This window comes from Caballeronia cordobensis (genome assembly GCF_001544575.2).
GTDB classification, from domain to species: Bacteria; Pseudomonadota; Gammaproteobacteria; order Burkholderiales; family Burkholderiaceae; genus Caballeronia; species Caballeronia cordobensis.
The window spans coordinates 342593-432332 of sequence record NZ_FCNY02000005.1; the positions used below are offsets into that span (position 1 = coordinate 342593).

The window sequence follows — 89740 nt, forward strand, 5'->3', positions numbered from 1 at the left end:
GCGATGACATCGGCGATCCCGGTTCCAGGTTGTACTGGCGGATCATACCGAGTTCACGCATTTCTCCCGGCAAATGACCGGACGCGGCGCGCGTCCGGCCGGGTCTCCTTCGCGTTACTGCGACATCGCGCCGGATGCCGGATGATCCATGCCCATCGCATCGTGCTTTTTCATCTTGTTGCTCTTGCTCATCGAGTCGTGGGACATGGCGCCCTTGCTCATTGAATCATGAGACATGTTGTCCTTTTTCATCGTGTCGTGCGACATCGCGTCGTTGGACATCGCGCCGCTCGCCTGCGCGAATACCGTCGATACGCTCAGGGCGAGCGTCGCTGCAACTACTGCCGTCATCAATCGCTTCATTGCTTCTCTCCTTGGTGAATCGGTCATGACATCCGGACCATCCGGAATCGTTGAATGGCGCGGCGTTCATGAGCCGCCGAACCAGTTGTATCCCTGATCGACCCAATAGCCGCCCGGATACGTGTTCGTCACGAATATCTCGACGATGTGCTTCGGGTTCTTGTAGCCGAGCTTGGTCGGCATGCGCAGCTTCATCGGATAGCCGTATTTGGCCGGCAAACGCTCGCCGTCGTATTCGAAGGTCAGGAGCGTCTGCGGATGCAGCGCCGTCGGCATGTCGATGCTTTCGTAGTAGTCGTCGGCACAGCGGAAGCCGACGTATTTCGCCGACGTGTCCGCGCCCACGCGTCGCAGGAACTCGGAGAACGGCGTGCCGCCCCAGCGCCCGATCGCGCTCCAGCCTTCGACGCAGATGTGCCGGGTGATCTGCTCGGCATGCGGCAGCGCGTACAGTTCCGGCAAGGTCCACACGCGCTGCCCTTTCACGAGGCCGCTCACCTTCAGGCGGTAGTCGTCGCCGTTCACCTCGGGTACGTCGTCGATGCCATAGAACGCGTTGAAGGGAAACGGACGCGTGAGTTGCGCCTCGGTGTAGGTCGGCGCAAGCTGCTTCGGATCGAAGAGCAGCGCCTGCGCGCGATCGTTCAGCCGCGACACCGCGGTGAGCAGCTTGTTCACCGAATCGTCGTCGGTGATCGAGCAGCCGGTCAGAAGAGAGAGGCCGCCGAGCGTCAGCATGCGCTTGCCGAACAGACGCCGCGACGGCATGTCCAGTTCGCGGCGCGCGTCGGCCAGCACGGATGCGCGGTCCACCGCGACGATTCGTTTAGCATCGTTTTTCATGGCATGTTCCCGAGTCGTATCAGCGTCCGCGCAGCATCGTGAGCAGCGAGCGCGGCACGAGCGCGACCATCGCCACATGCACGACGACGAACGCCGCCATCACCGCCATCGCGCAGAAGTGCACGATGCGCGCGTTGTCATAACCGCCCATCAGTTCGCGCAAGTGCGGAAATTGCACGGACTTCCAGATCGCGAGCCCGGAGAGCACGAGCACGATGAGATCGACGAGAACCGCGAGATATGCGAGCTTCTGCACCGCGTTGTACTGGCGCAGGTCGACGTGCGAGAGCTTGCCGCTCAATGCAGCGACGAAGTCGTGCAGCACCGCGCGCGGCGACAACGGAAAGAACTTCGCGGCGAACCGGCCGCTCGCGATATTGAGCGCGAGATACACGATGCCGTTGAACACCAGTAGCCACATGGCCGCGAAATGCCACTGCAGCGCGCCGCCGAGCCATCCGCCGAGCGTAATCGAAGGCGGTATGACGATTTCCCGGAACACCGGCGACGCATCGTAGATGCGCCAGCCGGACAACATCATGATCAGCGCGGCGAATGCGTTGAGCCAATGCGTGATGCGCAGCCAGAGCGGATGGATGGGCCGCGTGCGCGGCGCATCGAGCGGCGGGTTCATCGTGTCCATGTCGGTCGTCCATGACGGTCGGATACGGGTAAATTCGCCGGCGGCACGGATCGGGTTACAGCCTGGACGCGAAAAAAAAAATTCTTGTTGCTGTAACCGTCGGCGGCGCGGGAACGAATTAGTCCGCTAAAGGGACCGCAAAACGACGATGGACGACGACCGCGCTATAGTGGCGCATCACTGCCTCGGCCGTGCCGAAACGAATGATCGGAATCCGGACGCCTCGCCGCACCGCTTTCCGTCTCGTCATCACGCTCATACAGGTGCCACGTTGGAAGAAGCGGAACGCCGCCTGAAGGCGTTGTTCGTGCGCGGTCTCGACGGCGACGCCGACGCGTATCGAGGTTTTTTGCAAGCGCTCACGCGGCACCTGCGCGGCTTTCTGCGCAAGCGCATTCCGCAGCGTCATGACGACGTCGAGGACCTCGTCCAGGAGATTCTGCTCGCCGTGCACAATGCGCGTCACACCTATCGCCCCAACGAGCCGCTGACGGCATGGTTGCACGCCATCGCCCGCTATAAGCTGATGGACTTCTTCCGTGCGCACGCGCGCCGCGACTCGCTGAACGTGCCGCTCGACGATCACGAAGAGTTGCTCGCCGCCATCGATGACGAACCCGCTCAGGCGCGCCACGATGTCGGCAAGCTGCTAGAACACTTGCCGGACAAACAGCGCTTGCCCATCGTTCACATGAAACTCGAAGGTCTTTCGGTGACGGAGACCGCGCGGCTCACCGGTCTGTCGGAATCGGCCGTGAAGGTGGGCGTGCATCGCGGCCTCAAGGCGCTCGCCGCTAAAATCCGGGGGCTGCGATGAAGACCGACGAACTGATCACCCTGCTTTCGAATCAAGTGACGCAGGTTGACCGCAGCGCCGTTCGCCGCCGCTTCGCTCAGGCGCTCCTGCTCGGCGCGGCGGGCTCGCTGGTCTTGATGACCATCGTGTTCGGCGTGCGTCACGACCTGGGCATCGTCGCCGGCACGGGTGTCTTCTGGGCGAAGCTCGCGTTTCCGCTCGCCATCGCCGTCGGCGCGATGCTCGTCATCGATCGAATCGGCCGGCCCGGCGCGCACGCGCGATATGCGTGGGCGATCGTCGCGCTGCCCTTCGCGGCGGTCTGGATCGCCGGCTGGCTGATTCTGGACAGGGCGGATACCACCGCGCGCTGGGCGCTCGTGCTGGGTCAGACATGGCGTACCTGCCCGTTCAATATCCTGCTGCTCTCGGCGCCCACGTTCCCTGCCGCGATCTGGGCGATGCGTTCGCTCGCACCGACGCGGCTTCGGCTTGCGGGCGCCGCCGCCGGATTGCTGGCGAGCTCGACGGCGACGATCGTCTATTGCCTGCATTGCCCCGAAATGAGCCCTGCTTTCTGGGGCGTGTGGTATGCGATCGGCATGTCGCTGCCTGCGCTCATCGGCGCGTGGCTCGGGCCGCGGCTTTTGCGTTGGTAGCGGATCGCGGTACAGGATCAGCCGAAGATGCGCACCCACACCGCGCGAATGCGACGCGCGCGGTCTTCGAGCAGATACGAAGCGGCAAGCGCCAGAAGCCCTGAAACGACGCCTGTCATCACGTGCTCGAAGTACGGCAGACGGTAGTGGCTGACATGTGCATAGGTATCGCCGATTGCCGTCAGCACGCCAACCAGCGCCGCATTGCCGAAGCGGTTCGCGTAGGCTTTCCTGAGCGGCGTGAAAGTCAGCAGCACCGCCAGCAGTCCCGTCAGAAGCCCGGTCTTGAACGCGACCACCCAATGAGCGACGCTCGCGATATTGCTCCAGCTGCCCGGCATGCACGTCATGCACGCGCAGCTCGGCTGCCAGAAGCGTTGAACGAATAGCCGGATTCGGCGGTTCCACTCGCTTGACATGATCGATGCCCCCGCTGGCAATTTACTCGACATGGAAGCGTTCGACGCATCCCGAGACTCCGTAAAAACCCCAATATCGACATCGATTTTTGGCGGGTCTATGTTTCATCCATTCATGCATGGATACAGTCTTACAATCTTTACGTAGCTCGCGTGGAGGCGGCATGGCTGAATGGCATGGAATCCACGGTCTGTCAGCGGAAGACGAAGCGTATCGCTACATCGAACAGGCCATTCGCAGCGGGCGTTACCGCGCGGGCGAGCGGCTCATCGCGGAGGAAATTGCCGGCGATATCGGCACGAGCCGCATGCCGGTGCGCGAGGCGTTCCGGCGACTCGCCGCCGAAGGCCTGTTGCTGATCCGCGCCAATCGCGGCGCGATCGTGCGCGGGCTCGACGCCGCCGAAATGCACGAAGTGTTCGAAACGCGCGCCGTGCTGGAAGGTCTGGCGGCCGGCGTCGCGGCGACGCGCATGACAAAAAAGGACATGGCGACGCTCCGGCATCTGCTGGAGCGCATGGAAAGCGTCGGCGACGATGCCTCCGAATGGGTCACGCGCCACCGCGAGTTTCACGAGTATCTGAGCAGCCTTGCCGCCATGCCCCGTCTGCAACGGCAGATATCGAGCCTGCATTCGATCATCGAGCCGTACATGCGCATCTGGCTCGAACACGGAGATAAGCCGATGACCTCTCGCCAGTTCCATGAAGAGATCCTGACCGCGGTCGAAAGCGGCGACCCCGAAGCCGTCGAGCAGATCGTGCGGGAACATGTCCGCGCGACGATCGGGCCGCTCGTCGAACTCGTGCGTTGAATTGTTGCTTCGTCCTCCGAAATAGTTTTTTTCTCGTATTTTTGAAGTGCTACGGTCATTCAAACGCGTTTCCCTGCCTCATCGACGCACGGAGAAAACGAACGTCATGCCGTATTTCGAACAACTGCTGCTCAATGGCCTCGTCATCGGCTCGATCTATGCGCTCGCCGCCGTCGCCTATACGCTCGTCTATGGCGTCGTCAAGCTGGTGAATTTCGCGTTCGGCGAACTGTTCATGCTCGGCGGCTTCCTCACGCTCACGCTGATGACGAAGGAAATAACCCTCTTCGGCATTCAGATGCCGATGCCGGGGCTCGACTTCTACCTCGCCGCGCCGCTCGCCATCGCCGGCGTCGCCGCGCTCGGCGCGCTGATCGACGCGGTCGCGTATCGGCCATTGCGCAATGCGCCGCGGCTCGCGCCGCTCATTACATCGATTGCGATTTCGGTGCTGCTGCAAAGCGTCGCGCAGACCGTATGGGGACCCACATCGCTGCGCTTTCCGCCGCTGCCGGTGGGCGGCTTGCCATCGCTGTCGCTGGGCGCCGGTCTGACCGTGACGCCATCGGAGCTTGCGGTGTTCGGCTGCGCGATCGTCGCGATGCTCGGCGTGCAGTTCTTCGTCTCGGCCACGTCGCTCGGACGCGCGATGCGCGCCGCCGCGCAGGATTCGATGGCTGCGTATCTCGTCGGCATTCCCGTGAACCGCATCATCTGCGCCGCGTTCGTGCTCGGCTCCGCGCTCGCGGCGTTCGCCGGCATTCTGTACGCGCAGTCGTTCCAGTTCGTGAGCCCGACGATGGGCTTCGTGCCCGGCCTGAAAGCGCTCACCGCGGCGGTGCTGGGCGGCATCGGCAGCATTCCGGGCGCGGCGCTCGGCGGCGTGATTCTGGGCGTCGCGGAATCGCTGTGCGCGGGCTATCTGCCCGACGGTTCCGTCTATCAGGACGCGCTCAGCTTCGCGCTGCTGGTGCTGCTGCTTCTTGTGCGCCCGCAAGGCCTGCTGGGCCGCGCGGATCTCAACGTGAGCGCGCGCGGCAGTCTGATGTCGAGCGGCGGCGCGAAACGCGGCCAGGCGCTGGCGATAGCGTTCGGTGCGCTCGATCGCGCGTTCGCCGCGCTCGGACGCTACGGCGAGAAGCGCGTCGCCATCGTCGCGCTGGCGGTGGCGGTCGCGCTCGGTTTCGCCATCCGTTCCGACTACTGGCTGAGCATTCTCGTGATGGTGCTCGTCTACGGCATGCTCGCGAGCGGGCTGAACATCGTCGTCGGGCTGGCGGGTCTGCTCGATCTCGGCTTCGTCGCGTTCTTCGCCATCGGCGCGTATTTCTCGTCGCTCATTTTCGTGAGCGTGATGCAGAACCACTTCGGCATCGACACCGCATCGATCTGGTGGCTCTTCTATCCGAACCTGCTCGTGGGTGGGCTGCTCGCCGCGCTGCTCGGCGCGATTCTCGGCTATCCGACCTTGCGCGTGCGCGGCGACTATCTCGCGATCATGACGCTCGGCTTCGGCGAGATCGTGCGCATCGTCGCGACCAACTGGATCTCCGTGACCAACGGCCCGATGGGCGTGCGCGGCATTCCTTCGCCGGAGTTCTTCGGCGTGAGCTTCGACGAGCCGCGCGCGCAGTTCTTCTTCGCGCTCGGCCTCACCGCGATCGTGATGTTCATGGTCGCGCGCTTGTCGCGCTCATACGTGGGCCGCGCCTGGGTCGCGTTACGCGAAGACGAGGACGCCGCCGAAATGATGGGCGTCGCGGGCACGCGCTTCAAGCTCCTGGCCTATGCGTGCAGCGGTTTCGTGGGCGGCGTGGTGGGCGTGTTCTACGCGCATCTGCAGCAGTACGTGAGCCCCGCGAGCTTCACGCTCTTCGAGAACATTCTCGTGCTGATGCTGATCGTGCTGGGCGGTCTCGGCACGCTCATCGGTCCGTTCATCGGCGCGGCCATCTGGATCGTGTTCCTGCAACTCTCGCTGAAGATACCGTTCGTGTCCGCCTATCCCGAGTCCCGCTACGTGCTGCTCGGCGTGCTGCTCGTCGCGCTGATGCTGTTCCGGCCCGAAGGCATCGCCGCGAAAGCGCGCCTTCGTCTCACGATGGAGTGACGCATGACGAACGCCAGAGCGCCCGCCCTCGCCATGACCGTCGACGCCGCGCACGCGCAGGCCGACGCCACGCGCACCGCGACGCAAGCCGGCGTCGGCCTGCCTTTGCGCGCGCAAGGGCTGACCGTCGCGTTCGGCGGCCTGACCGCCGTCAGGCAACTCGATCTCGATGTCCAGGAGCACGAGATCCACGCGCTCATCGGACCGAACGGCGCGGGCAAGACCACCGTCGTCAACGCGCTTTCGGGTTTCGTGCGGCTTACCGCAGGCCGTGTCTGGATCAACGGCGCGAGCTCGCCGCACTGGCGCTCCCACACGCTCGCGCGCGCCGGACTCGGGCGCACGTTTCAGAACACGCGCCTGTTCGGTTCGATGAACGTGCTCGAAACCGTGCTGGTGGGCGCGCACAGCCGCTTCGACGGCGGCGCGCTCGCCGCGCTATTGCGCACGAAGAAGGCGCGCGAGCAGGAAAAGGCCGCCGTCGCGGATGCGCATCGGCTGATCGAATTCGTCGGACTCGGCGCGGATGCCGCGACGAAACAGGCGAGCGCGCTGTCGTACGGACATCAGCGCCGCGTGGAGCTGGCGCGCGCGCTCATCGCCGAGCCGCGCGTGCTGCTGCTCGACGAACCGCTCGCGGGCATGAACGTCAGCGAGAAGCTGGAGTTGAGCGAACTGATCCGGCAGATTCGCGCGTCGGGCGTGGCGATTCTGCTCATCGAGCACGACATGGACGTGATCCGCAATCTCGCCGATCGCGTCACCGTGCTCCATTTCGGCAGCAAGCTGATCGAGGGCACGCCGCAGGCGGTGCTCGCCCACGACGACGTGCAGTCCGCCTATCTGGGCAAGCGCACATGACGACGCCATTACTGGAAGTTCGCGATCTGTCGGTTTCGTATGGCGGCGTGCGGGCCGTGCGCGGCGTGTCCTTCGATGTCCGCGACGGCGAAGTGGTCAGTCTCGTCGGCAGCAACGGCGCGGGCAAGACGAGCACGCTTCAGGCGATCTCGGGCCTGCATCGCGGCGCGACGGGCAGCGTGCGCTTTCGCGGCCGCAGCATCGACACGCTCGCCCCCGATCAGCGCGTAAAGGCCGGCATCGCGCACGTTCCCGAAGGACGCCGCGTGTTCGCGGGCCTGAGCGTCGAGGAGAACCTGCGGCTCGGCGCGTATCTGCGCCACGACCGCCGCGAGACGAAGCGCGACCTGGACGACATGTTCACGCTCTTTCCGATTCTTCGCGAACGCAGGCGGCAGTCCGCCGGCACGCTTTCCGGCGGCGAACAGCAAATGCTCGCGATCGCGCGCGCAATGATGTCGCGCCCCGCGCTGCTCGTCCTCGACGAACCGACGATGGGCCTCTCGCCGCGCATGATCGGCGTCGTGCTGGACACGTTGCACACGATTCGCGAGAAGCGCATTCCGATTCTGCTCGTCGAGCAGAACACCGTCGAAGCCATCCGGATGGCGGATCACGTCTACGCGATGCGCGTCGGCGAAGTGGTTAGCCGCGAGACCGGCGCGAGCGTCACCGAGGCGTCGCTCAAGGCTTTCTATCTGAGCTGACACGGCGTATCGATCATTCACTCTCAAAGGGAAACGATCATGAACGTTCTTCGCAGGCTGTGCCCGATCACGCTCGCTTTGACGCTCGCCGCGTCGCCGGCCTTTGCGGACGATGCGGTTCACGTCGCCTTCACCGCCACGCTGACGGGCGACTTCGCGACCTATGGCGTGAGCGGCAAGAAGGGATTCGATCTCGCCATCGCGGATATCAACGCGCAAGGCGGCCCGAAGATCGCTGTCGATACCGTCGACGATCACGGCCAGCCCAACGACGGCGTGCTCGCGGCAAACCGCTTCTGCGGCGACGACAACACCGTGGCGGTCGTGGGCTACACGTTCAGCTCGATTGCGCTCGCCACCGTGCCGCTCTACAAGAAGTGCAAGATGCCGACCATCGGCACGGCGGTCACGAGCCCGCAACTCTCCAACGCGAGCCCGTGGTTCCGCCGCGTGGTACTGACCGACGCCATTCAGGGCAAGATGATGGGCCAGTACACGGCCAATCAGTTGCATGTCAAAACCGTCTACACGCTGTATCAGCAGGACGATTACGGGCTCGGCGTGAACGGCGCGTTCAAGTCGGCGTATCAGGAGGCGGGCGGGAAGATCGTCGGCGAAGGCGGCTATGTGCTCGGCACCAAGGACTTCCGCACGATCCTGACCAAGGTGAAGGCCGCGCATCCCGATGGCCTTTTCATCGGCGGCTTTTATACGGAAGCCGCGCAGATCGTTACGCAGGCGAAGGCGCTCGGCATCGACGCGAAGATTCTCGGCACGGACGGCTCGCTGTCGCCGCAACTCATCAGCCTGTCCAACAACGCCGTCGATGGCATGACGCTCTACGGCATGTTCGATCCGGATGCCTCGTCGAATTCGTCGACGCAAAGCGCGGCGTTCGTGAAGGCGTTCACCGCGAAATACGGTCAGGCGCCCGATAGCTGGGCAGCGCTCGGCTACGACGCGGGGCTTGCCATCGGCAACGCGGTGAAGGCGGCGAAGGCCAAGGGGCCGGTCACGCGCGATTCGGTCAACGCGGCGCTCGGGAGCGTGAACGTTGCGGGCGTCACGGGGCCAGTCGCGTTCGAGAAGAGCGGCGATCGCAAGGGCACGCTCTACTTCTTCACGGCGCACGACGGCAAGTTCGCGCTCGCCGGCCAGCAAAAGTAACTCGCGAAAGCGCGCCCGCACGAAGGACGACATCATGCATTCCGATATCACGCAACGCCCGGCGCCGTTCATCTGGTCGGGCAAGTCGCTCGGGCAGGCGCGCAGCATGCCCGGCAGCTTCTATACCTCGCGCGACGTGTTCGAGGCCGAGCGCGAGCATATCCTTCTGAAGCACTGGTTCTTCGTCGGGCGCGCGGAAGAGCTGAGCAAGCCGGGCAGCTATCGCGCCATCGATACCGCGGGCGGCCCCGTTTTGCTCACGCGCGACGACAACGGCGAACTGCATGCGTTCGCGAATACGTGCCGCCATCGCGGCGCGCAACTGCTCGAAGGCTGCGGCGCGAAACGCAGCATCGTGTGCCCGTATCACGCGTGGTCGTACCGGCTCGACGGAAGCTTGCTGCGCGCGCCGGGCACGCAGGACGTGCCAGGTTTCGACGCGGCCGCCGAAGGCCTGATTCCGGTGCGCATGAGCGACTGGAAAGGCAACCTCTTCCTCAACTTCGACAACGAAGCCGACGATCTCGCCACGCACCTCGGCACCTATCCGGAACTCTTCGCATCGCATCGCGTGGAGGACATGCGCTGCGTGTTCCGCGTCGATCTGCCCGCCGCGTGCAACTGGAAGATGCTGCTCGAAAACGCGATGGAGACGTATCACACGGGCCTCGTGCACGCGCGCACGGTCGGCGCGCAGATCAGCCTCACGTTTCCCGGCGGACCGAACTGGCACGCGATCCAGGTGCAATCCGACGTCTCGACCGCCGTGCTCGACAAGAGCGCCCCGCCGCCCTTCCCGCAAATCGAGGGCTTGAGCGACATCGCGCGCAAGGGCACGTTCTTCACGCTGATCGAACCGCTGACGCAACTCGTGTTCGCGCAGGACTGCATGTGGTGGCTCGCCGTGCATCCCGTCGCGGCGGACCGCTCGGTGCTGAGCGTGGGCGGCTGCTTTCCGCGCGCCTACACCGAGATGCCGGACTTCGACGAACGCGCGCGTCCGTACTTCGAGCGCTGGGAAGCCGTCGCGCGCGAGGACGTCGCCATTCTCGAAAGACAGCAGCGCGGCGTGAGTTCCGTGCTGTACCGGCCGGGCGTGCTGTCGTCGCGCGACGACGTGGTGCACACGATGAACAGCTGGGTCGCCGCGCGGCTGCCCGCCCATCTGACTGGAGGTCCCGCGTGACGCGCGTGCTCATCACCCATAACAACGATCTGCTCGAAAACTTCTACAGTGCGCGCGCCGTCGAGCGTCTGCGCGAATTCGTCGACGTGAAGATGAACGGCACCGACGAACCTTTGCGCGGCGATGCGCTCGTCGAGGCCGCGCAGGACTGCGACATCGTCATTTCCGACCGCCTCGCGCCCGGCACGGCCGACGTCTTCGAACGTCTGCCGAAGCTCGCCGCGTATCTGCGCTGCGCGGTCGATATCCGCAACGTCGATGTCGCCGCGGCCTCGCGCAACGGCATTCTCGTCGTGCGCTGCAGCGCGGGGTATGCGGAAGCCGTCTCCGAACTCGCGCTCGGCCTGATGATCGATCTCGCGCGCAAGATCGGCGAGAGTACGGCGAGCTACAGGGACGGGCTCGTCGATCATCCGATGGTGCTTGGCCGCCAGCTTTACGGCAGCACCATCGGCGTGGTGGGCTATGGCGCGATCGGGCGGCGCATCGTCGATCTGGCAATCGCGTTCGGCATGCGCGTGCTCGTCAACGATCCGTATGTCGAGATTCATCACGGCGCGGTGACGCAGGTGGATCTGCCCGAACTGCTCGGCGAAGCGCATTTCGTGGTCTGCGCGGCCTACGCAACACCGGAAACCAACAACCTGTTCGACGAGCGCGCTTTCGCGCACATGCGCCGCGACGCGTTCTTCGTCAATATCTCGCGCGGCGTGCTGGTCGACGAGGCGGCGCTCGAAGCCGCACTGAAGTCAGGGCGCATCGCGGGCGCGGGGCTGGACGTCGGACGCGGCAAGGACGAGCAGCCGAATCCCGCCCTTGCGCGCCTGCCGAACGTGGTCGCCACGCCGCATGTGGCCGGACTGACGCCAGAAGCGTCGGATCATCAGGCGGTCGAAACGGTGCGGCAGGTACGCGATCTGCTCGCGGGACGGCCCGTGGCGCTCGCGGTGAATCCGCGCGATGCGCATCGTGCAGCGCGACTCGTTCGGAGCGCCGCATGACGATGCGCGATATCCGTCATCCGTCCGCGCCCGCGACTCAACTGCCCGCCGGCGCCGCCGATTGCCACATGCACGCGTATCTCGCGCCGTCCGAGCGTGCGGCCGACACGGCCGCCGCGTTTCCGCCCGTGCCGCACGGCAGCATCGAAAATTATCTGCACGTGCAAAAGCGGCTCGGGCTTTCGCGCGCGGTCGTGGTGCAGCCTTCCGTGTACGGCTTCGACAACGCGCCGACGCTCGCCGCGATGGCCGCGCTCGGAGAGAACGGACGCGGCGTCGCCGTGGTGCCGCCGGATGTGCCGGATGCCGAACTCGAACGACTCACCACGCTCGGCGTGCGCGGCGTGCGCTTCTTCATGCTGTCCGGCGGCGCGTTGCCGTGGGACTGCCTGCCCGATCTCGCGGCGCGCGTCGCGGCATTCGGCTGGCACGTGCAGTTGCAAACCGATGGCCGCACGCTCGCCGATCATGCGGCGATGCTGCGTGCGTTGCCGGGCCGGCTCGTCATCGATCACAACGGCAAGTTTCTCGCGCCCGTCGAGACGACGCACGCGGGTTTTCGCACGCTGCTCGAACTCGTCGATCGCGGCAATACGTGGGTCAAGACATCGGGCGTGTACGAAACGTCGCTCGAAGGCGCGCCGGATTACGCGGATGTCGCGGTGCTGGCAAAAACGCTGATCGACACCGCGCCCGAGCGCTGCCTCTTCGCGACCAACTGGCCGCATCCGAGCAAGCCCGCCGATCCGCCCGACGACGGTCATCTCGTCGATCTGTTCGTGCAATGGTGCGGCGACGCGCAAACCGTCGCGCGCATCATGGTCGAGAACGCCGCCGAGGTCTACGGCTTCTGATCAAAGCCCGAGCGCGCACCCGTCCTTGCGATGATCCGACGCGCCGGTCAGCGTGCCCGTCTCCCAGTCGATGGAGATGGCCTGGCCGCCACCGATCGCCCAGCTCGGCGGCACGAGCTCGAATCCGCGTTCCGTCAATGCGCGGCGGGTCTCTTCGGGCAAGGTGCCTTCCGCTTCGACACGCGTCGTGCCCGGCACCGGAAACACGCGCGGCAGGTCGAGCGCGGTCTGCATGTCGAGACCGTAGTCGAGCACCTTCGACACGAAGTGCGCGTGGCCCATGGCCTGATACTGGCCGCCCATCACGCCGAACACGGTCTGCACCTTGCCGCCGCGCGTGATCATGCCGGGGATGATCGTGTGCATCGGGCGCATGTGCGGCGCGATGGCGTTCGCATGACCCGGCTGCATCGAAAAGCTCTGGCCGCGGTTGTGCAGCATCACGCCGAATTCCGGCGACATGATGCCCGAGCCGAACGGATGAAACAGCGAGTTGATGAAGCTCGCGCAGTTGCGATCCTTGTCGACGACGCAGATGTACACCGTGTCCTTGTGCTCCGTCGTGGACGATGAAGGCATCGCATGGCGCGCTTCGTTCGCATCGATCTTCTCGCGCAGCGCGGCGGCATGCGCATCCGACAGCAGTTCGCCGACATTCAATGCGCCGCCCGCGCGCGGATCGCCGAGCGAAGCATCGCGAACCGCATACGCGAGACGCGTCGCCTCGATCTCGCGATGCAGACGCTCCGCGCTCAACGGATCGCCTTCCGCCGCGAAGCCTTCGAGAATCTTCAGGATCAGAAGCGCGATGACGCCCTGCCCGTTCGGCGGACATTCGTGGATCTCGTGACCGCGAAAGCTCGCCTTGATCGGCTGCACGTATTCGCCGCGATAGCGCGCGAAATCGTCCAGCGTGTGCAGCCCGCCGAGACTGCGCAGACATTCGACGATATCGCGCGCGACCGGACCGCGATAGAACGCATCCCGCCCCCGCTCGCCGATGATCTCCAACGCCCGCGCCAGTTCCGGCTGCCTGTGCAGCGCGCCGGCCTTGGGCGCATGGCCGTCTGTAAGCATGCGCGCGCGGCTCACGGCGTCGGCGGCGAGCACGTCGCGCTGATTCGCCCAGTCCGACGCGGCACGCGGCGCAACCGCATAGCCGTCCCGCGCGAGCGCGACGGCCGCGGCGAGCAGCCGTCCGAGCGGCATCGAACCGTGATCCGCGACGAGCGTCGCCCACGCATCGACCGCGCCCGGCACCGTCACCGCATGCGGCGACTGACGCGCGATCGCCTCCACGCCGAGCGCGCGCAACGCCTCCACGCTCGCCGCCCGCGGCGCCCAGCCCGAACCGTTGAACGCGACGATATCGTCCGTGCCGCGCTTCGAATACAACGCGAAGCAGTCGCCGCCGATACCCGTCGATCCCGGCTCGACCACGCATTGCACGGCGCAGGCCGCCACCGCCGCGTCCATCGCGTTGCCGCCCGCTTCGAGAATGCGAATGGCCGCATACGACGACGCCGGATGCGAGGTCGCCGCCATGCCGTCTTTCGCCATCACCAGCGATCGTCCCGGTGCTTCGAAGTTTCTCATCTCGTTGGTCCTAGGCATTACGTTTACGGCGTCACGAATTCGACCAGCGCCGGAATGGTCGCGCGGACGTGCTCGCGCACGGCCTGCTCGACGCGCTTCGGATCGCCGCCTCGCAGCACCTCGATGAGACCGCCGTGATCCTCGCGCGAGGTCATCGGCTTATCGGCGTGTTCGAGCCAGATACGCATGTACGGTTCGATCGCGGAATGCAGCCCGGACAACTGGCGCATCAGGCGCGGCATGCCCGCGAGACCCGTCAGATACTCGTGAAAATCGCGGTGATACGTGACCCAGAGCGCGTGATCCGCGTTGGCGTTTTCCATGCGATCGAGCAGATGTTCGAGATTGGCGATGCTGTGACGATCGATCTTCGGCGTCGCCATGCCCGCCGCGAGCCCTTCGAGCGCGGCGCGCATTTCGAACACTTCGCGCATTTCCGCCGCATCGAGCCCGCGCACGATGACGCCGCGATTCGGCCGGATGCGCAACAAGCCCTCCGCCGAGAGCCGCCGGAACGCCTCGCGCACCGGCATGCGGCTCGTGCCGATTTCAGCGGCGATCTCTTCGGCGACGAGCCGCTCGCCCGCGCGATAGCGTCCCGCGCGGATCGCGCTTTCGATGAAGCGGTACGCTTCGTCTTCGGCCGAGAGCGAGAGGCCGCTCGATACGAGAAGGTCGGGCATCATGCGCTCCCTGACGGCGGCGCCACTTCGACGGTGATCCACGTCTCGAAGCAATAATCGTCGGCGAGCGAGGTCACGCCGATGGTCGCGCGCGGCGCAACGGCGATCTCTTCGCCGAAGACATCGACGAGAAAATCCGTCATGGCGCTGGCGACCCGATGCGGCTCGGTGAAATCCACATCGCACGCGACGAAGTTCAGCACGCGCGCGAAACCCACGACGCGATCCAGATCGCCGACCGCGTTCTTGATCGCCGCAATGCAGTTGATGCCGGTCTGACGCGCGGCCTGGCGGGCATCGTCCACGGAAATCGAGCGGCCCACGCGGCCGGGAAAGCGCGCATTGCCTTGCGCGTCGATGCCGGCCGTCTGCCCGGAAAGCAGCAACAACTGGCCGTATTCATAGTGCGGCTTCATCTTGCCGTACTTCGTGCCGTAGTAGGATGGCCCGACTTCCTCGAGAGGCAGTTCGACGCCCATTTCGCGCAGGCGGGTTTCGATGCGCATGCTGTTGCCCGTCATGGTTTCACCTGTTGCGCGACGTCGTCGAGCGCCGCGTGCACGCGGTTCAGCAGCTCGTCCAGCTCGCTCTCGCTGATGATGAGCGGCGGACACAACGCGATGGCGTCGCCGATATTGCGCGTGATGACATGCTGCCGCGCGAGCGCTTCGGACGCGAGCGTGCCAAGCCTGCCCGGCGTCTCCAGCGGGCTTTTGTCTTCCTTCGACATCACCAGTTCGATCGCGCCGATCAGCCCGGCCCCGCGCGTTTCGCCGACAAGCGGATGCGCCGTCAGTTCCGCGAGCCGCGCATGCATGCGCTCGCCGAGCACGCGCGCGCGTTCGACGAGTCCGCGTTCCTCGATGATCGCGAGATTTTCGAGCGCGACCGCCGCCGCCACCGGATGCCCGCTCGCCGTGAAGCCGTGGCCGAAGGTCATGCGGCGCTCGCTTTCTTCCGCCACCGGACGATAGATTCTTTCGTTGATCATCACCGCGGAGATCGGCAGATACGCGGACGACAACTGCTTCGAGAAGATCATGATGTCCGGCTTGATTCCGTAGTATTCCGAACCAAACATGCGGCCCAGCCTTCCGAATCCGCAGATGACTTCGTCCGCGACGAGTGGAATGTCGTGCTTGCGCAGGACCGCCTGCATCTTCGGCCAGTAACCCGCGGGCGGCGCGATCACGCCGCCCGCGCCCATGAGCGGCTCCGCGAACATCGCTGCAATCGTATGCGCGCCTTCGCGCCGGATCAGCGTATCGAGTTCGTCGGCGAGGCGGGTGGAGAATGCCTCCTCCGTTTCGCCCGGCTTGCCTTCGCGATAGAAATGCGGCGCGCTCAGATGCAGGAAACCGTCGAGCGGCAGATCGAAGCCGCCGTGGACGTGCGGCATGCCGGTGAGACTCGCCGAGCCGATCGTCACGCCGTGATACGCGCGCTGACGGCTGATGATCTTCTTCTTGTCCGGCTTGCCGAGCGCGTTCGCCCAGTACCAGAGCAGCTTGATCGCGGTGTCGTTCGCCTCGGAGCCCGAGTTGGTGAAGAACACCTTGCTCATCGGCACGGGCGCCATGCCGATCAGTTTCTCGGCGAGATCGATCAGCGGCTGATGCGAGCGCTGCACGAACGCGTGATAGAACGGCAGCACGGACATCTGCCGCGTCGCCGCATCGATCAAACGCTGCTCGCTGAAGCCGAGCGCGACGCACCACAGGCCCGACAGCGCCTCGATGTGCTTCTGCCCGTGCTCGTCGATGACATAGATGCCTTCGCCGCGCGTCATGACCTTGCCGCCTTCATGCGCGTTTTTCACGGCGTTTGTGAACGGATGCAGATGAAACTGCGCATCGCGATGGGCAAGCGTGCTGGCTTCGTTCGACTCCATGTTCTTCCTCGTTGATCGCGGGACGCACGCGCTGTGCGATCGCTTCGATTACGAATGTAAGACTGGATACACGTATGTTATCTCCGATGCTATGCCACCGATTTTCGCGTGTAAAGCGCTTTTCGCATGCGCCCAGAGCGCTTCGCGTATCGCATAGCGATCTTTGTTTACCGCTTTGCGTCACGCAATATGCAGAACTATGATGATCTTCATCACTGCATCGGAAGGAGCGATCGAATGTCATCCGCCACATTCATGGGCGTGCCGATGAAAACCGACGCGGCCAAAGGCGCGTCGCGCGCATGCGTGCTCGGCGTGCCGTTCGACTGCGGCACGCATCCGTTTCGCGTGGGATCGCGCGAAGGTCCGGATGCGATCCGCCGCCAGTCGCGCCTCTTGCGTCCCTTCTTCGTCGATCCGCAAGGGCGCGTCGCGAATCCGGTTGAAACGCTGCGTCTCGTCGATGCCGGCGATGTCGACTGTCATCCCGGCGATGTCGCGCGCAGCTATCCGCTGATCGAACGCGCGATGGACGAACTGCTCGACGCGGGCATGACGCCCGTCACGATGGGCGGCGACGGCGCCGTGACGCTGCCGCAATTGCGCGCGGTGAAGAAGCGCCATCCGGATCTCGTGCTGCTGCATATCGACGCGCACACCGACACCTACGATCTCGACGGCTTCAACACGGCCACCACGTTCACGCGCGCCTGCGAAGAGGGCCTGCTCGATACGCGCAGCAGCTTTCACGTGGGCGCGCGCGGCACGACCTTCATGGACGGCGTGCTCGGTTTCGGGCGCGCGCTCGGCTACAACGTCGTGCCCTTCTCCGAACTCGAAGCCGACCGCGAAGGCTGCATCGCGCGCATCCGCGAGCGCATCGGCGCGCGGCCCGTGTATCTGTGTTTCGACATGGACATCTTCGATCCGTCGTGCGCGCCGGGCGTCTGCACGCCGGAATGGGGCGGCCTGAATCCGAAGGAAGGCATTGCGCTGTTGCGCGCGTTCGCGGGCATGAACTTCGTCTCCTTCGACGTGAACACGGTCTCGCCCGCGCAGGACGTCGGCGAAGCCACCGCGTTTCTCGCCGCGACCGTCATGCTCGAATGCTGTGCGCTCGCCGCGCAGTCGCCTTCTCGTTAGCGCCACGCAGGATCATCGTTCAATCACTTGCGAAGAGACCCGCCATGACACGTCTGAAATCGCTGCCTCTGCTCGCCGCGGCCTGCGCGAGCCTGATCGCATTGCCCGCCGGCGCGCGCACGCTCGCCGAGGTCATGCAGACGAAGACCCTGAACGTGGTGACGACGGCATCGAGTCCGCCGCACGGCTTTCTCGATCCCGCGTCGAACTCGATGAAAGGCATCATGGTCGATGTCGCCGATGCGATCGGCAAGCGCATGGGCGTCTCGGTGAAGCTGACCGATGTGCCCTTCGACGGCCTGATTCCGACGCTCACGTCGGGCCGCGCCGACGTGATGGCCGCGCCGCTTTTCATCACCGAAGAGCGCGCGCAGGTGGTCGATTTCAGCGCGCCGATCTACGGCTGGGGCGAAGGCGTGGTGATCCGCGATGGCGACAAGAAGCACTATGGCTCGCTCGCCGACTTCAAGGGCGCGAAGGTCGGCACGCTCGTCGACAGCGTGCAGTACAAGATGATCAAGGCGCTGCCCGGCACCGATGTATCGACGTATCAGGACTACTTCTCGCTGCTCGCCGACGTGCGCGTGGGCCGCATCGATCTCGGCGTGGTCGATCCGCCAAGCGTGCTGTATCAGATCAAGGCGAAGTCGATTCCGGGCGTGACGCTCGACGCGGACTATCGCGCGCAGAAGCAGTGGCAAGTGGGCGCGTGCACGCAGAAGAACAATCCGACGCTGCTCGCCGCCATCAACGATGCGCTCGCCAAAATGAAGCAGGACGGCGAACTGCACACGATCCTCGCCAAATGGGGCGTGGCGGGCATGGAAAGCCATTAACGCGGACGGAGCACGCCATGACGCTCGACATCCTCAAGACCTATCTGGAGCCGCTGTTGCAGGGCGCGTGGTGGACGTTCGCGCTGTTCGCCGCGTCCTCGCTGCTGTCGGTCGCGCTCGGGCTGGCGGTGTGTTTCTGCCGCATGTCGTCGGTCGCGCCGGTGCGCTCGGCCGCGAAGGTGTATATCGACATCATTCGCGGCACGCCGCTGCTCGTGCAGCTTTTCTTTCTCTACTACGGCCTGCCCGAACTCGGCGTGGTGATTCCCGGCTTCGTCGCGGGCGTGCTCGGGCTCGTGCTCAACTTCGGCGCGTATCTCGCGGAGCTGTTTCGCGGCGGCATCCAGTCGGTGGACAACGGGCAGTTCGAGGCATCGCGCGCGCTCGGCATGACGCGCGCCCAGCGCATGCGCGTGATCGTCATGCCGCAGGCGCTGCGCACGATCTTTCCCGCGCTCGGCAACTATGCGCTGGTGCTGGTGAAGGATACGTCGCTCGTCGCGGTCATCAGCGTGTACGAACTCATGCGCGCCGGGCAGATGCTCGCCGGCGCGACGTTTCGCGCGCTGCTGGTGTATTCGCTCGTCGGCGCGATCTACTTCGTGATGTGCGGCGCGCTGTCGTATCTGTTCCGCCGCGCGGAGAAGTCGCTGTCGATTCCCGGCTACTGGAGCGGCTCGCCGGACCACAACCCCGCCGCGAAAATCTGACAGGAGCGCCGTGCATGGAACCGATCATTTCGATGCGCGCCGTCTCCAAGTGGTACGGCGATTTCCAGGTGCTCGACAACATCGATCTCGACGTGCAGGCGGGCGAACGGCTCATCCTGTGCGGCCCGTCCGGATCGGGCAAGTCGACGACCATTCGGCTCGTCAACGCGCTGGAGGATCATCAGAAGGGCGAGATCGCCGTGAACGGCATCGCGCTCGATGGCCGCGCGGCAAGCATTCGCCGCGTGCGCGCCGACGTCGGCATGGTGTTTCAGCACTTCAATCTGTTTCCGCATCTCACCGCGCTCGGCAACTGCACCGCCGCGCTCAGGCTCGTCAAGAAAATGCCCGCGAAGGAAGCCGATGCGCGCGCGATGCACTACCTCGAACGCGTGAAGCTCGGGGCGCATGCGCACAAGCATCCGGGGCAGTTGTCGGGCGGACAGAAGCAGCGCGTGGCGATTGCGCGCAGCCTGTGCATGCAGCCGCGCATCATGCTGTTCGACGAGCCGACCTCGGCGCTCGATCCCGAGATGGTGAAGGAAGTGCTCGATACGATGATGCAGCTCGCACGCGACGGCATGACGATGATCTGCGTCACGCACGAAATGGGCTTCGCGCGCGAGGTGGGCGACCGCATCGTCTTCATGGATCATGGCAAGATTGTCGAAAGCTGCGAGCCGCGGCGCTTTTTCAGCGCGCCGCAATCGGCGCGGGCGCGCGAGTTTCTCGGGCAGATCGTCGCCTGAACGCTTGCGCATCGTCGCGGCACGCGGGCCCACCTGGACATCACATGAACGACATGACGCAAGACGAGGGATCGCGGCTCTACATCAATTCGCTTGCGCGCGGCCTGCAACTGCTCACCGCGTTCAACGAGCACCGCCCGGCTATGAAGCTCGGCGATCTCGCCGAGGCCGCCGGCATGACCAAGAGCGCCGCGCAACGCTTTGCCTTCACGCTCGTCGCGCTCGGCTATCTGAACAAGAACGAAACCACCAAGGTGTACTCGCTCGCGCCGCGCTCGCTCGAAGTCGGCTTGCGTTACCTGCAGACGAGCGCGCTCGTGAAAAGCGCCAATCCGTATGTTCATGCGCTCAATCGCGCGTGTGGCGAGACCTGCATCGTCGCCGAGCTGGATGGCCACGATGTCGTGTATATCGCGCGCTTTCCCACGCATCGCGAGATGTTCGTCAACATGCCGATCGGCATGCGCCTGCCGGTCTACTGCACGGCGACGGGCCGCGCCATTCTCTCGCGCCTGCCCGAGGCCACCGCTTCCGCGCTGCTCGAAGCGTGCGAGCGCGTGCCTTATACATCGGAGACCGTGACCGATCTCGGGCGGCTCAACGCGCTGCTCGTCGAAGCGCGCGGGCGCGGCTTTGCGTGGGCCAACGGCGAGTACTACACCGGCGACATCAACATCGCGGCGGCGATCCTCGCGCCCAATGGCAAGCCAGTGGGTGCGGTCAACGTGTCCGCGCCTTCGACCCGCTGGACCCTGGAACGCGCGATCGCCGAGATCGGGCCGCAGGTCGTCGAGACGGCGCGCGCCATCGGCGGGGCGAATCTATCTTCCGGTTGAGTGCGGCCGCGCAGCACGCGTTGCGCGTTCGTTCACGCTATTCCCGGATCGCTTGCGGGTCCGGCTGAGTGTGAAGCACCAGAAACGCGCCCAGCAAACCCAGCCGCACGAGCGCGGGAAGAAAGACCGCGAGCGCCGCAAAAGCGAACACCGCCAGCATGATCCACGCGCGGGCCCATTGCATGCGCCGCCGGCCGCGCGTCTCCGCATCGCGGGCGGGACTCTGCCGGAAGCTCTCATACATAAGGACCATGTACGTCAACTCCACGAGCAGAAAGACGGTTGCATAGGCCGTCAACGGCACGTTCGCCACCCTGCTCGACGCCAGCCACGCGGTCGTGAAGGGAATGAGCGAGATCCAGAATAGATTCGCGAAGTTGGACCAGGCCAGCAGGCTCGTGAGCGAGCCCGCGTGTTTGAATACATGATGATGGTTCAGCCACACGACCGCGATGAACGCATAACTGACCACATAGCTGATCAGGTCAGGCCAGAGGTCGAGCAACGCGTGGCCATCGTTCTGCGTGGGAATCTTCAGCGCCAGCACCATGATCGTGATGATGACGGCGAAAATGCCGTCGGAGAGCGCGCTGAAACGGTCGAGGCTCGTCTTCGATTCGTTCATGAGCCGCGCGCCTTCAGAGAGCCGCGATGAAGCGCGCGATCCTGTCTTTCAGTTTCATGTCTCACTCCTTACGAATCTGATGGGCGCCGGAAGCGGTTTCATCACGATAAGGATAGCCGACCGATTCACCCGCGGCTCAACGCCCCGCGCGCGTGGCCATCGGCACGGCGGCTTCCTTCGCCTGATTCGACACTTCACGCGCGTCCAGATGCTTGCAGAAGACCTCCGCGACCCGTTCCGGCCGCGTGCCGACGAAATAGTGCTGCCCTTCCGGCAAGACTTCCAGCGCGGTCCGGTCCGCCAGCCCGGACCATGCGCGAAACCGCAGTGCATAGCCGCGCGTCAGGGAATCGTCGCCGCTCACGATGCAGAGCAACGGCGCCGCGATCTTGCCGGCGCCCCGCCGTTTCTCGTACTCGAAAGTCAGCCGGGCATCCCTGCGGAAATTGCCCATCATGAACGCGACGACCTCCGGATCGACATCGTCGGTCGGTGCGCCCCAGCTCCGGATCATCGCGTGCAGTTTGGCGTCGCTCGTGAAGCGGAATGGCGCGGGCATCGGCAGCATGCGCAGCCATCCCGGTAACGGAAAGGCCGCTGCCACGGTGAGAAGCGCGACCTTTCGTCCGCGGCGTTCGAGCTGACGCACCAGTTCGAACGCCAGGAAACTGCCGACGCAATGGCCGTACACCGCGATCTCGCCGGTGTTCGCTGCAGCAAGCTCGTCGGCGCAGGCTTGCGCGATCTGTTCCACCGACACGTAATCTCGCGCATCGCTGCCAAGCTCGTTGCCCGGCAGCGCGATGGCGCGGACGGCGAGCGTCGGGTCGCGCGAACACAACGCATCGGCGAAAGGCCGGAACACCGTTGCGGACGCGCCGGCATACGGCGCGCAGACGACGGTGAGCCGCGTCGGCGCCGCGCCGCGTGCGATCAGCGGCACCAGCGCGTGCGCGGCATCCGTATCGCGGGCAAGCAGCGCGGCGACGCCCGCGACCGTCGGCTGGCGATAAAAATCGAGCTGGGCGATCTGCTTGCCGAACACGCCCGCGACGCGCGCCAGCGATGCGATCACCTTCAGCGAATGGCCGCCGAGCGCAAAGAAATCGTCATGCCGTCCCACGCGCTCCACGCCCAACAGCTCCTGCCAGATCCGCGCGATCGCGGTTTCGGCCTCGTCTTGCGGCGCCTCGTAGACCTTCGCCGCCACCGAGGACCGGTCCGGCGCGGGCAGCGCCCGGCGGTCCAGCTTGCCGTTCTGCGTCAGCGGCAACGCGTCCAGATTCACGAAGGCGCTCGGCACCATGTAGTCCGCCAATACCATCGACAGTTGCGCGCGCAAGTCCGCCGCCGACACGGCCGCGCCGTCCTGGCCGACCACATAGCCGACCAGTCGCTTGTCATCCGAAGCATCCTGACGGACGATCACCACAGCCTCGCGCACGCCCCTGCATGCGAGCAGCTTCGCCTCGATCTCGCCCAGCTCGATCCGGAAGCCGCGGATCTTCACCTGATCGTCGTTGCGTCCCGCGTATTCGAGCGTGCCGTCGGCGAGCCAGCGGCCGAGATCGCCGGTCTTGTACATCCGCGCGTGCGGATCGCTGCTGAACGGGTCCTTCACAAACCGCTGCGCGCTCAGTTCCGGACGGTTCAGATAGCCGCGCGCCACGCCCGCGCCGCCGACATACATCTCGCCGGTCACGCCCACCGGCGCGGGCTGGCCGTGCACGTCGAGCACATACATGCGCAGATCCGGAATCCGCCCGCCGATCGGGCTGCGGCCGGCGCGCTGCGCATCCAGCGCGCTCAACGCGCGGTAGGTCACGTGCACCGTCGTTTCGGTGATACCGTACATGTTCACCAGTTGCGTCGCCGCGTTCTCCTCGCGTGCATACCACGGCAGCAGAATCGCCGGTTCCAGCGCTTCGCCGCCGAACACCACCTGGCGCAACCGATGGGCGCAGCCGCTTTCGCCCTGCGCCGAGATCAGTTGCCGGAAAGCGCTCGGCGTCTGGTTCAGGATCGTCACGCCTTCGTCGCATAGCAGGCGATAGAAGTCCCGCGGCGACCGGCTCACCGCCTTGGGCACCACGACCAGACGGCCGCCGTACAGCAGCGCGCCCCAGATTTCCCACACGGAGAAGTCGAACGCGAACGAATGGAACAGCGTCCAGACATCCTGCGCGCCGAACCCGAACCAGTGGTTCGTGGCGCTGAAAAGCCGCACCACGTTGCGATGCTCGATCATCACGCCCTTGGGCTGCCCCGTCGATCCAGAGGTGTAGATCACGTAAGCGAGGCGCTGCGGGTTCAGACCGGCGACCACCGGGTTGTGCGACGGCTGCGCTTCGAACGCGCGGCCGTCCAGCTCGATGACCGGCGCCGGCAGTTCGCCCAGCACGTCGCGCGTGCCGGCCTGCGCGAGCACCGCGACCGGCGCGCTGTCTTCGAGCATGTACGAGAGCCGTTCGGCGGGATAAGCGGGGTCCAGCGGCACGTAGCCCGCGCCCGACTTCAGAATGCCGAGCACCCCGATCACCATCTCGATACCGCGTTCCACGCAGATCACGACGCGGTCGTCGGGCTTGACGCCCTCGGCGATCAGGCGATGCGCCAGGCGATTAGCCCGCGCGTTCAATTCGCCGTAGGTCACGCGCTCGTCTTCGAACACCACCGCCACGGCGTCCCGCGATGTCGAGGCCTGCGCCTCGAACAGGGCCATCACCGTGGTGTCGGGCGCTTCCATCGTGATCTCGTTCCGTTTCACAAGCCATTGCTCGCGCTCGGCCGGCGGCAGCATGTCGAGCCGATGGACGGGACGCGCCGGTTCGTGCGCCAGCGCGTCGGAGAGCGCTTCGAGCGTGCGGTTCATGTACGCGGCGACACGCGACGCATCGATCCGCGTATCGGCCTGCATGACGAGTTCGAAGCCGTCGCCGGTATCGTTCACGGAGAGCACCAGCGGATAGCTCGTGCGTTCGTCGCCGTGCAGCACGACCACGCCGCTTTCGCCCGCGTTGGCATCGCGCGTCCGGTCCGACGCCCGGCCATGCCGGTAGTTGAGCAGCGCGCTGAAGAGCGGCAACGGCGCGGCCACGCCGCTGCATCGCTGCGCCAGCGCCAGCGACGCGTGCTCGTGGTGCAGCAGCGTCGACAGCGCCGCATGCGTGTCCCGCACGGCATCGCTGACGCCGACATCGCGCAGGTCGATCCGGATCGGCAGCGTATTGATGAAGAGCCCGAGCACGCGGTCCGCGCCCATGCCGCCCTGCATGCGGCCGAGGAGCACCGTGCCGAACACCACGTCTTCACGGCCCGACACGCGCCCGAGCACATGCGCCCACGCGAGATGGAACAGGCTCGCCACGCTCACGCCGAGCTTGCGCGCCGCCTCGCGCAAATGCCCGTTCAGTTCGGACCCGAGCACCGTCCTGAATTCGGCGATGCCCGCGCCGTCGCCTTGCACATCGCTCAGGCCGTAAGGCAGCGTGGGTTCGTCCACATCGCCGAGCACTTCGCGGAAGTAGGCCGCGTGCTCGCCCGGTTCGATGCCGAGCCGCGCCTGCGCGATGAAATTGCGATACGGGAGCGGCGCGGGCAAGCGCTCGACCTCCCCGCGCAGGATCGTTTCGATCTCTTCGAGCATCAGTTCGAGACCGGTGAAGTCCATCACCATGTGATGACCCAGCAATTGCATCAGCCAGCGGCCATGGGCGGCGTCGCGCGCCACGATCATGCGCATGACCGGCGCACGCCGTATGTCCAGCCGATGACGCCGCGAGTCGAACCGCCGGGCCAGTTGCGCCTCGATCTCGCCATCCTGCGGCGACAGCGCGATCTCCTCGACGATCAGCCGCGCCTCGCGCCACACCACCTGCACCGGCTCGGGCAGGCCTTCCCAGAGCACGGCCGTGCGCAGAATGTCGTGACGCGCGATCACCGTCTGCAAAGCCTCGACAAAGCGTTCGACCGGCACGCGCTCGGGCATGGCGAGCATCATGCTTTGCAGATACGGATCGCTCTCGCCGCCCTCCATGTGGTGAAAGAGCATCCCTTCGTGCAACGGCGCGAGCGGATAGATATCCTGCACGTTGCGCGCCCCGCCCTCCACCTGCGCCACCACCGCGGCGATGTGCGCCGCGCTCAACTTCACGAGCGGCAGCATCTCCGGCGTGATCGCTTCGCATGCCGCGGGAATGCCGTTCGGCGGCACCGTCACCGCGTTGCGCGCGCTCTGCACCGCGGCCGCCAGCGCCGCGATGCTCGGCTGGCTGAACAACACGCGCACATCGGCCTGCACGCCCGCCTCGCGCATCCGTTCGATCAGCGTCACCGCCAGCAGCGAATGGCCGCCCAGCTCGAAGAAATTGTCGTGCCGGCCGATACGCTCGCGTCCCAGCACCTCGGCCCAGACCGCCGCGATACGCGTCTCTGTCTCGTCCGCCGGGGCTTCGTAGTCACGGCGGATGAACGCGCTGTCGTCGGGAGCCGGCAGCGCGCGGCGGTCCACCTTGCCGTTCGGCGTGAGCGGCAGCGTCTCGAGCATCACGTAGGCCGCCGGGACCATGTACTCGGGCAGCCCCTGCAACATATGCTCGCGCAACTGCGCGCCTTCCGGCGTGTCCTGCGCGGCGTCCGGCGTGTAATACGCCACCAGTTGTTTGTCGCCGCCGCTGCCCTGGCGGGCCAGCACCACCGCCTCGCGCACGCCCCGGTGCGCCGCCAGCCGTGCTTCGATCTCGCCAAGCTCGATGCGATAGCCGCGGATCTTGACTTGATGGTCGTTGCGGCCGAGGAATTCGAGACTGCCGTCGGGCAGCCAGCGGGCAAGGTCGCCCGTGCGGTACATGCGCGCGCCGGGCGCGTCGCTGAAGGCATCGTCGAGGAAGCGTTCGGCGGTCAGCTCCGGGCGATTCAGATAGCCGCGCGCAACGCCCGCGCCGCCGATATGCACCTCTCCGACCGCGCCGGGCGGCATCATCTGCCCGTGCGCATCGAGCAGGTAGACCTTCGTGCGGGCAAGCGGCCTGCCGATCGGCACATGGTCGCCGTCGAATCCGCGGGGCCGCTTCCACGCCGTTGCGCAGACCGTCGTTTCGGTCGGGCCGTAGGCATTGAACACGTACACATCGGAGGGCACCGCGCGCATCAGCGGCACGCCCGGCGACTCGCCGCCGACGACGAGCACGTCGAGCGCCGTCAACTGCGCCAGCGACTTCTGCCCTTGCAGCAGCGCCGGCGCCAGTTGCGCATGCGTGATGGCGTGCCGATGCATGTAGTCCAGCAGCGAGACGGCCGTGAGACAGTCTTCGCGAATTGGAAGATAGAGCGCGGCGCCCGCGGCCAGGGCCATGAAGATGTCGGCCACGCTGACGTCGAAGCCGGGCGACACGAACTGAATGACGCGGCTGCCCGGACCCACGTCATAGAGCGCGATCTGCGCCACCGCGAGATTGACGATATTGCGATGCTCGACCATGACGCCCTTGGGCGTACCCGTCGATCCGGATGTGTAGATCACATACGCGAGGTTGCGAGGGCCGAGATCCACAACGTGCGGATTGTCTTCGATCGGCGTGTCGTCGAAGGATGCGGGATCGAGCACGGAAAGACCGCCGGTGTCGCCGAGCGCTGCGCGCCCCGCCGCGTCCGCGATCAGCAGCGCGGGTGTTGCGTCGCGGAGCATGTGAGCCAGCCGCTCGCCCGGATAAGCCGGATCGAGCGGCACGTAAGCGGCGCCCGCCTTGAGAATCGCCAGCAGCGCGACCACCAGTTCCAGGCGGCGTTCCATGCACAGCGCCACGCGCGCCTCGGGGCCGACGCCCAGCGCAATCAACCGGTGCGCGAGCCGGTTGGCCCGCACATTGAGCTGCGCATAGGTGAGCGACCAGTCTTCGAACACGAGCGCGATTGCATCGGGCGTGCGCGCGGCCTGCTGCTCGCACAACTGGTGCACGCACAGTTCGTCGGGGAAAGCGGCCGCCGTGTCGTTCCATGTGTCGAGCAGCGCGCGTTCGCCGGGCAGCAGCAGCGCAAGCGCATGCAAGGGCGCGTCGGGTTGCGCGATCGCCTGTTCCAGAAACTGCGTGAAGCGCCGCAAATGCGTGGACACGGCCTCGGCGCTATAAAGCGCCGCGCTGGCATCGAACACGAGCTTGACCCCCGCTTGCTCACCCTCGTCGTGCACATGCAGCGAGAGATCGTCGGGCGTGACGGAAAACGTGCGATTCGATGCCACCTGACAATCCGTGAAGGCGATCGCGCTATTGAAGCCGGGCATCATATTCACGATCGGCCCGAACAAGCGCTGCCCTATTTCCAGGCGTTCCATATCGCGCCGGATATCCTTGATCCGATACCGCTGGTGACGCAATACCCGCAGCGTCTGCGTGGACACCTGCTTGGCAAGCTCGACCATGCTCGACCGCGGATCGACGGGAATGCGCAAGGGCAAGACATTCGACGTCATGCCCGGCACATTCTTCGCGGTTCGTCCGACCCGTGCGGTGACGGGCATGCCGAGGACGACTTCATCGGGTTGACCGCTCACGCGCGCGAGAAAAGCCGCCATCGCCGCGGTGATGAACTGCGCCCACGAGGTGCCGTTCGTCTGCGCGATCTGGCGCAGGGACGCCACCGTGTCCGGCGCAAGACGAGCCGTTGCCTTGACCGTCCCGGCGGCCGGCGCTGCGTTGCGCACGTCCGCGGCGAGTATGGGCGGCTCGGCGCAGTCCGCCAGATACTCGCTCCAGAATTCACGGTCCTTCACGAACGCGCTGGACGCGCGATAGGCCTCGTCGTCCGCGCATAAATCGCTCAGCCGGCCCCACCCGCCCGGCGCGGGTTCCGATCCGCCCTTCAACGCCGAATACACTTCCGCGAGCCGCTCGATGAAAAGAAGAAAGGAATAGCCGTCGAATATGAGGTGATGAAAGCGCAGGAACAAGAAGAATTGCGCCGGGGCGGTTTTGAGCAGCGTGATGTTGAACAACGGCCACTGATTCAAATCGATCGCGGTGGCAAGCTCGCCCTTGACGAAATCTTCCACGGACTGACGCGCATCGGCGGCGTCGCTCACATCGATCACCGGAAGCCTGAAGTCGACCGTCTCCAGTACCTGATACGGCAGCCCTTCCGTGCCGCGCAGCCGGACCTGCACGCCTTCTGCCTCCCCGATGATTCGCCGCAACGCCGTCTCCAGCAGGCCGATATCGAGCGGCCCGATGATTTCGGTCAGTTGTGCCAGATTGAAGCGGGGATCCCGCACATCCACTTGCTGACGGAAGAAGATGCCTAACTGGGCGGGCGTGAGAGGAAGCCTGAGCATGATTTAACTCGACGAAAAGGATCAACCGAACGATAAAACGGACGTTCTTTTAATCGAATACTGCGTGCGACCGTCATTCAAGGGGAGCCAAACCAGAATAGTTCACTTTTATTAGCGCATTCTTAGTCTGCGCACGGCGCGCCGCCCGCTTGCTATATCACGGATTCCTAATCATTCTCCGCCGACGCCTGTTTTCAGGTTCGCGCACGCCATCGGTCCTTCACCTGTCGCCGCGATAAACGATCTCGACGTTCTCCGGAGACGGCGTCAGCAACAGCAGCCCCACGAATACGATGATCGGCGTGAGGAAAAGGCTCAGAAGGAAACTGCCGAGATAGCCGATATGCGTGCGCCGGCCCCGATAAGCGACGAGCAGGCACAGCACCACATAGACAAAGGTAGGAATGACTATCATGAGCGCTCCCGTGATCGTCGCCGCACGACATCTCGCCTCGCGATACCGCACCTGGAATTCAGGGCTTTTTCACGCCTGGCGTCGCGGCCTGAGTCGAAGTCTTGTCGCTGCCGGTGCTGCCGGTGCTGCTGACGACGCCGCTTGCCGCGCCGGACGCGGCGTCGGCGCTGCCCGGCTTCGGAAAGAGCCTCGGAAGATCGCGAAACGGCGGCAGCGGATTGGATCGAGGGTCGACCACCGCGGGCGCCGGAAGGTCCGGCTGCCTGGCGATATCGCTTCCCAGAATCAGCGGAAGCTGATCCTTGCCGCCGCCGACCACCACGATCTTCGAATTGTTCGACCGGGACAGCTCGACCGTCGCTTCGATGCCGCGCCACGTCAAAAGCTGAGGCGTCAATGCATTGGCCACGATGGCGTAAAACGTCTGAATGCCGATCGCTTCGATTCGCTTGCGCTCCGCTTCGTCTTTCGCCTGCTCGATGAGGTATTGATAAGCCAGCGCGTTTTGCTCTTCCGTCAGCTTCCGGTTGATCGAGTCGTTCAGCGTGGGCGGCAGATCGAGATCGCGCACGACCACGCGCTCGAAAACGATGAGCCCGTAAGCCGCGGGCGACCGGCGCATCTTGTCGAGTATGCGTCCTTCGAGATCTTCCACGTTGATGCGATACAGGTCGTGAGGATCGGATTTGCCGATGATGTCGCGCACGGCCCCGAGCGAAATCGGACGCACGATGCGATCGACATATTCGTAACCGACTTCCTGATGCAGACGGCCCGCGCTATCCGGCACCGGCCGGTAGAGCACGGAAATCTGCACCTGAACGCTCAGGCCGTCCGTCGCGAGTGCGTGAACGCTCTCGTTGAGCGTCTTGGTTCTGACTTCGTAGGTGTAGATGCGGTCGAACGGCCACTTGATGCCCAGGCCTTCGCGATACACGAATTGCGTTTCCGTGCCGTGCCGCAGCAAGCGGTACAGCACGCCGACATGGCCGGCCGGAACGATGATGAAAACGAAGGGGATGAGTGCGAGCACGACGACGCCGACGATCAGCGCTACCGCAATGAATTTTTCGCTACGGCTCATCCGGTACCGGACGTGTCTCACCACGCGGTGTTTCGGATGTTCGTGCGCCCCGTCGTCGACTGGTTCCGCTGTGCTCATCTGGCATCAATTCTTGTGGAGAACGATGAATTCCAAAGAGATTTCCGCGCCGAAAAATGTCTCCGCATAGTAACATCTTGCGCACGACCGGACGACATGAGCATAGAGAAATGCTGGCTACCGCATCCGTTCCCATCCCGCTCGTCGATGCCGCAGCAACGCCCGCGCAATTGCGGCGTTTTTTCTCCGCGGCCTACTGCGACACGCCGGCCCCGTTGCGCTGGCTCGGCGCCCTTCGCCCCTACGTCTGTCCCTACGACAAGCTGCTGCAGTTCATTCCCGATGGCGCCGACGTGCTCGACGTGGGCTGCGGCGCGGGCTCCCTGCTTGCGCTGCTCGCCGCGACGAAGAAAATCCGCCGGGGCGTGGGCTGCGATGTCGCGGAGCCGCCGCTCGCGTCCGCGCGCGCAGCGGCACGGCGTCTCGGCGCGCAAGACGTGCTCGCGTTCCAGCATGTCCGGTCCATCGCGGAAGCGCCCGAAGGCCCGTTCGATATCGTCGCGATGGTGGATGTGCTGCATCACGTCGCTCCGCACGCGCGCGCCGACGTGTTCGCCGCCGCGGCGCGACGCGTCGGGCCGGGCGGCGTGTTCATCTACAAGGATATGACGGCGCGTCCGGGCGGGCGGCGCCTGGCGCATAACATCGACGACTATGTGTTCACGCGCGAATGGGTGCAGCAGGTGCCGGACGGCGCGGTCGAAGCATGGGCCATCGATCAACGTCTCGCGCTCGTGCATGGGGAATTCATACCGCGGCTGATCTACGGACACGAGCTCCGCGTGTTCCGAAGACCCGATGGCTGATCACGACACGCGCGTTCGCTACGGACGCGCGCCTTCGCGCGAGCGCATCCGCTCGTCATGATCAGTGATGCTTGCCATATTGCCGGCGCTGCCGCTACTACTCCGCGGCGGGCGTCTCCGCTCGCGCCTCGGCCTTGCGGGTTTTTCTGGCCTCGCGGTTTTCCTTGGCCTTCGATACCAGATCGCCGACGTGATCCCACAGGTATTTGTCGGTGACCGATTTCGAATAGGAATCCGCCGCCGCGAGCAGCAGCCCCGCTGGCCCCAGCAGCATCTTGATGCCGAGTCCCGCGGCGACGTGCGCGGCGCCGTTGACGACGTTGCCATCCATCAGCAGGCTCGCGCCGGGCACGAACGCCTCGCCCACAAGCTTGACGCCGTTGGTCACGGGCGTTCTGCTGCTCACCACGGTGCCCTGACTGCTTTCGACAGTTTCCGTATGAGGAGTCGAGGCGACTGCGAGGTTGTCCTTCATGTCTTTGCCCCCAAGGGAACTAATTGACAACTTCAACAAGACTAGAACAATATACGCAGAAATTTCGGTGACTACCAGTAAAAAGGTGGTGTCGCATGTTCGCGAAAAGCTCCGGCGGAATTGATTCCAGCGAGGCGTTACAAACGTGTGACATGCCGCAAGGGCCCGCGTCGTGACGCGCCCGTGCATGCTTTTATCCGCCTATCTCCTCGTGCCCGGCAGTCACTTCGGCGCAATGTGGCGGCATCCCTATAGCGAAACCGACTTCTGCGATCGGACGCTCTATGAAGGCGTCGCGCGCAGCCTCGATCGCTACGGTTTCGACTATGCGTTCGTGCCGGAATCGCTTGCCGTTCCGATGAGCGACGACGGCGTCTGGCAAACAATGACCCGTCGCGGCGCGAGCGGCGCCGTGCGTCACGATCCCGCTCTGCTCGTCTCGCCGATGATCGGTGTCACACGCCGCCTGAGGTTCACCGTCACCTTATCGACGACGTTCATGGAGCCCTATCATCTCGCCAGAATGCTTAGTACACTGAATCATTTTAGCAACGGCCGCATGGCGTGGAACGTGGTGACTTCCGCGGGCGCGAGCAACGCGGTCAACTTCGCGCATCTGGCTGCGTTCGAGCATGGCGATCTCTACGAGCGGGCGGAAGAAGTGCTGAGCGTGTGTCACGACCTCTGGCGTTCGTGGGACGAAGACGCGCTCGTCGCCGACAAGCGCTCCGGCATCTACGCACGCGACGAGAAGATCCGCCAGATCGACCACAAAGGCCGGTACTTCGACGTGCGCGGCCCGCTGACCTTGCCGCAGGGCGCCCTGCCCACGCTGATGGCCGCGGGCGTCTCGCCGAAAGGCCGGGATTTCGCGGCGCGCTGGGCGGAAGTCATCTTCGCCATTCAGAACGAGCCTGCCGCAATGCGCGAACTGCGGGACGACGTTCGCGCGCGCGCCGAACGCATGGGGCGTGCGCCGCACGACATCCGGCTGATGGCCGCCGTGCAGCCCGTCATCGGTGAAACGCGCGAGATCGCCGAAGCACGCGCCGCGCATCTCGACTCGCTGGTCGCGGTGGACTCGGCCCGAAGCTATCTGACCGCGTTGCTGGGCTTCGACCTGTCGGGCGTTCCGGGCGACGCGCCCCTGCTCCCGCTTCTCGAAAGCCGGCGCAAGCGGCCCGCCGTCGATGCCGGCGGCATGGCCGCGTGGCTCGCGAAGCTGCTCGATTCGAACCCAGACGTGCAGGTCGACGAAGCTGCCATCGCGCTGTCCGGGAGCACCGGCACGCCGCGGCTCGTCGGCACCGCGTCCGATATCGCCGATCAGTTGCAGGCCCTGTTCGAAGACTGCTGCGACGGCTTCGTCATCACGCCGACGCACTTTCCCGGCACCTTCGAGGAATTCGGCCGGGCGGTGATTCCCGAACTGCGCGCGCGCGGACTGGTCGCAGAACATCATCGAGATTGCTGACCGCATGGATGCGCTGACCGGTCACATCGGAGACGGACACGGCGAAGCGCGCTGGTCAGCCAGCGAGCTGGCGGCGCTGACCGTATGCGATCTCCTCGAACGCCAGGCCGCGCGCACACCCGCGAACGCGGCACTCGTGCAGGGCGCGCGGCTGATGAGCTATGCCGAGCTGAACGCGCGCGCGCGCCGCCTCGCGGATCAGCTCGCGGCGCGCGGTCTCGGTCCGGGCGATATCGTCGCGATCGCGTTGCCGCGTTCGTTTCACATGGTGCAGGCGATTCTGGGCGTGCTCGGCTGCGGGGCCGCGTATCTGCCGCTCGATCCCGACTATCCGCAAGACCGGCTCGCCTTCATGTCCCGCGACGCCCGGCCCGCGTGCCTCCTTACGAGCAGCGAGCTCGCCACCGGCCTCGCGGAAATCGCGCAGGGCATACCGCTGCTCCATCTCGTCGATCTCCCCGGCAACGATCGCCCTGCGCGGCATGCGGCACGCGATCGCATCGGGCGGCTTCCGCAGCCGCTCGATGCCGCCTACGTCATCTATACGTCCGGCTCGACGGGCCGGCCCAAGGGCGTGGTCGGGCTGCATGCCGGGCTGGTCAACCGGCTCTGCTGGGTCGCCGAAACGTACGCGTTCGCGCCCGGCGAGACGGTGCTGGCCAAGAGCTCGATGAGCTTCATCGACGGCGCCACGGAGCTGCTCGCCCCGCTGATCGCGGGCGCCACCGTCGCGCTCGCCGATGCCCGCGCCGCCAGGGATCCGTCGCTGCTCGCCGCCGACATCGCCCGCTTCGGCATTGGTCGCATCACCGTGGTGCCGAGCCTGCTCGCGGCGCTCCTCGATCAAGCCGATCACGCCGCGCTGGACCAGTGCCCGCTATGGATATGCAGCGGCGAGACGCTTCCGCCCGCGCTCGCCAGGCGCTTCGCCGCCGCTGCGCCGCATGCGCGCCTCGTGAACTTCTACGGGTCGTCCGAGGCTAGCGGCGACAGCCTGCATGCCGTCGCGACCGTCGAAAACGATGCGCCGGTCGGCCAGCCGGTCTGGAACACGTCGGCCTACGTGCTCGATGAATGCGTGCGCCGCTGCGCCGTCGGCGAGGCGGGCGAACTGTATCTCGCGGGTGCGGGGCTGGCGCGGGGCTATCTGGGTCAACCCGGTCTGACGGCGGAGCGCTTTCTCGCCGATCCGTTCGGCGCGCCGGGTGCGCGCATGTATCGGACCGGCGACCGCGCGCGGCTTCGCGACGACGGCGACATCGACTATCTCGGCCGCGCGGACCGGCAGATCAAGATACGCGGCTTTCGCGTCGAGCCCGGCGAGATCGAAGCGGCCCTGTTCGCGCAGCAGGGCGTCGCAGCCGCCGCCGTGATCGCCCAAGAGGATGCGCCGGGCGGCACGCGGCTCGTCGCCTATGTCGTGCCCGCGCCGGGCTACGACGAATCCGCCCTGCGCGCGGCGCTCGCCCGGCGCATCCCGGACTACATGCTGCCTTCGACGTTCGCCGCCGTGTCCGCCTTGCCGCTCCTACCTAACGGCAAGCTCGACCGCGCCGCGTTGCCCGACGCGCGGCGCGAAACATCGGGCGGCCGCGCGGGACGCACGCCGCTCGAAATCGAACTCGCGCGACTGTTCGCCGCCGTGCTGCGAATGGACAGCGTCGGCGTGCGCGACGACTTCTTCGCCCGCGGCGGCCATTCGCTGCTCGCCGCGCGGCTGGCGAACCAGATACGCTCGGTCTTGCAAGTCGATGTCAGCGTCGGCGATGTGTTCCAGGCGCCGACGGTCGAGCGGCTCGCCGCGCTGCTCGCAGGCGGCGGCGCGCGGCGTGCGCGACTGACGGCGGACGCGTCGTCCAGGCGCGACGGCTTGTCGGCGGGTCAACAGGGATTATGGTTCCTGGCGCGGCTCGGAACGGGCACGGCTGCCACCGCGTACAACCTGCCTTTCGCCTTCGATCTCGCGGGACCGCTGGACGAATCCGCGCTGCGGCTCGCGCTCGGCGATGTCATCGTGAGACACGAAAGCCTGCGCACCCGCTTCCGGTATGGGGAAAGCGGCCTGCAGGCGCAGGTGCTCGCGCCGGACGAACTCGCCGGGCTCGATGCGCCGCTGGTCGTCACCGAAGTGACGCCCGACGATGATCTGGAACACCACGTCGCGAGCGAGATCCGAACGCCGTTCGACCTCGAACGCGGGATGCCCTTCAGAGCGCGCCTGCTGCGCCGCACGCCCGACCAGGCGGTGCTGCTGTTCGACTTCCATCACATCGCATTCGACGGCGCGTCGCTCGCGCCCTTCCTGCGCGATCTGTCCGCGGCGTATGCGGCCCGCCTCGCCGGGTCGCCGCCACGCTGGACGCCGCTGCCGGTCCAGTATGCCGATTACGTGAACTGGCAGCGCACGCTGCTCGGCCCCGCCGACGCCGCGAACGGCCTCGCGCGGCGTCAGCTCGCCTACTGGCGCGACGCGCTCGCAGGCCTGCCTGACGAACTGCCGTTGCCGCGCGCGCATGCGCGCACGGCCGAGGCGATGAGCCGTGCCGAACGCGTCGAAATGCGCTTCGACGCATCGTTTCACCGGCGCGCCGCGCGCTTCGCCCAGGCGCATCACGTCACGCTCTTCATGGTCTTGCAGACCGGCCTCGTCGCCGTGCTGAGGCGATTCGGCGCGGGCGCGGACGTGGTCGTCGGCACGCCGGGCGAAGGCCGTTTCGACGAGCAGCTCAAGGATCTCGTCGGCTATTTCGCCAACAGTCTGGTGTTGCGCGTCGATGCCGGCGGCGATCCGACCTTCCGCGAACTGCTCCAGCGCGTGCGCGCGACCGATCTGGCCGCCTATGCCAATCAGGACGCGCCGTTCGCGAGCATCGTCGAGGCGCTGAATCCGGAGCGCAGCGACGCGCGCCATCCGCTCTTTCAGGTGGCGCTCACGCTCGAATACCGCGACGACTCCACCCTCGCGCTCGACGGCGTGACGGCCACGCCGCGCGCGGTCGGCAGCGCGGCGGCGAAGTTCGATCTCGCGTTCGAGCTCACCGCGCACGGCGGCGACGATGACGATCACGGCATCATCGAAGGGAGTCTGGAATTCGCCGCCGGCCTGTTCGCGCCGGCGACGGCCCGTCGCATGGCGGCCGCGTTGCAGCGCCTGCTCGACGAAGCCGTCGCCGATCCCGATACGCGCATCGGGCGATATGCCGTGCTGGCGCCCGACGAGCGCGCCGCGATGCTCGCGCTGGGCGCGCCGGCGCGCGGGGAACGGCGCGAAGCGCAGTCGATTCCGCAGCGCTTCGCCGAGATCGCCGCGCGGCGGCCGCATGCCATCGCGTTGCGCGCGGGCGAGCGGGCGCTCACGTACGGCCAGCTCGATGCGATGTCGAATCGTCTCGCTCGCCGCCTCATGAAGCACGGCGTGGCGCGCGAAGCGCCCGTCGCGGTGGACATGGCGCGTTCGCTGGAACTGATCGTCGCGACACTGGCCATCGTCAAGGCGGGCGGCTCGTATCTGCCGCTGTACCGCGGGCATCCGCCGGAGCGCCGGCAACGCATGCTCGCCGACACGCGCACCGTGCTTCTGCTGCACGACGCCGACACGGCGGAAGACGGGTCCGTGCCCGCGTTGCGCATCGAGCGCGCGATGCTCGACGAAGGCGACGGCAGCGCCCTCGGCATCGATATCCCGCCTCACGCGCGCTTCAACGTGATGTACACGTCCGGCTCGTCGGGGCAGCCGAAGGGCATCGAACTGACGCATATCGGTCTCGTCGATATGGCGCTGGATCTGCTGCACTTCGCGCCGCAGCGCGTGCTGTTCCAGTCGTCGTATGGCTTCGACGCGGGCAGCTACGAAATCTGGAGCGCGCTCTTGCGCGGCGACGAGCTCGTGGTCGCGTCGTGCGAGCAGTTGACGCCGGCGGATCTGCGCCGCGAAATCGCCGAACACGGCGTGCATAACATGCTTCTGACGACGAGCCTCTTCAATCTGCTCGTCACGGAAGACATCGAATGCCTGAACGGGCTGCGCGCCATTCTCACCGGCGGCGACACCGCGTCGGTCGCGAGCTTCCAGCGCGTCCTGCGGCGTTTCCCCGACATGATCCTGATGAACTGCTACGGCCCGACCGAGGCCAGCGTGTTCGTCACGGGTTTTCGCGCGACGCCTGAGCGGCCGTTGCAGCATCCCGTTCCCATCGGCACGCCGCGCGACTCGGCGCAGTTGCGCGTGCTCGACGACTTCCTGAACCCGTGCCCGGCCAGCGTCGCGGGCGATCTGTACATCGCCGGCGATGCGCTCGCGCGCGGCTATGTCGGCGCGGCGGGCCTCACGGCGGAACGCTTCGTCGCCGATCCTTACGGTGCGCCCGGCGCGCGCATGTACCGCACAGGCGATCTGGCGCGCTGGAACGAAGAGGGACAACTCGAATTCATCGGCCGCGCGGATCAGCAGGTGAAGATTCGCGGCCTGCGCATCGAGCTTGGTGAAATCGAAACCGCGCTGTCCGAGCAGCCGTCGATCCGCGCGTGCGCGGTGCTGGCGCAGCAGGACGGCGTCGCCGCGAACCGGCTCGTGGCGTATGTCGTCGCTGGCGCGGACTTCGACGAAAGCCGCGTGCGCGCCGCACTCGGACAGCGGCTGCCCGACTACATGATGCCGGCGGGCTTCGTCAGGCTCGACCGGTTGCCGATCACGCAGAACGGCAAGCTCGATCGCAGGGCGCTGCCCGCGTTTCAGGCGCGCACGCAGGCAACGCGGCCGCCCGCCACGCCACGCGAGGCGACGCTCGTCGGCCTGTTCATGGACGTGCTCGATCTCGCCGCCGCCGGCGCGGACGACAGCTTCTTCGCGCTCGGCGGCGACAGCATCCTGTCGATCCGGCTGGTGAGCCGCGCGCGCAAAGCCGGACTGGTGCTGACGCCGGCGGATGTCTTTCGCGAGAAGACGCCGGCCGCGCTCGCCGCCGTCGCGCGCGAACTGCGCAGCATCGAATACCCGGAAGACGCGTCGTGGCCGCGCCTGCCGCCGGGCGTGATCGCGTCCCTGCGCGCCGCCATTCCCGGCCTCGCCGATATCCTGCCGCTCGCGCCGCTTCAGGAAGGGCTGCTGTTCCACGCGCTGTACGACACGTCGGCGGCCGATCCGTACATCGTGCAACTGGTGCTGGCCTTCGAAGGCCATCTGGATCAGGCGCGCCTGCGCCGTGCCGTCGGCGCGCTGGTGCAGCGGCACGAAGCGCTGAGAGTGAGCTTTCACAGCGTCGATGGCCGCGTCGTGCAGGCGCTGCATGACGTGGTCGAAACACCGTGGCGCGATGTCGATCTGCGCGGTGCGTCCGATCCACGCGAGGCGCTTGCGGCGTGGCTGGCCGAAGACCGCGCCGGCCGTTTCGACGTGACCTGCGCGCCCCTGCTGCGCGCCGCGCTCGTGCGGCTCGCGCCGGGCCGCCAGCGGCTGGTGCTGAGCCTGCATCATTTGCTGATCGATGGCTGGTCGATGCCCGTCATCGTCTCGGAGCTGATGCGTCTTTATGCGGGCGACGATCCCGGTCCCGCGCCGCCGCTGCGCGATCAGTTCGTCTGGCTGGCGCGGCAGGATCGCGAAGCCGCGCGCCACGCGTGGGCGAAGGCGCTCGCCGGTCTCGAAGGCCCGACGCGCCTCGTCGCGAACACGGATTCCGGCTCGCCCGCCGTGCGGCAGGCATCCGTCGCCGGAACGCTCGACGCGCACGCGACCGCGCGCCTCAGGGAATGCGCGCGCCAGCGCGGCCTGACGCTCGCCACCTTCGCGCAAGGCGCCTGGGCGATGCTGCTCGGGCACTGGACCGGACAACGGGATGTCGTCTTCGGCGTGACGGCGGCCGGACGCCCGGCCGAGCTGCAGGACATCGAGCGGCGCGTCGGGCTCTTCATCAACACCCTTCCGCTGCGGGTCACGCTGCGCGCCGGCGAAACGGTAGCGCAACTGCTCGGACGCATCCAGCAAGACCAGTCGGCCATGCTGCCGTATCAGCACATCGGACTGAACGAGGTGCAGGCGCTCGCGGGCCACGGCGAACTCTTCGACACGCTCGTGGTGTTCGAGAACTATCCCGCCGCGCAGACGGAGGGGGAGATCGACGGCGTCGTGCTGCAAGGCATGACGATCGACGACGCCACGCACTATCCGGTCAGCCTGATGGTCACGCCCGGAACGGAGCTGGAGTTGCGCATCGACCATCGCGCGAACCGGGTATCCGGGCACGATGCGCGTCGGCTTCTGGCGATGCTCCTGCGCATTTTGCGCGCGATGGCTGCGGAGCCCGACGCACTCGCCGCGCGCATCGACCTGATCGCCGACGATGAACGCGACGCCATCCGCCGATGGAACGCGACGGCGCAGCCCGTGGTGGCCCGCGACGATATCGCGGCGCGCTTCGGCGCTCAGGCCGCGCGCACGCCGGAAGCCATCGCGGTGGCGCAGGGTCCGGCGCGCCTGACCTACCGCGAACTCGACCGGCGCTCGAACGCGCTAGCGCATTATCTGGCCGGCCGCGGCATCGGGCCGGAGCACATCGTCGCGCTCACGATGACGCGCACGCCCGACATCGTCGTCGCGATGCTCGGCGTGCTGAAAAGCGGCGCGGCCTATCTGCCGGTCGATCCGCACTATCCGCAGGCGCGCATCGCGGCGATGCTCGCGGATGCACGGCCATCGCTCCTGCTCGACGCGCTGCCCGCGCTTGCCGGCTGGCCGGCGGACCGGCTGCAGCGCGCCGTCGCGCCGGAGCATCCGGCGTACGTCATCTATACGTCGGGCTCCAGCGGCACGCCGAAAGGCGTCGTGGTCACGCGCGCCGGCCTGCCGGGCCTCGTCGACGCGCAGGCCCGGCGCTTCGGCATCACGCCGGCCTCGCGCGTGCTGCAATTCGCGTCGCTCTCGTTCGATGCGGCCGTGTCGGAGATATTCGTCACGCTGCTGCGCGGCGCGCGCCTCGTCCTCGCCGATGCGGCGTTGATGTCGGCGGAGCGGCTCGCCGCGCTGATCCGCGCGGAGGGCGTGAACTGCGTGACGCTGCCGCCCGCGCTGCTTGCGGTGATGGACCCTGCGTCCATACCGGCTTCGTGCACCATCGTGACCGCGGGCGACGCCATTTCGCCGGAGACCGCCGCGCGATGGTCGAACGGACGGCGGCTGCTCAACGCCTATGGCCCGACGGAAGTCACCGTCTGCGCGACCATGAGCGACGACCTCGACGGCCTCGCCGCGCCGCCCATCGGCCGGCCGGTCGCGGGCAGCCGGGTTCATGTGCTCGATGCCTGCCTGCGGGCCTGCGCGATCGGTGTCACGGGCGAAATCTATGTGGCCGGAACGGGACTCGCACGCGGCTATCACGCGCGTCCCGATCTGACGGCCGAGCGTTTTGTCGCCGATCCGTTCGGCGCGCCGGGCGCGCGGCTTTATCGCACGGGCGATCTCGGGCGCTGGCGCGCCGATGGCCAGCTCGACTTCCTCGGCCGCGCCGATCAGCAGATCAAGCTGCGCGGTTTTCGCATCGAGCCGGGCGACATCGAGGCGGCGCTCGCGCAGGAAGACGGCGTGCGCGCCTGCGCCGTGGCCGTGCGCGACACGCGGCTCGTCGCGTATATCGTGCCGGCCGCCGCGTTCGATGCGAATGCGCTGCGCGTGTTTGCGTCGCGGCGGCTGCCCGAATACATGGTGCCGGCGGCGTTCGTCGAACTGGAGACGCTGCCGCTCACGCCGAACGGCAAGCTCGATCGCCGCGCGCTGCCGTCGCCGCCGCGCGAGGCGGCATCGCCGTCGCGCGCGCCCGCGACGGACCGCGAAGCGCTGATCGCGCGGCTCTTCGCCGAGGTTCTCGAATGCGGCGGCGTTCAGCCCGACGACAGCTTCTTCACGCTCGGCGGCGACAGCATCCTGTCGATCCGCTTCGTGAGCCGCGCGCGCGCCGCCGGCCTCGATCTCAGTCCCGCCGATGTCTTCCGGCACAAGACGCCGGCCGCGCTCGCGCGGGTCGCGGGAACCGTCGCCGGCGCGCGCGCGGCCGCGCCGTCGACGCACGACGATGCGACGGGCCGCGTGCCCGCCACGCCGATCATGCGCTGGCTCGCCGAGCGCGGCGGCCCGGCCACGGCGTTCAGCCAGTCCATGCTCGTCGCCGTGCCCGAGCGGATGCGCCGCGCGGCGCTCGTCCAGGCACTGCACGCGGTGATCGCGCGGCACGCGCTGCTGCGGGCTCGCCTCGTCGATGGCGAACTGGATGCCGGTTCGGTATCCGTCGAGGCGGACGCGCTCCTGCACGCGATCGACGCGCGAGGGCTCACGGACGCCGACATCGAGCGCGAAGCCGCCCGCGAGCGCGCGAACGCCGAGAACTGGCTCGCGCCGCGGCATGCACGGCTGCTGCGCGCCGTATGGTTCGACCGTGGCGAGCGCCCGGGGCGTCTGCTGCTGACCCTCCATCATTGCGTCGTGGATGGCGTGTCGTGGCGCATTCTGCTCGACGATCTCGCCGAAGCGCACACGCTCGCGGCGCGAGGCGAGCCGCCGCTCCTGCCGCCCGTGCCGACCTCCTTCCGGCGCTGGGCGCGGCACCTGCACGATGAAGCGCACGCGGCACGGCGCGTCGCGGAAGCCGAGCGCTGGCAACGGATCGTGTCCGCGCCAGCCCCGCTGCACGGCGCGCGTCCGCCCGGACCGAACGACACGCTCGCGACCGCGCGGCGCGTGAGCCTGCGGCTCGATGCGGCCACGACATCGCGCCTGCTGGGCGTCGTCCCGGCGCTGTTTCACGGCGGCGTCAACGACGTGCTCATCGCGGGCTACGCGCGCGCCGTGGCCGGATGGCGCAACGGCACGCGCACCGTCCTGCTCGATCTCGAAGGACACGGCCGCGAGCCGGGCGACAGCGGCCTCGACCTGTCGCAGACGGTCGGCTGGTTCACGTGCATGTATCCCGTGCGCATCGACGTTGAAAGCGATGAAGCGCCCGGCGCGCTGGTGAAGCGCGTCAAGGAAACGCTGCGCGGGCTGCCCGACAACGGCATCGGCTACGGGCTGCTCCGTTATCTCAACGCGCATACCGCCGCGGACCTGCAAGGCGCGCGGGCACAACTCTCGTTCAACTATCTCGGCCGCTTCGGACGTTCCGGCGGCGCGTGGTCGCCGCTCAACGGCCTGTCCTTCGAGGGCGGCGACGATCCCGATGCGCCTCTCTCTCACGCCATCGCGCTCGATGCGCAGGTGATCGAGGCCGACGACGGTCCGCGTCTCCATGCGCACTGGACCTTCGCCGGCGCGCTGTTCGACGACGACGCCATTCACGCGCTCGGCCAACGCTGGTTCGACGCCCTTCGCGACATCGCCACGCTCGAAGCCGGCGGCCTCACGCCATCGGATATCTGCGCCGATCTCACGCAGTCCGAGATCGAAGCGATCGAAGCCGCGACGCCCGATGCGCAGGACATCCTGCCGCTTTTGCCCTTGCAGGAGGGATTGCTGTTTCATTCGCAGTTCGATGCATCGGCGGCCGATCCTTATATCGCGCAGTTTTCGCTGGCGCTCGAAGGACCGCTCGACAGCGCCCGCCTGCGGGCCGCGGCGGATGCCCTGCTTGCGCGTCACGAAGCGTTGCGCGCCGCTATCCGCACGATCGGCGGCCGGCCGGTTCAGGTGATCGCCGCCGTGGCCGCCGCGCCGTGGCGCGACGCGGATGTCTCGGACGCAGCCGATGTGGCGGCGGCGCTGTCGGCGATCCTGGCGTCGGAGCGCGAGCGCCGTTTCGATGTCGAGCGTGCGCCGCTTGTGCGCTTCGTGCTTGTCCGGACCGGCCCGCGGCGGCATCGGCTCGTCATGACCAACCATCATCTGCTGCTGGATGGCTGGTCGATGCCCGTCGTCGTGTCCGATCTGATGTCGCTCTACGCCGGCGAAACGCTGGGGCGCGGCTACCCGTTGCGCGATCAGCACGCCTGGCTGATGCGTCAGGACGCGGCGGCCGCGCGCGCGGCGTGGCGCGAGGCGCTGCGCGGGCTCGACGCTCCGACGCGGCTCACGAGCCCGGCGCCCCCCGCGCGCGCGGGGGGCGTGCACACGGAGCAGATCGATCTGCCCGACGCGCTCGCAGGCAGGCTTGCCGCGCTCGCGCAACGCCACGGAGCGACGCTGAGCACGATCCTTCAGGCGTGCTGGGCCGTGCTGCTCGCACGGCTCACGGGGCGCGAGGACATCGCGTTCGGCATCACCGTGTCGGGCCGTCCTCCGGAATTGCCGGACGTCGAGCGGCGCGTCGGCCTCTTCATCAACACGGTGCCGCTGAGAGTCAGGCTCGATCCCCGCGAGCGCTGGTCCGCGCTCTTTCGCCGCGTGCAGGCGGGTCACGCGGATCTGCTGCCGCATCAGCATCTCGGCCTGAACGACATTCTCGCGCTGTCCGGCCAGGCCGAATTGTTCGACACCTTGCTGATCGTCGAGAACTATCCGATGGACAGGCAGCGCATGGCGCAGGCATCGGACGGGCTTGCGATCGGCGGCATCGACGGCTACGACGGCACGCACTATCCCGTGACGCTCGTCGCGCTTCCGGGCGAGCGCCTCACGCTGCGTCTGGACCGCCGCACCGGCGCGAACGCGCCGCCCGCGCTGCTGGACAAGCTCGCGCGTCTGCTGGAGCGCGCCGCCGAAGCGCCGGAATCCGCGATCGCGGGCGGCGATCTGCTCGCACTCGCGGAAGCCGAATGCCTGCGCGCGTGGAACGACACTGCTCGCGCGACGCCCGCCGACGACATCGCGGCGCTCGTCTCGCAACAGGCGCGCCGCACGCCCGATGCCATCGCCGTCGAGCAGGGCGAACATCGCTGGACGTATGCCGATATCGAACGGCACTCGGCCGATTTCGCGCGCGTGCTGAATGCGCGAGGCATCGGCGCGGGCGATCTGGTCGCGCTGACCTTGCCGCGCACGCCGGAGATCGTCGTCGCGATGCTCGGCGTGCTCAAAAGCGGCGCGGCTTTCCTGCCGATCGATCCGCACTACCCGCAGGCGCGCATCGCGGCCATGCTCGCCGATGCCAGGCCGTCGCTGACCGTCGAGCGGCTGCCCGCGCATGACGCCGGCGCTGCGCCGCGCCACCCGGCCGCGCGTTCGCCCTGCGCGCTCGATCTCGCCTACGTGATCTACACGTCCGGCTCCACCGGCACGCCCAAGGGCGTCGCCGTGACGCGCGCCGGGCTCGCCAACCTGCTCGCGTCGATGCAGGAGCGCATCGGCTTCGAGCCCGGCGATCGCCTGCTCGCGGTGACGACGCTCGGCTTCGACATCGCCTGTCTCGAATTGCTGGGTCCGCTGCTGGCGGGCGCGGCCATCGTGCTCGCCGCCGACAGCGACGTGAAGGATCCCCGGCGGCTCGCGCGCCTCGCTCACGAGGCCCGCGCCAGCGTCATGCAGGCGACGCCCACGCTCTGGGACGCGATGCTCGCCGAAGCGAGCGGGCAAACGGCCTTCCGGCTGGCGCTGACGGGGGGCGAGACGCTGCCCGCGCATCTCGCGGCACGCCTGCGAGCGCACGCGCGCCGCGTCATCAATGTCTACGGGCCGACGGAAACCACGGTCTGGTCGACGTCGGGCGAACTGGCGGCGACGGACGCCGAACCGTCCATCGGACGGCCGCTTGCGAACACGCGCGTCTACGTGCTCGACCGCTGGCTCGGCCGTTGCCCGCCGGAAACGGTGGGCGAGCTGTATATCGCGGGGCGCGGACTCGCGCGCGGCTATACCGGCCGCGCGGATCTGACCGCCGAACGCTTCGTCGCGGACCCGTTCGGCGAACCGGGCGATCGCATGTACCGCACCGGCGATCTCGCGCGCTGGTCCGCCGATGGCCGGTTGCACTGCCTCGGCCGTGCGGATCATCAGGTGAAGATTCGCGGCTTTCGCGTCGAACTGGGCGAAGTGGAAGCGGCGTTGCGCGCGCAGGCGCACGTGCGCGACTGCGCCGTTGCGATGGCGAACGGGCAGCTCACCGCCTATGTGGTGGCCAGCGCCGCATTCGTCGAAGCCGACGCGCGCGCCGCGCTCGCCCGCGGCCTGCCCGGGCACATGATGCCCGCGAGCTTCACGACGCTCGAACGCCTGCCCGTGACGCTGAACGGCAAGCTCGACCGCGCCGCCCTGCCCGCGCCCGAACGCGCGCCGCGACCTTTCCGGGCGCCGCGCACCGCCCGCGAGGCTGAGCTTGCGCGCCTGTTCGCGCAAGCGCTGGAACTCGACGCCGTGTCGATCGACGACAACTTCTTTGCGCTCGGCGGACATTCGCTGCGCGCGGCGCGCCTCGTCAATCGTATCCGCGACCGCATGGGCGCCGACCTCGGCATTCGCGCGCTGTTCGAAGCGCCGACCGTCGCGCTGCTCGGCGAGCGGCTGCACGGGCATCGCGCCGCCGATGCGCTCGCGCCCCTGCTCCCGCTGCAGCGCGCCACGGCCGCCGCGCCGCTTTTCTGCGTGCATCCCGGCTACGGCCTGAGCTGGTGCTACGCGACGCTGATTCCGCATCTCGGCGTCGATGTGCCGCTGTACGGCCTGCAATCGCCGCTGCTCAGCGGGGAACACGCCCCGCATTCGGTAGCCGGGCTCGCCGACCGCTATATCGCCCACATCCGCGCGATCCAGCCGCGCGGTCCCTATCGGCTGATGGGATGGTCGTTCGGCGGGCTCGTCGCGCATCAGATCGCATCGAGTCTCGAAGCAGAGGGCGAGACCGTCACCCATGTCGTGCTGCTCGACAGCCGCCTGAACGGCGAGGCGCGGCACGAACCGGCCGCCGCGGCCGGACATCTGCGCAACGTGCTGGCGATGATCGGCTATCCGCACGCCGAGGCGTCGCACGGCGCGTTGCGATGGGACCGCGTGATGGCGCATATGCGCGCCATCGAAAGCCCGCTCGCGCACATTCCCGAAAGCGCGCTGCCCGCGCTGGTCGAGGCGGCCGCGTGCCACGCAACGCTTGCCGCCTCGTTCCGCCCCGCGCCGCTCAGCGCGCCGATGACCTACGTGCGCGCGACAGCGCTGCCGCCGATCGACGGGTCGCTGCGCGAATGGCGCGCAAGCGCGCGAGGCGCGCTCGACGTGATCGATGTGCCCTGCGAACATGACCACATGATGCAAGCCGACGCGCTGACCGTCATCGGGCCGGTCATTCGCGATCTCTTTGCCAAACGGGTGAGCCAAAGTGAATGAGCTATCTCGGCATCTGGCGGCGCGGCCCCTGACCGGCCGTGCCTTCATGGACAGCTTGCAGGACGGGCGCGACGTCTTCTTCAACGGCGAGCGCATCGACGATATCGCCGCGCATCCGGCCTTTCGCAACAGCGCGCGCTCGCTTGCGCGGCTCTACGACGCGCTGCACGACCCGGCGCATCGGAGCGGGCTCACCTGCGCGACGGACACGCGAAACGGCGGTTTCACGCATCGCTATTTCCGGCATGCGAGAAGCGCGGACGATCTCGCCGGCCAGCAGCAGGCCATCGCGGACTGGGCGCGGCTCACGTATGGCTGGATGGGACGCACGCCGGACTACAAGGCGTCGATCATGAACACGCTCGACATCAACGCCGACTACTACGGCGCGCATGCCGGCAACGCCCGGCAATGGCACCGGTTCGCGCAGGAAAGCGTGCCGTTCCTGAACCACGCGCTCGCCAATCCGCCGATCGACCGCGCGCGGCCGGAGCACGCACAGGACGTGTACATCCATATCGACGAAGAAACCGACGGCGGCCTCGTCATCTCGGGTGCGAAAGTCGTCGCGACCTCGGCTGCGTTTACGCACTACACGTTTCTCAGCCATCACGCGGGCATCGCGAAGAGCGACAAGAGCCGCGCCGTGATGTTCTTCACGCCCATGAACGCGCCCGGCCTGAAGCTGATTTGCCGCAATTCCTACGAGTATCAGGCGGTGCAATGCGCCAGCCCGTTCGACGCGCCCCTCAGTTCCCGCTTCGATGAAAACGACGCCATCCTGATTCTCGATCGCGTGTTCGTGCCGTGGGAAAACGTGCTGAGCCACGGCGTCGACGCGATGCCGCCGGATTTTCCGGTCGCCTCCGGATTCATGCATGGCACGAGCTTTCACGGCTGCACGCGCTTTGCCGTGAAGCTGGATTTCCTTACGGGCCTGTTGTCGAAGGCGCTGCATGTCACGAGCGGCGACGAGTTCCGCGGCAATCAGGTCATGCTCGGCGAAGTCATCGCGCTGCGTCACATGTTCTGGTCGCTGTCCAACACGATGGCGCGCCAGCCCGATCGCTGGGTCGGCGGCGCGGTGCTGCCGAACCTGCATGCGGCGCTTGCGTATCGCTCGCTCGCGCCCGATGCTTATGGGCGCATCAAGGAAATCGTGCACAAGATCGTCGCGTCCGCGCTGATCTATCTGCCCTCGTCCACGCGCGACTTCGACAATCCCGAGATCGACCGGTATCTGTCGCGCTATGTGCGCGGCTCGAACGGCATCGGCCACCGGGAGCGCATCAAGCTGATGAAGCTGATGTGGGACGCCGTCGGCACGGAGTTCGCGGGCCGTCACGAACTCTACGAACGCAACTACATGGGCAGCCACGAAGAAGTGAAGGTGCATCTGCAGGCCATGGCCGCGGCGGACGGCTCGCTCGCGCAGATGACGGATCTGGTCGACCGGTGCATGGCCGACTACGATGAGAACGGATGGGTCGATCCCGTCTGGAAAACGCCGTGACAGCGAGGACGACATGAATCCATTCGACGATGAAAACGGCGCGTTCCTCGTGCTGTGCAATGATGAAGGACAGCATTCGCTATGGCCGTCGTTCGCGCCGGTGCCAGCGGGATGGGAAAGCGTGTTCGGCGTGGCGGCGCGCGAGGCGTGCGTGGCCTATATCAACGAGAACTGGACCGACATCCGGCCAGCCAGCCTGCGGCGCGACGCGCCGTAGCAAGGGGAACCCAGGCACACATGAAATTCATCAAGCTGCTGTTCGGCGAGGCCAGGCGCGATCGCGTGCCCCTCCTGGCCGCTTCGACGCTGCCTGGCGTAATGATGTCCGGCGTGATCGCACTGGTCACGACCGTGGCGAATTACGATCAGTCGAAGGGGCCGAATATCTATCTGATGGCGTTCTTCATCATCGCCAGCGTGGCGCTGCTTCTCGCGATGAACTATGCGCTGAACGCGACGACCGCCGTCATCTCGAACTTCATCCTGCAAAAGCGGCTGGACATGGCGCGGGCGGTGCGCTCGCTGGATCTGGAGGCGTTCGAAAAGATTGGCGCCGTTCGCGTCGATTACGCCATCGGACGGGACCTGCAGACCATCGAGGAAGCCGCGCCGACCGTCATCGTGCTGATCTACTTCGTCACGCAGCTATTGTCTTCCGCTCTGTATATCGGCTATCTGTCGCTGATCGCGTTCGCCGTCACGCTGCTGTTTCTCGGCGTCGCGACGTTCTTCTACCGCAGCAGCTATGCGTATGCCGAAGCGCTCTCGAAAGAAGCGACGGAACTCGAAAGCGCGTTTCGTTCGAGCTTCGATCATCTGCTGCGCGGCTTTCGCGAGATCAAGATGAATGCGCGCCGCGACACCGATCTCTTCGACAACTACATCGTGCAGCGCGCGCTCGCCGTGCAGGATCTGCGCGCGAGCTCGGGCCGCGGCTTCAATCGCGGCCAGACGCTGAGCGATGCGTTCTTTTACGGCCTGCTCGGCTGCATGGTGTTTCTGACGCCCTATTACATCAGCGACACTTCGACGCCCGCCAAGATCATTCTGGTCATCGTTTTTTCCGGCGGCGCGATCGCCAGCCTGATTCAGGCGCTGCCGGCGGTATCGCGCGCGGATCTCGCCGTCGATCGGCTCCATGCGCTCGAACGCGAGCTGGAAGAGGCGAAACGCGCGGCCGAAGCGGGCGCGGGCGGCCACAAGGCGGAACTCGTGCACGGCATCGCGCTGCGCGGCGTGAGCTACCGCTACAAGAATGCGGGCGGACAGCAGGGCTTTCAGGTCGGCCCGTGCGATCTGTTCATCAAGGCGGGCGAAGTCACGTTCATCGCGGGCGGCAACGGCAGCGGCAAGTCGACGCTCATCAATCTGATCACGCAGCTCTATGCGCAGGATGCGGGCGAGGTGCGCTGGGACGAAACCGTCGTCGACGACGACAACGCGGCGGCGTACCGTCAGCTCTTTTCCGTGATCTTCTCGGACTTCCATCTGTTCGACCGCCTGTACGGGCTCGACGCCGCGCACGACGATCTCGCCGATCTGATCCGCGAAATGGATCTGTCGGAGAAGGTTCACTACAAGCAGGGACGTTTCAGCACGACCGATCTGTCGAGCGGACAGCGCAAGCGCCTCGCGATGGTCAGCGCGCTCGCGGAAGGCCGGCCCGTGCTGATCTTCGACGAATGGGCGGCCGATCAGGACCCGCAGTTTCGCCGCTATTACTACGAGAAGCTGCTGCCGCGGCTGAAGGCTGCCGGCAAGACGATCATCGCCGTGAGCCACGACGACCGCTGGTTCAAATGCGCCGACACGGTCATCTGGATGGAAGAAGGCCAGGTCCGGCGCGTCCTCGCCACGCCCGAAACCTGACGCGCGATCCGCCGGCGCCGGGATACAGCCCGGCGTGCGCGCGCCAGGGCACTCAAGTTCGTCCCTTTCCTGCCGACATAAGCACTGATGGCGCGCCACCGATGACGCGGCCTTCGACGACGAATTCGCCCGCGCCCGCGCGTCCATTGCTCATGTCACTTTCATCCCGGCAGAATCCTGTGGCGAATCTTTCGCGCGGAACCGGCGCGCGCGACGCCGTCGCCGCGCAGGCGGCACGCGCGCGCGCCTTCGCCGAACCCTTCGCGCTCGCGATCCTCTGCTATCTGCTCGCGCGGCCGGTGGCGCATCTGGAAAGCGCCGAAACGCTCGCGGCGATCGCATGGCCCGCGCCGGCCATCGCCATTGCGGTGCTCTGGCCGATGCCGCCGCGACGCTGGCCCGCTCATCTGCTCGCGGTGTTCATCGCGATTGCCTTGACGGGCGATTTCAGCGCCGCCTCGTGGCGCAGCGATCTCGGCTTCTGCCTCCTCAACGTGCTCGAAGTGGCGCTCTGCGCATGGCTCGGCCGGCGCTATGTCGATGCGAACGGGACCATCGTCACGACGGCGAGCCTGATGCGCTTTCTGTTGCTGCTGCCGCTCGCCGCGATTGGCGCGACGTCGATGCTCGGCGCGACCCTCGCCAGCGACCTGAGCCACGACGGCTGGTGGCGCGAATGGAGCACGCTGTTCGTCGGCAACGGCGTCGCGGTGCTGGTGCTCGTGCCGGCCGTGCTCGCCTGGCGTTCGCGGCTCGCGGACAGCGCCCAGGCGCCGCGCCGCGCCGAGCCGCTGATCGCGCTCGCGTGCAGCGTCGCGGTCGCCGCGCTGCTGGCCGCGGCCGCCGCGCTGCATGTATCGGAACAGGTGCAGCGCGCGGTCGTCTCGCTGCTGCTGGCCGCCATCGCGATTCATGGCGGCCTGGCCGCCGCGGCGACCACGGTCGGCACGGCGGCGGTGTTCGGCGTCGGCCTCACGCTGATGCGGCTCGGACCGTATCGCTATGAAAACGCCGAAAGCGCATGGCATTTGCAGATCGACATGGCCGGTCTCGCGATCCTGACCTTCTTCGTCGCGGTCGCCGTGCGCGAGCGCAGGCAGCTCGCGCTCAGGCTCGAACGGGCGCGCCGGATGGAATCGCTCGGACTGCTCGCGGGCGGCGTCGCGCACGATTTCAAGAACATTCTCGCCGCCGTGGATGGCTACGCGGAAATCGCGCACGACCGGCTCGCTGGCGATTCCGCCGCCCGCACGCCCTTGCGCGAGGTGCGGGCCGCATCGGCGCGCGGCTACGAACTGACCGAGGAAATTCTGCTGGCCGCGCGGCGCGGCGATCGCGTGCGCGAAACGCTCGACCTGATGTCGATCGTGCGCGAGAGCGTGGCGCTGGCGCGGCCGCTCAGCCGCAACGGCGTCGTCATCGAACTGGAAGCGGCGCAGGCGCGCCTGTGCGTCGCGGCGCACGGCGGCCAGCTCGTGCGCGCCGTGCTGAATCTGACAAGCAACGCCGGCCTCGCGGCGCGCTCGCGCGTGGTGCTGCGCATCGGCAGCGCGCCGTCGATGGACACGCCGCTCGCCATCGGCGACGCGCCGCCGGGCGAGATCGCGTGGGTCGATGTCGAAGACGACGGCCCCGGCATTCCCACCGAACATCTGCAGCATCTTTTCGAGCCGTTCTTTTCCGTGCGCGCGAAAGGCGGCGGCTCGGGCCTCGGCCTCGCGATCGTCGCGGGCGTGGCGTGCGAGCATCGGGGCGGCATCGCGATCGCGACCGGTCCGCAGGGCACGCGCTTTCGTCTCGTGCTGCCGCTCGTCTCGAAGTCGGCCGCGCCGGCGGACGATGCACCGGAGCCTACGCACCAGATCGGCGACGGCGAGCGCGTGGTGCTCATCGACGCCGATGCGCAATCGCGTGAAGACGGCGAAGACTGGCTCGCCGCGATGGGCTTCGAGCCGCTCGGCTATGCCGATGCCAACGAAGCCCTCGACGACGCCTTGGGCGCGGACGACGACATCGCCTTCGTCGTCGCCGACGCCGCCACCCTGCCGATGAACGAAGCCGCTTTCACCGCGCGCGTGCGCGAACAGGCGCCCCGCGCGCGCGTCGCCGTGCTGTCCCGACCATTCGACCGCGAAGCGCTCGCTCGCGCCCTGAAGGATCTGCCATGACTTTGCAGCAGCAACACAGCATCCTCGTCGTCGACGACGACCATTCGATGCGCGTCCTCCTGATCGAATATCTCGGCGGACACGGCTACCAGGCCGATGGCGCCGCGAGCGCGCAGGAAGCGATCGGCGCGTTCGCCGCGAAACGCTACGATCTCGTGCTGCTCGACCTCGGCCTGCCCGACGGCGACGGCACCGAGCTCGCCCGCCGCTGGCGCGAAGAAGCACAGGTGCCGATCATGTACATCACCGGCCGCAAGGACGAAGCCGATCTCGTCATGGGCCTGGAACTCGGCGCGGACGATTACATCGTCAAGCCGTTTTCGCTGCGCGAAGTGCTCGCGCGCATGCGCGCGGTGATGCGCCGCGCGAGCGCGACGTCGGCCGCGCCGCTCACGCGCGGCAAGCTGCCGAACGCGTATCGCTTCGCGGGCTGGACGCTGAATCTGAACACGCGGCGTCTCTCCGCCGCCGATCAGTCGGCGGTGGCGCTCACCAATTCGGAGTTCAATCTGCTCGTCACGTTCCTGAGTTCGCCGGGCCGTATCATCACGCGTGAGAAGCTGCTGGAAAGCACGCGCGCCTTCGACGACATTTACGATCGCGCCATCGACGTGCAGATTCTGCGGCTGCGCCGCAAGATCGAGATCGATCCGAAGAAGCCGACGCTGTTGCGCACCGAGCGCGGCGCGGGCTATATCTTCGACACCGATATCGAACATCTCTGGACCTGAGCGCGTCCTTTTACTCCATCGAGCAAGCGAACACACGCCGTGAACGATTTCAAGAGCCTTGGTGCACGACCCATCAGCGATGCGCAGCCCTGCGGCGCGGACGTGCGCGACGATCCCGATTTCGAACTGCTGCAAAACGAAATCGCGAAACTGACCAATCCGGCCGCGAGCGGCTCGCCGGACTGGGCGCAAGTGGTGCGGCTCTCGACGGCGCTGACCGCCGACAAGGGCAAGGACCTGCTCGTCGCGAGCTATCTGGCGGGCGGCCTGCTGATGACGCGCGGGCTCGCCGGCCTGAACGACGGCGCGCAACTGCTCGAAGGACTGCTCGCGACGCACTGGGACGGGCTTTATCCGCCGGTTTCGCGGCTGCGCGCGCGGCGCAACGCGGTGCAATGGCTGATCGATCGCGTGCGCGCGCATGGCGACGAGCACGACTGGTCGAGCTGGCCGCCGCAGGATGCGGCGCTCGTCGATGGTTTGCGCGCGGCGCTCGCGGGCATCGACAGCGTGCTCGCGGAAAAGGACGGCGACGCGCCTTCCATGCAGCCATTGCGCGCGCTGCTCGGGACCGTGCAGGTGGTGGAGCCTGAACCCGAGCCCGTCCCTGAGCCGGTTGCGGAGCCAACGCCGCAGCCCGTCGTAGCGGCAACGCCCGCGCCCGCTCCCGCTCCCGTGGCGAAAGCGGTGCCTGCGCCCGTGCCCTCGGCCGCGCCACCAACCGAAGCCGTCGATTCCTCCGATACCGCCAGCCGCGCCACCGACGAAGCGCTCGACCGGCTCGCCGCCATCGGCAACTGGTACGCGCAGAACGAACCGTCGAGCGCCATCGGCTTCCGGCTGCGGCGCATGGGCGTGTGGGCGGGCATCGAGCGCGCGCCGGTCGCGAACGGCGCGGACACGCAGCTTCCCGGCCCGATTCCGCAACTGGCGGATGCGTTGCGCAACCTGCAATCGCGCGCGGCGCACGCGGACATCGTCGGCTTTGCGGAAGCGCAAGTGCTGACGTATCCGTTCTGGCTCGATCTGAATCACGCCGCCGCGACGTCGATCGCGCAACTCGGCGACGCGTGGAGCGCCGCGCATCGCGAAGTCCGCAACGAGACCGCGAAGTTCGTGTCGCGCATGGAAGGCATCGAGCGGCTGAAGTTCGCCAACGGCGTGCCGTTCGCCAATGCCGATACCGTGCAATGGCTCGGCACGCTCGCTTCGTCAGGCGGCGATGCCGCCGCCGTCGCGCCCGATCCGCTCACCACGGTGCTGTCGCGGGCGCGTGCGCTTGCCGCGGACAACGACTTGCGCGCCGCCGCCCAATGCCTGCAGGACGCCATCGACAAAACAGCGGCCGTGGCCACGCGTCTGCGTCTGCGCACGGCGCTGTGCGACTTGCTGCTGGAGAACCGTCCGGGCGCGCGGCTCGATGCGTTCGCACGCGCGCTGGTGGAGGAAATCGACCGCTACGGTGTGAGCGCGTGGGACCCGGAACTGACGGCCGACGCGCTGCGCGCCGCCTACGCCATTCTGAGCCGCAACGACCAGAACGAAGCCGAAACGGCCGCGCTGCTGGCGAGAATCGCACCGCTGGACGTGGCCATCGCGGTGCGCCTGATTACCTGATCAAAGCCCGGTCATCATCATCGGCGAAGTCTGGCCGCGCCAGCATGCGCCGATGGTCGCCGGCAAGCCCAGTTCGGCGAGGCTCACCGGATTGCCCGCCACCGTCGGGATGATCGCCGGCAGCGGCGGCATGCCCGGGGTCATCACGGCAAGCTGATCGACGATGTTCATCTGCTGACGCTGCGCCTGCGCGTCCTGAATCTGCTGCTTCTGTTGCGCCGTCGTCTTTTGCAGCGATTCGTAAGACTCGATCTTGCGCGCGGCATCGATGACCTGATCGCCGCCCGTCACCGAGAAGCTCACGGTCAGCGCGCTCACGTCGAGCGCCTTCAGCGCCGACTCGCTCGCCGGGAAATCCGCGGGCGTGAACTGGCGCTGGCCGTCCGCGAAATCCTGCAGGAACGCCGCGACGCCGAGCGGCCCCGCATAGCTGCGGTTCAAGGTCAGATTGCCGATCTTGATCGAAAGACGCGTTTCGCCGCACTGTCCCGCCGCCCACGCGAAGCTCGTGCTGACCGGGAAGTTGTAGTTGTTGAGCGTCTGCACGCCCGCCGCGCACTGCACGGTGAGAATCGTCGCGTAGGGCTTCGCCTGCGCACCGGCGTTGACGTTGGTCGGCTGCGCGGTGAGCGTCAGCGGCACGGTGAGCGCACGGGCCGCATCGGCCTGTTGCTTGGCCGTCGTAAGCGTGCGGTCGAGCTGATCGAGCGACTGTTGCGCGTCGAGTTGCGCCTTCTGCGCCTGAAGCTGCTGCGCCTCTTTGTCGGCGGCGCTGCGTGCGGCCGTTCGTTGCTGGGCGAGCTGGCGTCCGTATGCGCCGTTGAGCATCGGCACGAAAGCCGGCGTGAACGGCACGCTGAAACCCTGCGTCTCGACGATGTCGTAGCGGCTCGCATTGCGCGTGAGGAACGGCTTGGCCGCGCCGTCCGCGAAGGCCCACACCGCGCCCTTCGCGCCGAACAGCTGATCGATGGCCGCGCTCTTGTCGGTCGCGCCCTGCAGCGGAAACACCACGGCCGATTCCCAGCCGCGCTGCAAGTCGCACGACGCCTGCTGCTCGACATACGCCGCGAGGAAATCGAACGGGCCGCGGATGAGTCGCCACGTGAGCGCGTCCGAACCGTCGCCGGTGCCGATCAGCGTGCGCAACTGCGTGAGCGGTTGCAGCGCGCTCATCATCTCGGACGGCTGCGGCTGCGGGTTCGTCGCGAACTGCGCGAAATCCGCCGCCAGTTGATAGTTCTTGCCGCTGCCCGCTCCGCTGTCGATGGCGAGCTTGTTCAGACCGGCGACATAGAGCGAGAACGCATCGACGGCGCCGAGATTGTTCGTGACCGCCTGGCTGCCGCGCTGCGGCGCGCCCGCGAGCACGTCCTTGATCGCCGTGGCCCCGACCGCGTTGATCGCGCCCGCCATCCGCACGGCCTGATTTGCCGCGCCCATGCGCGTCGCCTGCTCGCGCACCTGCTGGAATTGCCGCGCGAGCGCGATCCAGCCGGGCAGCGGCGCGTCGGCGCGCTCGCCGCCGAATTCCTCGTCGATGCGCGCGATCAGGCGGAAATACGGACTGGCCGGCCCGCTGACGATGCCGAGCGCCGAGCGCCAGCCCGCTTCGCCCGAATACGGCGCGGCGTTGTGCGTGAAGGCCTCGACGAAGTTCTGCCATGCGATGACGCGCTGGCCGCGATACCAGTCGTCGAACGCGGCCCGCTGCCTGTCGAAGCGGGACGGGTCGCTCGCCGCGGCGCGAATCTGCTTCGCCAGATCGTCGAGCGCCTTGCGGCCCGCGACGGTGTACACGGCCGGCACGGTCGCGTTGCCCGGGTTGACGGCGCTCGTGCCCGTCACGCTGCCGTTCGACGTCTGCATGCCCGCATTCGCGGAGGGCGCGCTGCCGCCCCAGAAATCGGCGGCGCGCACGGGCGGGACACTGCCGCCGTCCGGCACGAGTCCGACGAGCCATGTCATCTGCGGATCGGCGGCGACGGCCTGGTCGAGCAGCGCGCGCTGGTTCTTCAGACGCTCCTGCAGATAGCCCGCGTCGCGCGGCGACCACGCGAGATACGAGACCGCGAGCGGATTGAGCTGGTCGTTCAATTGCGCGGGATAAAGCGAGGTCGCGAGCGGCTGCGGCATGGCGTCGAGCGTCGCGCGGTCCGCCCCGCCGATACGCGCGCGCAGCAAGGCGATCGAACGCGCGAGATTCAGGATTTGCCCCGCCTGCCCGTCCTGCGCGGCGAGCGCCATCTGCTGGCTTTGATCCGCGGCGGGCTGAATCGCCTGCCGGTACTGCTGCAGGAAGACGTCATGCAGACGCGCTTCGAGCGTTTCGAGGCCCGCGCCGTTGCCGAGCAGGCCCGACATCCAGCGCCGGTCGTTCTGCGCGACCTGCATCAGCACGTCGTTGGAATACGAAAGCGCGGCGGCGTCGTGAAACAGGTTGCCGTTCAGCGCGATCCTGTCGGGACGCGCGCTCTGCACGAGCGCGAGCGTCTGCCGGTTGCCCGCGAACGACACGGAAAGCAGGATGCCGAACATGGCGAGCAGCAGCACCCAGGCGACCACGCCGACGCTTTGCGTCACGCGCCGCCAGTGATGCGCGAGCATGGCCGGCTTCGCGGCGTTGCGATCCTGCGGCAGGATGCGGCCGAAGAAATCGTGCAGGAAGACGCCCGCCGTGTCGCTCGCGTGCGCGGGCGTCGGCGGCAGGAGCGTGCTCATCAGGGAAGACATCGCGCCGCCTTCCTGCTGTCCGCTGCTAAAGAAGATGCCGCGCAACAGCGGCCGTTCGAGATACGGGCTGTCGGCGAGACAGGTGCCGAGGAACATCGACAGGCCGGCGCGCAACTGGTCCAGCTCGTTCGGGAACATCAGCAGTTCGGGCGATGGCTGCGCGTCGCGCGAAACCAGCGCGAGACGCAGCGCCTGCAAGCGCGCGCCGATCGAATCGAAGGCGCGCGAAACGAATGCGCCCTCGCCCGTCTCGCTCTCTTCGGCGAGATAGCCCATTGCCTGGCCGAGCGCATCGGCGGGCAGCGTCTTCGCCCATTCCTCGAAGCCGTAGAGCCGGTCGCACTTGGTGACGAGCACATACACCGGAAAGCGCTTGCCGAACATGCGTATCAACTGTTCGATGCGCGCGCGCACGATGCGACCTTCGTCGGCGAAGGTATCGGCGTCGGGGGTCATGAGCCGGTCGGCGCTCACGGCGAGCACGAGACCGTCCAGCCCTTCGCGCGGCCGGTAGCGTCCGAGCAGGTCGAGGCCGGTTTCCCATTCGCGCCGGTCCTGCTCGATGTCTTCCGCCTGCACGTAGCGGCCCGCGCAATCGATCACGACGGCGCGATCGAAATACCACCAGTCGCAATTGGCCGTTTGCCCGATGTTCGCCTGCTGGCTGATCTTCTGGATCGGCGAGGACAGCCGCGCGCGCGTGAGCGCCGTCGTCTTGCCCGTGCCCGATTGCCCGATCACCATGAACCACGGCAGCGCGTAGAGCGGATCGCCCTGGCTGCGCAGATTCGACTGCCGCAGCGTGGCCACGGCGGCTTTCCACTTGCGCTTCAGAAGCGTTTCCGGCGACACGGCCGGCGCCTCGACATGAAGCGCCGCGCTCTGCGCCGCGAGGCGGCTGCGCGAGCGCATCATCACGATCATGCGCCGCGCGAAGGCGACGAAGAAGTACAGCGCGAACACGCCGACGAAAATCGCGAGCGCGACCCACAGCGGCCAGCCGAAATAGAGAACGACGCCCCAGCTGATCAGTCCCACGACGATCAGCGTCAGCAGCCACAGCAATGCGATGCCCAGCGTTTTCATAGATGGATCTGCGCGAGAAGCGACTCGACGGACTGCGCGACGACGGTGTGATACACGCCGTACAGCAGCGCCAGCAGGAACAGCGGCAAGACGATCGCGGTCAGCTTGCCGCGCGTGAAGCGCGCCGAAAAACGGGCGCGCGCGCTTTGGCCGCGCGCCGCGGCTTCATCGCCCGCGGTGTGATAGCCGTCCGGAAACAGGAACGCGCGCGCCGACGCGCCGAGCTGGTCGGCGTCGGGCAGCAGCATCGCGAGATTGGTGCGGCGGATGTCGGTGAGCGTCTTCTGGTTGCGGTCGTACGCATAGCGCCCGCCGAAACCGAGCGCGAGACACAGATAGAACACTTCGCGCACCGCCAGTTGCGAAGGCGTCAGTTGCGCGAGGCGCTCGTAGAACACGACGCCCGCGTTGCTCACGTTCGAATAGCGCCGCTGCAACAGATGACGCTGCCATTGCGGCGCGCCGTCCCATTGCGTCGTGAGCAGCAGTTCGTCGGCCCAGGCGTTGAAGGCGAACAGCGCTTCGTCGATATCGGCCTGGGCGAAACCGGCGTCGTGCGCGCGCAGCCGCGCCGCCGCGATGGCGCTGTCGAGCTGCGCGGTGAGGCTCGCGGCATCGCCCGAAGGCGAGCGCGTGAAGGCGCGCACGTGCGCGAAAAGAGGAATGAGCGTATCGGCGAGGGTCATGCTATCTCCGCAGCACGACGATTTCCGCGCGCAGATCCTGCGGCGCGTCCGGCCATTGCAGCGCGATGTTTTCGTCGCGCTCGACGGCGTCCCACAACTCGCTCACCTGCTCGATCCGGAAATAGTTCGACGACGCGCGGCGCGGCATGCCTTGCGGCGCGTTCGCCATGTGAATCAGTTCGAGGCCGGGCAGCGCATGCGCGACGAGCCGCGTGACATCGGCGGCATTGGCCAGGCGCGCGTCGTGCAGCGCGCCGTCGACGACCTGCGCGGCCGCCTGCTCCGTGCGCAGCACGAGATAGAAGCGATTGCGCCGGTCGAAGAACGCGCGCGGCAGATCGCCCGCGAACATGCCGTCGCGATAGTCGAGCACCGCGAGATGCTCCGGCCCGACAGCGATTTCGCCGAGCAGAAAGCCGATCAGCGCCTGCGCGCGCGAGAAGCAGTTGTAGAGATCGGTGTGATCGTACGCGGGCAGGCCGGGCGTGCCGTCGGCGGCTTCGCCGAGCATGTCGAAGCGCTCCGAGAACGCGCTCAGTTCGCCGACGAGGCCGCGCAATGCGCCGTACACCTGCCACGGATGCACGGTCGGCGTCTGCGTCAGATGCACGAGACCGGGTGCGGCGCGCGACAGCGTGCGCATGGCGAGCAGCAGCATCATGTAGCCGGGATCGAATTCGGCCTTCTGCAGTTCGCGCGGATTCTTGAATTCCTGAAGCTGATGCGCGCGGCCGACGACATCGTCGCGAATCTCGCGCACGATGCGCAGCAGCGTGTCGGAGCCGCCGAGCGCGTAGCCCGGCGCGATGAAGCGTTCCGACAGCGTCACCGTGTCGCCGATCCGCGTGAGCTGCGCGACCGGAATCAGATCGTACTGGCCGAGATTGGCGGTCTCGCCTTCGAAGAACACTTTCAGCACATGCAGCAGCGTGTGCACGGGCGCGGCCGGGCCGTTCGAATGCAGGTCGGGCACGTCGTCGGGGCGTTCGAGCGTCGCGTAGCGGGTCGATGCGGCGGCGGCGTCATCCGCCGATGCGCACAGCGTCACGTTATTGCCGGCGGCGTCGAACTTGCGCACGCCGAGATAGACGGTGAGCGCGCGGCCGTCGCCGATGGAACTCGCATCGAACGAACGCGGCGCGAGCACGGCGTTGCCGGGAAATTCCACGTACGTGCGATCCGGAAAGATCAGCTTGGCCGAGCGCACCTCGATGGTCTGGCTGGCGATGGCGCCCGCCGCGATATCGAGCGCGCCCGCGCCCCAGAAGTGCGGCAGGCCCGACTCCACGACCGGCTTGTTGCGGAACTGCTCGTGCAGCGACGCCAGCTGAAAGTGCTGGGGCTGCATGAACATGCCCTGATACCAGTAGATGCCCTTGTTATGGTCCATACGATGCGAATCGAGTGCTTAGTTGGCGAGCTTGCGCAATGGCGTATCTTGGGAACCGGCCGCGCCCACGACGCCGGTCGTGGCGCCGGCGCCGGCCGCATTGGACGGCGCATCGCCGCTCAGACGGATTTCCTTGCCGCCGCCGTCGAGTTGCTGCGCGCGCGCGAGCGTCGCGGCATCGGGGCCGCCGGGCTGCACTTCGGCGTTGAGAATGCCTTGCGCGCCGAGATTGAGCCTGACGACGAGCGGCCCGGGCGATTTCGTGTGCGTGCGGAAGATGAAGCCCGACGTCTTCGTGACGACGGGCACGTCGAACTGGCGCGCCGCGTTGGCGACGCCGAACTGCGCGTAACCCGCGACCATAGCGATCGAACGCGTGTTCTGCGCGCGATCGAGGATCAGGTACGAATGCTGGCCGGGCGCGACGACATAGCGCGAAAACTGCGCGAAGGTCTGCGGCACCTTGCCCGTCGCCATCGTTTCGGCGAGCGCGTTCGGGTCGGCGGCGAGATTGCGGAACGCTTGCGCGTCGCCGGTTTCGTAGATGCCGAGCAGCAGCGTGTGCGACTGGCCGTCGTACTGGTTCAGACCCGCGTCGGCGGTGATTTCGAAGATCACGGCGTCGTTGGCGTAGCTCCAGGTCACATCGGCGAGCGGGTCTTTCGGCGGCGCGCTGCCGCAGGCCGACAGCGCGAGCGCGCCCACGACGCACGCGAGCGCGCGCCATTGCGCGGCGCGTGCAGGATTTCCGATGCGTTTCGCTACAGCCATTGCCGGTGCCTCATTCGGTTGCCGTCGAGTCTTTTGCTCCTGTCGCACATTGTCCGGAAATCGCGGCAGGCTCATACGGCGAACAGCGGTGATTTCCCGGTCCTATTCGCGGTCTGCGGCCGCGTCAGATCAGGGGAAGGATCGTCGCGCTGGCCTCGCTGTCTTCGGTGTACGGCATGAAGAGGATGGATTCGGGCGCGCCTTTGACGCGCGCATAGTAGGTTTCGTCCGGGCCGAGCCGGTTGCGCACCGCCCACGCCGTGAACTCGCGCTCGCCGACTTGCAGCGTCAGCCCTTCCTGCGCGTATTCGAGCACGGTTTTTTCCGGCAGCTTGCCGCGCGGGCCGACCGCCTGAAAATCGATCTTCGCGCCGCCGCCGTGCACGCCGAACACCACGCCGGTCCATTCGCCCTCGCGCGGTCCGAGCGCGAACCACTGGCCCAGCTGCTCCTCGCCGACCACTTCGAAGCGATGATCCTGCGGCTCGCCCGCCTTCGCGAGATTCGCGCGCGCGACGATCTTCGCCGGCCACGCCGGATGGTTTTCGACGAGCACGGTCGCATTGCCGAGCAGCGCCGGCATGGCATCGACGCCCGCCACGCCCGACAGCACGATCGGAAAGCCCAGGCCGCGCGCTTCGCGCAGGCTCGTTGCGAACACCGAGAGCCCGTAGCGCACGGACGGCTTCGCGAGTGCGGCATCGTCGGCGAGGATGAGCCAGAGATCGGCGCGCGCGGCGTTCAGCGCGTCGAGCCCGGCGCGCCACGCGAGCTTCTCGGGTTCATCGACCCAGAAATGGCCTTGCGTGGCGAGGCCGTAACGTTTGAGCAGTTGCGACAGCGCGGTGACGCGCGCGGCGTCCTTGTTCTTGTCGAACGCGGTGATCCAGACGGTTTTCATATCAGCGAATCCTTAGCTCATGACCATCACGACAGCCTGGCTCGGCGCCAGCACCGCGCCGACCATGTTGCCTTCGTTCTGCTGGGTCGGATCGGAGAGGCGCACGGCGGGCGCGCCTTCGAGCTTCACGGTGAGGCTGCCCATCATGAACTGGACCTTGCCCATCATCTTGCCCGACACCACGCCGCCCGCGAGCCCGGCCTCGTCGCCCGAAGTCAACGGAATCTCCGACGACTTCGTCAGCGCCGGCATGCCGCCGATCAGCACTTTGATGGTCGCCGGATTGCCCATCGGCGGCATGCCGATATTCGGATACGGAATCGGAATCGGCGGCGCGGGCGGCGCGGGCGTCTTGCATACGTCGGGCATCGCCATGCACTGGCCGCCCGCTTTGGTCACTGCGAACATGTCGGCTCCTATCCGAGATCGATCTTGTCGGCGTCGATCTTCACCTGGCCCTCGGCCAGAATCGTCGCGTGGCGCGCCGAGACGTGCATGCGTTCTTCCACCTGCATGCGCACGCGGCCGGCGCGCGTTTCGTCGGTATCGTCGATGAAGCGGACGCTGTCGCGCGCGCGCTGGATCAGACGCCCGACCGTGCTCGTCACCTGCTGCGCGACCGTGCTGATCGTGCCGAAACCGGCATGCAACTGCTGGATCGCCGCTTCGACGCGCTGAAACTTCATCTCGCCGCGCACGCCGGTCAGCGCGATGTCGGGTGCTTGCATCGTCAGGCTGCGCGACGCCTTCAGATCGACGCTCGCGGCCTCGACGCGCAACGCGCCGTCGTCCGTATGCAGCGCGACATCGCCGGGCAAGACGAGCGCCGCGCCGGAGCGCTGCGCGCGTGCGAGCACGGCCAGCACGTACGAGATCGCGTTCGGGCCGCCCGCGGCGATGAGCACGGTATCGCCGCACTCCGGCTCGATCAGGCAGCTTTCCGCGCGCAATGCCCGCAGCGGCGCGCCGCCGGCGGCGTCGAACAGAAACCAGCGATCGGCGCGGCCGGTCACGGTCGCGTAAGCGAGGTCGATGGCAGGATCGCCGCCGGGCCGGGCGATCGTGACGAGCGTGCGGTTCATGGCCGTATTTCCCTGGATGAGGTTCATGTCAGATGCGCGGCTGCCATTGCTCGGCGCGCGCGAGATCGGAATCGGTGCGGCGCGCGCGATCGAACGATGCGCCGCTCATTTGCGCGCCCGCTTCGACGAGCGCGTGAAGGTTCGCGCCGCTGAAATCGGCGCGCGTGCAATCGGCGGCGGAGAGATCGGCATGCGACAGATCGCAATACGTGAAGCGCGCGCTTTTCAGCGATGCGCGCGGCCACCTGCACGCGACGAGCACCGACTGGTTCCAGCGCGATTCGTCCGCGCGCGCCGCGTTGAAATTCGCTTCGCTCGCGTTGACCTTCTCGCAGACCGCGCCGCTCAGGTCGGCGCGCTCGAAGTCCGCGTTCAGCAGCGCCGCGAAGGTGGCGCGCACGCCGCGCAGCGACGCATCCTGCAAACGCGCGCCGATCAGGCTCGTGCGATCGAGCGCGAGGCCGGACAAGTCGGCCCGGACGAGCGTTGCGCCGTCGAGAATCGTCATCGTGAGATTGCAGGCGCGCAGGTCCTGGCCGCTCAGATCGCAGCCGCGCAAATACGCCTGCGCGAGCGATGCGCCCGCGAAGCGCGCAGTCTTCAGGTCCGCGCCGATCGCGGTGAAGCGTTGCAGGTTCGCGCCGCCGAAATCCGTTTCGGCGAAGAGGCAGCCGTGCGCATCGGCGCGCTCCAGGCACGCGTTCGCGAACGACGCGCCGCCGAAGTCGCAGCGGTCGAACGCCGCGAATGCGCCATTCGCCTGACGCAGGCTCGCGCCGGTGAAATCGACGTTCGCGAAGCGCGCCGTCCGCGCGTTCAGGCCGTCGAGTCTGGCGCGTGCAAGCGAGACGTCCTGCAAATCGGCATCGGCGAAATTGGCGCGTTCGAGATTCGCGTCCGCGAGCGCGACGTTGCGCAGCTGGCATCCGGACAGATCGATGCCGGCCAGATTCGCGCCGGACAGATCGGCGTTCGCGAGCGCGCGGGTCGCGGCGAGCGTGGCGCGCGCGTCGTCCGCGTTCATGCGCGCGCGGGTGGCGGAAGTCGTCGTGCTCATAAGACAGGCGGCCTGAATTGAAGAATCGTGCGATCGATGATCGAGCCTTCGAGACTCGCGATAGTCGGCTGCGTGCCGTCGAAGTCCACGCCGTACAGGTTCGCGTGACGCAGCCGCGCGCCCTTCAGGTTCGCCTGACGCAGCGAGCCGGTGAAGAGATTGACGGCGTCGAGATCCGCGCCGCTCAGGTCGGCCTTGTCGAAGCGCGCGCCCTTCGCCGAGGACGCACCGAAGCGCGCCGCCTGCGCCTGCGCATGGCTGAGATCCGCATGGTCGAGCAGCGCGCGCTCGAAGGCCGCGCGGCGCAGTTGCACGCCGTCCCACGCGGCGCGCACGAGGCGCGTGCGTGCGAAACGCGCGTCGTCGAACGACGTTTTCGCATCGGCGCGGGTGTGGCTCAGGTCGGCATCGGCGAACATGGCTTGCGAGGCGTCGGCGCCGTAGAACTCCGCCTGCGCGCAGGCGGACGCGGAGAAATCGCTGCCCGCGAGCCGGCTGCCGCTGAAGCTCGCCGCGACGAGGTCTGCGCCGTTGAACTTCGCGCCGCTCAGGTCGGCGTCGGTGAAACTGGCGCGCGCGGCGCGGCACGAAGATGCGTCGATGCCGGCGAGCTTGCCCTGATCGAAGATCGCGCCGCGCAAATCGGCATCGTTCAGTCTGGACGCCGACAAGTCCGCGCCCGTGAAGTCGCTATCGGCAAGCTGCGCGCCGCGCAAGTCGGCCTTCGCAAAGAGGCCCGCCGCCGCGCTCGATTTCGTGAACTGCGCGCGCTGCAGGTCGGACTCGCTGAAATCGGCCGCGCGCAGCAGCGCTTTCGTGAAGTTCGCGCCGGCGAGACGGCTGCCCGCGAACGAAGTCTTGTCGAGCACCGCGCCGGTGAAATCCGCGCCCGAGAGATCGAGCTTCGACAGATCGATGCCGATCAGGTCATAGCCCGCGAGACTTTTGCGCGCCGCATGAAACGCGATGACGTCCTCGCGCGTCAGCGCCACGTGCGCCGGTTCGACGGCCTCGATCTTCGGTGTGGAAAGCGTGGGAATCGCGGGCGCGTCGAGCTTCGGCGCGGCGGGAACCTTGAGCGCATCGAGCGGCAAAAGCGCGAGCGCGGCGGATTCGCCCGCGGGCAATGCGGGCAACGCGGCGGTGTCCATGCCCGGCTGCACATAGCGCAGCAGGTCCGCTTCGCTCAGGCCGTGCTGCTGCACGAGCGCGCGCGTCTGCGCGTTCAGGTCGTCGATCATCTTGCCGACTTCGGCGAAGGTGGGCGCGGGGCCTTCCGCGGGCGTCGTCATGTACTGGGCGACATCCGCGTCGCTCAGTTTGTACCGCGCCGCCAGCGCGCGCGTCTCTTCGTTCAGTTCCTCGACGATCTTGCCGAGATCGGATAGCTTCGGCGCGGGCTCGGCGGGAAGATCGGCGGCTTTCAGATACGGCGCGATATCGGCGTCGCTGAGCTGGTACTTCTGCATCAGCGCGCGCGTCTCGGCGTCGAGATCGCCGGCGAGCGCGTTCACTTGCGCGAGATGCGCGTCGATCTGCGCTGCCTGGTTCGCCGCCGCCGCACCTGCATCGGCAACGACGGGAATCGCGGCAGCCTTGACGGGCGCAACGGGCACGACGGGCGCAACCGAGACACCCTTCGCCTTCACCGCCGTCGCGATCTCGGCGCGAAACACATCGCGATAATGCTCGAACGCGAGCGGCGCGGCGCTCATCGGCTCCCAGACCGCCTTGACGTGCAGCATGTCGCTCGCGTCGCTGTCGGCGCTGCGCGCGAGGGCGCGGAACAGCACGATGCCGCATTCCAGCTCGGGAAAGAGCCATACCGTTTCGGCGCGCGTGTCGACTTCGCGCAGCGTGTCGCCTTCCGGCGTGCGCACGTTGACGAAGCAGCGCGCGCGCAATCCCGGCAACGCGCCCTGCTGCGCGCGCTGACGCGGATGCATGTTGTCGATCTCGAAGCGCTCGTCGCCCGAAAAGTAGCCCGGCAGGCGCTGGTCCTGCGCCGCCGTCATGAACCATTCGGGACGCGTGTCGTCCGGCAGATGCGGCCAGCCGCTTCTGAGCCAGCGATCGTCGCAGGTGCCGAGATAGCGCTGGCGCACAGGCGCGGCGCTGTCGAAGCCCCAGAAGCCCGCGGGCGTCGCGCGATCGCCGCGGCGCACGATGCGCGCCGTTTCGCTTTCGACGTTCGGCAGCGGAAACACGTCTTTCGCGACTTCGGCGTAGCCCTTGCCGCGCGGATTGTCCGCGCACGGCTCGCCGCCGAACGCGGTCGCCGGTTCGATCGGCATGCGCGCATACGGTATCGGCGCGGAAATGCGGCCGAGCGGGTCGAACTGGCGGTCGCCCGTGACGACGAGCGCTTTCGAGAGCGCGCCGATCTTCACGCGCACGCGCTGCTCCGCGATCCGCGCGCCTTCGGGCGCGCACGCCGCACCGTAGACCTTGAACTCGCCGGCGGGCTTCGGATAGCCCTCGTCGAGAATCGCGTCCTGACCGAGCGCCTGCATCGCGAGCGGCCACATGGCGTTTTCGGGGATGAGCGCCTCCGCGCCCGTCTTGCCGAAGCGAAAGCACGCCATCATGCCGATCGCGAGCGAATCGACGCGGGCGAGGCGCAGGCTGCGGTACAGCAGCGCCATGTCGGGCGGAGTGAGAATTTTCATCGCGTCATCCGAGGCGGATCACTTCGCCGGAAATGGCGATGGTCGGCGCATCCACGTTCACCTGAACGGCCGTGACCTCGACCTTGTTCGCCGACGTCATCGTGATGCCGACCGCGTCCATCAGCAGATCGCCGTTGCTCGTCAGATCGATGACGCTCGTCGCGTTGAACTGCACCGCCGAACTGTTGAGCTGCACGGACGTCGGCGCGACGGTCGCGCTGCTGTCGCCCGACGCGAGGCTGATGGTTTCACCCTTGACGCTCACGCTCGTCTCGCCGGTCATCAAGACGCTCATCGCGTCGACGACCACATCGTCGTTGCTGGTCAGATCGATCAGCGACTTGGCGTTGAGCGAGATCGTCGGCGCGTTGACCTCGACGAACGCAGGCGTGATCTGCACGTTGTTGACCGGCGCGGGCGCGGGCGAGGCCACCTTCACCGAGAGGTTGATGCCCGTGGTGTCCGCCTTGATTTCGCTCGCGTACGTGGCGGCGGCGTCGGCGGCGGCGAACGCCTTGGCGCCCGCATAGAGCAGCCCGTGCGCGATCGCCCCGCCGACGATGCCGCCCGCGACCATCGGGAACATGGTCTTGTAGCCGTCGCTGATCCACGGGCCGATCTTGCCCGCGCCGCCGTTGTCGTCGTCGGCCTTGCCGAGCATGCCGGCCGCGGCCGCCGCCGTCGCCAGATTCGCCGCGACGTTGAATGCCGTCGCGTACTGAATCTTCTTCTTGGCGGCGTCGAAGGCGAGTTTCGCCGCCGGGTCCTGGCCGCCGCTGATCGTCACGCTGTCGGTGCCCTTCAGCTTGTTCTGCTCCTTGAGGGAGAGCGAATCGCCGTCGTGGAGCGAAATGCTCTGGCCTTTCTTCCACGAAACATCCGACGTCCACGCGAAGCTCGTGCTCGCCGACATCGTGAAGCTGGTGCTGACGGCGGCGCTCGCCGTGAACCCCGGCCCGAGCGAAACCGTCGTGTTCGGTCCCACCGAATACTTGTTGCTCGCGCCGACCGTGATGCTTTCCGAGCTGCCCGCCGTGCTGCTCCACAGGCTGCCGCCGCCTTTCGGATCGGTCGAGCCGATGCCGATCGAGCTGTTGTGAAACGGCGAATGCAGCCAGATGGCTTCCTTGCCCGCGCTGTCGCCGAGATACAGGTGATTGCCGCCCGCCGTCTTGATCTCGTTGGCGTGCGCGTTGGTCTGCGTGACGATGTTCGCGTTCTCCGAATTCGCCAGGCTGCCGACGATCACCGGCTGGTCCGGATCGCCGTCGATGAACGACAGCAGCACTTCCGCATCTTTGTGCAGCGGGAAATGCATGCCGTGATCCGTGCCCGCGTAGGGCGTCGCCATGCGCAGCCGCGCCGAGCTTTTATTCGCGTTCTTGTCGGTCTTGTCGAACGGCAACTGCACCTTGTACTGGCCGTATTCGTCGAGCTCGGCGTACTGGCCGTCGCCTTCGCTGTCGATGGTCGCGTTCATCGTGCCCGCGACGCGCGGCTTCGCCGTCACGCGCTCGGGACGGAACTGCGTCGCGGCGGGAATCGCGCGGAAGCTGTTGCGATAGACGATCTCGCCGCCGCGCGCGCCGTCGCTGTACGGGCTCGACACGCCGTTCAGGAGCGCGCCCGCCTGCGAGCCTTCGTGATGCACTTCGGTCACGAGATAGCGGCCGTTGAAGTCATCGCGATAGTGCTGCGCGAGCGTGAAGAAATAGCCGCTGCGCAGGCCGAGCGCGGTGCCTTCGCCCGAATACGCCTTGCCGCCGCAGATCAGTTCCTGCGCGCGCAGCTTCGCGTAGCGGTCGCCTTCCTGCTGATCGCGAAAGTTTTCGCCGTAGAGCATGACTTCGCCGATGCCGGAATCGGACACCGTCGCGCGCGCCTTCAACTGCACCGCCGCCTTGCGATAGTTGTAGTCCTGCAGAACCACTTCATGCGGCAGCGGCTTTTGACGGCACACGAAATCGCGCACCGAATCGGCGGCGAGGCCGGTGTCGAGCGCATCGTCGGGACGGTAGGAGACGGGCAGCGCGTGCGCGTCGTGCATGATCTTGTCGTCGATCACGACGAGCTTGTCCGAGCCGCCCGAGTGGTCGAAGTAGTAGTAGATGCCTTCCTTCTCCAGCCAGCGCGACACGAAGTCCAGATACGTCTCCTGATACTGGCAGACGAACGTGCGCGGCCGGTACGTACCGGTCAGCTTGAACTCGTAGTCGGCGGAATTCAGGCGGCCGGTTTCGAGCACGCCGCGCACGGTGTCGGTGATCGGCCGCTCGTCCAGATAGACCTCGGAGATGCGAAAGAGCGACAGACGCCACAAACGCGGCACCAGCACGGCGCGATAGAACACGTAGCCGTCCGCGCGATGCAGTTGCTCGAACTCGGCGAGCACGCCGTGATACGGCGCGCGGATGCCGCCTTCCGGGCCGTAGATGGTGAACGACGCGCGATGGCTCAGCATCGTGTCGAAATCGATCGACGCATCGTCCGACACCAGCGTGAGGACGAAGCGGAACGGCTGCGAGATCGATTCGAAGCCCTCCATCTCGACGACCGCGAACTTGTCCGCGCCGAACGCTTCGGAGGTGAAATCGAAGCGCTTGTTGGCGAGCATGCGGTCGGCCAGTGAGTTCATGCTGATTCTCCGTACAGGTAATGCTCGTTATTCTTGCGGCGCTCAGTCACCGCTTGATTGCAATCGCGTTACGTTTGAAACATCACGCGCCGGGGAACGTTACGGCGAAATCGCCGCTGTCGTTCACGTCGAGCGCGACTTCGGGCAGCGCCGCGCCCTCGCCCATGCGCGTGAGAATTTCCTGCGACATCAGCGGCAGCACCGTGCCGCGCAAGATGAAGTCGATGTTGCGCGCGCCCGTTTCGACTTCCGTGCAGCGCGCGGCGATCTGCGCGACGACCGCATCGGTGTACGTGAAGCGCATCTTGTTGTTGTGCGCGACGCGCCGCACGATCTTGTCGAGCTTCAGGCGCACGATGCCCGCGAGCGCGTCGGTGGCGAGCGCGAAGTACGGAATCACGGTCATGCGCGCGAGCAGCGCGGGCTTGAAGTGATTCGAGAGAATCGGCCGCACGGCGGAAAGCAACATGGCGGCGTCGGGCTTGTCTTCGCCCGCGGTCATTTCGGTGATGACATCGGTCGCGAGATTCGAGGTCAGGAAAATCACCGTGTTCGAAAAGTCGATTTCCTTGCCTTCGCCGTCGGACAGCATGCCCTTGTCGAACACCTGATAGAACAGGTTCATCACGTCGAGATGCGCCTTTTCGACTTCATCGAGCAGCACGACCGAATACGGGCGCTGGCGCACCGCCTCGGTCAGCACGCCGCCTTCGCCGTAGCCGACGTATCCCGGCGGCGAGCCGATCAGCCGGCTCACGTTGTGCTTCTCCTGGAACTCGCTCATGTTGATGACGGTGGTCGATTTTTCATCGCCGAAAAGAATGTCCGCCACCGAGAGCGCCGTCTCCGTCTTGCCGACACCCGACGGCCCCGCGAGCAGGAACACGCCCATCGGCTGATCGGGGTCTTTCAGGCCCGACTTCGCGGTCTTGAGCACTTCGGCGATCTGCTCCATCGCGTGGTCCTGGCCACGGATGCGCGCCTTGAGCGTGTCGGCCATGCGCATCACGCTTTGCGCCTGATCGCGCAGCATCTTGCCGGCGGGAATGCCGGTCCAGTCCGAAATCACGCGCGCGACCACGTCCGGATCGACGTCGATGTGAACCAGCGGCTGGTCGCCCTGCGCGGCCTTGAACGAATCGGCCGCGGCGGCGATGTCCCGCGAGAGCGCCTGCAGCGTGTCTTCCGGCGCGCCGCTCGCCTTTGCTTCGTGACGCGCCGCGCGTGCATCGAGGAGCGCGCGGGCAGCGTCGCGCTGCTGTTGCCAGAAAGCGCGCAGCGCTTCGGCTTGCGCGTCGAGCTTCGGCAGTTCCGCGTCGATTTCCGCGAGACGCGCGAGATCGACCGGCTGCTGATTGTCCGCATCGCGCTCGAGGCCACCCTTCTCGCGCTGCAGCGCCTGAATGCGGCGCTCCGTGTTTTCGAGCACGTCGGGCTTCGCGCTTTGCAGCACCTTCACGCGCGCGCAGGCGGTATCGAGCAGATCGACGGCCTTGTCCGGCAACTGGCGGCCCATGATGTAGCGGCTCGACAGTTCCGCCGCCGCGACGATCGCGTCGTCGCGCAGCACGACCTTGTGCACGTCTTCGTATTTTTCCTTCAGGCCGCGCAGGATCAGCACGGCGGTGTCGAGATCGGGTTCGTCGAGCTTGACGAGCTGGAAGCGCCGCGCGAGCGCCGCGTCCTTTTCGAAGTACTTCTTGTACTCGGCCCACGTCGTCGCGGCGATGGTGCGCAACTCGCCGCGCGCGAGCGCGGGCTTCAGCAGATTGGCCGCGTCGGACGTGCCCGCCTGACCGCCCGCGCCGATCAGCGTATGCGCTTCGTCGATGAACAGAATGATCGGTTTCGCCGATGCCTTCACCTCGGTGATGACGCCCTTCAACCGGTTCTCGAACTCGCCCTTCACGCTCGCGCCGGCTTGCAGCAGGCCCATGTCGAGGCCGAGGATCGTCACGTCCTTGAGCGAATCGGGCACGTCGCCTTCGACCACGCGCAGCGCGAGACCTTCGACCACCGCCGTCTTGCCGACGCCCGGATCGCCGACGCAGATCGGATTGTTCTTGCGGCGGCGCGCGAGGATATCGACCATCTGGCGGATTTCGGCATCGCGGCCAAAGACGGGATCGAGCTTGCCGGCGCGCGCCTTCTCGGTGAAGTTTTCGCAGAACCGCGCGATCGCGCTGCCGTCGCCGCTCGCGGGCGCGGAGGCGTCGCCTTCGTTCTGTCCGATGGCTTCGCGCGTGGCGGCTTCGACGGAGCCGCCGCACACCGCGTCGAAGGAACGCAGCAGCGTTTCGCGATTGAGCGCGCGCAGCGGCGCGGCGTACTCGCCCGTCGCGTAATAGGTCGGGCGCGCGAGGAAGGCGAGCAGCACCGCGCCCGAACGGATGCGCGGCTCCTGCATGTCCACCGATGCGATCAGCCACGCGTCCTGCAGCAATTCGAGCAGGAGCGGCGAGAACGCGGGACGTCCGGCGTTGCCCGTCTTCATCTGTTCGAGCGAGAGATTGATCGAACGCTGCACCAGCGCCGCTTCCACGTCTTGCTGACGCAGCAGCAGCGCGATATCGGCCTGCTGCTCGCCGAACAGCTTGACGAGCATATGCTCGACGGTGATCTCGTAATGACCGCGCGAAACGCACAGCCCGACGCCGTCTTCCAGCGCCTGTTTGCAGAAGCCGTTGAGGCGGCCCACGAGGGGCTTCAGTTCGACCAGCAGCATGTTTGTGTTCCTCTTAGTCTTTCCAGCAACGGCCAGCAAATGGTTAGAGAGCGAATTTGACCCGGGTCGGCAACGCCGCCTCGCCGGGGTTGAGCCATGTATCGAAACCGAGCCGCGACCACGCGCCGCGACCCGTGCGCGCGGCCCCGGTTTCGTCGCGGCGCAGGCGCAGTTCCACTTCCACGTCGAGCGGATCGGTCAGATAAAACCGCGTGAAAAACGACAGACGCGCGTGCGCGCTTCCGCCCGGCAGCATCTGATGAAAAAGCGTGTGCGGAAGATCGGCGAATTCGATGCGGATCGCGCCTTCGTGGTCGTCGATCTCCGAGCCGAGCCACACGTCCTCGCCGAGGCGGCTTGGCTGCCGCCCGAGCTGCCAGCGCTGATCGGCGGGAATCGGCACCGCGCGCAGCACGCCGCATACGACCTCGACTCGCGCGGGCGCGAAGGCATCGGCGAGCAGCGTTTTCAGGCCGAGCGCCGAATGCGGACGCTGATTGAACAACCCCGCATAGCGCAGCAATTCGGCGCTGCCCGGCAGCAGATCGACGCGCAGATCGGGATCGTGCAGCCCGACGAACGCATACAACTGATTGAGCGACGCCTCGTGCCGGTCCTCGACGATGCGCTGCTCGACGCGGTATTTCGCCCACGCATCGAAGAGCAGCGGATACATCGCGTGATGCACGATGTCGAGAAAATCGCGCGTGACGTGATGGCCTTCGCGCTCTTCCTCGAAGAGATCTTCCGTGTAATACGTCGGCAGCGGCGACGCCACGCCGTACAGGCCGAAGAAATTCGCCGTGATGCGGTAGCCGCCTTCCGCCGTTTCCTCGATGCGGTCGATATCGTTCTCGGGAAAACCGAGCCCGAGCCGCGGGCGCACGCGCAGGTTCTCCTGATTCAGGCCCGTGTGCCGGTCGTAGAGACGCAGCAGGCGGATCGCCTGGAAGTAGGAGTACTTCTCACCATTGGTGAGAAGCAGCGCCTTTACAGCATCGGTTGTTGCCCGAGTCTCGGCGGCCATTTGAATACAGTCCCGGAAAGCGTGTCTTCGAGCTCGACGCGCGTATAGGCATTGATGCCGGCGTAATCGCCGAGGAAGCGTTCGAGCATGCAGCCGAACAGATACAGGTCGCCGATTCCGGCGTAATGGTCCTCACGGCAACGGATGCGGATCGACTGGCCGCGCTGCATTCCGCCGCGCCCGACGAGCCGCGTTTCGCGCGTGGCCGTGACATCGACGATGCCTTCGATGCGCCGCCGGTTCGACAGCTCCTGCCCTTGCCGCCCGTTGAAGACGTAGAGGCCGAGCAGCTTGCGAAGATTGTCGGCGTTCGCGAGCGAGAGCAGATTCAGCGAGACGTGCGAGAGCAGACACCACAGCAGTTCCTCGCCCGCGGGCGGGTCCTGCGCAGGCGTGATCGCGCGGATATTGGTGAAGCTCATCTGATCCGGCGACGTGCTCGTCGGCACGTTGATGTCGCCCGGCTTCAGGCCCTCCGGCAACGCGCGGTTCGTGCAGGTGACGCGGATCGACAGCGTTTCCGGCAGCGGCGTCTCGGAGGGCGGATAGTTGAGCGACAGATACACGTCGCTGCCGCGTTCGACGTTCGCGCTCTTGAGCGTCGTGCGATAGCTCAGTTGCGCGCCGCGTCCGTCGTGGCGGAACATCGAAAACGGCTGATAGAGGCGTTCCTGCGCGCGGCCCTGCTGATAGCCGAGCACCTGATCGACGGAATAAATCTGGTAATGGCGGCGGTCGCGGCCTTCCGGGTTCACGCGATATTCCGTCGCGCGATGATCGTGCGTGATCGGGTCCGCGACATGCGAGAACACGTTGATCGCCGGCACCACGTTGAGCATGAAACTGTTGCCATCGATCGCAGGCATCCAGTCGTGCAGCGCATCGAGCGTCATCACGATGCTGAAGCTCGAACCCTTCGCCTTCGCGGTCCAGGGCTTGAGGCCCGTGATATCCACGAAGAGAAACTTTTCCGGCTGCGTGAAGAATTCCTGGATCGTGCGATAGCCGGACAGCGCCTGGCTCGGATACGTGAGCAGATCGGCGTCGAAGCCGCTCGCGCGCAGATTCTTCGCGCCCAGCGAGAGACGCTCGCCGCCGCCGCTCGAAATGCGCACGTCGGTGACGTGATTCATCAGCAGCAACAGCAGCTTCGATGCATCGACATGGCCGCCGCTCAGAAAGAGGCGAATCGAGTCGCCGTTCCATTGCGCGATGCTCGCGCCGCCTTCCATCTCGAAGTCGATCATGAGCACGGGCGCCGCGCCCGCGTGACTCAGCAGGTTCACTTCGGCGATGGAGAGCGGCTCGACATCGAGATCGCATGTCGTGCGAAAGCGGCACGACGTGCCATCCACCGGCACCGATGCCAGCTCGGCGCCCGCGGCTACGCGCGCCGCCTGCGCACGCGGGCCTTTCGCGGCGAAGCTCACGAGCGTCGAGGCCGGCACGGGCCGCAGATAATGCGGAAACAGCAGATTGGTGAGTTCCTGAACGAACTCGGGAAACTGGTCGTCGAGTTTCTGGCGCGTGAGGCCCGTGAGAAACGCGACGCCTTCGAGCAGGCGTTCGACATCCGGATCGGCCGACGTGCCCGAGAGCATCGGCGCCATCGCGGGATTCGCGCGTGCGAACTCTCCGGCCAAGCCTTTCAGCTTGTTCAGCTCATCCTGATAGTATCGATTGAACATGCGAGAGCGAGTTTGACAGCGTGAAATCAGCCGACGCTGACGCGGCCATTCGCGCCCACGGTCGTCGATATGCGCAACGGAATCTCGCGATCGTCCACTTCGAGCGCGCCTTCGAGCGCGAAGCGGATCGAGAGCACGTCGGTTTCCTCGCGGTTGAGGGTCACGCGCGGCGACTTGATGCGCGGTTCGTAGCGCAAGACCATGCGGCGTATTTCCTCTTCGATCTCGCGCGTGGAACCCATCGCGGTGGTGCCGGCAAGGTTCGTGAAATCGGGCACGCCGAATTGCGGGTCGATCTGCACGCTGCCTTGCCGCGTGTTGAGCAGCCGGCTCAGGTGGGTCATCACCGAGTTGACGAGCACATCCACTTGCGTCTCGTTGGTGCGGGCTTCACCCGACCCCCAACTCGCGATTCGCTCCAGCAGCCGACGCTCTCTCACTTTGGCACCTGCTTACCGATGCTTCAGGACTTCGGCGCGAGCCACGAATCTTCGGCTTCGATGCCGTCCGGATCGAAGGTCCACGTGATCTTCTCGTACGTGAACGAGATGTCTTCCATGTGGCCCATCTGCTTGTTCTCCGGCGAGAGGCAGTTCGGCGTCCACGACTTCATGTTGGTCAGGATCGCGTTCGAGAGCTTCACGGTGTAGTACTTCTCTTCCGTGCCCTTCGGCGAGATGCGATAGAACTCGAGCGTGACGTTCTTCATCTGTTCGCCCGACGTGAGCGCCTGGAACAGCTTCGGCGACGACTTGTCGATTTCCTTCGTCAGCGTCATCGGAAGATGCACGCGCTTGCCGGTGGGCAGGCCCGTTTGCGGGCTCTTCGGAATTTCGATGGTGTGATCGACGGCCTGGACGAGAATTTTTCCTTCGTGACCCTGAACCTTGGTCGAGCCTTCGATCTTGCCTTGGTTCTGGCCTTCGAGAGTGAGGTAGCACGGCATCGGCATGATAAGTCCCCTGTTGGGTAGCAAACTATGGTTGGTTTCGGTTGATTCGCCGGGGCTTCTCGGCCCCGGCGGTTTCGCTCAGCGCTTGTGTGTGCTGCGCATGTTTCACATGTTGCGCGCGGCCCGTTACCGGCCGGTTTCAGTTTTTCCGCGCTGCGTTACAGATGAAACATGGACTGCATTACCGCGATTCGATGCTTACTTCTTGTCCAGCTTGCCAACCAGAGACAGCGTGAACGACGCGCCCATGTACTTGAAGTGCGGACGCACCTTCAGATCCACGCGATACCAGCCCGGATCGCCTTCGACATCGGCCACGACGATCTCCGCCTGACGCAGCGGGCGGCGGCTGCGCACGCCTTCGGCGGGGTTGTCCATGTCCGCGACGTACTGGCGAATCCAGGTGTTGAGTTCGCTTTCGAGATCGACGCGTTCTTTCCACGTGCCGATGTTCTCGCGCTGAATCACCTTGATGTAATGCGCAAGACGGCTCACGACGAACATGTACGGAAGCTGTGTGGAAAGCTTGTAGTTGAGCTCGGCTTCCTTGCCTTCCTTCGTGTTGCCGAAGAACTTCGGCTTTTGCGCTGAGTTCGCCGAGAAGAACGCGGCGTTGTCGCTGTTCTTGCGCATCGTCAGCGCGATGAAACCCTGCTCCGCAAGCTCGAACTCGCGGCGCTCGGAGATGAGCACCTCGGTCGGGATCTTGTTTTGCAGCTCGCCCATCGATTCGTACGTGTACACCGGCAGATCGCCGACCGTGCCGCCGCCTTGCGGCCCGATCACGTTGGCGCACCAGCGGTAATCGGCGAAGCTCGCGGTCAGGCGCGAAGCGAACGCGAAGGCCGCGTTGCCCCACAGGAACTGGCTGTTGCCGCCCGAGACGTCTTCCTTGTAGTTGAACTTCTTGGCCGGCACCGTATCCGCGCCGTAGGGCACGCGCAGCAGGAAGTGCGGCAGCGTGAGACCGACGTAGCGCGCATCTTCCGACTCGCGGAACGCATTCCACTTGACGAATTGCGGGCCTTCGAAAATCGACGACAGGTCTTTCAGGTTCGGCAACTGGTCGTAGGTATCGACGCCGAAGAAATGCGGGCCCGCCGCCGCGATGAACGGCGCGTGGCTCATCGCCGAAACGCTCGCCACGTTCTGCAGCAGCTTCACGTCCTGCGTGCCCGGCCCGAACTCGTAGTTCGCGACGATCGCGCCGAACGGCTGGCCGCCGAACTGGCCGTATTCAGCCGTATAGAGATTCTTGTAGAGACCCGACTTGGTGATGTCCGCGGCGTCTTCGAAATCTTCGAGCAGCTTGCCCTTGCTCACGCTGAGCAACTGAATCTTGACGTTCTCGCGGAAGTTCGTGCGGTCCACGAGGAACTTGAGCGAGCGCCATGCCGATTCCATCTTCTGGAAGTCGGCGTGATGCAGGATCGCATCGACCTGCGCGCACAGCTTCTGGTCGAGATCGGCGATCATGCTGTCGACCGTCGCCTGCGTGATGCGCTCGACCGCGTTCTGCGGCTCCAGCAGTTGCGAAATGAAGGCCTGAATGCCCTGACGCGTGATCGAATACGCTTCGTCGCCCGGCTTGATGCGCGCCGATTCGATCAGCGAGTCGAGCAGCGAGAGATTCGCATCGGACGCGGGCGCGGTTGCGGTTTCCTGTTGCTTTTCCATGTCGCTCATATCACTTGTCCTCGATGCCGAGTTCGCTCATCAGACGCGCGCGCACGCCTTCGTCTTCGATCAGCTCCTGAACGCGCTTGCGGAAATCCGGGATGTTGCCGAGCGGTCCCTTGAGCGCCTTGAGCGCGTCGCGCAGCGCGATCATCTGGCGCAGCTCGGGCACTTTCTCGACGATCGCGTCGGGCGAGAAATCGTCGACGGACTCGAACTTGAGGTTCATCGCGATCTGCGCTTCCGGGTCGGCGTTCGCGTCGAGGCGGTTCGGCACCGCGAGATCGAGCGAAAGCTTTTGCCCCTTGAGCACTTCGTTGAAGTTGTCCTTGTCGACGTTGACCGGCTTCATTTCTTCGATCGGCGTATCGTCGTCACGCAAGGTGAAGTCGCCGAGCACGAGCAATTTCAGCGGCAGTTCGACTTCCGCCTTGGCATCTCCGGTGGCCGGACGATACACAATATTGACCCGCTCCTTAGGAGCGACTGAACCGTCAGATGCCATGCCTACCCCCTAACCCAAAACCAAAAGTGTTGATAAAAAAATCAGCCGTTTCAGAGAACGTCGCAGCATGACGGCGCATGGGTTTTCGGGTGTGTGATTAGCACGGCCGTGCGCTTGCGGGCGGCCCCTATGCGATTGCATGCTGCTGGCGACACGGAACGATCTCACGCCGTATCGGCGCTCATTGCCGCGAAGAGAACGGGGTTCGGGGCTCTGTTCGTGCCTTAGGCGCACGCCCCCCGTGATACGCTGGCTTTCCTGTCGCTCAGGGCTTTAACGACCGCGTTTCGAAATTCTTGAAGCCCATTTGCGGCGATCCGGTTGCGGCAATGCATTCATGGACGCTTAAGCTTTTTCTTTGCCGGCCGTTAACGCTTCGGAACCCCGAAGCCAGGCGGCCAGCGACATCGCCATTGCGTGAGAGACCATTGTGGCAAACCAGTATGAAGTCCAGGGCGACGTGCTCGTCGTGAGCCTGGAAGGCGCGCTGAACAGCATGAACGCGGCGCAGGTCGAGGCCGAGGTTCAGCGCCGTCTCGATCAGGGCACGAACCAGTTGCTGTTCGATCTCGGCGCGCTCGGCTATATCTCCAGCGCGGGCTTGCGCGTCGTGCTGATCGCGGCGAAGCGCCTTCGGCAGTCCGCGGGACGGCTCGTGCTCTGCGGCATGCACGACCAGATCCGCGAAGCATTCGAAATCAGCGGATTTCTCAACATTCTCGACGTCGCCGATACGCGCGCCTGCGCGCTCGAGCGCTTCAACGAGGTGGCTTAGCGCCCATGTTTCATTCGTAACCTGCGCAGGGTTTTCTGAAACGCGGCGGTAACGGCTCGCGGCCAGAATTCATCCCATGCGCAGAACGAACTGCGCCAGACAACCGGAGAAAAAATCATGCCGATGCCGTGCTACCTCTCGCTCGAAGGCCAGAACCAAGGGAAGATCGAAGGCTCAACCAAGGTTCAGGGTCATGAAGGAAAGATCCTCGTTCAGGCCGTCGATCACACCATCGAAATTCCGAAGAGCCCGCAAACGGGCCTGCCCACCGGCAAGCGCGTGCATCAGGCGATGACGCTCACCAAGGAAATCGACAAGTCGTCGCCCAAGCTGTTCCAGGCGCTCACGTCCGGCGAGCAGATGAAGGATGTCACGCTGGAGTTTTATCGCATCTCGCCGAAAGGTACGGAAGAGAAGTACTACACGGTGAAGCTGTCGAATGCGATTCTGACCAACATGCAGTCGTGGACGCCGAATTGTCTCTCGCCCGAGAACAAGCAGATGGGGCACATGGAAGATGTGTCGTTCACGTACGAGAAGATTACTTGGACGTATGAGCCGGATGGGATCGAGGCCGAGGATTCGTGGTTGGCGCCGAAGTCTTGATCGAGTGGTGAAGTGGGAGAGAGGCCGCCTCGTGCTTGAATGCGCGAGGCGGTTTTTTTGTTTGGGCGAGATGGAAGATGGCAGCGGCGTCCCGAAGCTCCTGCTGACGCAGCTTCAGAAAAGGAACTATTCCGAATAGAAGCCCGAGCCCACCAAACCTGGAACTCCGTCAATCTTGACTGCCTTCACATAGGTCCATTTATGCGACGGCTCAGTCTGTCCCGGTCTGAGGAACATGTAGTCGACCCAGCCCGATCCCGTTGTTTCAGCCGTCTGGATCATTGCGTCATGAAACAGCTTGCCGTTGGTATCTTTCTGGCCGTGGACGTTAGTCCCTTCCCGTGCGGGGAAGGCCGGGTTCAGCAGGACATTCGCGTTCAGATCGTAAGCGAACAGATAGGTGTCGCCATGGAACCACTCACTGCCTTTGATTCTGAACTCGGAAAACGCGGCTTTGCCTTTGCTGGCTATCAATGCGGCGGCCTTGTCGACCAGGGCTTTGGTTTGTTTTGCTGTGTCGGACGTTGGCGGAGATGACTGAGAGAACGCCGGTAATGCGGGGCAGAAGAATCCAGCCAGCAACACGATGCCGGTAAAGAGGGCTTTGCCGTTCATTGCACGATCTCCCACCATTGACTTCAGCGCGGCACCGAAGGACAGCGTGTTGTAGAGATGCACCTTCCCGCCTGCAGAAGACTAGTCCACGAACCTTAGATCGCCCAAAACAGTTTTGCCGGCCGAGCGAGCCGACGAGGCGCGACCGGGGGCCACCAGCAGCCACTTGTCTTTTTTTTTAGACGAGCGCATGATGCGTCTTTAAGTGCGGAGGAAAGGCAAATGAATCTTCAGCTCGCAGGCGCTTGGTTAGAGCGCGAACACGTCGGTTTTTCTGATATCCAGCGTTTTGCCACTCAATGCCGCGACGGCGCCCGAAGCGCCGGACGAGAGTCGGCAGCGCTCGTCCTGCTCGGTGGAAGAGCCGCAGCATTTTCTGAACGCTACGAAGGCGTCGCCGTGTCTACCGATGTCGTCGACGAGTTCCTGGCGGATCTGCGCAAGGAAACTCAAGTCTTGCTGGACGCAAGCAAGAGCGGCGACGACAGCTTCCTTTCCGCGCTAAACGCGTTTGCGACGCGCATCGCACCGGATCTGGTGTAACTCGTTGAGCCGGCGGTCCTTGCTTGAATAAAAGGACCGTCAGTTTTTGTCGAGAAGACCACGCAAGACCTTCGCGCCATCTCGCCCTTTCGCGGCACCCGCCCATAGACGTTCAATCAATCTCCGATACATCGCTACTGCATCAGGCGATGTAGTAATCGAGGCAATGCCTGCTCGCACGTTCGGCAGTTCGCCAAGACGAAATGGGGAAACCGCGACGTGCACAGCCGCGGGCTCCTCGAAGATCTGGAAGTTTTCGCTAGGCACATGATCGAGCACGATGCCCACTTGAACCCCGATGGGATCGCTCTCCAGTACTTCGATCATGTGCGCGACTTCGGTACGCGCCGCCAGTTTCCGCTCAAGCTGAATACCCGCTGGCAGACCCAATCGGCCAACGAGTCCGTGATGCAGAAATTGCTCGAGCTGTCGCACACCGATCAGGCTCAGGATGCTCGGTCTGCTGTCTTCGTAGTACTTGCGGCGAGCGGCCAGAATCTTGAGTACTTCGTTGTTCAGTCGCTTCGAGCCGTCGCCCGTCAATGCATCCGGAACGCTTTCTTCGAGCATTGCCCGAAGGTATTTCGGATAAGCGTCGGACGTGAGGAGGAAGGATATCGGGTCGAAGTTTGCAAGGACGCGCTTCGAACGCGCTTCGAGCTGACGCATCCGCTCGAAGTAGCTGACCGCGGAGTCGTGATACTCCGACTCGACGCCAAGCAGGTTCGGCAGCGTCACACCCAATAGCGAGGCAAGTTTCTCCAAGGTCTCGATCTTGACGATCTCGCCGCGTTCGAGGTTGTACACAGCGGCCCTCGAGATCGACAAACGCTCACCGACATCCTCCGAGCGAAGCTCCTTGGCGAGCCGGTACGCCCGAAGACGTTCGCCAATCGCCTTGAAGTCGAATGTCGGCGTCGTTTTGGGAATCTCCGCGGTGCCGGCCACTTTACATCCTCTCGTATAAAAATTTAAACCGATTATACGCACGTATCAATTCAAACGTACGGGCGTCTGCGCTGGCTCCAAGTACGACCTCCTGACGTAGCGCCCAAAGGGTTTTCACCTACCAAATTCACGTTGCGGGGCCACGGCAAAGAGCGTAGTCTAAATATTTAGACGATCAAGCGTTTCAAAGAAAGCGCGCTTCATCTCACGCAGTCCGCAACTTCGCGCAGCGCAACGATTCACCGCAAAATTGCAGGGCTCATCTCGCTGTTCTTGCCGAGAGTCGAGCTTTGTCGAAGGGGTCGTCTAATTTTTTGTACGGTTCACTTAAACGGCAGCGGCAGTCGTGGTTGTAGATCTTGAGCTACCACTGGAGGAACGAATGGAAGCAAATGTAAAGGCGCCGGCAACGCATGCAGCGGTCGATTCCGCCGGTTCGGATCGACTGAGCAAGTATGCGTGGAAAGCCCTGGCCGGCTCCGCCATCGGTTATGCGATGGATGGCTTTGACCTGCTGATCCTGGGGTTCATGCTCCCGGCCATTGCGCTTGAGTTGCATCTGACCACCCAGCAGTCGGGCGCTCTGGTCACGTGGACACTCATCGGGGCGGTCGCAGGCGGGATCATCTTCGGCGCGCTCAGCGATCGTTTTGGCCGCATTCGGGTCCTGACGTGGACGATCGTCGTGTTTGCGCTCTTCACGGGACTGTGCGCATTCGCGCAAGGCTTCTGGGATCTGCTCGCGTTTCGCACGATCGCCGGGATCGGTCTCGGCGGCGAGTTCGGGATCGGGATGGCGCTCGCTGCCGAAGCGTGGCCGGCGAAGCATCGCGCACGCGTTTCCTCGTATGTTGCGCTGGGTTGGCAAACAGGCGTGCTGGCCGCGTCGCTTCTGACGCCCCTGCTCCTTCCGCATATCGGCTGGCGCGGCATGTTCCTGTTGGGCGTGGCACCGGCACTGGTCGCGTGGGTCGTGCGGAACAAGCTCCACGAACCCGAAGTCTTTGTCCGAGCGACGACTCAAGAGAAGAAGCCCAATGCATTCCGCATGCTCGTAAAAGACGGGCGCACCACACGGATCAGCGTGGGCATCGTGATTCTCTGCGCGGTCCAGAACTTCGGCTACTACGGCATCATGATCTGGCTGCCGACGTATCTGGCGAAGACGCTGGGTTTCGGCCTCACCAAATCGGCCTTGTGGACCTCTGTCACGATCGTTGGAATGATGGTTGGGGTCTATGTCTTCGGTCAGTTAGCCGATCGCATCGGACGCAAGCCGACGTTCCTCATCTTCCAGGCGGGCGCGGTGGGGATGGTTATCGCGTACTCGACGTTGAGCGACCCCGCCGTCATGCTGTGGGCCGGTGCGCTGATGGGGATGTTCGTCAACGGAATGATCGGTGGCTACGGCGCGCTCATCTCCGAGGCATACCCGACTGCTGCGCGGGCAACGGCACAAAACACGCTATTCAACATTGGACGCGCCGTCGGCGGATTCGGTCCGATCGTCGTCGGGAGTCTGGCGGCAACGTATTCATTCCAGGCAGCCATCGCGCTCCTCGCAAGCATCTATGTCATCGACATGGTTGCGACGATCTTCCTTGTGCCAGAACTAAAGGGCAAGGAACTCGAATAAGCCGTCTTCACGCGGGACCCACACATCCCGCGGTCATACCCAGAGTGGAGTCATCATGTCAGCAAGCCCGTGCTGCGGCGGAACAGCAGCGACCGTTGCGTCCTATCGTTGTCGCGTAGCAGAACATTATTGGGTGAATCAGCGATACAAGTACATCCGCCTCGAAGCGGATGCCCCGATCGCGCCGATCACCAAGGCTGGCCAGTTCTACCAGCTCAAGTGCCCGACGGCGCTCGGACACGAACCCTTCCTGCTTCGCCCGATGAGCGTCTACGGCGCCGGACCCGAAGAAAACCGTATCGAGTTTCTGTACAACGTGACGGGCGTCGGCACCAAGGCAATGGCGACCTTGCCCGAGGGTGGCTACATGGACATCGTTGGCCCACTCGGCAACACGTTCACCTTCAACGCCCGCTATCGCCGAATCCTGGTCGTTGCCCGCGGCGTCGGCCTGGCGACGATGGCGCCGCTCATCAAGGAAGCATCGCGAGCAGGCGTTGAGATCACCGCGGTGATGTCGGCGCGCTCGCCGGCCGATCTGATGGAAAAAGAGTTCCTCCGCGGAGCGACAGCGGACGTACGCAGCGTCTTCGATGCCGACGGCTCGTCTTCAGTCGAAGCCGTCGATGGGCTGATTCGCAAGCTTATCGAAGAGCAGCGCCCGAACGCCGTCTACACCTGCGGATCCCAGCGACTGTTGATGCTCTTGCAGCGCGTTCTCTCCGACTATCCGCACATCACCGCCGAGGTCGCGATGGAACAGCACATGGCGTGCGGAATGGGCGTTTGCCTGTCTTGCGTGAGGATGTTCGATTCTGATGGCGATCGCAGGTTCCTTCGCGTCTGCCGCGAAGGTCCTGTATTCCCGATTCGTGAAGTCGTTGGGGAGGTGGAATTTGGCTAATCTAACCACTCGGGTTGGCGACATGATTTTGCGCAACCCCGTCATGCCGGCGTCAGGCTGCTTCGCGATCGAATATCAGGAAGCCCTCGATCTGAATCGACTCGGCGCGCTCGTGATCAAGAGCGTCTCGCCGAAGTCCCGCGCAGGTAATCCGACCCCTCGTGTAGCGGATAGCTACAGTGGAATGCTTAACTCGATCGGTATTCCAAGCAAGGGCCTGGACTACTATCGAGAGCATGTATTGCCGCCCTATCTGAAGTTCGATACGCCAGTCGTTGTGTCGATTTCAGCGGACACAGCCGATGAATTCGCTGACGCTTGCGAGCAGATGTCCTTGCCCGAAGTCGCGGCGATCGAGGCCAACATCTCGTGTCCGAACCTCGAAGCCGATGGGATGGCGTTCGCCATGCTGCCGGAAACGACGTATAAGGCCGTCTCGGCTATCCGCCGCCGCACGCGTCATCCTTTTTGGGTCAAGCTCACGCCGAATGCCAGCAACATCGCCGCCGTCGCTCGCGCGGCTGAAGACGCTGGCGCCGATGCGATCGTCATGGGCAACACGGTGCTTGGCATGGCGATCGACATTCGCACGCGCAAGCCGAAACTCGGAAACGTCATGGGCGGCCTTTCAGGTCCGGCTATCAAGCCCATCGCACTGCGCCTCGTTCATCAGTGTTATCGCTCGATCCGGATTCCGATTATCGGATGCGGCGGCATTCAGAACGCTGAAGACGCGATCGAATTCCTGCTCGCTGGGGCAAGCGCGGTTCAAGTGGGTACCGCGTCGTTCCGCGATCCCGGCGTCATGCAGAAGATCATCGACGGGCTTGAGTCCTATTGCGATGAAACAGGACTCGACCGGCTCAGCGATCTGACGGGCCAACTCAAGTTAGACCATCAACTGAGCGATAGATGGCTGCGCTTCGCTCAGCAATCGGGCTGAGCTGAGAGACAGGCGCGAAAGCACGCCTAAGCGCGCCGGCAATTCGGCATCTCCTGGAACTGGATAGGCATTATGGAAATCGTTGAACTGGCCGACCTCGGCCAGAAACTCTTTGACGACATTCGGACGCTCTCTTCCGATGGTGTCGGCGTGACGCGCGACAGCTACGGCGAAGGCGAAACGGCGACTGCCGATTACCTGACGCGTTTCGCTGAAACGGAAGGGTTACGCGTGGACGTCGACCGTGCGGCAAATCTCATATTCGGCTTGCCAGACTCCGACCCGAACGTTCCGGCAGTGTGGGTCGGATCGCATATGGATTCGGTCCCGCAGGGCGGAAACTTCGATGGGCTTGCCGGCATCATTGCCGGGCTGCTGTGCCTGGTCAGCCAGAAACGCAGCAATGAACCTTCCACGACCCCGTTGCGCGTCATCGCGTTTCGAGGAGAAGAAAGCGCGTGGTTTGGCAAGGCGTACATGGGCTCCGGCGCGGCCTTCGGCAAGCTCTCCCCGCAAGACCTCGCGTTGAAGCACCGCTCGACGGGGAAGTCACTGGCCAGCTACATGCAGAACGTCGGTGCCGATACGGACGCAATCAGCGCTGGCGAGGTTTTGTTCGACAAGGCGAAGGCCAAGGCGTACCTCGAATTGCACATCGAGCAGGGTCCCATCATGGTCGCGAGGAAGATTCCGCTGGCCGTGGTGCCAGGGATTCGCGGCAATGTGCGGCACAACCGCATCACCTGTGTGGGCGAGGCCGGTCATTCGGGCGCGGTGCCTCGTTGGCTGCGGCATGACGCCATGTTCGCCGTCGCTGACCTGATCACCCGTCTCGACGAGCACTGGCGCGTGCTGCTCGAACGCGGAATCGATCTGGTTGTCACAGCCGGCGTCGTCGGAACCGATCCGGCCGAACACTCGATCTCGCGCATTCCGGGCGCGGTCAACTTCAGCTTCGAAGCCCGCAGCAAAAGCCGGGACACGCTCGAAGGCTTCTATCAACTCATGCGCAGCGAATGCGCCTCGATCGAGCGGGAGCGGGGCGTCAGATTCGAGTTCGATCGCCGTCTGGAGTCCGCGCCGGCGACGATGGACGACAGCCTGTGCGACGCCCTCGCCCAATCCTGCAAACGGCATGGGATCGATTTCGAGGCCGTGCCGAGCGGTGCGGGACACGATGCCTCTCTGTTCGCCAACGCGGGCATTCCCAGCAGCATGCTGTTCATCCGCAACGAAAACGGCTCGCACAATCCGCACGAAGCGATGGATATCGACGACTTCATGCTGGGCGTGATGGTACTCGCCGACACCATCAAACACCTCTGACCCACCGCTTTCATAGAGGACTTGTTCTCATGGTTCAAACCGTCACCATTGCGCGCCCCGACGACATGCATCTGCATCTTCGCGATGGCGAAATGCTGAAGACTGTACTTCCCTATTCCGTGCGTCAGTTTGGCCGTGCGATCGTCATGCCCAATCTGAAGCCCCCGATCACTTCGGTCGAAGCAGCCCGTGCTTATCGTGAGCGCATCCTGGCTGCCGTCCCGGAGAACACGTCGTTTGAACCGTTGATGACGGCCTATCTATGCGATGCGACGGATTTCGCAACGATCGAAGAAGGCTTCGTAGAACGCGTTTTTGCCGCGGTCAAGCTGTATCCGGCAGGGGCGACGACCCACTCCGAATACGGGGTCACGAGCATCGACAAAGTCGCGAAGGTGCTCGACGTGATGCAGGACCTGGGCATGCCGCTGCTGATTCACGGCGAAAGCACTGACCCGACGGTCGATGTATTCGATCGCGAAGCGGTGTTCATCGAGCGGACCTTGATGCCGCTGCTTGAACGTCATACGCGACTGAAAGTGGTGCTGGAGCACATTACGACGGAACAGGCTGCGAACTTCGTTGCGTCCGACACCAGCGGGCGGCTCGCTGCAACGATTACACCCCAACATCTGCTGTTGAACCGCAATGCAATGTTCACGGGCGGTATGCGGCCGCACTATTACTGTTTGCCCGTACTGAAGCGCGAACGTCACCGACTCGCGCTCCGCAAAGTCGCGACGTCGGGGTCGAGGTCTTTCTTCCTTGGCACGGACTCGGCGCCGCATGAGCGAGGAATGAAAGAGGCGTCCTGCGGATGCGCGGGCATCTTCAGCGCGCCGAACGCGCTCGAAGCCTATCTGACGGTTTTTGAAGAAGAGAACGCCGTGGAAAAATTCGAGGCGTTCGCTAGCGAAAACGGTCGTCTCTTCTACGGGCTTCCTCCCAACGAGGGAACGATAACGCTCACCCGCCAGCCCACGGACGCGCCAGAACTCGTGCAGCTTTCCGAAGGCAAATCTATTCAAACCTTTATGGGCATGGGCGCGTTGCCGTGGCGTCTCGTTGACCAGAAATCGCGCCAATCGTACTGAAGACTTTCCCGGAGAACGCAATGAGCAAGCAGGAATTTCGTGTCGAGCATGACCTTTTGGGCGAGAAAGCGGTACCGCGAGAGGCCTACTATGGCGTCCACACGTTGAGAGCGAAGGAAAACTTCGAAATCTCCGGAACGACCGTCTCGGCATTTCCGAACCTTGTCATCGCGCTTGCGGCGGTCAAGCAAGCCGCTGCCGAAGCGAACGCTGACCTCGGTCTCCTGGACAAGTCTTTGCGTAACGCGATCGTCAGCGCGTGCATCGAGGTTCGCGAAGGCCGTCTCCACGATCAGTTCGTCGTCGATGTGATCCAGGGCGGCGCAGGCACGTCCACAAACATGAACGCGAACGAAGTGATCTGTAATCGTGCGCTCGAACTCATGGGCCACGAGCGCGGCGAATATGGCTACCTTCATCCAAACGAACACGTCAATCTCGCGCAAAGTACGAACGACGTCTACCCTACCGCGCTGCGAATCGCAACGTTCTTCGCCATCGAGCACCTGCTGGAAGCGATGAGTCATCTGCGTGATGTGTTCGACCAGAAATCGCGAGAATTCGCCGGTCTCCTGAAGCTGGGACGCACGCAACTCCAGGATGCCGTGCCGATGACGCTCGGACAAGAGTTCTCGACCTATGCAGTGATGCTGGAAGAAGACATGTTGCGGCTGCGTGAAGCATCCGACCTGATCCGCGAGATCAACCTCGGCGCGACAGCCATCGGTACCGGAATCACGGCTCATCCCGAGTACGCACGCCGCGCGCTCGAAGCCCTCAATCGGATCACCGGAATCGAGTTGAGTACCGCACCCAACCTGATCGAAGCCACGCAAGATTGCGGCGCGTTCGTGCAGATCTCGGGCGTTCTCAAGCGGATCGCGGTCAAACTCTCGAAGACGTGCAACGACCTGCGTTTGTTGTCCAGCGGGCCGCGCGCGGGCTTTGGCGAAATCAATCTTCCGCCCATGCAGGCGGGCTCGTCGATCATGCCTGGCAAGGTCAATCCGGTCATTCCGGAAGTCGTCAATCAGGTCGCTTTCGAAGTCTTCGGTAATGACCTGACCGTCACCTTTGCGGCGGAAGGCGGTCAACTTCAGCTCAACGCATTCGAACCGATCATCGCGAGTGCGCTTTTCAGAAGCTTCAAGCATCTCACCGCCGCGTGCAACACGCTTGCGGACAAGTGCGTCAAGGGCATCACGGCCAACGCCGATCGCCTGAGAGAAACCATGGAGCGATCCATTGCGCTTGCAACTGCTTTGAACCCGTACATCGGTTACAAGAACGCGACCGCGGTGGCAGCAGAAGCGCACGCCGAAGGCACGACGATCAGAGAAGTGGTGTTGCGCAGGAGGCTCATGACCGAAGCACAGTTGGAAGAGGCGCTTCAGCCCGAGGCACTCATTGCGCCTCGCGTGTATGGAAGCCTTGTCAATCTCGCGGACGCCCCGGCAACCGGCGAGGAACGAGGCATTGCGACGGCGAAGTCGTAACGGATCGTTTTGAATTGCATCTGGAGCTTGTATGTCGATTTCACGGACGGAACCCGAAGTGGCCACTTCAGTGGCGAAGGCGCTCATCGAAGCGGGCTGCGTGCAGTTTCGGGCGGACGAGCCCTTCCGCTTGCCATCGGGATGGACAAGCCCGGTCTATATGGACTGTCGGCGGCTGATCTCCTTTCCAAAGCTGCGCCGGGACCTCGTCAGCGCCGGGCTGCGGATGCTTCGCGACCGCCACTGTCTCGATGAGGTCGATAGCATCGTCGGCGCAGAGTCGAGCGGCATCGCGCTAGCGACGCTCCTCGCCGATGCGCTCGATCTGCCCATGCACTATGTCCGAAAGAAGGCCAAAGGCCTCGGGCCATCCACCCAGATCGAGGGCACGCTGGCCGCGAATGAGCGCGTTCTTCTCGTAGATGATTTGATGGCCGCGGGCGAGTCGAAGCGCGAATTTTGCCGCGCCATCAACGAAGCGGGCGCGATCGTCAAGGACATCTTCGTTGTGTTCGACTATGGCGTGTTCCCCACTGCCGGCGTCCTTGAGCGCTGGAACGTGAAGGTGCATTCCTTAGCGACGTGGCAAGACATATTGACCGCAGCAAGATCGGAGCCGTTGGTCGATCAACGAGCGCTGAGCGAACTGGAGGTCTTTCTGAAGGATCCGGTAGCGTGGTCGCACGCGCACGGCGGAATCGTCTGGACGAAGCGGTAAGCATCCCCGCAACCGAGCAACAAAAGCTATCGTCGGCCCCGCTATCAGGGGCCGTAGAAACACGCGCCTGAAGATCAGGTACGTCAAAGGAAGAAGCTGTGATGGACGAACAACTTAAACAGAGCGCCCTCGCGTATCACCAGAATCCCCGTCCCGGCAAGATTTCGGTCACGCCGACGAAGCCCCTTTCCAACCAGCTCGATCTCTCGCTCGCGTATTCGCCGGGCGTCGCGGCCGCCTGCATGGCGATCTACGACGAGCCGCTCGACGC

General features: G+C 65.6%; 67 protein-coding genes (1 of these 67 only partly in view). 34 read left to right on the forward strand and 33 right to left on the reverse strand.

The annotated features are described in order from the left end of the window. From AWB70_RS12350 to AWB70_RS12365, 4 genes are all read right to left on the reverse strand, one after another. Nucleotides 1-10, reverse strand: the start of a protein-coding gene (locus tag AWB70_RS12350) for a MarR family winged helix-turn-helix transcriptional regulator (protein WP_053570319.1). 410 nt of this gene lie to the left of the window's left edge; the window shows 10 of its 420 coding nt (coding positions 1-10); it begins with the start codon at nucleotides 8-10; its stop codon lies beyond the left edge, outside the window. Between the two features lie 104 nt (nucleotides 11-114). Continuing rightward, the gene (locus AWB70_RS12355; protein WP_053570045.1) at nucleotides 115-363 is read right to left on the reverse strand and encodes a pentapeptide MXKDX repeat protein; all 249 of its coding nucleotides are present in this window, start codon (nucleotides 361-363) and stop codon (nucleotides 115-117) included. Nucleotides 364-429: 66 nt separating this feature from the next. After that, on the reverse strand, nucleotides 430-1206 hold the full coding sequence (locus AWB70_RS12360) for a molybdopterin-dependent oxidoreductase (protein WP_053570044.1): 777 nt from the start codon (nucleotides 1204-1206) through the stop codon (nucleotides 430-432). 19 nt (nucleotides 1207-1225) lie between these two features. After that, on the reverse strand, nucleotides 1226-1849 hold the full coding sequence (locus tag AWB70_RS12365; RefSeq protein ID WP_053570043.1) for a cytochrome b/b6 domain-containing protein: 624 nt from the start codon (nucleotides 1847-1849) through the stop codon (nucleotides 1226-1228). 271 nt (nucleotides 1850-2120) lie between these two features. Here AWB70_RS12365 and AWB70_RS12370 point away from each other — a divergent pair, with 271 nt between their 5' ends. Next, entirely contained in the window at nucleotides 2121-2666 is a 546-nt protein-coding gene (locus AWB70_RS12370) for a sigma-70 family RNA polymerase sigma factor (protein WP_053570318.1), read from the forward strand. Further along, a complete protein-coding gene (locus AWB70_RS12375) occupies nucleotides 2663-3304 on the forward strand; it encodes a DUF1109 domain-containing protein (RefSeq protein ID WP_053570042.1) in 642 nt (213 codons plus the stop codon). Before AWB70_RS12370 ends, AWB70_RS12375 begins: the two co-directional genes overlap by 4 nt. 17 nt (nucleotides 3305-3321) lie before the next feature. Here the strand turns inward: AWB70_RS12375 and AWB70_RS12380 are convergent, their stop codons facing one another. Continuing rightward, nucleotides 3322-3723 carry a hypothetical protein gene (locus AWB70_RS12380; RefSeq protein WP_053570041.1) on the reverse strand — a complete coding sequence of 134 codons (402 nt, stop codon included), beginning with the start codon at nucleotides 3721-3723 and terminating at the stop codon, nucleotides 3322-3324. A gap of 164 nt (nucleotides 3724-3887) precedes the next feature. Here AWB70_RS12380 and AWB70_RS12385 point away from each other — a divergent pair, with 164 nt between their 5' ends. The 8 genes from AWB70_RS12385 (at nucleotide 3888) to AWB70_RS12420 (ending at nucleotide 12424) form a co-directional block, all read left to right on the forward strand. Continuing rightward, on the forward strand, nucleotides 3888-4538 hold the full coding sequence (locus tag AWB70_RS12385; protein WP_053570040.1) for a GntR family transcriptional regulator: 651 nt from the start codon (nucleotides 3888-3890) through the stop codon (nucleotides 4536-4538). A 106-nt stretch (nucleotides 4539-4644) separates the two neighbouring features. Continuing rightward, the gene (locus tag AWB70_RS12390; protein ID WP_053570039.1) at nucleotides 4645-6648 is read left to right on the forward strand and encodes an ABC transporter permease; all 2004 of its coding nucleotides are present in this window, start codon (nucleotides 4645-4647) and stop codon (nucleotides 6646-6648) included. A 3-nt stretch (nucleotides 6649-6651) separates the two neighbouring features. Next, entirely contained in the window at nucleotides 6652-7509 is an 858-nt protein-coding gene (locus AWB70_RS12395) for an ABC transporter ATP-binding protein (protein ID WP_235024219.1), read from the forward strand. Then, nucleotides 7506-8216: an ABC transporter ATP-binding protein gene (locus tag AWB70_RS12400; protein WP_082378127.1), complete on the forward strand. Its 711-nt coding sequence runs from the start codon at nucleotides 7506-7508 to the stop codon at nucleotides 8214-8216. Before AWB70_RS12395 ends, AWB70_RS12400 begins: the two co-directional genes overlap by 4 nt. 39 nt (nucleotides 8217-8255) lie before the next feature. After that, on the forward strand, nucleotides 8256-9383 hold the full coding sequence (locus AWB70_RS12405; RefSeq protein WP_041732497.1) for an ABC transporter substrate-binding protein: 1128 nt from the start codon (nucleotides 8256-8258) through the stop codon (nucleotides 9381-9383). Nucleotides 9384-9417: 34 nt separating this feature from the next. Continuing rightward, nucleotides 9418-10569, forward strand: coding sequence for an aromatic ring-hydroxylating oxygenase subunit alpha (locus AWB70_RS12410; RefSeq protein WP_053570038.1), 1152 nt, complete (start codon nucleotides 9418-9420; stop codon nucleotides 10567-10569). Then, entirely contained in the window at nucleotides 10566-11570 is a 1005-nt protein-coding gene (locus AWB70_RS12415; protein ID WP_053570037.1) for an NAD(P)-dependent oxidoreductase, read from the forward strand. Before AWB70_RS12410 ends, AWB70_RS12415 begins: the two co-directional genes overlap by 4 nt. After that, nucleotides 11567-12424: an amidohydrolase family protein gene (locus tag AWB70_RS12420; protein ID WP_235024220.1), complete on the forward strand. Its 858-nt coding sequence runs from the start codon at nucleotides 11567-11569 to the stop codon at nucleotides 12422-12424. The genes AWB70_RS12415 and AWB70_RS12420 overlap by 4 nt, the downstream gene beginning before the upstream one ends. On the opposite strand, the gene AWB70_RS12425 is transcribed toward AWB70_RS12420, so the two are convergent. From AWB70_RS12425 to AWB70_RS12440, 4 genes are read right to left on the reverse strand one after another with little or no spacing between them, the layout of a single operon-like run. Further along, the gene (locus AWB70_RS12425) at nucleotides 12425-14020 is read right to left on the reverse strand and encodes a gamma-glutamyltransferase family protein (protein ID WP_053570036.1); all 1596 of its coding nucleotides are present in this window, start codon (nucleotides 14018-14020) and stop codon (nucleotides 12425-12427) included. It lies immediately after the preceding gene. 23 nt (nucleotides 14021-14043) lie between these two features. Then, complete coding sequence (locus tag AWB70_RS12430; protein ID WP_082378126.1) at nucleotides 14044-14706, reverse strand: GntR family transcriptional regulator; 663 nt, start codon at nucleotides 14704-14706, stop codon at nucleotides 14044-14046. After that, nucleotides 14703-15224 carry a RidA family protein gene (locus AWB70_RS12435; RefSeq protein WP_053570035.1) on the reverse strand — a complete coding sequence of 174 codons (522 nt, stop codon included), beginning with the start codon at nucleotides 15222-15224 and terminating at the stop codon, nucleotides 14703-14705. The genes AWB70_RS12430 and AWB70_RS12435 overlap by 4 nt, the downstream gene beginning before the upstream one ends. Next, nucleotides 15221-16594: an aspartate aminotransferase family protein gene (locus AWB70_RS12440; protein ID WP_053570034.1), complete on the reverse strand. Its 1374-nt coding sequence runs from the start codon at nucleotides 16592-16594 to the stop codon at nucleotides 15221-15223. Before AWB70_RS12440 ends, AWB70_RS12435 begins: the two co-directional genes overlap by 4 nt. Before the next feature lie 255 nt (nucleotides 16595-16849). On the opposite strand from AWB70_RS12440, the gene AWB70_RS12445 reads away from it, so the two are divergent. Genes AWB70_RS12445 through AWB70_RS12465 form a run of 5 tightly spaced genes read left to right on the forward strand, consistent with a single transcriptional unit; the run spans nucleotide 16850 to nucleotide 20868 of the window. Beyond that, nucleotides 16850-17737: an arginase family protein gene (locus AWB70_RS12445; protein WP_053570033.1), complete on the forward strand. Its 888-nt coding sequence runs from the start codon at nucleotides 16850-16852 to the stop codon at nucleotides 17735-17737. 44 nt (nucleotides 17738-17781) lie between these two features. Then, the gene (locus AWB70_RS12450) at nucleotides 17782-18573 is read left to right on the forward strand and encodes an ABC transporter substrate-binding protein (protein ID WP_053570032.1); all 792 of its coding nucleotides are present in this window, start codon (nucleotides 17782-17784) and stop codon (nucleotides 18571-18573) included. A 17-nt stretch (nucleotides 18574-18590) separates the two neighbouring features. Then, nucleotides 18591-19283, forward strand: coding sequence for an amino acid ABC transporter permease (locus AWB70_RS12455; protein WP_053570031.1), 693 nt, complete (start codon nucleotides 18591-18593; stop codon nucleotides 19281-19283). A 14-nt stretch (nucleotides 19284-19297) separates the two neighbouring features. After that, nucleotides 19298-20032: an amino acid ABC transporter ATP-binding protein gene (locus AWB70_RS12460; protein WP_014193006.1), complete on the forward strand. Its 735-nt coding sequence runs from the start codon at nucleotides 19298-19300 to the stop codon at nucleotides 20030-20032. 44 nt (nucleotides 20033-20076) lie between these two features. Next, nucleotides 20077-20868 (forward strand): IclR family transcriptional regulator, encoded by a 792-nt coding sequence (locus AWB70_RS12465; protein ID WP_233408979.1) that lies wholly within the window; start codon nucleotides 20077-20079, stop codon nucleotides 20866-20868. A 37-nt stretch (nucleotides 20869-20905) separates the two neighbouring features. On the opposite strand, the gene AWB70_RS12470 is transcribed toward AWB70_RS12465, so the two are convergent. The 4 genes from AWB70_RS12470 to AWB70_RS12485 form a co-directional block, all read right to left on the reverse strand. Further along, nucleotides 20906-21493, reverse strand: coding sequence for a TMEM175 family protein (locus tag AWB70_RS12470; protein WP_053570030.1), 588 nt, complete (start codon nucleotides 21491-21493; stop codon nucleotides 20906-20908). Nucleotides 21494-21629: 136 nt separating this feature from the next. Next, entirely contained in the window at nucleotides 21630-28820 is a 7191-nt protein-coding gene (locus AWB70_RS12475; protein ID WP_053570029.1) for a non-ribosomal peptide synthetase, read from the reverse strand. Nucleotides 28821-29040: 220 nt separating this feature from the next. Beyond that, entirely contained in the window at nucleotides 29041-29235 is a 195-nt protein-coding gene (locus tag AWB70_RS12480) for a hypothetical protein (protein ID WP_041732493.1), read from the reverse strand. Nucleotides 29236-29293: 58 nt separating this feature from the next. Further along, nucleotides 29294-30319: a prohibitin family protein gene (locus AWB70_RS12485; RefSeq protein ID WP_231927851.1), complete on the reverse strand. Its 1026-nt coding sequence runs from the start codon at nucleotides 30317-30319 to the stop codon at nucleotides 29294-29296. A 188-nt stretch (nucleotides 30320-30507) separates the two neighbouring features. Here AWB70_RS12485 and AWB70_RS12490 point away from each other — a divergent pair, with 188 nt between their 5' ends. Then, a complete protein-coding gene (locus tag AWB70_RS12490; RefSeq protein ID WP_053570028.1) occupies nucleotides 30508-31203 on the forward strand; it encodes a methyltransferase in 696 nt (231 codons plus the stop codon). A 97-nt stretch (nucleotides 31204-31300) separates the two neighbouring features. On the opposite strand, the gene AWB70_RS12495 is transcribed toward AWB70_RS12490, so the two are convergent. Continuing rightward, nucleotides 31301-31678: a DUF6072 family protein gene (locus AWB70_RS12495; RefSeq protein WP_014193000.1), complete on the reverse strand. Its 378-nt coding sequence runs from the start codon at nucleotides 31676-31678 to the stop codon at nucleotides 31301-31303. 187 nt (nucleotides 31679-31865) lie between these two features. On the opposite strand from AWB70_RS12495, the gene AWB70_RS12500 reads away from it, so the two are divergent. From AWB70_RS12500 to tssA, 8 genes are all read left to right on the forward strand, one after another. Continuing rightward, entirely contained in the window at nucleotides 31866-33152 is a 1287-nt protein-coding gene (locus AWB70_RS12500; protein ID WP_053570027.1) for an NtaA/DmoA family FMN-dependent monooxygenase, read from the forward strand. Between the two features lie 4 nt (nucleotides 33153-33156). Beyond that, a complete protein-coding gene (locus tag AWB70_RS12505; RefSeq protein ID WP_053570026.1) occupies nucleotides 33157-46383 on the forward strand; it encodes a non-ribosomal peptide synthetase in 13227 nt (4408 codons plus the stop codon). After that, nucleotides 46376-47896 carry a 4-hydroxyphenylacetate 3-hydroxylase N-terminal domain-containing protein gene (locus AWB70_RS12510; RefSeq protein WP_060854092.1) on the forward strand — a complete coding sequence of 507 codons (1521 nt, stop codon included), beginning with the start codon at nucleotides 46376-46378 and terminating at the stop codon, nucleotides 47894-47896. Before AWB70_RS12505 ends, AWB70_RS12510 begins: the two co-directional genes overlap by 8 nt. Before the next feature lie 13 nt (nucleotides 47897-47909). Next, nucleotides 47910-48113 carry an MbtH family protein gene (locus AWB70_RS12515; protein ID WP_045457840.1) on the forward strand — a complete coding sequence of 68 codons (204 nt, stop codon included), beginning with the start codon at nucleotides 47910-47912 and terminating at the stop codon, nucleotides 48111-48113. A 20-nt stretch (nucleotides 48114-48133) separates the two neighbouring features. Continuing rightward, nucleotides 48134-49765, forward strand: coding sequence for a cyclic peptide export ABC transporter (locus AWB70_RS12520; protein ID WP_053570025.1), 1632 nt, complete (start codon nucleotides 48134-48136; stop codon nucleotides 49763-49765). Nucleotides 49766-49944: 179 nt separating this feature from the next. Next, nucleotides 49945-51933 carry an ATP-binding protein gene (locus tag AWB70_RS12525; protein WP_235024221.1) on the forward strand — a complete coding sequence of 663 codons (1989 nt, stop codon included), beginning with the start codon at nucleotides 49945-49947 and terminating at the stop codon, nucleotides 51931-51933. Further along, on the forward strand, nucleotides 51930-52664 hold the full coding sequence (locus AWB70_RS12530; protein ID WP_053570024.1) for a response regulator transcription factor: 735 nt from the start codon (nucleotides 51930-51932) through the stop codon (nucleotides 52662-52664). The genes AWB70_RS12525 and AWB70_RS12530 overlap by 4 nt, the downstream gene beginning before the upstream one ends. A gap of 39 nt (nucleotides 52665-52703) precedes the next feature. Further along, nucleotides 52704-54281, forward strand: a complete 1578-nt coding sequence (gene tssA, locus AWB70_RS12535; protein ID WP_053570023.1) for a type VI secretion system protein TssA — start codon at nucleotides 52704-52706, stop codon at nucleotides 54279-54281. Here the strand turns inward: tssA and AWB70_RS12540 are convergent, their stop codons facing one another. The 17 genes from AWB70_RS12540 to tssB all read right to left on the reverse strand — a co-directional run bounded on the left by AWB70_RS12540 (nucleotide 54282) and on the right by tssB (nucleotide 77865). Then, nucleotides 54282-58100: a type VI secretion protein IcmF/TssM N-terminal domain-containing protein gene (locus AWB70_RS12540; protein ID WP_053570022.1), complete on the reverse strand. Its 3819-nt coding sequence runs from the start codon at nucleotides 58098-58100 to the stop codon at nucleotides 54282-54284. It abuts the gene before it with no gap. Beyond that, nucleotides 58097-58786: a DotU family type IV/VI secretion system protein gene (locus tag AWB70_RS12545; protein WP_053570021.1), complete on the reverse strand. Its 690-nt coding sequence runs from the start codon at nucleotides 58784-58786 to the stop codon at nucleotides 58097-58099. The genes AWB70_RS12540 and AWB70_RS12545 overlap by 4 nt, the downstream gene beginning before the upstream one ends. 1 nt (nucleotide 58787) lies before the next feature. After that, nucleotides 58788-60176, reverse strand: coding sequence for a type VI secretion system baseplate subunit TssK (gene tssK, locus AWB70_RS12550; protein ID WP_045457861.1), 1389 nt, complete (start codon nucleotides 60174-60176; stop codon nucleotides 58788-58790). Between the two features lie 18 nt (nucleotides 60177-60194). Next, nucleotides 60195-60947, reverse strand: a complete 753-nt coding sequence (locus tag AWB70_RS12555; RefSeq protein ID WP_235024222.1) for a type VI secretion lipoprotein TssJ — start codon at nucleotides 60945-60947, stop codon at nucleotides 60195-60197. A gap of 124 nt (nucleotides 60948-61071) precedes the next feature. Then, nucleotides 61072-61848: a hypothetical protein gene (locus tag AWB70_RS12560; RefSeq protein ID WP_045457866.1), complete on the reverse strand. Its 777-nt coding sequence runs from the start codon at nucleotides 61846-61848 to the stop codon at nucleotides 61072-61074. Nucleotides 61849-61860: 12 nt separating this feature from the next. Beyond that, nucleotides 61861-62256, reverse strand: coding sequence for a DUF4150 domain-containing protein (locus AWB70_RS12565; protein ID WP_014192986.1), 396 nt, complete (start codon nucleotides 62254-62256; stop codon nucleotides 61861-61863). 8 nt (nucleotides 62257-62264) lie between these two features. Further along, complete coding sequence (locus tag AWB70_RS12570) at nucleotides 62265-62957, reverse strand: DUF3540 domain-containing protein (RefSeq protein WP_235024223.1); 693 nt, start codon at nucleotides 62955-62957, stop codon at nucleotides 62265-62267. A 1-nt stretch (nucleotide 62958) separates the two neighbouring features. Further along, nucleotides 62959-63987 carry a pentapeptide repeat-containing protein gene (locus AWB70_RS12575; protein WP_235024224.1) on the reverse strand — a complete coding sequence of 343 codons (1029 nt, stop codon included), beginning with the start codon at nucleotides 63985-63987 and terminating at the stop codon, nucleotides 62959-62961. Next, on the reverse strand, nucleotides 63984-66656 hold the full coding sequence (locus AWB70_RS12580) for a DUF2169 family type VI secretion system accessory protein (RefSeq protein WP_060854093.1): 2673 nt from the start codon (nucleotides 66654-66656) through the stop codon (nucleotides 63984-63986). The genes AWB70_RS12575 and AWB70_RS12580 overlap by 4 nt, the downstream gene beginning before the upstream one ends. A 4-nt stretch (nucleotides 66657-66660) precedes the next feature. Then, nucleotides 66661-69291 (reverse strand): type VI secretion system Vgr family protein, encoded by a 2631-nt coding sequence (locus tag AWB70_RS12585; RefSeq protein ID WP_053570017.1) that lies wholly within the window; start codon nucleotides 69289-69291, stop codon nucleotides 66661-66663. Between the two features lie 82 nt (nucleotides 69292-69373). Continuing rightward, nucleotides 69374-72016 (reverse strand): type VI secretion system ATPase TssH, encoded by a 2643-nt coding sequence (gene tssH, locus AWB70_RS12590; RefSeq protein ID WP_053570016.1) that lies wholly within the window; start codon nucleotides 72014-72016, stop codon nucleotides 69374-69376. A 43-nt stretch (nucleotides 72017-72059) separates the two neighbouring features. Next, entirely contained in the window at nucleotides 72060-73043 is a 984-nt protein-coding gene (gene tssG / locus AWB70_RS12595; protein WP_053570015.1) for a type VI secretion system baseplate subunit TssG, read from the reverse strand. After that, on the reverse strand, nucleotides 73007-74731 hold the full coding sequence (gene tssF / locus AWB70_RS12600) for a type VI secretion system baseplate subunit TssF (protein WP_014192979.1): 1725 nt from the start codon (nucleotides 74729-74731) through the stop codon (nucleotides 73007-73009). The genes tssG and tssF overlap by 37 nt, the downstream gene beginning before the upstream one ends. 26 nt (nucleotides 74732-74757) lie before the next feature. After that, nucleotides 74758-75171: a type VI secretion system baseplate subunit TssE gene (gene tssE, locus AWB70_RS12605; protein WP_167351007.1), complete on the reverse strand. Its 414-nt coding sequence runs from the start codon at nucleotides 75169-75171 to the stop codon at nucleotides 74758-74760. 23 nt (nucleotides 75172-75194) lie between these two features. After that, nucleotides 75195-75683 (reverse strand): Hcp family type VI secretion system effector, encoded by a 489-nt coding sequence (locus tag AWB70_RS12610; protein ID WP_014192977.1) that lies wholly within the window; start codon nucleotides 75681-75683, stop codon nucleotides 75195-75197. 198 nt (nucleotides 75684-75881) lie between these two features. After that, the gene (gene tssC / locus AWB70_RS12615; protein WP_014192976.1) at nucleotides 75882-77369 is read right to left on the reverse strand and encodes a type VI secretion system contractile sheath large subunit; all 1488 of its coding nucleotides are present in this window, start codon (nucleotides 77367-77369) and stop codon (nucleotides 75882-75884) included. Between the two features lies 1 nt (nucleotide 77370). After that, nucleotides 77371-77865: a type VI secretion system contractile sheath small subunit gene (tssB, locus tag AWB70_RS12620; protein WP_014192975.1), complete on the reverse strand. Its 495-nt coding sequence runs from the start codon at nucleotides 77863-77865 to the stop codon at nucleotides 77371-77373. 430 nt (nucleotides 77866-78295) lie between these two features. Here tssB and AWB70_RS12625 point away from each other — a divergent pair, with 430 nt between their 5' ends. Together AWB70_RS12625 and AWB70_RS12630 are read left to right on the forward strand one after the other, a co-directional pair. After that, the gene (locus AWB70_RS12625; RefSeq protein WP_053570014.1) at nucleotides 78296-78640 is read left to right on the forward strand and encodes an STAS domain-containing protein; all 345 of its coding nucleotides are present in this window, start codon (nucleotides 78296-78298) and stop codon (nucleotides 78638-78640) included. 117 nt (nucleotides 78641-78757) lie between these two features. After that, nucleotides 78758-79246: an Hcp family type VI secretion system effector gene (locus AWB70_RS12630; protein ID WP_014192973.1), complete on the forward strand. Its 489-nt coding sequence runs from the start codon at nucleotides 78758-78760 to the stop codon at nucleotides 79244-79246. Nucleotides 79247-79372: 126 nt separating this feature from the next. Here the strand turns inward: AWB70_RS12630 and AWB70_RS12635 are convergent, their stop codons facing one another. Beyond that, nucleotides 79373-79924 (reverse strand): cache domain-containing protein, encoded by a 552-nt coding sequence (locus AWB70_RS12635; protein ID WP_235024225.1) that lies wholly within the window; start codon nucleotides 79922-79924, stop codon nucleotides 79373-79375. Nucleotides 79925-80083: 159 nt separating this feature from the next. On the opposite strand from AWB70_RS12635, the gene AWB70_RS12640 reads away from it, so the two are divergent. After that, complete coding sequence (locus AWB70_RS12640; protein WP_053570012.1) at nucleotides 80084-80404, forward strand: hypothetical protein; 321 nt, start codon at nucleotides 80084-80086, stop codon at nucleotides 80402-80404. Nucleotides 80405-80443: 39 nt separating this feature from the next. Here the strand turns inward: AWB70_RS12640 and AWB70_RS12645 are convergent, their stop codons facing one another. Further along, entirely contained in the window at nucleotides 80444-81352 is a 909-nt protein-coding gene (locus AWB70_RS12645; RefSeq protein ID WP_014192971.1) for a helix-turn-helix domain-containing protein, read from the reverse strand. 382 nt (nucleotides 81353-81734) lie between these two features. On the opposite strand from AWB70_RS12645, the gene AWB70_RS12650 reads away from it, so the two are divergent. From AWB70_RS12650 to AWB70_RS12680, 7 genes are all read left to right on the forward strand, one after another. Then, nucleotides 81735-82988: an MFS transporter gene (locus tag AWB70_RS12650; RefSeq protein ID WP_053570011.1), complete on the forward strand. Its 1254-nt coding sequence runs from the start codon at nucleotides 81735-81737 to the stop codon at nucleotides 82986-82988. A 55-nt stretch (nucleotides 82989-83043) separates the two neighbouring features. Continuing rightward, nucleotides 83044-83892 (forward strand): dihydroorotate dehydrogenase electron transfer subunit, encoded by an 849-nt coding sequence (locus AWB70_RS12655; RefSeq protein ID WP_053570010.1) that lies wholly within the window; start codon nucleotides 83044-83046, stop codon nucleotides 83890-83892. Further along, a complete protein-coding gene (locus AWB70_RS12660; RefSeq protein ID WP_045457893.1) occupies nucleotides 83885-84835 on the forward strand; it encodes a dihydroorotate dehydrogenase in 951 nt (316 codons plus the stop codon). The genes AWB70_RS12655 and AWB70_RS12660 overlap by 8 nt, the downstream gene beginning before the upstream one ends. Nucleotides 84836-84907: 72 nt before the next feature. Then, on the forward strand, nucleotides 84908-86161 hold the full coding sequence (locus tag AWB70_RS12665; RefSeq protein WP_053570009.1) for an allantoate amidohydrolase: 1254 nt from the start codon (nucleotides 84908-84910) through the stop codon (nucleotides 86159-86161). A 29-nt stretch (nucleotides 86162-86190) separates the two neighbouring features. Continuing rightward, nucleotides 86191-87255 carry a dihydroorotase gene (gene pyrC, locus AWB70_RS12670; RefSeq protein ID WP_053570008.1) on the forward strand — a complete coding sequence of 355 codons (1065 nt, stop codon included), beginning with the start codon at nucleotides 86191-86193 and terminating at the stop codon, nucleotides 87253-87255. A 20-nt stretch (nucleotides 87256-87275) separates the two neighbouring features. Further along, on the forward strand, nucleotides 87276-88751 hold the full coding sequence (gene aspA / locus AWB70_RS12675) for an aspartate ammonia-lyase (RefSeq protein WP_053570007.1): 1476 nt from the start codon (nucleotides 87276-87278) through the stop codon (nucleotides 88749-88751). A 31-nt stretch (nucleotides 88752-88782) separates the two neighbouring features. Beyond that, nucleotides 88783-89469 carry an orotate phosphoribosyltransferase gene (locus AWB70_RS12680; protein WP_053570006.1) on the forward strand — a complete coding sequence of 229 codons (687 nt, stop codon included), beginning with the start codon at nucleotides 88783-88785 and terminating at the stop codon, nucleotides 89467-89469. Nucleotides 89470-89740: the final 271 nt, after the last annotated feature.

What these genes read in the sequence shown, in the direction of transcription:
- AWB70_RS12460 (WP_014193006.1), top strand. Translation starts at nt 19,298, where the DNA reads ATGGAACCGATCATTTCGATGCGCGCCGTCTCCAAGTGGTACGGCGAT.
- AWB70_RS12655 (WP_053570010.1), top strand. Translation starts at nt 83,044, where the DNA reads ATGTCAGCAAGCCCGTGCTGCGGCGGAACAGCAGCGACCGTTGCGTCC.
- AWB70_RS12565 (WP_014192986.1), bottom strand. Translation starts at nt 62,256, where the DNA reads ATGTTCGCAGTGACCAAAGCGGGCGGCCAGTGCATGGCGATGCCCGAC.
- AWB70_RS12475 (WP_053570029.1), bottom strand. Translation starts at nt 28,820, where the DNA reads ATGCTCAGGCTTCCTCTCACGCCCGCCCAGTTAGGCATCTTCTTCCGT.
- AWB70_RS12520 (WP_053570025.1), top strand. Translation starts at nt 48,134, where the DNA reads ATGAAATTCATCAAGCTGCTGTTCGGCGAGGCCAGGCGCGATCGCGTG.
- AWB70_RS12450 (WP_053570032.1), top strand. Translation starts at nt 17,782, where the DNA reads ATGACACGTCTGAAATCGCTGCCTCTGCTCGCCGCGGCCTGCGCGAGC.
- tssC (WP_014192976.1), bottom strand. Translation starts at nt 77,369, where the DNA reads ATGAGCGACATGGAAAAGCAACAGGAAACCGCAACCGCGCCCGCGTCC.
- AWB70_RS12435 (WP_053570035.1), bottom strand. Translation starts at nt 15,224, where the DNA reads ATGACGGGCAACAGCATGCGCATCGAAACCCGCCTGCGCGAAATGGGC.
- AWB70_RS12530 (WP_053570024.1), top strand. Translation starts at nt 51,930, where the DNA reads ATGACTTTGCAGCAGCAACACAGCATCCTCGTCGTCGACGACGACCAT.
- AWB70_RS12505 (WP_053570026.1), top strand. Translation starts at nt 33,157, where the DNA reads ATGGATGCGCTGACCGGTCACATCGGAGACGGACACGGCGAAGCGCGC.
- AWB70_RS12425 (WP_053570036.1), bottom strand. Translation starts at nt 14,020, where the DNA reads ATGAGAAACTTCGAAGCACCGGGACGATCGCTGGTGATGGCGAAAGAC.
- tssH (WP_053570016.1), bottom strand. Translation starts at nt 72,016, where the DNA reads ATGCTGCTGGTCGAACTGAAGCCCCTCGTGGGCCGCCTCAACGGCTTC.
- AWB70_RS12490 (WP_053570028.1), top strand. Translation starts at nt 30,508, where the DNA reads ATGCTGGCTACCGCATCCGTTCCCATCCCGCTCGTCGATGCCGCAGCA.
- AWB70_RS12465 (WP_233408979.1), top strand. Translation starts at nt 20,077, where the DNA reads ATGAACGACATGACGCAAGACGAGGGATCGCGGCTCTACATCAATTCG.
- AWB70_RS12420 (WP_235024220.1), top strand. Translation starts at nt 11,567, where the DNA reads ATGACGATGCGCGATATCCGTCATCCGTCCGCGCCCGCGACTCAACTG.
- AWB70_RS12560 (WP_045457866.1), bottom strand. Translation starts at nt 61,848, where the DNA reads ATGAAAACCGTCTGGATCACCGCGTTCGACAAGAACAAGGACGCCGCG.
- tssB (WP_014192975.1), bottom strand. Translation starts at nt 77,865, where the DNA reads ATGGCATCTGACGGTTCAGTCGCTCCTAAGGAGCGGGTCAATATTGTG.
- tssG (WP_053570015.1), bottom strand. Translation starts at nt 73,043, where the DNA reads ATGGCCGCCGAGACTCGGGCAACAACCGATGCTGTAAAGGCGCTGCTT.
- AWB70_RS12540 (WP_053570022.1), bottom strand. Translation starts at nt 58,100, where the DNA reads ATGAAAACGCTGGGCATCGCATTGCTGTGGCTGCTGACGCTGATCGTC.
- AWB70_RS12375 (WP_053570042.1), top strand. Translation starts at nt 2,663, where the DNA reads ATGAAGACCGACGAACTGATCACCCTGCTTTCGAATCAAGTGACGCAG.
- AWB70_RS12585 (WP_053570017.1), bottom strand. Translation starts at nt 69,291, where the DNA reads ATGAACTCACTGGCCGACCGCATGCTCGCCAACAAGCGCTTCGATTTC.
- AWB70_RS12445 (WP_053570033.1), top strand. Translation starts at nt 16,850, where the DNA reads ATGGGCGTGCCGATGAAAACCGACGCGGCCAAAGGCGCGTCGCGCGCA.
- aspA (WP_053570007.1), top strand. Translation starts at nt 87,276, where the DNA reads ATGAGCAAGCAGGAATTTCGTGTCGAGCATGACCTTTTGGGCGAGAAA.
- AWB70_RS12410 (WP_053570038.1), top strand. Translation starts at nt 9,418, where the DNA reads ATGCATTCCGATATCACGCAACGCCCGGCGCCGTTCATCTGGTCGGGC.
- AWB70_RS12440 (WP_053570034.1), bottom strand. Translation starts at nt 16,594, where the DNA reads ATGGAGTCGAACGAAGCCAGCACGCTTGCCCATCGCGATGCGCAGTTT.
- AWB70_RS12495 (WP_014193000.1), bottom strand. Translation starts at nt 31,678, where the DNA reads ATGAAGGACAACCTCGCAGTCGCCTCGACTCCTCATACGGAAACTGTC.
- AWB70_RS12455 (WP_053570031.1), top strand. Translation starts at nt 18,591, where the DNA reads ATGACGCTCGACATCCTCAAGACCTATCTGGAGCCGCTGTTGCAGGGC.
- AWB70_RS12480 (WP_041732493.1), bottom strand. Translation starts at nt 29,235, where the DNA reads ATGATAGTCATTCCTACCTTTGTCTATGTGGTGCTGTGCCTGCTCGTC.
- AWB70_RS12385 (WP_053570040.1), top strand. Translation starts at nt 3,888, where the DNA reads ATGGCTGAATGGCATGGAATCCACGGTCTGTCAGCGGAAGACGAAGCG.
- AWB70_RS12640 (WP_053570012.1), top strand. Translation starts at nt 80,084, where the DNA reads ATGAATCTTCAGCTCGCAGGCGCTTGGTTAGAGCGCGAACACGTCGGT.
- AWB70_RS12405 (WP_041732497.1), top strand. Translation starts at nt 8,256, where the DNA reads ATGAACGTTCTTCGCAGGCTGTGCCCGATCACGCTCGCTTTGACGCTC.
- AWB70_RS12555 (WP_235024222.1), bottom strand. Translation starts at nt 60,947, where the DNA reads ATGGCTGTAGCGAAACGCATCGGAAATCCTGCACGCGCCGCGCAATGG.
- AWB70_RS12575 (WP_235024224.1), bottom strand. Translation starts at nt 63,987, where the DNA reads ATGAGCACGACGACTTCCGCCACCCGCGCGCGCATGAACGCGGACGAC.
- AWB70_RS12665 (WP_053570009.1), top strand. Translation starts at nt 84,908, where the DNA reads ATGGAAATCGTTGAACTGGCCGACCTCGGCCAGAAACTCTTTGACGAC.
- AWB70_RS12360 (WP_053570044.1), bottom strand. Translation starts at nt 1,206, where the DNA reads ATGAAAAACGATGCTAAACGAATCGTCGCGGTGGACCGCGCATCCGTG.
- AWB70_RS12545 (WP_053570021.1), bottom strand. Translation starts at nt 58,786, where the DNA reads ATGACCCTCGCCGATACGCTCATTCCTCTTTTCGCGCACGTGCGCGCC.
- AWB70_RS12355 (WP_053570045.1), bottom strand. Translation starts at nt 363, where the DNA reads ATGAAGCGATTGATGACGGCAGTAGTTGCAGCGACGCTCGCCCTGAGC.
- AWB70_RS12610 (WP_014192977.1), bottom strand. Translation starts at nt 75,683, where the DNA reads ATGCCGATGCCGTGCTACCTCACTCTCGAAGGCCAGAACCAAGGCAAG.
- AWB70_RS12400 (WP_082378127.1), top strand. Translation starts at nt 7,506, where the DNA reads ATGACGACGCCATTACTGGAAGTTCGCGATCTGTCGGTTTCGTATGGC.
- pyrC (WP_053570008.1), top strand. Translation starts at nt 86,191, where the DNA reads ATGGTTCAAACCGTCACCATTGCGCGCCCCGACGACATGCATCTGCAT.
- tssF (WP_014192979.1), bottom strand. Translation starts at nt 74,731, where the DNA reads ATGTTCAATCGATACTATCAGGATGAGCTGAACAAGCTGAAAGGCTTG.
- AWB70_RS12570 (WP_235024223.1), bottom strand. Translation starts at nt 62,957, where the DNA reads ATGAACCTCATCCAGGGAAATACGGCCATGAACCGCACGCTCGTCACG.
- AWB70_RS12395 (WP_235024219.1), top strand. Translation starts at nt 6,652, where the DNA reads ATGACGAACGCCAGAGCGCCCGCCCTCGCCATGACCGTCGACGCCGCG.
- AWB70_RS12630 (WP_014192973.1), top strand. Translation starts at nt 78,758, where the DNA reads ATGCCGATGCCGTGCTACCTCTCGCTCGAAGGCCAGAACCAAGGGAAG.
- AWB70_RS12430 (WP_082378126.1), bottom strand. Translation starts at nt 14,706, where the DNA reads ATGATGCCCGACCTTCTCGTATCGAGCGGCCTCTCGCTCTCGGCCGAA.
- tssK (WP_045457861.1), bottom strand. Translation starts at nt 60,176, where the DNA reads ATGGACCATAACAAGGGCATCTACTGGTATCAGGGCATGTTCATGCAG.
- AWB70_RS12680 (WP_053570006.1), top strand. Translation starts at nt 88,783, where the DNA reads ATGTCGATTTCACGGACGGAACCCGAAGTGGCCACTTCAGTGGCGAAG.
- AWB70_RS12470 (WP_053570030.1), bottom strand. Translation starts at nt 21,493, where the DNA reads ATGAACGAATCGAAGACGAGCCTCGACCGTTTCAGCGCGCTCTCCGAC.
- AWB70_RS12515 (WP_045457840.1), top strand. Translation starts at nt 47,910, where the DNA reads ATGAATCCATTCGACGATGAAAACGGCGCGTTCCTCGTGCTGTGCAAT.
- AWB70_RS12485 (WP_231927851.1), bottom strand. Translation starts at nt 30,319, where the DNA reads ATGAGCCGTAGCGAAAAATTCATTGCGGTAGCGCTGATCGTCGGCGTC.
- AWB70_RS12500 (WP_053570027.1), top strand. Translation starts at nt 31,866, where the DNA reads ATGCTTTTATCCGCCTATCTCCTCGTGCCCGGCAGTCACTTCGGCGCA.
- AWB70_RS12365 (WP_053570043.1), bottom strand. Translation starts at nt 1,849, where the DNA reads ATGGACACGATGAACCCGCCGCTCGATGCGCCGCGCACGCGGCCCATC.
- AWB70_RS12580 (WP_060854093.1), bottom strand. Translation starts at nt 66,656, where the DNA reads ATGAAAATTCTCACTCCGCCCGACATGGCGCTGCTGTACCGCAGCCTG.
- AWB70_RS12390 (WP_053570039.1), top strand. Translation starts at nt 4,645, where the DNA reads ATGCCGTATTTCGAACAACTGCTGCTCAATGGCCTCGTCATCGGCTCG.
- AWB70_RS12380 (WP_053570041.1), bottom strand. Translation starts at nt 3,723, where the DNA reads ATGTCAAGCGAGTGGAACCGCCGAATCCGGCTATTCGTTCAACGCTTC.
- AWB70_RS12650 (WP_053570011.1), top strand. Translation starts at nt 81,735, where the DNA reads ATGGAAGCAAATGTAAAGGCGCCGGCAACGCATGCAGCGGTCGATTCC.